The organism is Pseudomonas sp. ICMP 3272 (assembly GCF_001466905.1).
GTDB lineage: Bacteria > Pseudomonadota > Gammaproteobacteria > Pseudomonadales > Pseudomonadaceae > Aquipseudomonas > Aquipseudomonas amygdali.
The window spans coordinates 1-115343 of record NZ_LKEK01000024.1 but is presented as its reverse complement, the minus strand read 5'-3'; the positions used below and the strand labels follow the sequence as shown (position 1 = coordinate 115343).

The following is a 115343-nucleotide window of genomic DNA, read 5'->3' as shown; positions in this document are numbered from 1 at the left end:
ATCGCACCACTGGCGCTGACCATTTTCGTCTGGGTTTTCCTGATGAACGCGGTCGACCTGGTACCGGTGGACTGGATTCCGCAACTGGCGATGCTGATCTCGGGCGACGAGCACATTCCGTTCCGTGCCGTTCCGACGACTGATCCGAACGCCACACTGGGCATGGCCCTGTCTGTGTTCGCACTGATCATCTTCTACAGCATCAAGGTCAAGGGCATCGGCGGTTTCATCGGCGAACTGACCCTTCACCCGTTCGGCAGCAAGAACCTGTTCGTTCAGGCGCTGTTGATCCCGGTCAACTTCCTGCTGGAATTCGTGACGCTGATCGCCAAGCCTATTTCCCTGGCTCTGCGTCTGTTCGGCAACATGTATGCTGGCGAGCTGGTCTTCATTCTGATCGCCGTGATGTTCGGCAGCGGTCTGTTGTGGCTCAGCGGTCTGGGTGTAGTGCTGCAGTGGGCGTGGGCTGTTTTCCACATCCTGATCATCACCCTGCAAGCGTTCATCTTCATGATGCTGACCATCGTCTACCTGTCGATGGCTCACGAAGATAACCATTGAGATTCGTCTCAGGACGTGTCTGATGACCGTCTCGCCATCGGCGGGACGGTGCCCGCAAGGGCGATGTAGAAACGATTTTGTTTTACCGCTTCAATTAAAAAAACCTAACCAATACGACGTAAAAGTCGGGAGGAAAGATGGAAACTGTAGTTGGTCTAACCGCTATCGCTGTTGCACTGTTGATCGGCCTGGGCGCACTGGGTACTGCAATCGGTTTCGGCCTGTTGGGCGGCAAATTCCTGGAAGGCGCTGCGCGTCAGCCGGAAATGGTTCCAATGCTGCAAGTTAAAATGTTCATCGTTGCGGGCCTGCTCGACGCCGTGACCATGATCGGTGTTGGTATCGCTCTGTTCTTCACCTTTGCGAACCCCTTCGTTGGTCAACTCGCTGGCTGATCACTCGAATTTTCGAGTTGATTGGTGTGATGGACAACGAACGAGCGAGGTGTTGGCGTGAACATTAATGCAACCCTGATTGGCCAGTCCGTTGCGTTCTTCATTTTTGTGATTTTCTGCATGAAGTTCGTGTGGCCTCCGGTCATCGCGGCTTTGCACGAACGTCAGAAGAAGATCGCGGATGGACTGGACGCTGCTTCCCGAGCAGCTCGCGACCTGGAGCTGGCCCAAGAGAAAGCGGGTCAACAACTGCGCGAAGCTAAGGCTCAAGCAGCTGAAATCATTGAGCAAGCCAAGAAACGCGGTACTCAGATTGTCGACGAAGCCCGTGAAACGGCACGCGTTGAAGCTGACCGTGTGAAGGCCCAGGCTCAGGCCGAGATCGAGCAGGAACTGAACGGTGTCAAAGACGCCTTGCGCGCCCAGTTGGGCAGCCTGGCAGTCAATGGCGCAGAGAAGATTCTGGGTGCCACAATCGATCAAAACGCGCACGCGGAGCTGGTTAACAAACTGGCTGCTGAAATTTAAGCGAGGGCGATCATGGCAGAACTGACCACGTTGGCCCGACCTTACGCGAAGGCGGCCTTCGAGCACGCGCAGGCCCACCAGCAGCTGGCCAATTGGTCAGCCATGCTCGGCCTGGCTGCTGCGGTGTCGCAAGACGACACCATGCAGCGCATGCTCAAGGCCCCGCGACTGACGAGCGCACAAAAGGCCACCACTTTTATTGAAGTGTGTGGCGAAAAGTTCGATGCCAAGGCACAGAATTTCATTCACGTCGTTGCTGAAAACGACCGCCTCCCGCTTCTGCCGGAGATCGCCGAACTGTTCGACCTGTACAAGGCCGAGCAGGAAAAATCGGTCGATGTGGATGTCACCAGTGCTTTCGCATTGAACCAAGAACAGCAAGACAAACTCGCCAAGGTTCTCAGTGCACGGCTCGGCCGGGAAGTGCGCCTGCATGCTGCGGAGGATGCCTCTCTCATAGGGGGTGTCGTAATCCGCGCCGGCGACCTGGTTATCGATGGCTCAGTTCGTGGCAAGATCGCGAAACTAGCCGAAGCATTGAAATCTTGAGTTTGAAGGGGCAGCAGAGCAATGCAGCAACTCAATCCTTCCGAAATAAGTGAAATCATCAAGGGTCGCATCGACAAGCTCGATGTAACCTCCCAAGCCCGTAACGAAGGCACAGTCGTCAGCGTGTCTGACGGTATCGTGCGGATTCACGGTCTGGCCGACGTAATGTACGGCGAGATGATCGAGTTTCCGGGCGGCGTCTACGGTATGGCGCTGAACCTTGAGCAAGACTCCGTGGGTGCCGTTGTACTGGGCGCATACACGACTCTGGCTGAAGGCATGAGCGCCAAGTGCACCGGCCGCATCCTCGAAGTTCCGGTTGGTAAGGAACTGCTGGGTCGCGTTGTCGATGCACTGGGTAACCCAGTTGACGGCAAAGGTCCGCTGAACAACACCGAGACCGATGCGGTCGAGAAAGTTGCTCCAGGCGTGATCTGGCGTAAGTCGGTAGACCAGCCTGTACAGACTGGCTACAAGGCTGTCGATGCCATGATTCCTGTCGGCCGTGGCCAGCGTGAGCTGATCATCGGTGACCGTCAGATCGGTAAAACCGCTCTGGCCATCGACGCAATCATCAACCAGAAGAACAGCGGCATCTTCTGCGTCTACGTAGCAATCGGTCAGAAGCAATCGACCATCGCCAACGTTGTTCGCAAGCTCGAAGAAAACGGCGCACTGGCTAACACCATCGTCGTGGCTGCAAGTGCTTCCGAATCCGCTGCGCTGCAATTCCTTGCACCGTACTCGGGTTGCACCATGGGCGAGTTCTTCCGCGACCGCGGTGAAGACGCGCTGATCGTTTATGACGATCTGTCCAAGCAAGCAGTGGCTTACCGCCAGATTTCCCTGCTGCTGCGCCGTCCACCAGGCCGTGAAGCTTACCCAGGCGACGTGTTCTATCTCCACTCCCGTCTGCTGGAGCGCGCATCGCGTGTTTCCGAAGAGTACGTAGAGAAGTTCACCAACGGCGCAGTGACCGGCAAAACCGGCTCGCTGACTGCACTGCCGATCATCGAAACCCAGGCTGGCGACGTTTCCGCGTTCGTTCCGACCAACGTGATTTCCATCACCGACGGTCAGATCTTCCTGGAATCGGCCATGTTCAACTCCGGCATCCGTCCGGCTGTGAACGCCGGTGTTTCGGTATCCCGTGTGGGTGGTGCCGCTCAGACCAAGATCATCAAGAAGCTTTCCGGTGGTATCCGTACCGCTCTGGCTCAGTACCGTGAACTGGCGGCATTCGCCCAGTTTGCTTCTGACCTGGACGAGGCGACCCGCAAGCAACTTGAGCATGGTCAGCGCGTTACCGAGCTGATGAAGCAGAAGCAATACGCACCAATGTCGATCGCTGACATGGCGCTGTCGCTGTATGCCGCTGAGCGTGGGTTCCTGACTGACGTCGAAATCGCCAAGATTGGCAGCTTTGAACAAGCGCTGATTGCTTACTTCAACCGCGATCACGCCGATTTGATGGCGAAGATCAACGTGAAGGGTGACTTCAATGACGAAATCGATTCTGGCATGAAAGCCGGCATCGAGAAGTTCAAGGCCACCCAAACCTGGTAAGCCGCAGCGGGGGCCGCAAGGCTCCCGCTTGCTAACCTGATAGGTGTTACATGGCAGGCGCAAAAGAGATTCGCAGCAAGATTGCGAGCATCAAAAGCACGCAAAAGATCACCAGCGCCATGGAAAAAGTGGCGGTCAGCAAAATGCGCAAGGCTCAAATGCGCATGGCTGCTAGCCGTCCTTACGCGGAGCGCATTCGTCAGGTGATTGGTCATCTGGCAAACGCCAACCCGGAGTACCGCCACCCGTTCATGATCGAGCGCCCTGTGAAGCGCGTCGGTTATGTCGTAGTGAGCAGTGACCGTGGTCTGTGTGGTGGATTGAATACCAACCTGTTCAAGACTCTGGTCAAGGACATGGCGGTGAACCGTGAAAACGGTGTAGAGATCGATCTGTGCGTGGTCGGCAGCAAAGGTGCGGCATTTTTCCGCAACTTCGGCGGTAACGTCGTCGCTGCGATCAGCCACCTGGGCGAAGAGCCGTCGATCAACGACTTGATCGGCAGCGTCAAGGTGATGCTGGATGCCTACCTGGATGGCCGTATTGATCGCCTGTCCGTGGTATCCAACAAGTTCATCAACACCATGACCCAGCAACCAACAGTGGAGCAATTGATTCCGCTGGTGGCAACCCCGGATCAAGGGCTCAAGCACCACTGGGACTATCTCTACGAACCCGATGCCAAAGAGCTGCTAGACGGCCTTATGGTTCGCTACGTGGAATCGCAGGTGTACCAGGCGGTGGTCGAGAACAACGCAGCTGAACAAGCAGCGCGGATGATCGCGATGAAGAACGCCACAGACAACGCCGGTGATTTGATCAGCGATTTGCAGCTGATCTACAACAAGGCGCGTCAGGCAGCGATCACCCAAGAGATCTCGGAAATCGTCGGCGGCGCTGCCGCGGTTTAACGGTTCAAATATTAGAGGAACCAGCTAATGAGTAGCGGACGTATCGTTCAAATCATCGGCGCCGTGATCGACGTGGAATTCCCACGCGATAGCGTACCGAGTATCTACAACGCGCTGGAAGTTCAAAGCGCGGCAGGAACCACCCTGGAAGTTCAGCAGCAGCTGGGCGACGGCGTGGTTCGTACCATTGCGATGGGCTCCACCGAGGGCTTGAAGCGTGGTCTGGAAGTAACAGACTCTGGCGCAGCCATCTCCGTACCGGTCGGTAAAGCGACTCTGGGCCGGATCATGGACGTGCTGGGCAACCCGATCGACGAAGCTGGCCCGATTGCCACCGAAGAGCGCTGGGGCATTCACCGTCCTGCACCGTCCTTCGCTGAGCAGGCTGGCGGCAACGACCTTCTGGAAACCGGCATCAAGGTTATCGACCTGGTTTGCCCGTTCGCCAAAGGCGGTAAAGTCGGTCTGTTCGGTGGTGCCGGTGTCGGCAAGACCGTAAACATGATGGAACTGATCCGTAACATCGCCATCGAGCACAGCGGTTATTCCGTGTTCGCCGGTGTGGGTGAGCGTACTCGTGAGGGTAACGACTTCTACCACGAGATGAAGGATTCCAACGTTCTGGACAAAGTGGCACTGGTTTACGGTCAGATGAACGAGCCGCCGGGTAACCGTCTGCGCGTAGCACTGACCGGCCTGACCATGGCCGAGAAGTTCCGTGACGAAGGTAACGACGTACTGCTGTTCGTCGACAACATCTATCGTTACACCCTGGCCGGTACCGAAGTATCCGCACTGCTGGGCCGTATGCCTTCCGCAGTAGGTTACCAGCCGACTCTGGCTGAAGAGATGGGCACTCTGCAAGAGCGCATCACTTCCACCAAGAATGGTTCGATCACCTCGATCCAGGCCGTATACGTACCAGCGGACGACTTGACTGACCCGTCGCCTGCGACCACGTTTGCCCACTTGGACGCCACCGTCGTACTGTCCCGTGACATCGCTTCCCTGGGTATCTACCCTGCGGTAGACCCACTGGACTCGACTTCGCGTCAGCTGGACCCGAACGTCATTGGCCAGGAACACTACGACACCGCTCGCGGCGTTCAGTACGTGTTGCAGCGTTACAAAGAGCTGAAAGACATCATCGCGATTCTGGGTATGGACGAGCTGTCGGAGACCGACAAACAGTTGGTTAACCGTGCTCGTAAGATCCAGCGCTTCCTGTCCCAGCCTTTCTTCGTGGCAGAAGTCTTCACCGGTGCTTCGGGTAAATACGTTTCCCTGAAAGACACCATTGCTGGCTTCAAAGGCATCCTCAACGGTGACTACGACCACCTGCCAGAACAAGCGTTCTACATGGTCGGCGGCATCGAAGAAGCGATCGAGAAAGCCAAGAAACTGTAATCCCGGCGCCCGGAAACGGGCGCTAATTAGGTTGAGGCAAGCAAATGGCTATGACAGTCCATTGCGACATCGTCAGCGCGGAAGGGGAAATCTTCTCCGGTCTGGTCGAGATGGTGATTGCGCACGGCAACCTGGGTGATCTCGGTATCGCTCCAGGCCACGCGCCGCTGATCACTGATCTGAAGCCGGGCCCGATCCGCTTGATCAAGCAGGGTGGGGAAGCCGAGGTGTTTTACATCTCCGGTGGTTTCCTTGAGGTTCAGCCGAACATGGTCAAGGTGCTTGCCGATACTGTGCAACGTGCTGCCGACCTGGATGAAGCTTCTGCTCAGGCTGCCGTACTGGCTGCCGAGAAGGCTCTGAACGAGAAAGGCGCAGATTTCGACTACGGCTCTGCAACTGCTCGTCTGGCCGAGGCTGCAGCTCAGCTGCGCACCGTTCAGCAAATTCGCAAGAAGTTCGGCGGCTAACCCCGCTGCATTCGATGCGCGATTGAGAAAAAGGGTAGCCTCGGCTACCCTTTTTCTTTTTTCAGATTTCCTCTTTCAAGTCAGCCCGCCTTCGGCCTGGTTGCCGCTCAGTTGGTAGTCCTATCATGTCTCTCGATATCGTTATTCTCGCTGCTGGCCAAGGTACCCGGATGCGTTCCGCCTTGCCCAAGGTCCTGCATCCCGTGGCTGGCAACTCCATGCTCGGTCATGTTATCCACAGCGCGCGTCAGTTATCCCCACGTGGAATACACGTCGTGATCGGACACGGCGCGGATGCTGTTCGTGAACAGCTGGCAGCCGATGACCTGAATTTCGTGATGCAGGACAAGCAACTGGGCACAGGCCACGCCGTTGCTCAGGCGCTGCCTGCACTTACGGCTGAGACCGTGTTGATTCTTTATGGCGATGTGCCGTTGATTGAAGTGGAGACGCTTGCGCGCCTGCTCAAACTCGTCAATCCGCAGCAACTGGGCCTGTTGACCGTCACTCTGGACGACCCCACCGGTTACGGCCGCATTGTTCGCGACGAGCAGAATCGTGTCTGCGCGATTGTCGAGCACAAGGATGCGAACGATGCACAGAAGGCAATCACCGAAGGTAACACGGGCATTCTCGCGGTGCCTGCCAAGCGTCTCGCTGACTGGCTGGGGCGGCTGTCCAACAACAACGCCCAAGGCGAGTATTACCTCACTGACGTAATCGCCATGGCCGTCAATGACGGGCTGATTGTTGCCACAGAGCAGCCTTACGACGCAATGGAAGTGCAGGGCGCCAATGATCGCAAACAGCTCTCCGAACTGGAGCGCCATTATCAGATGCGCGAAGCCCGCCGGTTGATGGCAGGTGGTGTGACCCTGCGTGACCCTGCGCGATTCGATGTGCGCGGCGAAGTCAGCGTCGGCCGCGATGTGCTGATCGACATCAACGTTATCCTCGAAGGGAAGGTAGTCATCGAGGACAACGTGGTCATCGGCCCTAACTGCGTGATCAAGGACAGCACCCTGCGCAAAGGTGTCGTCGTCAAAGCCAACAGCCACATCGAAGGCGCAATTCTGGGCGAGGGCAGCGATGCCGGCCCGTTTGCACGCCTGCGCCCTGGCAGTGTGCTGGGCGCCAAAGCGCATGTGGGTAACTTTGTTGAACTCAAGAATGCGAATCTGGGCGAGGGTGCCAAGGTTGGCCACCTGACCTATCTGGGCGATGCCGAGGTCGGCGCACGTACCAATATCGGTGCCGGCACCATCACCTGCAATTACGATGGGGCCAACAAGCACAAGACCACATTGGGTGCAGACGTGTTCATTGGTTCTAACAACTCACTGGTCGCGCCTGTGGATATCTTTGATGGTGCTACGACCGCAGCCGGTTCGACCATCACGCAGAACGTGCCCGCTGAACAACTCGGCGTGGCTCGCGCCCGCCAACGCAACATCGAAGGCTGGAAGCGTCCGGTAAAAATCAGGAAAGACTGAGTTATCCACAGCTCCCGGTGACTCACGTGCCAATGCTCAACATTGGCACGCGTCCATAACTATCCACACCTGACACTCAAGATAGGACGCGGAGCGTCCAGAACTGCATACCCACGCGGAGCATGGGTACGATCAGGCACAGATACCGAAACCTTGACCAAACCCAAAAAATAGGTTTTGATTGCCTTTGTTATCTTTCGAAACGAAACTTAAGGCTGTCATGTCGAAGCGCAATACACCACAACGTCGCCACAACATTCTTGCCCTGCTCAATGAGCTGGGTGAAGTCAGTGTCGACGATTTGGCCAGACGCTTTGAAACTTCTGAAGTTACGATTCGAAAGGATCTGGCAGCCCTCGAAACCAACGGTTTGCTATTGCGCCGTTACGGGGGCGCAGTGCCGCTTCCTCACGAGCTGATCAGCGAAAGCAGCCAGCCGGTTTCCCGTTACAAACAGGCCATTGCCCGCGCTGCGGTTTCCCGAATTCGCGAGCACGCCAGAATTATTGTCGACAGTGGCAGTACTACGGCTGCGTTGATTCCTGAGCTGGGCCAGCAACCCGGCCTGGTGGTCATGACCAATTCCCTGCATGTGGCGCGAGCCCTTACCGAGCTGGAGCACGAACCGGTTCTGTTGATGACCGGCGGAACGTGGGATCCGCACTCGGAGTCTTTTCAGGGGCAGGTCGCCGAACAGGTACTGCGCTCCTATGACTTTGATCAGTTGTTCATCGGTGCTGACGGCATCGATCTGACTCGTGGCACCACCACGTTCAATGAGCTGCTGGGTTTGAGCCGGGTCATGTCGGAAGTCGCCCGGGAAGTCATTGTCATGGTCGAGGCCGACAAGGTCGGTCGCAAGATCCCCAATCTGGAGCTGCCCTGGAGCAGTATCCACACCCTTATTACTGATGATCGCTTGCCCAGCGAGGCTCGCGATCAGATACAGGCCCGCGGCATCAATCTGATTTGTGCTGCTGTCAGCTAGGAGATAACCATGTGTGGAATCGTCGGCGCCGTTGCTGAACGTAATATCACGGCCATTTTGCTCGAAGGCCTCAAGCGTCTTGAGTACCGCGGTTACGACAGCGCGGGCGTGGCTGTTTTCACCAACGAAGGCAGCCTTGAGCGCCGTCGTCGCTCGGGCAAGGTTAGTGAGCTGGAACAGGCGCTGGCAGGCGAGCCGCTGATCGGCCGTCTGGGCATCGCCCACACCCGTTGGGCGACCCACGGTGCACCATGTGAACGTAACGCTCATCCACACTTCTCGGCCGATAAACTGGCAGTTGTCCACAACGGCATCATCGAGAACCACGAAGCGCTACGTGAACAGCTGAAAAGCCTGGGTTACGTCTTCGCATCCGATACCGACACCGAAGTCATCGTTCACCTGCTGCACCACAAGCTCAAGGACACGCCAGATCTGGCGGTTGCCCTGAAGGCTGCCGTGAAAGAATTGCACGGTGCCTACGGTCTTGCCGTGATCAACGCTGCACAACCGGATCGCCTGCTGGCCGCCCGCAGTGGCAGCCCGCTGGTGATCGGCATGGGCCTGGGTGAAAACTTCCTGGCCTCTGACCAACTGGCGCTGCGTCAGGTGACCGACCGTTTCATGTACCTGGAAGAAGGCGATATTGCCGAGATCCGTCGCGACAGCGTGCAGATCTGGAACGTCGAGGGTGTGTCGGTCGAGCGTGAAGTGGTGCAATACCATGAAGGCGCCGAAGCCGCTGACAAGGGCGAATATCGTCACTTCATGCTCAAGGAAATCCACGAGCAACCCAAGGTCGTGCAGCGCACCCTCGAAGGTCGCCTGGGGCAACAGCAAGTGCTGGTCCACGCATTTGGTCCACAGGCTGCCGAACTGTTCGCCAAAGTACGCAACGTTCAGATCGTGGCGTGTGGCACCAGCTACCACGCAGGCATGGTCGCGCGTTACTGGCTTGAAGGTCTGGCCGGCATTCCTTGCCAGGTGGAAGTGGCCAGCGAGTTCCGCTACCGCAAGGTTGTGGTTCAGCCGGACACCCTGTTCGTCTCGATCTCGCAATCCGGTGAAACCGCCGACACGCTGGCAGCGCTGCGCAACGCCAAGGAACTGGGCTTTCTGGCCAGCCTGGCTATCTGCAACGTCGGCATCAGCTCGCTGGTACGTGAATCCGACCTGACCCTGCTAACCCAGGCTGGCCCGGAAATCGGCGTGGCATCGACCAAAGCCTTCACCACCCAACTGGTCGCCTTGCTATTGCTGACCCTGTCACTCGGCCAAGTCAAAGGTTCGTTGGAAGAGGGCGTTGAAGCACAACTGGTCGAAGAACTGCGCCGTCTGCCAACCCGACTCGGTGAAGCCCTGGCAATGGACGGCACCATCGAGAAAGTCGCCGAGCTGTTCGCCGAGAAGCACCACACCCTGTTCCTCGGCCGCGGCGCGCAATTCCCTGTAGCAATGGAAGGCGCACTCAAGCTCAAAGAGATCTCCTACATCCACGCCGAAGCCTATCCGGCTGGCGAGCTGAAACACGGCCCGCTGGCGCTGGTCGATGCCGACATGCCGGTCGTCACCGTCGCGCCGAACAACGAGCTGCTGGAAAAACTCAAATCCAACCTGCAGGAAGTACGCGCCCGCGGCGGTGAGTTGATCGTGTTCGCGGATGAGCTGGCTGGGCTCAAGAACGGCGAAGGCACTCACGTCATCGCCATGCCGCACATCATCGACGCCCTGGCACCGATTCTGTACACCATTCCGCTGCAGCTGCTTTCGTATTATGTGGCTGTGTTGAAAGGGACGGATGTTGACCAGCCGAGGAACCTGGCGAAGTCGGTGACGGTGGAGTGAGTTATCCACAGGGGGAAATGTTGGTGTTTGTGAATTAACACCGTCGCAAGTGGCCGCTTTTCCCCACGTGTTTCCCTGAGGCCACGAACATCGCTGGCTTAGGTCCCTGAAAAGCACCGGTCCGGAGTGTTTTGCATCCGCAGTGATGGGCCTTAAAGGGCCTATCACCGCGCCGCGTTACCTAAGTAGGGATGTCGCGGAAGACGTCATGGCCCCATGCACCTGAGCACTTTTCGCTCAAGCTGCCCAAGGGCCTGTCGCTTTATCCACGCTCCGCCATCAAGCCATTCAACTTCCCATACGTAAGACCCGTAAGCGCCTGCGTATCCAGCTGTCCGCGCTCGATGAAAGAGCGGGCCAGCCCTTCCATCGCGTCGTACAGGAACTCCGCAATACTGGAACCAGCGCTCAGGCGTCTAACGCCTAGGCGCTGCAGTTCTTCGGGCGCTGACAGCCCATCTCGGGCAAGCAGGTTCACCGGTAGTGTGGAGGCGTTGCACAGTGTGGAAATCTCGGCGGGTGTGACCATACCTGCGGCGAAAAGGCCGTTGGCTCCTGCTTGTGCATAAAGCGCTGCACGCCGGATGATTTCATCGAGACGCTGGGAGGCGGGCACCAGGCTTTTCAGGTAGACGTCACTGCGCGCATTGATGAATAGGTTAACGCCGTGCTTGTTGGCGACTTCTCGGGCAACTCCGATTTTGCGCACAAGTACCTCCGGTGGTGCGGCACCGTCTTCGATGTTGATACCCACGGCACCTGAAGCGACAACTGCTTCGACAACCTTGGCAACGTGTTGGAGGTCGTCGGAGTAACCGGCCTCAATGTCTACCGTCAGGGGGACGTGCAGTATTCGCGTCATGGATTCAACGCTGGCCGCCAGACGCGTAAGGGGGAGTTTGTTGCCATCGGCGTAACCATGCGCCCATGCCATGCCCGCACTGCTGGTGGCGATCGCGGTGGCACCCAATGACTCTACGACTCTTGCGCCGCCTGCATCGCTGACATTGGCCAGGATCAAAAGGCCATTCTTGTGTAACTCATGAAAAACATTGTCCAGTGGTTTCATAACACTTCCTGTCTGAAAGTTGCCATCTGTTGACCTTGGCAGGCAGGCGACTGGAGGTAGAAGCCGTCCGCTATACAAGCGTGGTTACTCCGCGTTGAGGCGCGATCCAGCCCACACAAGCCCTTCATTTCATAACGACTCCCTGACCACAAGCGGGCAATCTACCGGCTGGGCACCCGAGACTTCGAGGCCATCGATCAAGTACCGGGCGGCATTGCGGCCGATCTCGTAATACGGCAGTTGCACGGTGGTCAGCGCAGGGATGAACAGTTCGGAGATGCCGATCATATTGTCATAGCCCAGCACGGCGACATCACCGGGGATTTTCAGGCCACGGCCCAGCAGCAGTTGGTAGGCACAAAAGGCTATGCGGTCATTGCCGCAAATCAGAATATCGAACTGCGGACGGCCATCAATCATGTGCCGTTCGAGGATGGCTGCGGTTTCCCCATAGGCGTCGTGCTCGGAGAGGTCGTATTGCAAGAGTTCGCCGGTAGCCATGCCGAATGCCTGGCAGGCACGCTGCATACCCGCCTGGCGAATTTTCCAGGCCAGGCTCTTTTTTGGCAGATTGATAAACAACGGACGTCGGTAGCCCTGGCTGAACGCATGGTGCAAGGCGCGGTACTGCCCTGTTTCGTCGTCTGGCACATAACTGACGAGGCTGCTGTCATCGGCTACGCAGTTGGCGAGCACCAGCGGTTTGCTTTTCAAGCGCTGGGGAATAGTTACTTCGCGCAACCCCATGGCGCTGAAGATCAACCCGTCAGGTCGGTGGGACAGCATCAGGTCGACGTTCTGGTCGGTGGGCGGGTTGCTTAGCAGGTTGAGGATAAATACGTTCCAGCCTGCTTGCTGTGCGGTCTGCTCGATGGACAGCAGCAGTTCGACCGCAAACGGCGTTGTCGCGGTGTCCAGCGCAAACACTCCGATGGTTCGTGTCTGCAAGTTGTCGCCGCGAATCCTGCGCGCTGACAGGCTGGGTACGAATTGAAGCTCGTCAATCGCGCTACGGACTCGCTGATACGTCTCGGGGCTCAGTTTTTCCGGATTATTGAGTGCCCGAGATACCGTCATCAGGGACACACCGGCCAATCGTGCAACGTCTTTAACTGAGGTCATGCAAGGCGGGGCCTGTCAGGTTGACTGATAATTATCATGCTACAGAGGCCTGATTTTTTTCGCGACTTCAATGATTTACCTGTAAGTATCCCGAGGAGAGTTCCCAGGCGCTGGCAATACGCACCCGGCCTCCAGTTCCGTTGGCAATAAGCTTGACCCCCAGGCTGTCGGTCTGTGGATAAAGGCGGCTACTGAAGCTGAAGCGGCCGTTTTGATCGAATACCTCAATGGATGAGCGATCCAGGAAGACTCGCAACTCAAGCCGCTCCTGTTGTGGGTCTATTGCTACGCTGCGTTGACCGTTGACGTGGGTGCCCGACTGATCGCGGTCCAGTATCAAACGTTTTAGCGACGCATCGTAGTAAAGCAGAGTTTGCTCCTTGCCATCTGAACTGCAACGCAACGCCACTCCCAGGTGACCTTCGATGCAGTCGAGCAGGTCCAGGTGTACGTGGATTTCGAGCAGATCGCCGTGTACGTCATTCAGCCACTGAGTGCCCGGTCCGCTCCACCAGGGAGTGCCTGGCAATGACGCGTTGCGCAATGCTGTCAGTTCGCGAGCGGGGTGCACGCAAAGTCGATCGTCACGCAACTCGAGTTCGCGTGGCAGGCCGAGCATTCCGCGCCAGTGATGGTTTGCAGTGGGGGTCGGGCTTTCCCACATATCGAGCCACGCCCACACCAGACGTCTGCCATCGGCAGCCACAAGGGTCTGCGCAGCATAGAAGTCGTGGCCGTTATCCAGTTCGATAAAGGGCCCGCCGTTGAACTGCCATTGGCTGTCAATTTGGCCCACTCGGTAGCCGGTATGAAACTTGTTTAGTCGCTCGTAGCCCTGCGCTGGCATGCCTTGCGGGGAGTAAAGCAGTACATCGCGTCCATCAAGGCGAAACAGGTCTGGGCATTCCCACATATAACCATCGCCGTCGTTGCCACTGGACACATAGCTCACGAATTCCCAGGCGTGCAGGTCCGCAGACCGGTACAACGGCAGCAGCGGCTCGTCGCCCAGGCGCGCGCCGGCAATCAGGTACCAGTGGTCATCCTGCTGCCAGACCTTCGGGTCACGGAAATGAATGATCGTGTCTTGCGGCGGGCTGTCGATGACGGCGCCGTGTTTGACGAAGTTGATGCCGTCGAGACTGGTGGCCAGGCACTGCACCTGACGGATCATAAGCTCGTCGCCTACCTCACCCAGCCAGGTGTGTCCGGTGTAGATCAAAGCCAGTGTGTCGCCACACACCACTGCGCTGCCGGAAAAACAACCGTCCCGGTCGCAGTCATCGCCCGGTGCCAATGCAATGGGCAGGTGCTGCCAATGGACCAGATCAGCACTCTTGGCGTGGCCCCAGTACATCGGGCCCCATTTCGCATCGAAGGGGTGGTGCTGATAAAACACGTGGTATTCGCCGCGAAAGTACACCACCCCGTTAGGGTCGTTCATCCAGCCCGCAGGCGGGGCCAGGTGATAACCGGGTCGATAATCGTGGATTACCTGCGCCAGGCTATCCCTCAATGCATGGTGCGCGCGCTCAAGGGCGGTGGACATTGGACCTTTCATGGCATTCACAGAAAAACTCATAGGGAACCCGCTTGTACGAAGTGCGGCGTGGTGTCGTGGGTCAGGTGTTGGTCGGCGTCAGAGTGGCGTTTCAAGGCCAGGCCATCGGCGTCGAACACGTGCAGATTTTCGGTATCGAAATGCAGCGCGACCCGGTCGCCCACCTGCCATCCGGCTTTTGCTTCGCACCGGCAGATCAAGGGTTCGTTCTCGTCTGTAGCGAGGTGCACGTAGACCTCGCTGCCCAGGTATTCGACACCGCTCACGGTGACGCCAGTGCCACTGTTCGCTGCACTTAGAGATATGTGTTCCGGACGGACACCCAGGGTCAATTGCGCGTCTTCGGCAAGGTTCGAGCTGTCGAAGGGCAGTGATGTCATGCCCAGTGCCGGGATATCGATCAGGCTGTTGCGGCTTGGTGCGTGCAAGCGTACTGACAGAAAATTCATTCTCGGCGAGCCCAGAAAACCGGCGACGAAGTGGCTGGCGGGGCGCTCGTAGAGTTCGCGTGGTGAGCCAACCTGTTCGACCTGACCGCCGTTGAGGACGACAATTTTGTCAGCCAGGGTCATGGCCTCTACCTGATCGTGAGTGACGTAGATCATGGTCGAGCCCAGCCGTTTGTGGAGACGCGCGATTTCGTTGCGCATCTGCACCCGCAACGAGGCATCAAGGTTGGAGAGCGGTTCATCGAACAACAAAATGTCCGGTTCCCGCGCCATGGCTCTGCCCATTGCAACACGCTGGCGCTGCCCACCGGACAGCTCTCTGGGTTTGCGTTGCAGCAGTTTTTCCAGTTGCAGGATCTGTGCGGTTTTCAGCACGCGTTCGCGCAGGCTGCCTTTTTCAGTCTTGGCCAGCTTGAGACCGAAACTGATGTTGTCGTAGACGCTCATGTGCGGATACAAAGCGTAAGACTGAAAGACCATGCCGACGCCACGCTCGCGCGGTTCCAGGTCATTGACCCGGCGTCCGTCGATCAGCAGGTCGCCACCACAGATCGAGTCCAGTCCGGCGATCAAGCGCAGCAGAGTTGACTTTCCGCAGCCCGAAGGGCCAACGAACACAACGAACTCACCTGCAGCGATCTCCAGGCTGACGTCGCGCAGAATACGTGTGCCGCCCAATTGCTTGTTGATGTTGGCTAGCTTCAATTTCATCATGATGCTGTTCCTCGTCAGTTGTGTGCATCAACCTTTCAACGCGCCTGCAGTGAGGCCGGAAACGATGCGGCGCTGGAAGATCAGCACCAGAATCACCAGGGGGACGGTCACCAGTACCGACGCCGCCATCAACAGACCCCAGGGCAATTCGTGAGAGCTACCACCTGAAATCAGGGCGATGGCGACCGGGACCGTTCGTTGGGCATCTGTCAGGGTGAAGGTCAGGGCAAACAGGAATTCGTTCCACGCGGCAATAAAAGCCAGCAGGCCGGTGGTGACCAGCGCGGGCCACAGCAGTGGCAACAGCACACGGGTGAGCGTGACCCAAGGCGAGGCACCATCCATGATTGCCGCTTCCTCCAGTTCATGCGGCAGTTGCCCCATGAACGTGGTCAGCACCCAGACGGTGAAGGGCAGGGTGAAAATCGTGTAGCTGAGGATCAACGCCCATGAGGTGTTATAGAGACCCAGCGCGCGGATGACTTCAAACAGCCCCGACAGCACCGCGACCTGAGGAAACATGGAGACGCCGAGAACCATCATCAGGACCGTGCCGCGCCCACGGAACTTGACCCTGCCCAAGGCATAGGACGCGGTCAGACCGAGAAACAGCGCCAGCATCACGACACTCAGCGCAACCACCAGCGAGTTGGCGATGGCCTGCAGGAATGACGGCTGGCTGAGAACTGCCGCGTAATTGGAGAAGTCGGGTTTGGCAATCCAGTAGCTAGCCTCGAACAAGGCACTGGAAGGCTTCAGCGATGTCACGATGGCGTAGTAGAAAGGGAAGATCGCGTAGAGCAGCAAGATCCCGATCAGGCACCAGAAACCTGCACGTAAGAGTGCTTTCTTCAGTTGGCGCAGGTTCATGAACGCACCTCCAGTTGGCGACGGCCGAGGTACAGATAAAGCATGGCAATCACTGCCACGACCAGAAACAGCAGGGTCGAGGCTGCGCTGCCGTAGCCTACGTCCTGGAATTCCACCAAATGCTGGCGGGCATAGACCGACATGCTCATGGTGCTCGAGGAATTGGAGGTCAGCACATAGATGACGTCGAACACCCGTAGTGAGTCGAGGATGCGAAAGATTGCCGCGACCAACAAGGCCGGCATCAGCAACGGCAACGTGACACGCCAGAACACCCGCAGCGGATGAATGCCGTCGACTCTGGCAGCCTCGTAGCAATCGCTTGGCAGCATCTGCAGGGCCGCCAGCATCAGCAAGGTGACGAAGGGCACGGTCTTCCAGACGTCGACGATGATGACAGCCCACATCGACAGGTCCGCATCTGCCGTCCAGGCCAGCGGCGCGTCGATCAGGCCCAGGCTCAGCATCATGTGGTTGATGATGCCGAACTGGTCATTGAGCATCCATGACCAGATCTTCGCCGAGACAATAGTCGGAATCGCCCAGGGGATCAGGATCAACGCACGGACCAGCGCGCGGCCAGTGAATTTGACGTTCAACAGCAACGCCACCAACAGGCCCAGGACCATTTCCAGCCCTACCGACACCGCGGTGAAATGCAAGGTGTTGCGCACCGCGTTCCACCATTGCGGATCGACCAGGACGCCTGACCAGAGGTTGCCGTCGTAGAGCAGATAATTGCTCAGGCCAATGAATGAGCCGCCTTCAGTGTCCGACAGATCGGCGTCGGTAAGGCTGAACCAGAAAGTGCGAAGTAACGGCCAGGCCGCCACCAGCGTCAGGCACACCAGCATCGGCGTCAGAAACAGCCAGGCGGCACGTAACCTGCGACGTTGCACAGGCGTTTCCCGGGTAATCAGGACGTCGTCACCGGGAAAGTCGATAGAAGAGGAAGGCATGTTGATCTCCTTACATGTGGCTTACCAGTTCCGGCGCTTGATGCGCGTCAGGTCGCGTTCCAGGTCGACCAGTGCCTGATCGACCGGCAAATCGCCCGCCAGCACGCTATGCACTCGATCAAAGAACGCGTTGGAGACACGCGGGTAGCCGCTGGCGGTGATGGCGGCAGGGCGCATGACCCCATTGCTGAGGATGCCGTGCAACTGGGTGTAGTAAGGCATCGCCGCGAGCAACTCGGGGTCGGTATAAAGCGACTCGATAACCGGGTTGTAAGCGCCTGCCAGGGCACGCTGTTTTTGCTGTTGGGCACTGGTCAGGTACGCCACCAGTTCTGCGGCAAGCTTGGGGTTGCTGCTGTATCGCGATACCGCCAGGCCCCAGCCTCCGAGCGTGGAAGCATGAGTACCGTTCGCACCGCCACGCGGCAGGGGAGCGACGCCAACCTTGTCTTTTACCGCGCTGTCCTTGCTTTGCACCAAGGCCCAGACGTAAGGCCAGTTACGCATGAACAGCGCGTTACCCGACTGGAATACACCGCGCCCTTCTTCCTCGGTGTAATTGAGTACGCCGCGCGGGGAGATGTCGCCGACCCAGCTTTTTGCCAGGGTCAATGCGGCTCTTGAGGCCTGGCTGTTCACCACGATGTCTCCTCGTGGGTTGATCAGTCCGCCGTCCGGCTGGCTGCTGATCCATTCCAGGGCGTTGCACGTCAGGCCTTCATAGGCGCGCCCCTGGAAGACATAGCCCCACATATTGGCGTTGCCCGCATCGCGCTCGGCCTGTTGCACCTGCCTGGCGGTAGCGGTCATGTCCTCCCAGGTCTGGGGGATCGGCTTTTGGTATTTTTCGAGCAAATCCTTGCGGTAGTACAGCAGCCCCGAGTCGGTGAACCAGGGCATTGTCACCAGCCGGCCGTCGACGGTGGCGTTGTCCACCTGTGCCTGGAAATAGCCTTGTGTCGCATTCGCTGGAAGCAGCTCGCGCAGGTCCGTCAGGTGCGTGGCGAGCATACCCGGCCACACCATGTCGATCTGGATGATGTCGATGTCGGTGGACTTGGCGCTGAGGATCTGCTGGTAGAACGACAGGCGCTCGGTTGCAGAGTTAGGCGTGGAAACCACCTGAACGTTGTTGCCGGTCTGTTTTGACCAGCTATCGACTGCCTCCTTGCACAGTTGCAATTCAGCGCCGACGGCCCCGCACGAGATCGTCAGATCGGCTGCGTTCGACAGCGCAGAAAACCCGGCAGACAGGGTGAGCAGCGCGGCGGGAAGAAGAGATTTCAGCTGTTTCATAGAGCCCTCTTTATTTTTGTTTTTATAAAAGTTAACGTTAACATCGTCAATGTAACAGCGTATTTTCGATGTGGCACCCTTTTTTCTCCGATTTGCACAATTTTGTGCTGAAGGAAAAAGGCTCGGCCAACGTCACGAAAACAATAAAAACAAAACAGGAAGTCCACATGCAGAACGCATCAAGATGGCTACTCGCAGGGGTACTCGGCACCTCGACAACCGTCTCTCAGGCCGCGACTCTGGAAGAGCGGATGGCCGCATTCGAAGCCCGTGCCAGCGCTGCGGAAAAACGTGCAGCCGCAGCCGAACAGCAAACCCAGGCGCTCGCCAGGGAACTTCAGCAACTCAAACTCTCGACCCCCGTTGCGCAGCCTGCCGCACCCACTTCTGCGTCCACCGTTGCGGCCAGTTCACAGCCGGCTCTGGATGATCGCGTGGCAAAACTCGAAGCCCGCCAGCAAAGCATGGACAAGCCAGGCAGTGCCGGACACCTCACCGACGGGTTCAGCTTCAAGGGCTACGCTCGCTCCGGTCTATTGATCAACGACGGTTTGGGCGGCGGTCGCGGTGGGCCTTATACAACCCCCGCAGGTTCAGTCGGTGGTGCGGTCGGGCGGCTGGGTAACGAAGACGACACCTACATGCGCTTCGATCTGTCGAAAGAAATCTACGCGCAGAACGGCACGCGTTCCAAATTCACCGTCTCCATCGCCGACGGCGTTGAAAGCTATAACGACTGGACGGCCACCGAAAGCAGCCTGAACGTGCGTCAGGTATTTACCGAACTCGACCACATTGCCGCCTTCAAGGGTAATTCGGTGTTCGAGAACGCCACGCTGTGGGCCGGCAAGCGCTTCGACAGGGATAATTTCGATATCCACTGGCTGGACTCGGACGTGGTCTTTCTGGCCGGTACCGGTGGCGGTATCTACGATGTGCAGATGAACAAGGACTGGCGCTCGAACTATTCCCTGATTGGACGTAACTACGGAGATTTCAGTGAGGGCGGCGTCGATGCCGATGTGGAAAGCTACATCCTGACCTCCAACCAATTCTTCGCCAATGGTCAATGGCAGTGGATGTTCAACGCCATTGGCGCAAAGAAAAACGACGTCGGTACGCGCACCAATCAAGCGGGTTTTGCGCCTGCAGATTCAGGCCTGCACACCATGTTGGCCAATCACCAGAAAGACTTTTTCGGCAGGGAAGGCTTCTTCAAGACGGCGTTGCTCTATGGGCAGGGCCTGGGGGCTCAGGTCAAGGACATTGGCGCGGATGGCGAACTGATCGACGACGCCCGCGCGGTGCGTCTGGCCATGTACGGCGAGACACCTATCGCTCCGGGATGGCGCATCGGCCCGAGCCTGCTGGCCGAGCAGAGCAAAGACCGCTACGTCAAAGGCGACGATTACCGCTGGCTCACGCTGAACATGCGCCTGGCCAACGAGATCAACAGTAACTTCGAGATGGCCTACGAGTTGAGTTGGCAAACCATGGACCTTGACCCCAAAGGCTACCTGCAACGCAATGCAGTCGACGGCAACTTCTGGAAGTTCACGGTTGCGCCGACCTTCAAGCCGGACATGGGTGACCTGCTAACGCGTCCCGAATTGCGAGTGTTCGCAAGCCTCATGAACTGGTCTTCGGATCTGGACCGCTACAGCACGACCGGCAACTTCGGCAAAAGTGATTTCAACTCCGGTGGTGTCTGGCAGTTCGGCATCCAGATGGAAACCTGGTTCTAGTGCGGTAGTTCAGATGTGCCAGTGAAAATTCAGGCTCTCAACTCATCGCTGCGCTCAGGGCCTGATTTCTTCAACGGGTTGTTTCGGCACTTTTGAAAACTTGTAAAACAGATTTGGCTCACTCACGACGTACAGGTTGCCGTCGCGATCCATGGTCAGGCCTTCAGGTTGGAGAGCGCTGTTCTGGAGGTCGGAAAATGTACCCAGCAGTGATCGAATGCTGACGAAACGCCCTTTACCGTCCAGTTCTGTGATCGAACGTGACTGATCGCTGAGCAGCAGTAAATGACCGGTTCGCGGATCGTAGTAACCGTCTGAAAGGTCGCGTGCAGCGACGCTTTTCGTGATCCAGTCCAGCCGGTCGGCAATTTTGATCTGCAAACGGCCCTGATCGATGGAGCGCAGAACTCCGGAAACCTCGAACATCTGGCGCGGATCGCGTTCCTTGATCGCGAACAGGCGGTCGTTGGCAGGATCATAGGTCACGCCCTCGAATCCCTTGTTCTGGTTACTTGGGTTGATCAGTAGCGCAATGAACTGGGCTTCCTCGACGTGGATTGGGCGTGCTTGCGTCGGCAACGTGATGATGTCCAGTTGCTGAAGATCTTCATCGCACAGCACGATGCGACCGTTACCCAGATAAGCCAAGCCTTCTGTGTCGTCGAAACCGATCAATGGGTAACGAGCGATTATGTCGCCGTTCGCGTCCAGCGCCAGCAGTTGCATGGGGCCTTTGTTGGTCACTGCCAGCAGTCGATCATTGTCGTAGTCGTAGGTTATCCCGGAGATATTGGCGACGTCCGGGGCAAGTGGTTTGGCGTCGATAACCACATGGAAATCCGGCAACCAGATATTCTTTTCGGCTGCCGTATTGCCCTTCAACCAGGTGCGGCCGTAGTGGTACAGCTGTTGGTGGACCTGAAAGTGTGCCGACACGGCGTAAGCCAGCAGCAGAACCCCCAGAGCACCTGCACTCAGCACTATCTGTGCGAGTGATACCTGCCTTCGAGCGACATTCGACCACGTCAGCCGCTTTGCCTTGATCGTTTCCAACTGCATGGCTTCAGGCACTCCCGCGTGTCGGGCGGCTGGGCGGGTGATTAATCAACATTCTGCTGCCAGGCGAAGCGATAGGCTTTCATGAGCGGTTCCGGTTTACACAGGCCGTTGTCGGCATCGGCATCGACGATGAACCAGTCAGCTCTGGAGGTCTGACCCAGCGGCCGGGCTTTTTCCGGCAAGAAGCAATTGGCCAATTGTTCACCCGGGACCAGAGCAAAGGTGCCGGGATGTTCTCGTAGCCAACGGGCTGACTGTTCGATTGCCGACGGCTTGGCAAAACCGAAATGCACGATGGGTTGGCGTGCATACAGCCAGTGGCCCTCGCGCCAGTTGACCAGTACCAGGTCGGCTCCCTGGGTGACGCTGGCGGCTTGTTCCATCAGGCTCTTGTGTGGATTTTCTCCCTCTATGACGGGTTCGATGAACCCTCTGGCGAACCACAGGCTGAGCCAGACAACCACCACTGCGGGGACCAGTCGCCCAGCCCTGACGCGGTCGTGGAACCAGCGTTTCAACAACCAGGGCAGCAAGGGGGCAGCGACCAGTACCAGACCGGGCAGCGCCGGAAAGATGTAGATCTTGCGTTTGCCACTGGAGAGGCTGAAGAACAACAGCACCAGCAAGACCCAGCCGAGCAGTACCAGAACCCGGCCATCCCGCTTGCTCAGTTGTCGGCGCCATGCCGGGATCAGCCAGGGCAGCACCAGCACCAATGGCAGCCAATACTGGGGGATGACTTTGACGAAGAAATACCAGAATGGCTCGCGATGGTCCCAGGCGCTGGCGTAGCGATTAGCCGTCTGGTGCAAGAGTATTTCCTGCACATAGGCGAAGCCTTCCGGCCCGCCATCACGCACGACCGAGATAACCATCGGCACCAGCCACAGGCAGCATGCAAGTAATAACGCCAGTAGACCCAGCGCCCAGCGGCCTATCTGTCCAGGCATGGCCACGACACCGGACCAGCCTTTACGCGCGGCATAGGCGTAAGGGATCAACATCAATGCGGGAACAAAACCGACGCCCTTGGTGATAATGCCCAGGCCCATGGCCGCACAGCTGAAATAAAACCAGCCCCAGGCCGGTCCGAGCAACAAGTGGCGAACCAGCCCATAGAAGCCCAGCGCAATCCATAAGCACAGGAAGCTATCGATTTGTCCGGTGCGCAGGATGCTGTAGGTCTGATAGGTCGCCAGGAACAGCAAGGCGGCGTACCGTCCGATACGTCGGTTCCACAGACGGCTGCCCAGATCGTAGAGGACTGCGGTGGTCGCGCCTGCAGAGAGCAGCCCGGGCAGGTAAAGCGCGATGTTCGGGCTGCCCGTCAACCAGATGAAGAATGCGGTAGCCCACATGAACAGCGGCGGCTTGTCGGCATAAATCTCCCCGGCCCTGTGCGGGACGAACCACGAGCCGTTCTGCAGCATTTCCAGAGCAACGCCCAGAAAACGTTCTTCGTCCACGTTCTGCGGTAGACGCAGGCCCAGGCCGGCACCGACCAGTAAAACGGCCAGTGCGACCAGTAGCCATCCCTCGAGGCGAGGCGAAAGTTGAGTTCGCAACGTCATTGCTCCTCGGGTGTCTTGGCCTGTCGGCTGATCAGCTGCAGGTTGCGCATGTACACCAGCAGACCAAAGGACTGGCCGGCAATGAAGACCGGGTCCTGTCGATAAATGGCGTAAGCCAGCAAGATAGTGCTGCCCAGCATGCTCAGGTACCAGAAGCCCACCGGAATGATGCTGCGCTTCTTGAATTCGCTGTACAGCCATTGCAGGACAAAGCGTCCGGTAAAGACGGCCTGCCCGACAAAGCCGAGGATCAGCCAGAAGGTTTCGTTGTCCGGTTTCATGACCGCAGTTCCTGTGCTTCAACATCCAGGCGGGTCCGGCGGATCAGCCACCAGACGCCGACCAGATCCAGAATGCCCACCAGTGCGCGGTCCAGATTGCCGTACTTGGACACGCCGGCCTGGCGATGGCGGTGGTTGACGGGGTGCGTGACCATACGGCCGTTATGCCGCTGAATCAGCGCTGGAATGAACCGGTGCATATGGTCGAAGTACGGCAGGCGCAGAAAAGCTGCTCGCTCAATCAGTTTCAGACCGCAACCGGTGTCTGGGGTAGCGTCCTTGAGAAGGCGACTGCGCAGGCCGTTTGCGAATCGCGAGGCCCAGCGTTTACTGGCCGTATCGCGACGATTCACACGGTGCCCTGCCACCAGCTGGATCGCCCCGGGGCCTGCTTCGTGAGCGCGTACCAACGCCAGCATTCCTGGAATGTCCGCAGGGTCGTTCTGACCGTCACCGTCCAGGGTCGCCAGCCAGGTGCCGTTGGCCGCCAGTGCCGCGTGATAGACCGAGGTGCTCTGCCCGAGCGACTGCTCGTGGCGCAGGATCCGCAACACGGTCAGCCCGCTGTCCTTGAGGTGAGTCAGCACTTTCAAGGTGTCGTCTGTGCTGCCGTCATCAACGACCAGGATCTCGTAGCGCTCACCGTCCAGCGCTGTGCAAATCTCTTTTATCAGGCTGGGCAGGTTATCGGCTTCATTTTTGGCCGGTATCACGACGGAGAGAAAGGTGGGCGTGGTCATGGAAGTCCTTGTTATTGAAGTGGCACACAGAGCCGGGCCTGATAATGCTCCCGATACCAGTCGACGAAGGCCCTGACGCCGGTGTCAACCGAGACCTGTGGTTGAAAGTCGATCCATTGGCTCAGCGCACTGACGTCAGCCCAGGTTTTCAATACGTCGCCTGCTTGCAAAGGCAGGTAGCGTCGCTCGGCGCGCAGGCCTAGCGCGGCCTCCAGGCAATCTACGAACTCCAGCAGCTTGACGGGCTGACCGCGGCCGATGTTGAAGAGTTGATGAGGCGGCTCGCTGCCAACGGTGTCGGGCGGCAGCAAGCGCAGACGCAGGATGCTTTCGACAATATCGTCGATGTAAGTGAAGTCCCGGGCCATTTCGCCATGGTTGTAGATATCCACAGGCTGCCCGGCCAACATGGCTTTTGTGAACTTGAACAGCGCCATGTCAGGCCGGCCCCAAGGTCCGTAAACAGTGAAAAAACGCAGCCCTGTGGCGCGCAGGCCGTACAGGTGGGAATAGCTGTAGGCGGTGAGTTCATTGGCGCGCTTGGTGGCGGCATACAGGGACAGCGGCCGGTCGACGGCATCCTCAACCTGAAACGGCATGCGCGTATTGGCACCGTAGACCGAGCTGCTCGACGCGTAGATCAGGTGCGCGGGTCGATACTGCCGACAGGCCTCGAGCACGTTGATAAAGCCGACCAGGTTGGATTGGGCATAAACATTCGGTTGCTCAAGCGAATAACGCACACCGGCCTGGGCTGCCAGGTGGATGACCTGTTCGAATTCATTGCGCGAGAACAGGGCGGACAGACCTTCGGCATCGGTGATGTCCAGCCTGTTGAACGTGAAACCAGGCAAGCGCTGGAGTATGGCCAGTCGCGATTGTTTAAGTTCGACGCTGTAATAGTCGTTGAGGTTGTCGATGCCGACGACCGCTATACCGAGCTCGCACAGACGTTTGGCGACATGGAAGCCAATGAATCCGGCAGCACCTGTCACGAGCACCGTCATGGCTGGATCGCCTGGCCACGACCAATGCCATAGTAGGCAAATCCGGCATCACGCAATTGCGACGGGTCGAACAGGTTGCGGCCATCGAAAACCGCTCGATCCCGCAGTTTCTCGCCGAGCTGGTCCAGATCCAGAACCCGGTAGTCCTGCCATTCGGTCACCACCACCAGAGCGTCAGCACCTTCCAGAGCATCTTGCTTGCACTGCACCAGTTGCAGGTCATCACGCTCGCCATAATGATGCCTGATAGCTTCGATCGCCTGCGGGTCGTGGGCCTGAACCCTGGCACCGGCTGCCCAGAGTGCTTCAAGCAGGGCATGGCTGGATGCTTCGCGAATATCGTCGGTATTGGGTTTGAAGGCCAGCCCCCAGACAGCGAAGACCTTGCCCTTGAGTTCGCCGTGATAATGAGCGTGGATATTTTTAAACAGACGGTGCTTCTGGCGGCGATTGACCTGTTCGACAGCATTGAGCAGCGCTGTCTCCACCCCGTTCTCGCTGGCTGTGCCGATCAGCGCCTGCAAGTCCTTGGGAAAGCATGAGCCACCGAAGCCGCAGCCTGGGTAAATGAAGTCGTAGCCAATGCGAGGGTCGGAGCCAATGCCAAGCCGGACCTGTTCTATGTCGGCACCCACCTGTTCGGCCAGGTTGGCCATCTCGTTGATGAACGAAATCTTGGTCGCCAGCAGGCAGTTGGCAGCGTACTTGGCCAGTTCCGCGCTACGGGCATCCATGATCACAAACTTCTCGCGGTTGCGACTGAACGGCTGATACAACTCGCGCATCTGCTCCAGCGCTTGCGGGCTGGCCCCGCCGACGATAATGCGATCCGGACGCAGGCAATCACTGACCGCGCAGCCTTCCTTGAAAAACTCTGGGTTGCTGATCACTTCAAAGCCGTCATCGCGTCGTGGACTGGCAGCGATTTCAGCGAGCAGGCGGTCAACTGTCCCCACGGGCGAAGTGGACTTGTTGACAATGATCCGAGCACCGTCAGCGTGTCTGAGCACGGAGCGCAGCACGGCAAACACCTGGCTCAGGTCTGCCTTGCCGTCGGCTTGCGCTGGTGTGCCAACTGCGATGAAGACCAACTCTGCAAAGCGGCTGGCGTGCACTTCATCGGTTGTGAAACTTAGTCTTTTGCAGTCCAGGCCGTTGCGGAGAAGTTCGCCAAGACCGGGCTCGAATATAGGGCATATGCCTTCGCGCAGCGCATCAATGCGTTTGCTGTCGACATCCATGCAGCATACGGTGTGGCCCACTTCCGCCAGGCAGGCGGCAAGGGTAAGCCCCACATAACCGGTTCCGAACACTGTCACTTTCAAGTGCTGCTCCTTCTGCTCCATGAATTGAGGAGCCTGGTTTGTTTCAGGCGCCCGAACGCGTCTTGAACAACTAGCGCAAGATAAATGTCATAAATGTGTTAAGAAACGATGACATGAGTTTGTCATGTAGTGAAAAAGCCAAGGGCGGTCATACTTCAAGTGATCAGTTGGCAGCCTCTAGCTTCGCTTCATCATGAAAATAAAAAACAGCCCTCCCAACAATGCCGTCGCAATACCTATAGGCAGATCCTCTGGCGCGATAAGCGTGCGGGAGACGACATCCACCCAGATCATCAATAAAGCACCCAGAAGCGTGGCGACGGGCAACAGTCGTCGATGTTCCGAGCCCACCAGACGTCTGGCGATGTGCGGCACCATCAGGCCGACGAAACCTATGGAGCCGCACAGTGCAACCAGCACGCCGGTCATCAGTGAGGCGATCAGGAAAACCAGCAGGCGCACGTTGCGTACTTGCAGACCAAGGCTTGTGGCGGTCTGATCGCCGCCCATCAATGCGTTCAGGGAACGACCCAGCCCTTGCAAAAGAACCCAGCCAGACAGAACCGTGATCAGTGGCACAACGAGCAGCTCCCAGCGCGCCAGCCCCAGCCCGCCGAGCATCCAGAACAGCACTGAGGAGCTGGCGCGGTGATCGCCCAGAAACAACGACAGGTTAGCGATCGCCATCATTACAAAGGACACGGCCACGCCGCCGAGCAGCAGGCGTTGGCTGTCCAGGCGGCCTTTGTGGCTGGCCAGCCACAGCACCAGGCACAGGCTGACCAGCGAGCCGACGAATGCAGCCAGTGGCAATGTCAGCGTGCCAAGCACTTCCCCTACATGCATGACCACGATAACTGCGCCGAGTGTCGCGCCCGAGGTCGCTCCCAGCAGGTGAGGGTCGGCCAGCGGGTTGCGCGTCGCGGCTTGCAGGACGCTGCCGATCAGCGCCAGTCCCGCGCCTGCCAGCGCGCCCAGTAACACACGTGGCGTGCGTATCAGCCAGACGATGGTTTCCTGTCCCGCGGTCCAGAGGGGTGGGTTTTCGCTCGCGCCGAACAGCTTGAACATCAGGATATCCATCACCCGGTTCAACGGCACAGGGGCCGCGCCGAAGGTGATGCACACCAGGCATGAGAGCAGCAGCACGAGCGTCAGAGTGATCAGCAACCCCGTGTAACGGCGAGGGTGCTCGGTCAGCCACTGCGCCAGGGTCATCGCGTCACGTCATGAAATGCCGCTGCAAGCGTCTCGATGGCCGCGACGTTGTCGATGCCTGGCGTCACCGCCACGTAGGGCAGCACGACATAGCGTCGGTTGCGGATCGCGTCGACGGATTGCAGCGCCGGGTTGCTTTCAAGGAAGTGCTGTTTCTGCGCGGCGCTGACTTCGCCGTAGTCGACGATCACGATAACCTCGGGGTTGCTTTGCACAACCGACTCCCAGTTGACGTGAGTCCAGCTGGCCGCGACGTCGCCCATGACATTCTGCCCGCCCGCGGCGCTGATCAGTGCCTGGGGGATTGCCAGCCGCCCGGCGGTCATGGGCCGGTCTTCACCGCTGTCATACAGGAAAACCCTGGGCGGCGATTTGCCTGCCACGCTTGCCTGAACCTTGCTTACGCTGTGGCGCATTTGCGCAACCAGCGTCTCTGCGCGAGCCTGTACGTCGAATATCCGGCCCAGGTTCAGCAAGTCGTTGTAGACATCCGCAAGCGTCGCTTCAGCGCGCGGCATTATCTGCGCGCAGGACTCGGTCAGCTCATAGGCCTGAATACCCAATGGGGCCAGGCTCTGCGGCGTGACGTCGCCTCCCACCCGCATGCCATAGTTCCAGCCGGCAAAATAGAAGTCGGCGTTGGCATTGAGCAGTGTTTCCAGAGACGGGTATTTGCTGGCCAGCTCGGGCAGATTGCCAAGGTCGCGCAGCAGGCCCTGATCAGGTTTGTTCCAGCCGGTGATGCCGCTGTAGCCGACCATGTGTGATTGCAAGCCCAGGGCAACCATCATTTTGGTGAGGTTTACATCGTTGCTGACTGCACGCTGCGGCGCAGCCGTGAAGGTCACCGAGCGGTCGCAGCTTTGCACGGTGACGGGGTAGGCGCTGGGTTGCGCTTGCACCATCGGGCTGCACAACAAGGTGATCAAAGCCAGGCGGGTGAGCAGGGCGTTCATTTCAGGGTATCCAGGTAATGCGCGGGTAATCACGCAGAGGGTGGCTGTCGACCAGCGCCTTGGCGCCGAATACGTGGAGCAGCATTTCCGGGGTCAGCACTTCCTGGGGCGTGCCTTGCGCAATGAGCCTGCCGTGATGAATGACACACAGGCGATCACAGAATGCCGCCGCCAGATTCAGGTCATGGATACTGGCCAGCGTCGCCACGCCGAGCTGCTTGACCAGCCCCAGCAGTTCCAGTTGATGGCGCGGGTCGAGGTGATTGGTCGGCTCGTCCAGCACCATCAACCGAGGTTCTTGCACCAGTGCCCGCGCCAGCAGGCAACGCTGTTTCTCGCCGCCGGACAATGTGTCGAACCGATGCTGTTCATAGCCCGCCAGCCCTACGGCGTTCAAAGCACTCTGCACAATCGCGCGGTCGTGGGCGCTGTCCGCAGCGAAGAAGCCCTGATGAGGCGCGCGGCCCATGCTCGTTACATCCAGCAGTGTCAGGCCGAATGCATCGGGAAACTCCTGGGCAACCACTGCTACGTGCCTGGCGCACCAGCGTGGGCTGCGGGACCAGATATCGTGAGCGCTGATCGCGACCTTGCCGCTGTGCGGACGGCTGTAGCGGAATGCACAACGCAGCAGGCTGGTCTTGCCGCTGCCATTGGGACCGATCAGGCCGACAAACTCGCCGGCAGCGATTTGCAGGTCGATATCTTTCAGGGCGAAGTGTTCGTGCGCGCAGACCGACGCCTGTTCCGGTGCCCACGCGAGACGCTCTAGCGCGAGCATCAGAAACTCAGGTCCGCAGTCACGTACAGCGAGCGGGGTTCACCCAGAATCCATTGCTGGCCTTCGTTGTACTGACTCGCTGCGTATTGCCGATCAAACAGATTGCGCGCCTGCAAGCCGAGCGTGGTATTGCGCAGTGCTTTCCATGACAGGCTGGCGTCGGCCACGGTGTAGGCGGGCAGTTCGCGGGTGTTGGCGATATCGGCGTATCGGCTGTCGACGTAGCGCAGCCCGGCGCCAATCTGCACAGCACTGCCGAGCTGTTTGTCGAGCCACAGGTTGGCCGTGCGCTTTGGCACATCGACGGGCGTATTGCCGTCACGCGAGACGGCCACGCCCGCTACGCTCTGATCAAATTGGTCATAGCGTGCACGAACGAAGGCCGCGTTGGCGGTCAGGGCCCAGTCCTGTGGCAGTTGCAGCTTCATGCTGGCCTCAAGCCCGTCGGAAGACTGCTGGCCTACCTGTTGGGTGAGGTCAGGATTGCCGGCATCGGTGGTGAGCAGCTTTTTCTTGACGATATGGTAAGCCGCCAGCGTCCACTCCAGGCGCTGGTCCCACAGTGACTGTTTGAAACCTACCTCCGATTGCCTGGCGGTGGCCAGGTCGAATTGTTGCTGTGTGGGGTTGAGAGAGACAAGGCTGCCAACGCCATCGGTGCTGGTCGAGTATTGAGCGTAGGCAGAACTGTCCGGCGTCAGCGCGTAAACCAGTCCGATTTTCCAGTTGTTGCCGATCAGGTCCTTTTCTGTGCGGCTGTCGTCACGCAGGGCGTTGCGTTCGATATCCACGTAGTCACGCCGCACGCCTGTGATTATCGAGAGTTGCTCGCTCAGTTGCGTGCGGTTTTCCCCGAAGACCGACAGTTGTCGGGTCGTGCTTTTGAACAGCTCCGAATAGGGCGACGCACTCTGAAAATTGCCCGGTGCGGGATGTTCGATATCAATGGGGTCTCCCGCCGGATTCACATCGTTGTAGGGGGAATTGTTGGTCAACTTGAAGCGGATACGGTTGACGTCCATTCCCAGCACACTCTGGCTATCCAGCCCGCCCAGACTGTGTTTGAAGGTGAACGTCTGTCGATCTCCCACCTGCTCCTGATTGTGCTTGATGCCGAAATAGCCGCTGCGCGACAGCTGCTGAGTGGCAGCGTCCCAGTTGTAGTTTTCGGCGTTCTGCCAGCGTCGGTGCGAGGTCAGGTAGTAAAGCTGGTTGGATGAAGTGAGCCGGTCGGAGATCTGCCAGTCGGTGGTCAGCCGCGTCCATTGGTCATCGTAATGTTGCTTGTCGTTCTCGATGTTGTAGTTCTTGTCTCGCAAGCCTTCGTGGTAACGGCCGTTGATCATCGGCACGCCGAAGTAGTTCATCGGGCGCTGATTGCCGCCGTCATGGGCGAGGGTGAACGACAGGTCTTCGCTGGCCTGCCAGCGCAGGGCACCGCTGAAGAACGTGCTTTGCGAGTCGCCGTCATTGATCCAGCCGTTGCTGCGCAGCTGATTGAGGTTCAAGCGATAGCTCAATTGATCGGTTAACGAGCCGCCGCTGTCCAGCGCAGTTTGCTGGCTATCGTACGAACCGTAGCCAAGGCGCAGGTGGTTTTCGATATCGCCTTCAAAAGGCTTCTTGGGGATGACATTGATCACTGCCCCGGTAGCACCTTCGCCATAGAGCACGGAGGCCGGGCCGCGCAGCACTTCAATGCGGTCGATTGCCCAGGTATCGACCGGCATGGTGACGGTGCCCATGGCGCTGTACATGCGGCTGCCGTCATACAATTGCATCACCGAGCCCTGACCTGTGAAACCACGCGCGGACAACGCCGTGCCTCCGTCGCCGGGCGTACCGATCGCCGTGATGCCGGGGCTGCGGGCCACGGCCTGCTGCACATTGGCGTCACCGCGACTGCGAACCTCGTCGCCATCGAGCGAGCTGGTGCTGGCCGGGGTCTGCAAGGCCGTCAATGGCAGGCGAGAACCCGCATGCGTAACTGAATCGAGATGCTCTGCATCTTGCGACAGGGCCGTAGCGTTAATCGTGGACGGAGCAAGCTCGACCTGTTCGGAAGCGTTTGCGTAGCTCGCGCTGCTGGCCAGCAGGCAGAGCGTTGCGACTGCACGGCGGGAATGGAAACGAGGGCTGATCATGGATTGAAGGGTCGCTTTGGAGGACTGCGTTTGGTAACCTTTAATTGTTATAACATAACATTTGTAGGCCGGCATACCCGCTTACTAATCTTCAAGGGGTGGGGGCGGTTCGATCTATAGCGCTGGCGAATGCAGAATCTCTTTCAGAAGAGCGGGGCCGCCAGGGAGGTGTTCGGGCATCGCTTCCATGACTTGAGTTAAGTCATGCGAAAAATCGTAGAGTCAAAACCTTGTGTGGACGGTTACGTCAGAAATCAAATCTATCCAGTAACCAGTTAAGTTCCTGGACCGTCAACGCAATTGCCTCATGCATCTCATCGAGAGAGGCGTTGAAACGCCCCGACTCAAGGTGCTTGAACCGAAGGCACAGGCCGTTGTGCTCTCAGCAAAGGATTTTCACGTGTTTACCGTGTCGATTCAGAAAAAAGCAAGGGATCGGACACGGCGACTTTTATGTCCACATTTGACAGATTTCGAAATCAGCACACTAGCGACCATCTGCCTGAAGGCACATTTTTTTACCATCGACCACTTTACATGGCCAGTGATCATTAATATAAGTGTCGGGTTTGAAGCAGGCATTTTGATTATTTACCCAGAATGTTTGCCAGCCAGAGCCTGAAGGTCTCAGATCATTGCATAACGAGTAACCGGTCGATACGAGCCACAGTGTGGTTAATATAGGCAGAGGAAGAGATACATACAGAAGCGTTTTCAAGAAGAGCTTAAACATTACACTTTGAAATTTTGCAGCACGCGTACCGGGTTCTGGAGAAAAAACCTTTCGCGTGGTAAATGCCGCTATTGCAGCATATCCCATCAATATCGCAATAAACGGCGCGGCAAGAAGGGCATAGGCTATATATTGAACTTCTATGATCGGAGCGTTTCTCCAGAGGCGTCCATAGACGGGTGTCACGCCGTCGACAATTATATATACGGCGCTGGCCAGTAGCAGGATAGCCAGTAAAAGCCCCAACACGGTGATGAGGCGAAAGTATTTGGGAAGTGAGTCGATGGATGCACTTTTAACTTTTTTCATAGCTTAGGTAGCCTAAATTGTCCTAGGCGTGGGAGTTCAGGGACTGGTAAGTTGGGCATTATTTGATCGGTGACATTGCGTTTGAACCAGTCTTTGGCGGCTTTTTCCGCTTCGCTCATCAAGGCATCAATAAGATTGTCAGGAAGGCTTCTTATTGAGTTTCTTATGTTGTCAGGATTGATTTTTTTTAGGGTTTCACCGAGCTCTTCTAAGTGGTTGATTGTATAGTCAGTGTAGAGGCGTACCTGTTCTTTTAAGCCGCTCTTGATTCCATTGTTATTGTCTATCACGTTTAAAAAATAACTGGCTGCGAAAACAAATGCCACGCCGATAGCGACAGGTATTATTGCTGATCCTATGAAAACACCGGCGATACCTGCGGCTGCATAGCCGACAGCCGTTGCGATACCCGCTTTGACCAACTCAACGCCGACGCCGACGAAAAGGTCAGACATGACACTTTCGTCAGAGAGAAAGTGCTCAAATAATTCTATTCCTACCGCGACATAGGCGGAAAGTTTAAAACCCTTTATGGCCTCGCCATTGAGGCTGTATTTACCTATACCTACCTCAATAAGCTTCGCATTTTGAGCTAAATATCGTGTTCCCTTGAGCACCGATCTTAGTCCTGGCCTGCCCGTGATGATAACGTACTCCTTACCATTGACTATTGTATATTTAAGTCGGGTCTTATAGCCTCCGATGCGCTTCCACAGTTGCCCTAACTTAAATGTATCACGGGCTGCCATTCCGGTAGGCACTACCCAGTTGGTATTAACCCACTGATGCGCAGTGCTCTGGTAAAGCGACTTGGTACAGCCCCACCCCCCATCCAGTAGTTCTTTATCAGTCCGTGGGCACAGCCAATGCGTTTGTGTGGATCCTTCGTGCGGGGAACTGATGCCTGCCGCCAGGCGATTGGCGTCCTGAAGGGTCAGCACAATCATTTCAGTATGATTTGTGTCTAGGTCATGCTCGAGCTTTTGAGCCTGTTCGTTGGTCAGTCCCATCGTGTCCTCCCTGAATTTCGCAAATGTAAACTCGGACAGCATCCTGGTCAAACTGCGCCTTTGTTAAAAATGTTACAAAAATAATTTCCTGCCGTCATCTGGCTCAAGTCACATCCTCTCTCTGCGCAGCTTGACAGATAAGAGCTCAGGCGGTCTCATTATTCACTTCCAGACTTTATTGCAGGATGCACAGATGATTTTTAATGCACTGGAACAGTTGACTCAGCAGAACAGTCGACTAATCACCTTTGACTCGCCACTGCCTCCCGAGCAAGAGCTGCGTCTGGAAAATTTTTCAGGACGTGAAGCGATTTCTGAACTTTTTGCGTTTGAGGCCACGCTGATATCAAGTGACGCTCGAATTGAGTTGAAAAAGCTTGTGGGCAAGAAGGTTTCCCTCGGTCTCACCCTTGCTGATGGAAATGTGCGTCATCTTAGTGCTCACGTATCGGACTTCGTGCATTTGGGGGCCGATGGAGGCGTCGCCAGCTATCATGCGCGGCTGGTGCCGTGGGTCTGGCTGCTTAGCAGGCGCAGTGATTCGCGCGTTTTTCAGGACAAAACAGTAGAAGAGGTTGTAAGGGAAATTTTTTCCTATTATCAGAGCCTCGCAGTATTTGAGTTTCGTCTGACTCGTCCTCTAAAGAAAATGAGTTACTGTACTCAGTATATGGAGTCAGACTTAAATTTTATTCTTCGTCTCCTCGAAGCTGAAGGTTTATTTTTTACGTTTCAACATTCCCAAGATGAACACTGCATGATGATCATGGATGACAGTCGCGATCTTCCTGCGCTGCCTGCTCAACCCGTCATTCGGTATCATCGCGCATCTGTCACCGAAGAGGCTGACTCGATCACCACGTGGTCATCCTCTCGTAACCTACAGCCTACTCAGTTGGCCATGAAGTCTTTCGACTATAAACAGCCCAGAGATCCGCAACTGGTACAGATGAAATCAATCGCCAAACAGGGCGAGGTGGGAGAGTTTGAAACCTTCGATTATGAGGGGGTATACGGTTACACTGATCTTGAAGATGGCCAACAAAAAGCCCGAAACCGGCTAGAGGCGATGGAGGTATTAGGCAAGCAGTTTTCGGGTTCCAGTAACTGCCGTGTCATGGAGCCTGGATATTTCTTTGAGCTGACGCAGCACTACGATCATGACCAAGATAGCCAGGAGGACAGGCAGTTTTTATTGCTGAGCGTAAATCACTCAGGCCAGAACAACTATCTCAGTCACGGTGAGCCCGGTTACCAGAATTCATTTGAGTGCATCCGTCGTAAGATCCCTTACAGGCATAGACTTTCTACACCGCGGGCTGCAATCCGCGGCCCGCAAACCGCCATCATCGTCGGCCCCCCCGGCGAAGAAATCTACACTGATGAAATGGGCCGTGTAAAAGTGCAGTTCCACTGGGACCGCTATGGCCAGTTCGACGACAAAAGCTCCTGCTGGGTCCGCGTTGCCCAATCCGGTGCCAGCGGCGGTTTCGGCAGCATTCAGATCCCTCGTGTCGGCGACGAAGTCGTAGTGGTATTCCTCGACGGTAACCCTGACCGCCCGCTGATCATGGGCAGTCTCTACAACAGCCAGAACACGCCGCCATGGTCTCTCCCGGCCAACAAGACTCAAAGTGGCTTCCTGACCCGGTCGATGAAAGGCCATGGCGGCACAGCGAACTTCTTTCGCTTTGAAGACAAGGCCGGTGCTGAGCAAGTCATCATGCACGCCGAGCGCAACATGGACACCGAGATTGAATTCGACGAGACGCACAAAGTCGGTAACAACCGCTTGATGACAATTGATGGCATGCAAACCGAGATCATCAAGAAAGACGCTGTGATGAATGTTCAGGAAGGCTCACTGACGATTCAGGTTGATAACCAGTTCATCCAGGTCAATGCCAAGCAGCACATCATTCTTCAGGTAGGCGAAAGCAGTATCACCCTTACGCCGGACGGAATCGAGATCAAAGGCAACGCCATTACCACAGTGAGCAAGGGCACAACTCAAATCACCGGCGCGCCGGTCAGAGTCAATGACTGAGGTAGCGAGCCGATGACCAGCACCAGTATTTATGATCGTATTTAAGAAAGGCTTTTGGCTCAGGGGGCACTAGGCTCTATACGTAAAGTGGCTGCGCTCGGTGATGTTGCGAAAAACAGGCTCGAGCGCGAGTCCGATCGGAATGCTCATTTACAACACGTAGAGTCGAGCGCGACCCCGGCCGTTCCTCGCCTGTTTTTGCCTTGCCTGACCTTCGCTCGCCGACTTTTCGTACAGAACCTAGGCTGCATGGTTCTGGCTACTCATGCCCGCCTTGTTACCACCAACTCCACCGCTGCAATACGGTCCACGTCTTCGTAACCCTCTTCAAGCAGCTCTTCGCCAAACACATCCGGGTCCAGTTCGCGGTAGGTCCATGCCAGGGCCGCATGATCGATATCATCGCGCACGGCCTCGAAGAACGGGTCGTGCTCGCCCACCATGGCCACACCGGTATAGAGCACCAACGAGCCGCCCGGGGTAAGGCGATCCAGCGATTCGCGCAGGATGCGCACTGACAGGTCCGCGCCCAATGCGTCACCGCCGTGGCGGTAGGCGCGGCGCTTGGCGTCTTTCATGTACGGCGGGTTGGCAACGATGAGGTCGAAGTTGCCTGTCAGGCCCGAGAGGATATCGCTGTGGCAGCATTGCATGTTTTCCAGCCCGGCCACCTTGGCGTTGGTCTGAGCGAAATGCAGGGCCTTGGGGTTGATGTCGACGGCGCAGACCTGCGCCTGCGGGCGCGCAACTGCGATCAGCAGGGCACCAGCACCGGTGCCACAGCCGATGTCGACGGCGCGGTTGATCGGGTGCGAAGTGCCTTGCAGATGGCGATTGATGGAGTGCGCAAAGCGATAGGTATCCGGACCGAAAAACACCGAGTCTTCATCGCCGGTAGGAAATGCGGAATGCACCAGTAACAAGTCATCCAGGCTTGAAAATCTCACCCGGCTCTTCAAGCCGTCTTCACTGCGTTGAAGAATACCGGCTTCCAACAACCCTTGAGCCTCTGCAACCGGAAGCATGGATTCCGGTATCGTACGGCTCCAGCCGAAGACATCCCGCAGTGACGCAGCAATGCGGTTTTCCGGGCGTTGATTGACGTGTTGATGAGTCAACGGCGTGGGCGTGATGAAACGATAGCCATTGGTTTTGAGGCGCTGGGCGAGCGCAATCAGCGCGGCGCTGTCGGGCAATGAATGACTCATGGGCGGGCTCCTGTCACTCGCTCGGCCATGCTGCTGACAAACAGGCGAGTGGCATGTAGCCCGGCGGCCGACGCGTGCCTTGCCGGGGACATGCTTTCGATCAACGTAGACATCTTCTCGGACGCTGCTGCCGACTCGAGTTTCATGTGCAGCTCGCGCACATCCGGGTCAGCATCCGCCGACGCAGGCACGGCAAGAACCGGCGATGGCTGAGCGCCGCCTTGCAGATTGCGGAAACGGGATCGAAATGCTTCCGGCAGCCGCTTGCCGACAGGCTGCTGAGCGCTGCCATCCGACAGCCATTCGCCGGCGATCCAGTCGTGCACCAATTGCTTTTCGTAGCCATTGAACACGCCGAACATCGGTGCACCGACCCCTTCAAACAGTTTCCAGAAGCGGCTATTGAGAGGGTCTTCGTGACGCTTGATCCAGCCCCTGTTTTGCAGCACGGCGAGAAACTCCGGGATCTGGTCGGGTTCTGCGAGCCATTCGTTGACTGTCTTGCCGTCCAGACGGCAATAGTCGGAATGCATGTGCTGACCAAAGGTCCGCTTGCGCTCCAGCATGGCGATCACTTCCTGCTCCAGATCGAACGACTGGATGACCTGGGTAGAGCCCATGCCCAACTCGTTCAGTCGGTAGCCATTGGCGACACGGCGATAAAACTCGTCACGCTCCTGGCCCACAGGCAACAGCTCAAGAACGCTCTGCGCAGCCTTGCGTGCGTGGCCGGTGCTGGCGTTATCGATCGTCACATGCAACGTGAAGTAATAAGGGTCGATGCCCAGTTCATTCAGTTCGAACGATGTGATGAGCAAATGCAGCGGCAGCTGTTCATAGCCCAGGTTGTAACCAATCACCTCGGGAAGGTACTGCTCGCTCAGTTGCCCGAGCGACAGCTGAATGGCGCCTTGCAGGTAGGCGTCATCTGCCAGTGGGGCGCTGGTGTCGCAGTCCAGATCAGCCAGTAACTTGCGGTACAGGGAGACATGATTCTGCGCCTGTTCGCCGTCACCCAGTTCTTCCAGGTAAGTACGAATCAGGCCGTGAAAACGGTAGTCTGCCCAATGCGGCAGCAAGCCATACAGCCATGCGCCGTCAACCAGCTTGGTCGGCGCGACCTGCTGAATGAAATACATCGCTTGAGCCTTGGTCTTGAAAAATCGCCTGGGTTGTCCGGCGCGACGTTGTTCAAGATAGAGCGCATAGTGATCGGCTACGACCCCTACGTTCTGCTCCATCCAGTGTTCCAGCGTTTCAGGCTGAGCCGGAAGGTCGCAGTTTTCCCGCTCGGCCAGGGCCAGGCAGTGATTCAGAAACATGACCGCATCGTGTTGATATTCTGGAGCACGTTCACTCATCCATGATTGATAGACGGTTTTTGAACAGGCTTCTTCAACGACGGTTTTGACGACGGCATTGCCGTTCATCACTTGAAGAGACGTCATGAAAATCGTACCTCGGCAGTTGAAAATCACGATTGACGCGGTCACGCGGGACTTTCTGTTTTTCTATGCAGCGTAGATAAGTGAGTACCGTGATACGGGGAAATTCAGCGTATTTTGCCGAGGGCCGATAGGTGGCGAATGTGGTTATTCCATGAGCACGAATGCCTCACGGAAAAAATGTATTCTGGTTCTGTGTGCACATCAGGAACAGGCGATCATGGACAACTCACATGGCGTACAGAACCTTGTCTGGCAAACCAGCCAAGTGTCCTCGACAGACCGTGAGCAGCATTTGAAGCAAACCCCGAAAACAGTCTGGCTGACCGGATTCAGCGGCTCCGGAAAATCCACCATAGCGTTTGCGCTGGAGCGAGCGTTGATGGACCGTGGCAGGCTTGCGTACACCCTGGATGGCGACAACATACGTCAGGGTTTGTGCCGGGATCTGGGTTTTGCTGCGGCAGACCGTTCGGAGAACATCAGGCGCATCGCTGAAGTCGCCCGATTGATGAATGACGCAGGCCTGATCGTTGTCTCGTCGTTCATTTCGCCCTATGAGACCGACCGGGAAACCGCTCGCTCGATCATTGGCCACGAGCGCTTCATCGAAGTGTTTGTCAGCACACCGCTTGAAACCTGCATTCAGCGTGACCCCAAAGGGCTCTATCGCCGGGCGTTGGCAGGCGAGTTGAAAGACTTTACCGGCATCAGCGCCCCCTACGAACCGCCTGCTGGCGCCGCCCTGTGTCTTGATACCAGTCGATTAGCAATTGACGACTGTCTTAAGCAAGTTTTACGGCTGCTCAGCCTGAATACATAAGCTGGCTGCCTCACCTGCAGGGTTCAGTATCATCGATACATCGGCGTTTTGCTGCAAGCGGTCGGAAAGGCTGAACACAGGTTTTGGGCGTGGGTCAAAACGTTTATATCGTCGATAACGATGATGTATTCAGCCCACACAAGGATGATCGAAAATGAACAATTATTTTCGCATGAGCGCCATTGCCATCGTGCTTTCGCTAGGCTCTCAAGTGGTTACTGCTGCGCAGGACGCTGACGACTTTGTAAAAGATGCTTCTGCAGCAGGGATCGCAGAAGTTCTGGTCGGCAAGCTTGTACAGGATGAGCAGGGTGTGTCTGCCGACGTGAAGAAGTTTGCTCAGCAAATGGTCACAGACCACACGGCTGCTAACAATCAGCTGGCAACGATTGCCAAAAGCAAGAACCTTGAACTGTCCGAAGACCCCATACTCAGGGATAAAGCCGAGGCCGCCATTCTGGAAATGCACAAGACGTCGTTTGATCAAGCGTATGCCAATAATCAGGTCATTGCGCATGAGCAGGCGACCAAGCTGTACAAGGAAGAGGCCGATAACGGTGATGACCCCGAGCTCAAGGCGTTTGCCAAAGCCACGTTGCCAACACTTGAGCAGCATCTTGAACAGGCGAAAAAACTTGCAGCTGCGCATGGCGACGACGCTGCCAAAAAGTGATGTAACTGTAAAAACGTGATGGGATATTGCGCATGATGACATCTTCCTGGCGAGAGGTAACGTCATGCGGCTATTGATACGTTACTGAATGATATGACTTTCGGCGCTGTAAATATCTGAGCGTTCGTGAATGAATAGATCTTCTATAGTCATACGAGTCATGGTTATACCCTTTTCAGTAACCGAGTGACTTATCCACAGGCAAGGCTGGTGTCCAGCCTGCCCGGGGACTCGTCTTATAGACGGTGTGCCATTGATGTGATCAGCGTTCTGGCAGGCTGTTATCAAGCAAGGTTCCAACCCCGAAGACCTTTATAGCCATCACCACCTGAAGACCCCGACGTGCAAGCAGCGCCTGAGCCTCGAAAGCACGAAGCCCTTTTACAAACACCGCGTCGGTCAACGCAGTATCCAACTCGCCCTGAGACGGGAGAGGTTTACGGGAGCGAAGTTTTTTCATGATTCCGTTCTCCTGAACAAGACAGGCTTAAACCCGTTTCAAACATTTTTGCCCTGTACAAAACCAGAACCCAGATCCGCACCGGTAATAGGGTTGGCAGTCGGATCGGACTGGGTCCGCTCCTTCATCATTTCCAGCACGTCTGCATCCTTGGCATCCAGCTTGACGGAAGCCGTGCCATCGCCGCCATCGACAGCCGGTTGTGGCGATTCCACATACTCCCAGTTACCGCCCTGGTTCCACGGGCCGCGTACGTTGGGTTCACCGGACATGTTGAAGTACTTGTTGGTAAATTCCGGCATGCCCGGCAGTTTGCCCTGCGGAAAGTTGGGCTGGATGGCGTGCAGGGCTTTTTCGAAAGACAACTGATGCGCGATTTCACGTGTCATCAGAAAGCCCAGCGCCTCTTTCACCCCCGGGTCATCTGTCACGTTCATCAAACGCTCGTAAACAATCTTCGCTCTGGATTCCGCAGCGATGTTGGAGCGGAAGTCAGCTGTTGGCTCGCCAATGGTATCGATGTAAGCCGCCGTAAAAGGCACACCGGCAGAGTTGGTCAACGGCGCACCGGCCCCGTACAGCAGGCTGGTGATATGGGAGTCGTTGCCATTGCCGTTGATGGAGCGGTAAAGCTCGCCTTCTTCTTCGATGCCTTCAGCCAATTGACCTTTGGCGCCTTTGTTGAGCATGACAATAATCGAGCCGACTATTTCCAGGTGGCTCAACTCTTCGGTGGCGATGTCCATCAGCAGGTCTTTACGGCCTGGGTCTTCCTCGCTCAACCCTTGAGTGAAATAACGTCCGGCTGCTGCCAGCTCGCCTTGGGCACCGCCGAACTGTTCCAGCAGAAGATTGGCCAGTCCAGGGTTTGGTCTAGCTACCCGCACGGTATATTGAAGCCGCTTGTTATGAATAAACATGTCGTATCCTCAGGCGTGATCCTTTGGGAAGCGTCAACCCACCTGGATGGGTTTGATTCAACGCAGTCACTGGATATGAGAAGGCGGGCATGTATACGTTGCGTATAACTTTAGCGAACGGGATGAACGGCCTGAAAATCCGGGTTCAATAGAATTTTCTTATTCGCTGAATGTTTGAAAAACAACACACTATTAGTTCAGAGGCCCCGCAGGCAATGCTCAGAGCGTAAGCCGTCTGTGTTGGCGAAAAATTCAAAAAAGACGGGTTATAAACAAAGTCTATTAGTTGTCATAGCCTTGCGGCCATCCCTATCGGCATGAGTGAGGATGGCTATATGATATCGCTTACATGATGGCATTAATATTTTGAATTTTTCGAAAACCCTGCGATCTGTTTTGCGAGTCGACAAAGCAGGAGCAACACAATGGCTGATGAAAAACACTACCGTATCGATTACCTGCTGCATGGCAGTTACAAGACGTTCTATATAAGAGCGGTTGTCATGGACAATAAAGAAGCCTGGCACTGGGCGTCGGTGGATGCAGGATTCGGTGCGATCCCCAAGTACCGTTCCGACCCGGTACCAAAGCTGAGCAAGCCTCAAGCTGAAAAGCTCGGGTTGTCGAACGTGGAGTGGACGAGGGCTTGAAAGGCCCTCGTTCAAAACGCTATGACGCTCACCGTTGTGCGTCACGATGCCGCACAACGGTGTACGCGCTGAAAGATCTGTGGTCGACAGATCTGCCAGATGGACACCCATTTCCCTCCGTACTGAACTGAATCCACCTCATTTGGATCAGCGTTCACCGCAAGCTTCACTCCCCAGGCTCCGCCCCCGCGTCTTCCCGTAAACCCCCGCGACCTCAGGTTCTACGTAGCCCTGCCGATAGACCGGTATCAGATGATGGCCCTCATTGAACTTCCAGATGGGGCACAGCTCTGAGGTGATGTCACTATGCCTCTATCTGAATGGATGATTCCCTTCAAAGCGGCACCACTGACCTTGCACCTGCCGTGATGCAAAGAAATAAAGGAGCTTTTTCAGCCGGATCGGGCACCCTAATTAAAATAGAGACCACTATGAACATCCTTTCGCCTGGTATTTACCTTACCAATCGCCTGCGGTTCCCTGCCAAGTTTGCCGTTTTAGCCATCATTATCGTCATCCCGCTGATCGTTCTCGGTCTTCGGGTTTTCAACAGTCTGAATGCAAGCATAGACACCGTTGCCCAGGAACGTATCGGTCGTGAATACCTGCATGTCATGACACCCGTTCTGCGACTCTCCATGCTGCAGCGTGCAGCAACCAACCGTTTGCTCGCCGGTGATGCCTCCGCTGCCCAGGATCTGGCCAGCAACCGCAACCAGCTTGAAACAGCGCTTGGTAACCTCGCCGACATGGATGCCCGTCAAGGACGTCTGCTGGAGACCGAGAGTCGCGTGCAGCGTCTTCGCGAAGGTGCGCGCTCCCTGATGGAAAGTCTCAAGCCTGGTCTTTCGCAAGACGAGGCGTTTGCACAGTGGAATGAGCAACTGGCCCAGACACTCAACTTTATCTATTACGTCTCGGCTACCTCGGGCATGGTGCTCGACGAAGATTATGCGTCGCTGTTTCTGATCGACCTGAGCACCATTCGTATGCCCAGAGAAATCAACGTGGCTGGTCAGATCCGGGGTATCACAGCCGGTTTGAGTACCGGTCAGGGGCTAAGCGTACCGATGCGCGGCTCGCTTGAAAGCCTGTTGAAGATCGAACTGCAATTTCGCGCGGAGCTGGAGCAAAGCATTCGACTGCTCAAGCGTCGTGCTCCAGAGCTTGCTGCCCGCATTGGCGACCCTATCGCTTCGGCCACCTCGACGATGGACAGCTTTCGCAACGACCTGCACGCCTACGTTAAAGGTACAGAGTTCTCGGTGCAGCAGGGGCAGGCGCTGAGCGCGCGCGGTAACGCCGTGGTAGCCGGGCTTTATAAGGCCCAGGACGAAATCCAGAGTGCGCTTCAAGGTGAACTGGATACGCGTTACGACGCGCTCTTGCTGCAACGCGAAGTCGTGATTGCCATGTGCGTAATCATGGGCTTGCTGTTGCTCTATGCGTTCTTCAGCATCTACCGTGCCCTGCGCCTGACCATTGATGGTCTGCTGGGCGTCACCCGTCGCCTGGCCGACGGTGATCTGAGCGCCCGTGTACAGGTGAGCAGCAAGGACGAAGTGGCTGACATCGCCAACGGTCTGAACCTGATGGCCGAAGCATTCGCCAATTCCATTTCGCACATGGACCGCACGTCATACGAACTGTCTGACGTAGCTGCCCGACTGGGCACCTCCATCGGTCTGGCCAAGCAGTCGATGAACGCGCAACAGGCTGAAACCGAGCAAGTGGCGACGGCCATCAACGAGATGACCACAAGCGTGGCCGATGTAGCGCAGAACACCGAAGGTGCTGCGCTGGCTGCTGATGAAGCCAACACTGCCTCGCGTAACGGGCTGCGCATCATGCATCAGGCCCACTCGACCATTCAGGCTCTGGCTGAAGAAGTGGAAGTCAGCGCCCAGAAAGTCCAGGCGCTGGCCCTGCACAGTCAGTCGATTGGTGGGGTTATTCAGGTCATCAGTACGATTGCCGATCAGACCAACTTGCTGGCCCTGAATGCTGCCATCGAAGCGGCTCGGGCTGGCGAGCAGGGTCGCGGGTTTGCTGTGGTGGCTGATGAAGTCCGCACGCTGGCTTCGCGAACTCAGGCGTCGACCGAGGAAATCCGCAACATCATCCAGCAACTGCAAAGTGCCACCGATGCTGCCGTGCAGCAGATGCAGGCCGGCCAGCAAAAGGCTCAAGCGTGCATCAGTGCCGCCAGCGATGCCTCTGGCAGCCTGTCGAGCATTAGCCAGGGTGTCGAGCGTATCGTCGAGATGAACACTCAGATCGCCAGCGCGGCGGTGCAGCAGCATGCGGTTTCCGAAGACATCAACCGTAATGTCATGGAGATTCGCAACAGCTCCGGCACCTTGATGCTGGGTATCGACAACAATGCAGTCACTGCCGAAGAACTGGCGCGAGTTGCTAGCGACATGCGCAATGTCGTGGCGCGTTTCAAGCTGGTTGCCTGACCGGATCGGGGGCTTTCAGCCCCCCGATTCTCCTCTCGAATCGGCGTTCTAACGCTGATTGCCTTTTTTCGATCAAGTTTTGCTCTTCTGCGGCCGATAGCTCTGGCGCGCGGGTTTGCTGTCCATAAAAACAAATCTTCAGCTCTTTCGTCGCGCACAAAAAGCATTTTCAGGAGATTTTATGAACAGCAGCTTTGCGAATATCAGCGTCAACATGAAGTTGGCATTGGGCTTTGGGACGGTTCTTTTTTTCACTGCCATTCTCGCCTTGGTCGGCTGGACCAGCCTCGATAAACTCATCAATCGCACCGACAGAATCGGCGATATCACTGAGTTGAGTGACAACCTGACCAATCTGCGCGTCGCGCGCCTGCAATATATGCTGACTGACGGCGATGAAACCGCCGCACAAAACATGCAGAGCAAGCTGGATGTCTTCAAGGCGCAGCAGCAATCACTGCTCATCAGCTTCAACAACCCGCTCAACCTCAAGCCTCTACGTGAACTGGCCGACGTCACTCGCGACTACGAGGCATCGTTGAACAGCATGCGCGCTGCGTTTCAGGCCGGCGCCAAAGTGCGTAATGACATGACCGCCAACGCCATGGTTGCCATGCGCGCTGTCGACTCGTTGAACGATGCCGTCATGCAGATCGATCCTGCGGACCCGGCGCGTTTCGATCAGGTCCAACTGGCGACTACCGCCAGGCAAGACCTGATTCTGGTTCGCTATGAAGTACGTGGTTATACCGGCAACCCCAATGACAAGACCGAGAAAGCAGCTTTTCAGCAACTGGATACGGCGATCAGTCATCTGGACAGGCTCAAAACCGCTTTTGGCGCTGCCAACCGCGAACAGATTGCTCAGTTTGAAAGCGCTCTTCGCAGCTACCGCAGCTCGGTCGACGCTTTCAAGGCCACTACTCAGACTGCTGCGAGCGTGCGCAAGGACCTGACATCCCAAGGGGCTGCCATCGTCAAACTGGGCGAAGAGCTGTATGGCATTCAGATGCAGATGGGCAAGGATGACACTGCTCAGGCGCGTAATCTGCAGATCGGTTGCGTGCTGTTGGTCATGTTGCTGGGCATTCTTGCGGCCATCGTCATTACCCGGCAGATCACCCGGCCGCTGCGCGACACGCTGGCGATTGTCGAGCGCATCGCTGCTGGCGACCTGACTCATACCGAAGCCGTCACCCGACGTGACGAACTGGGCGTGTTGCAGCAGGGCATCCAGCGCATGGGCACCACCCTGCGCGAGCTGATTTCCGGTATTCGTGACGGCGTCACGCAGATTGCCAGCGCTGCCGAAGAGCTGTCGGCGGTTACCGAGCAGACCAGCGCCGGGGTCAACAGCCAGAAGGTCGAGACCGATCAGGTGGCGACAGCCATGCATGAAATGTCGGCCACCGTGCACGAAGTGGCACGCAATGCCGAGCAGGCGTCCGTTGCTGCCTCCGATGCCGACAAGCAGGCCCGTGAGGGTGACAAGGTCGTCGGCGAAGCCATCCAGCAGATCGAGCGACTGGCCGCCGAGGTGGTTCGCTCATCCGATGCAATGAATGTGCTGGAGCAGGAAAGCGACAAGATCGGCAAGGTTATGGACGTAATCAAGGCGGTTGCCGAGCAGACCAACCTGCTGGCACTCAACGCAGCTATCGAGGCCGCGCGTGCCGGGGAAGCCGGTCGCGGTTTTGCCGTTGTGGCCGACGAAGTTCGCGGCCTGGCGCAACGGACCCAGCAGTCCACCGAGGAGATCGAAGGGTTGGTGGCGGCGTTGCAGAATGGCACGCGTCAGGTGTCGGGCATCATGCTCGGCAGCCGCACGCTGACAGACAGCAGTGTCGAGTTGACGCGCAGGGCCGGTACGTCACTGGAAAGCATCACCCGGACCGTGTCGAACATCCAGGCGATGAACCAGCAGATCGCAGCCGCCGCCGAGCAACAAAGCTCGGTGGCCGACGAGATCAGCCGCAGCATCGTCAACGTTCGCGACGTGTCCGAGCAGACCGCTGAAGCCAGCGAAGAAACCGCAGCCTCCAGCGTCGAGCTGGCGCGTCTGGGAGGCCAGTTGCAAACGATGGTCAGCCACTTCCGCGTCTGAGCCAGCGGACTTTTATGCCCTTGCGGTGCGGGGCGCGGGAGGTGTTCTTTCGGACACCTGTCGTTTCCTGCGCTCCAGCGCAGAAGTGANGCAGAGCGTCGCACGATAGCTTAGATTATCGTTCCTCACGCTCCAGCGTAGGAATGCCGTGGGTGACGCTCCGCGTCACAGATCTGCGCTGCGCCGCTGAATCGAGATCGGACGCAGAGCGTCGCACGATAGTTGAGCTTATCGTTCCTCACGCTCCAGCGTGGGAATGCCGTGGGTGACGCTCTGCGTCACAAATCTACGCTGCGCCGATTGTTCAAGATCGGGCGCAGAACATTCAGAACTGCCTACCTGTTAGTCCTGTAAATATACGATGGTATATATCGCTCATACTCACAGATAAACATGACCTACTTTTGCAGGTTTTAACAGTTGTTCAAAACTCGATAAGCTTTACTCACTGTCCGGCAACTATTAATTCACGGCCTTTCTCTGTTATCGCCGACCGCCTGTTTGCTTATAACGCTGGCGGGTACGCGCCTGCACAGCCGATTCGAGGTGAACAATGCATTCAATATTTGAATTCGGTAAAAGCCTGCGCACGCCCCGTTTTGTAAAACCCGGTGCGCGCACTCCTTATTGGGCCGATGGTATTTGCCTGGTCATCATTGCCGTGTTTATTGCGCTGGTGCTGTATGGCGTGGGCCAGATGATGCAGCCACTTGCCGCGCTGAACTCAAGCCCGATGAGCCTCGACCCTGCGCGCCTGCCCGAATATGCATTGCGTACCACGCTGCGCATGTTCATTGCGCTGGCGGCTTCGCTGGTCTTCACGTTTGTCGTGGCCACGCTGGCGGCCAAAAGCCGTAAGGCCGAGCAAGTGATTATCCCGGCGCTGGATATTCTTCAGTCGGTTCCGGTACTGGGGTTTCTGACGTTCACAGTGACCTTCTTTATGGGCCTGTTCCCCGGTCGGCAAATGGGGGTCGAATGCGCAGCGATTTTTGCCATCTTCACCAGCCAGGCATGGAATCTCGCATTCAGTTTCTATCAGTCACTGCGTACCGTGCCGAGCGACCTGAATGAAGTCACCCGGCAGTTCGGACTGTCTCCACTGCTGCGTTTCACCCGCCTGGAGCTGCCGTTCGCCGTACCGGGGCTGGTGTGGAACATGATGATGTCGATGTCCGGTGGCTGGTTTTTTGTGGTCGCCTGCGAGGCCATTTCGGTTGGTGACACCACGGTCAATCTGCCCGGCATCGGTTCGTGGCTGGCGCTGGCCATCGAGCAGAAAAACCTCGCTGCGATTGCCTGGGCGGTGGGCGCAATGGCGCTGGTGATCCTGGCCTATGACCAATTGTTGTTCAGGCCGATCGTGGCATGGGCGGACAAGTTTCGCTTCGAACAAACCGCGTCGTCAAAGCGTCCGCGTTCCTGGATGTACAGCCTGCTGGGCCGCTCGCGGGTGGCACCGATGCTGGGCTCGATCCTCGCTGCGCCGTGCAAATGCCTGATGCTGATCGACTGGCGTGTGGTATCCCGGCTGTGGAGCGTAAAGCTCACGCCTGGCGTTGTCCGGTTGCTCGACTATCTGTGGCTGGCCCTGGTGATGGCCGCTTGCCTGACCGGCAGTGTTTACCTGTTCAGGTTCATCGAGACGTCGCTGGGCATGAGCGACCTGGTCACCGCGTTTGGACTGGGGCTGGCAACAATGGTGCGGGTGATCGTCCTGATCGTCATCGCCAGCCTGATCTGGGTGCCTGTTGGTGTATGGATCGGCTTGCGTCCGGTCTGGGCTGAACGCTTGCAGCCGATAGCGCAGTTCATGGCGGCTTTTCCAGCCAACGTACTGTTCCCTTTTGCAGTGATTGCGATTGTCGGTCTGCACCTGAACCCGGACATCTGGCTTTCGCCGCTGATGGTGCTCGGCACCCAGTGGTACATCCTGTTCAACGTGATCGCGGGGGCCAGCGCCTTGCCGACCGACCTGCGCGAAGCGGCCACGATATTCAACATGCGCGGCTGGCAGTGGTGGCGGCGTGTGGCCTTGCCGGGGGTGTTCCCCTACTACGTCACCGGGGCGCTGACCGCATCGGGTGGGTCGTGGAACGCCAGCATCGTCGCTGAGGCGGTGTCCTGGGGTGATCAGCATCTGGAGGCTGCAGGGCTGGGTTCTTACATCGCCAACGCGACCCAGGCGGGAGACTTTCCACGCGTTGCGTTGGGCATTGTTGTCATGTCGGTCTTCGTGATCGCGTTCAANAGGCGGGAGACTTTCCACGCGTTGCGTTGGGCATTGTTGTCCTGTCGGTCTTCGTGATCGCGTTCACNTCAACCGGTTGCTGTGGCGTCCGCTGTACGGGTTTGCCGAGCGACGTCTGAGTCTTGTGTGATCTTGATTGAGGAGGGCGCCATCATGATGGCTGTCGAAACGCGCTGCCTGGTAGATGTTCAGAAAGTCCGACATGTGTACGGCAAAGGCAGCAAAGAGCGCCTGGTGCTGGATGACGTGACACTGACGCTCAATGAGAACGAAATTGTGGGCCTGCTGGGCCGCTCCGGCTCGGGCAAGTCCACCCTGTTGCGCTCCATCGCAGGGTTGGTGGTGCCCACCGAAGGCGAAGTGAATTTTCCTCGTCGCGTGCAGGGGCGGGCGATGTCGGTAGGCATGGTTTTTCAGAGCTTTGCCCTGTTCCCGTGGCTGACCGTGCTGGAAAATGTCGAAGTCGGGCTTGAAGCGCAACGTGTGCCACCCGCCGTGCGTCGCAAGCGCGCGTTGGCAGCCATCGACCTGATCGGTCTGGACGGCTTTGAAAGCGCTTATCCCAAAGAGCTTTCCGGCGGCATGCGCCAGCGCGTGGGCATGGCACGTGCGCTGGTCATCGACCCTGATGTACTGCTGATGGACGAGCCGTTTTCCGCGCTCGATGTGCTGACGGCCGAAACCCTGCGCACCGACTTGCTGGATATGTGGAGCGAAGGGCGCATGCCCATCAAGTCGATCCTGATGGTGACGCACAACATTGCCGAAGCCGTGCTGATGTGCGATCGCATTCTGCTGTTCTCCTCCAATCCGGGTCGGGTGATCAGCGAGATCAAGGTCGATCTGCCTCAGCCGCGCAATCGCCAGGACCCGATCTTCCGGGCACTGGTGGAAGAAATCTACGTGCTGATGACCCAGGACAACGATGCAGGCGAAATACGTCAGGGCGTGTTTCCGGGCACCGGGCTGGGCATGGTTTTGCCGCAGGTGTCCACCAATGCGCTGGCAGGGCTGATCGAAGCCATTCATGCGCCGCCCTACAGCCTCAAAGCGGACCTGCCGGAACTGGCCAGCGCGCTGCACTACAACGCCGACGAGCTGTTCCCGATTGCCGAGGTCCTGCAACTGCTGCGTTTTGCAGAACTCAAGGGCGGTGATATTCGCTTGCTGCCTGCCGCAAATCGCTATGCGCTGGCGGATGTCGACGAGCGCAAGCAACTGTTTGCCCAGCACCTGCTGAGCTTCGTGCCGCTGGTCGCGCACATTCGGCGGGTGCTGGATGATCGCCCCACGCACACGGCACCGGCGCGGCGTTTTCGCGATCAACTGGAAGACTTCATGTCGGAAAGCGATGCCATGCAGACCCTGAATGTCGTTACGCAATGGGGGCGCTACGCCGAACTGTTCGCTTATGATGAGCTGGCCGATCAGTTCAGTCTGGATAACCCGTCCTGAGGTTTGTACGACATACTCGGCAGGCCTTTTGAAGAGCGAGATGGTGCAGATGCACGAGCCAGAATCCTGTAGCACGACCGCGATGGCCGTCAGGTGGGTCGCCTTGCTGGCGCTGGCGCTGGTCATCGCGATTGCCGATACCCTGACCGATCTGGAGATCGCCGTGGGGGTGTTCCAGATCGCGGTGGTGCTGCTGGCGGTCAGGCTTTTGCCGGTCAGGGGCGTGATCGTCGTGGCGGCGGTGTGCATGCTGCTGACGGTGGTCAGTTACGAAATGACCACCTCCAGAGGCAGCGAGGCGTCCGGGCTGATCAATTGCGTCATCAGCCTGGCCGCCATCGCTATGACCACCTGGCTGGCGCTGCGTATGGCGCGGGCCATCCGCACGGTTCATGAAGCGCGCTCGCAGCTGGCGCACATCGCACGGGTCAATCAGTTGGGTGAGCTTGCTGCGTCCATTGCCCATGAGGTGAATCAGCCGCTGTCGGCGATTGTCATCAGCGGTAACGCCTGTCAGCGCTGGCTGGCCACCGAGCCGGTCAATCTGGAAAAGGCCCGTCAGGCAGTCGAGCGCATGATCGGTGATGCCAATCGCGCCGGAGATATCATCGTGCGAGTGCGGGCCCTGGCGAAGCGCTCGTCGACGCACAAAGAGTGGATAAGTGTGGCGGACACGGTGGCCGAGATCGTTGCGCTGGCGCACAGCGAGATAGACGGGCAGGGCGTCACACTGTCGGTTGACGTGCCGGAGGGAATGCCACCGCTGCTGGCTGACCGTGTGCAGATCCAGCAAGTGCTGCTGAACCTGATGCTCAACGGCATGGACGCGATGAGGAAAGTCGAACCGGAGCAGGCGCAACTGGACGTGCGGGCCGAGTGGCGCGGAGGCGGGGAAATCGAGTTCACTGTCAGCGACAGCGGTGTAGGGATTCAGCCGGAAGCAGCCGATCGGCTTTTCGACGCTTTCTACACCACCAAAGAGGAAGGCATGGGAATTGGGCTGGCGATCAGTCGGTCTATCATCGAAGCGCATGGCGGACGAATCTGGGTGACGCCCAACCCGTCAATTGGGGCCACGTTTCATTTCACTCTGCCCACTGGAAAAATGGAAACCTGATGAACACAGCCGCTACTGCACCGCAGGCCGAAGAGCCGGTCATCTTTGTCATCGATGACGACCTCTCGGTGCGTTCTTCGCTGGAAGACCTGCTGGCTTCAGTTGGCTTGCGCAGCATGTTGTTCGGCTCGACCCGCGAGTTTCTGGACACCCCTCGTCCTGATGCGCCGGGCTGCCTGATTCTGGACATTCGCATGCCCGGCATGAGTGGCCTGGATTTTCAGGAGCACATGGCCAGGTCGGGGATTTTTCTGCCGGTCATTTTCATCACCGGGCATGGCGATATTCCCATGTCCGTGCGGGCGATGAAGGCCGGTGCGGTGGAGTTTCTGACCAAACCCTTCCGTGACCAGGACTTGCTGGATGCGCTCCAGCAAGGGCTTGAGCGAGACCGCAGCCGTCGCCGCAACTCAGCCGTGGAAGCCGAGTTGCAGCGCCGTCACGCCAGCCTGAATCATGGCGAACAGCAGGTGATGGAACTGGTCGTCAGTGGCTTGCTCAACAAACAGATTGCAGCCCGCCTGAACGTGAGTGAAATCACCGTCAAGGTCCGGCGTGGCTCGGTCATGCGCAAGATGGAAGCCGACTCGCTGGCTGACCTGGTCAAGTTTGCCGAGCGGCTCAAAGAGCTCCGTTGATTAACCCACGCCCGCACACTTATCGTTCCTTGCGCTCCAACGTGTGACCGCCTTGCGTGAGGCTCCGCGTCACAACTCTGCGCCGCGCTGCGTGCTCGACTCATTCACCAGTTGTGGCAATACGTAGTTGCGCACCACGTACAACGAACCCTCTGCGCTCAAGTGTCCCGAGTCGATCTGCAGCAATGAGCGGCTGTTTTCCAGGCGTACCCGACAGGCATCGGCGATGCACAGCTTGTCGATCAGCGACACAAACTGGATGCCTGCCGATACAGCCAGCGCGCGGGTTGCCTGATCCACCCGCATGACGCTTTGATCCAGCGCCGGATCGCGGATATACGACTCGCTCAGCCCCCAATGACGGTTGACGATGACACTGGGCAGCGATGGGCTCCACGACGGCATCGGACCGATCAGCACTATATGTTTCACGCCAAAGCCCTTGAGGCGGGTCGCAATCCGCTTCCAGTCGGTCTTGTCGTGGCCATCCTTCTGCGCGATGACCACGATGTCCGGACGCAGCCTCTCGATGCTCTGCAGGGCAGTCCTGTTGGAGTAGTCGCAGGCCTTGCTGGTCGCTGACGTGCGTCCCTCGTGGTCATTCAGGTCGGGAACGCAACTGGCCGAGGCCACCTGATAGAAGGGGGTCGTGCGTGTCAGCAAGGTACGCAGCCCGAGTGACAACGCCTGGGCGTGAGAATCGCCCCACAAGAACACTCCGCCCGGCCCCTGTTTGCGCGTGCAGGCCTCGTCGATGCCCGACTGGCCACGCTGGGTCAGGGCGGAAAAGGCGTCACATTTCAGCCAGTAGGGCTCGTACAGGTTGTGCTGTCGATCGACGTATTCCTGGATGAAATGCGCCTTGTCCGAAACACTGATCGGGCGAAGTGGCGATACCACGCCCCGCGTCGCACCCACCAGCGCCCCGGCCGCGAACACCAGAACGACCAGTGCGGCGGGCATGGCAAATTTCCGGCGCTGGTCAGGTTGATGTGGGCTGGCGGGCCGCTCGATCAACCGCCATGAGATCAGCCCGAGTGCCAGGGCCACGCCGATGCCCAATAGCACCGTGCGGGTGTCGCCCAGCAAACCGGTGTAGTTCATCCACACCACCACCGGCCAGTGCCATAGGTACAACGAGTACGACAGTTTGCCTGCCCATTGAAACAGCGGGTTGCAGGTCAGCAGCGAATCATTGCGGGCCGCCGCGATCACCGCGAAAGTCCCCAGCACTGGCATCAGCACCAGATACCCTGGCCACATATCCTGCACGGACAGCAGACAGAAACCGGCAACGATCAGCGCCAGTCCGACCTGTTCCAGAACTCGCTGCTGCAGGGGCCTGAGTTGCAGCGGGAACAGGCAGGCCACGCCACCCGCGAGCAACTCCCAGGCACGGGTCGGCAGCAGGTAAAACGCGGCTTCTGGCCATCGGGACGAGGCAAACACACACACCACAAAGCCCGCCAGACTTGCGCCCAGCACCCACCAGCGCAGATTGTGCAGCGCGACAAAGCGACTGAGGAGCAACAGTGCAATCGGGTACAGCAGGTAAAACTGCCACTCCACCGACAGCGACCAGGTGTGCAGCAGCCATTTCTCATGAGCACTGGCGGTGAAATAACCGGCCTCGCGCCAGTAGACAACGTTGGAAACGAATCCCAGGCTGCTGGCCACATGAGTGCCCAACGCGCTGTAGTCCAGCGGCAGCAACGAGAACCAGCCCAGCAGCAGCAAGGCAAGACACAGCACCGCGAGGGCCGGGACGATGCGTCTGGCCCGTGACGTGTAGAACGTTGCCAGCCTGAATTTGCCGCTCCTCAAGCCGCGCAGGATGATCCCGGTAATCAGATACCCCGAGATCACGAAAAACACGTCCACCCCTGCGAAACCGCCAGGCAGCCAGGCGGGTTGAAAGTGAAAGAGCAGCACCGCAGCCACCGCGATGGCGCGCAGCCCATTGATGTCTTTTCTGAAGTCCATTTGAGAAAGCCATCCGGTGGATGATCGTGAGGGAGAGTGGCGCTGTGCAGCGCAGCGGCCGGGAAGTTATCTGGCGGCCCGTCAGTGGGCAGTGGAGGGCAGCCTGAGCGCATGGCTTGCAGCGGATTGTCTGCTGGCAATCACATGACCAATGGCCACGCCTATAAACAGATTGGCGACGGCGACCTCGAACATGTCGGTGGTCCAGCTGATCAGGCACCAGCAGAAACTGATCGCCAGCAGCATGTGGCCGATGCGGGTCTGATCATCGATCAGTCGGAACAACAGCGGAATCTGTAGCGCGTACAGCAACAGCCCCAGCACGCCCAGCATCGCCCACAGATACAGCGCCGAGCTGTCCATACCGAGAAATACGCCGGCACCTTCGACCGGAAACAGCCCCATTGTGCTGCCGACCATGCCGAAGCCCGCGCCGCTGATCATCCAGCCTTCGCGGCTCATGGCATTTATCAGGTTGGGCCAGGTATTGATCATCCGGTCATACAGCGAGGCCAGAGAGCCGCCGCTACTCACCGCATAGGCATCAGGGCTCACAATCAGCCCCAGAGTCGGTAGCAGCAGGCCGATGCCTACCACCACGCTGCAAAGCGTCCGGCAGGTCCAGCTCATTCGCCGCAGCAACAGCAGAATAAGGGTCAGGGCAAATGCCGCGGCTGGCGCTTTACTGGTGGTCAGCACGATGGCGTAAAGCGCCACGGCACTGAGCAGGATCATCATCAGGCGTGAGCGCACGAAAATGATCAGGTACAGCGTGTAGAAGGCGATCATGATCGACAGCACGTTGGACACTCTGGCGAAACCGGCAATGCGGTCTACCTCGTCCGCGCTCCATGTGGTGTTGGCGCTCAGTTCGGTTTCACCGACGCTGTAGCTGTAGCCCTTCCAGGGCACCGAGGTGTACTTGTCCAGAGCAATACCCAGCAGTGAGGCCAGCAGGCAAAAGCCGATGGCGCGGTACAACAGCGTGCGGCGGTAGAGCAGGTGCTTGCTGCACACCAGGCCGAACGCCAGCGGGCTCAGGGCGAACAGACTGAACGCCAGGTTGTGGACGCTGGCGCGATGCAGCATGGCCAGCAGCCCTGAAATCAGCCACACCATCATGAATGCCCAGAACAACCGTCCCGCCTTGAAGGTGCACAGCTCAAGCACAAACAACAGGATGCAGGCAGCTTTGGGCAGATAGAGCAGCGGGCTGATGCCTGCCTGATCGAAGTAGAAGCGCAAGGCTCCAGAGAAGGTCTCGACCAGAATCAGGCTGATGGCGACCCACACTACCACCGTGGATTTATCAAAGGACATCACCGACGACCTGGCGTCGGCGCTGTTCGCAGTAGTCAACGCCATGCTGGCTGCCTTCTGGATATGCGTCAGGGGAATTGCGCGGACAAAGCTACCGCCCGACGATCACGGGCATGTGTCGACACAGGAAGGCTCTGGGAGATGAAAGGTCTGGAGCGAACGCTCGCAACGGCGTGACAACACGTATATCAGTCGCAGTTCGGGCAACTGTCAATTAATTAGTCAGGATTAAGGGTTAACCCAGCAGAATCTGCGCGGCCCGCCCGCTCAAGACCGGACGCGGAGCGTCGCACGATAGTTGAGCTCATCGTTCCTCACGCTCCAGCGTGGGAAAGCAGTGCGTGACGCTCCGCGTCACAATTCTGCGCCGCACTGCACATTCAGGATCGGACGCAGAGCGTCCAGAAAGGCATGCGACGCAGAGCGTCGCACGATAGTTGAGGTCATTGTTGCGCGCTAAAGCGTCGGAACGCAGTGCGCATCAAGGGTACTTGCGTCTGTCCGGTGCTGGCGGGAAGTACTGGTACATCCACGTTTCGCTCAGCGTCCGGTCGGCGGTGCGGATGAACATGCGCATTTCAACCGGCTCGACCGAGTCGCTGTCCGGTACCCAGTCGAAGGTGACGCGGTAGCCCTTGATGTCCGGCAGCACGAGGATGTTGAAGTCCTGCACCTTGCCATGCGTGACCGTGACGATGGGCTCGATCCCGGTGCCTTCCGGCAAGCGATCCAGGCCGCCGCCGTTGAAATCCACAGCAAAGCGGCGCGCCCAGGTTTTCGGGTAATGCTCGCCCGGTGCCCAGCCTTCGAGGAAGCCGCCCATGCCTGAACGAGTGGCGTGGACCTGCGCCAGTGGCGTGCTCACAGGTGGCAGCGGGCTCCAGAACAACTTGTAGCCATAATTCATCGAATCGCCGGCCTTGACCGGCGTTTTCGGTGTCCAGAACACCACGATGTTGTCCATCGTCTCGCCCGTGGTCGGCAGCTCCAGCAGGCTGACCTCGCCTTCGCCCCACGCGGTGACCGGCTCGACCCACAGGCTCGGACGGCGGCTGTACCAGACTACGGTGTCCTGATAGCTGGAAAACTCGTGATCGCTCTGCACCAGCCCGAAACCTTTCGGGTCGGTGTCGGCGAATGCGCTGAACTGCGGTTTGGCCGGGTTGTTCAGCGGACGGCAGATCCACTCACCGTTTCCGCGCCACATCGACAGGCGATCCGAATCGTGAATTTGCGGGTGGATGGTGTCGCACATGCGGCGCTCGTGAGTGCCGCAACTGAACATGCTGGTCATCGGCGAAATGCCCAGTTGCTGGATATCGGTACGGGCATTGATGTGCGCGTCGATTTCCATGACCACCTGGCCAGCCTGACAGTCGATGTCGAAGCGGTAGGCGCCGGTTGCACTGGGCGAGTCGAGCAGTGCGTAAACCACAAAGCGTGTGGCGTTCTTGTCTGGCGTTTCAAACCAGAACTTGGTGAAGTCGGGGAATTCTTCCTGACGCTTGGCGTAACTGTCGATGGCCAGGCCGCGGGCCGACAAACCGTATTGCTTGTTGCTGTCCACGGCCCGGAAATAGCTGGCACCGAGGAACGAAACAACGTCGTTGATGGCGATTTCCGGCGCCTTGAACAACTTGAAGCCGGCAAAGCCCAGATCGCCCTTGACCAGATTCTTGTCGATGCCGCTGCTTTCGTAGTTGAACAGGTCATGGCGGAAATGCACTTCACGCGCCTGCTTGCTCTGCGGGTCGACGCTGTACATGCGCACCGGCGTCTTGAAACCCATGCCGACGTGGAAGAAATGCACGTCGAGCTGACCGTGGACGTCTTTCCACAGTGAGTGGTTCGGGTCGTAGCGAATGGCATTGAATTGCAGCGGCGTCATATTTGCCAGGACGGGTGGCAGCACTTGCTTGTTGCTCACATAGCCTTTGCCTGCGAGCTTCTTGGCATGGGCTTGCAGCTCTGCAAAATCGAAGTGTTCGATCTCGCCATCGGCTGCGGCGGCCAGTGCTCGCGCAGCATAAAGCCCTGAGGCCGACACGCTGCCGTAAGCGGCCAACGCCATGGACGCTTTCAGGAGATTTCTGCGATTCATAAGGGTGAAGCCTCTGAGTAATTCTGTGCGTCCTGCACAAAAAATGGCGCGCCAACGACTCCTTGCCGAACGCAAACTACCCACAACAGATAACAAAGACGAGATCCCGTTCGGAAATCAGTCAAAAAAAATCACCGATCGTGCTCAATGGAAGCGGCATCCAGATGGCAGGAATGGGCGTTTTTCAGGCCTGTTGTGGTGGGTTGAATGTGCTCGGCACCGCTTGGCGCAAGGCTTGCGAGCAAGGTGAGTACGCAGCGCCGGTCAGGGCGATAGGGCGCGTTGGCGCAGAGAGCTTGAATCTGCGCGCAATATTCAGCAACCATTTTGCCGGGTCGCGGACTGAGCAAATGTCAGTCTGCCGCAGGCAGAGCGTCCAGTACCGCATGCCGACGCGGAGCATAGGCACGATATCCAGCCCGATTATTTACCGCTATATCGCATTCGTTCAGGCAATAGTCCTGACGAAAGTTTCACTCTGCGTGTTATATCGTAACGCTATGATGCAGCTGCATTAATGGATGCCGATACACGGCTCTCCACAGGGCAATAATCAGCGGGTGCCGGGGTAGTGATGCGGGTTGATTTGGGTGAGCACGATGGCCTCGAAGGCCTGCCGCGTTTTCAAATGGCGGTGCAGCAGGTTCGGCGTCTCGGGCGACTGATGTATGTGAGTGGTGGGGTGGGCGCGTTCGGGCTGCTGCTGGCGCTGTCCATCGATCTGTTTTCCCCTGGTTCATTGTGGATGGCCGTGCTGGGCAACGCATCGGCGGCGCTGATACTGCTCGCCGCAGGCTTGCAGTCGGCCAGGCATGTCGCGATGTGGCGTGCCCGCGCGTTGGCTGCACCTGTTGCCGCAGACTCTCCCGCAACAGCGCAAGCGCTCGATGAAACCGGTTGGTATGAGCGCCTGCTTACCCGGCTGAGCGATTCGGGCGAGTCGCTGGTTCGGCACATCGGCAGCTCGACCCTGTGGCTTGCCGGGTGGGCAGTGCTGGCGTTGATCGTCATCCGCGCCTTCTGGAACCTGACGTTGTCCGGTTCCGACCTTTCCACTTCAGGCAGTCTGGCGGGCAGCATCCTGTTGCTGTTGGCGTTCGGGCTCTTGGTCATCGAACGGCAATTGAGCAGCGAGCCCGAAGGCCAGTCGCCAGAGGCCGGGGCGCTGGCGCAGCTGGTGCGCATGACGCTTATCGTTCTGTTGGTCGGCGCGTTGTGCCTGTTCTTCTCCAGCGCTGATCGCGTCTGGCCTGCACGGCTGGCTGTGTTGATCGGCCTGCTGCCATTGGGTGTGGCGCTTGAATTTCTGTTGCGGGCTGTGTTGTCGGTGTTCAGCCCGCGCACTCCGCGTCTCGAACCGCGCCTGCTGGCCGCCAGTTTCATCGCTGACCTGTTGCGTTGGCCGCCGCGCCCTTTGCTCGCCTTGCAGCATGAGCTGCACAACCGCTTTGGCATTGACCTGCGCCAGATCTGGGCCTTTACCTACATGCGCCGCGCCTTTTTGCCGGTGCTGGCGGTGGTTGCAGCGCTGGGCTGGGCGCTGAGCGGCGTGCATGAAATTCCGATGCAGGGGCGAGGCATTTATGAGCGGTTCGGCAAGCCGGTCGAAGTCTTCGGACCGGGTCTGCATGTGGGTTTGCCTTGGCCGTTCGGCCGGGTCCTGGCGGTTGAAAACGGCGTGGTACATGAGCTGGCGACCAGTGTTTCTGCGGCCGACGCGTCCGAGCAGACGCTGGACCCGGCCGAAGGGCCGCCGCCGGGCAGTGCCAACCGACTGTGGGATGCCAGCCATATCAACGAAAAATCCCAGGTCATTGCCAGCAGTGCCGGCGACAAGCAGAGCTTTCAGATCGTCAATATGGATGTGCGGTTCGTCTACCGCATCGGCCTGACAGATGCCGCGGCGATGGCCTCGACCTATAACAGCGCCGATATTCCTTCTCTGATCCGCAGCACGGCCAGCCGCGTGCTGGTGCATGACTTTGCCTCGCGCACGCTGGACGAACTGCTCGGCGAACAGCGCAGCGGGCTGGCCGATGACATCGGCAAAGCCGTGCAGGCTGACTTGCAGCGACTGGACAGCGGCGTTGAACTGCTCGCCACGGTGGTCGAAGCCATCCACCCGCCAGCGGGTGCTGCCAATGCCTATCATGCTGTGCAGGCTGCGCAGATCGGCGCACAGGCGCTGATCTCCCGCGAACGCGGCGCGGCCAGTGACAAGGCCAACCAGGCGCAGCTCAATGCCAGCGTTGCCCGAGATCAGGCCAGCGCTGCAGCCCGTGAAGTTCTGGCCACAGCGCAAGGCGCGGACCTGCGCTTCAGTGCCGAGCGCCAGGCCTACGCCAAGGCAGGGCAGGCGTTTTTGCTGGAACAGTACCTGGCGCAACTGACCGAAGGCCTGGGCAATGCCAAGCTGCTGATACTCGACCACCGTCTGGGCGGCGACAACGCGCCGACCATCGACCTGCGTACCTTCACCCCACCGGCAGACCCAACGGCGCCGCGTAAAGCCGTTCAGTAAGGAGTCGTCCCTTGAGTCTGTTTCATCATCATCACGATCACGCCGACCACGATAGCCATGACAGTCACGGTCATGGCGGCCACGGCCATCATCACCATCATCATGGCGCGACCGGTCCGGCAGCGTTCCCCTGGCGACGGGCAAGCCTGGCGGCGGTGCTGATCGCCTTCGCGATTGCGGCGGCGAGCCTGGTGCAGGTGCGCTCGGGTGAAGCGACCGTCGTCACCCGCTTCGGCAATCCTTCCCGCGTTCTGCTCGACCCGGGCCTTAACTGGCGCTGGCCCGCACCGTTCGAAGCGACCATTCCGGTGGATCTGCGCCTGCGTACCACGTCCAGCGGTTTGCAGGATGTCGGCACCCGCGACGGCTTGCGCATCATCGTTCAGGCCTATGTGGCGTGGCAGGTACAGGGCGATGCCGACAACGTGCAGCGCTTCATGCGCGCGGTACAAAACCAGCCCGACGAAGCTGCGCGGCAGATCCGCACCTTTGTCGGCTCGGCGCTGGAAACCACCGCGAGCAGTTTCGACCTGTCCAGCCTGGTGAACACCGACGCCAACAAGGTGAATATCACCGCGTTCGAAAATCAGCTGCGCCAGCAGATCGATCAGCAACTGCTGGCGACCTATGGCGTTCGTGTTCTGCAGGTAGGCGTCGAACGACTGACCCTGCCGTCGGTGACGCTCAACGCCACCGTGGATCGCATGCGCGCCGAACGCGAGACCATCGCCACCGAGCGGACCGCCGTGGGCAAGCGTGAAGCGGCGCAGATTCGCTCGGCAGCCGAACGCGACGCGCGCATTGTCGAGGCCGATGCCACGGTCAAGGCGGCCGATATCGAAGCGCAGTCCCGGGTTGAAGCCGCGCAAATCTATGGCCGCGCCTATGCGGGGTCGCCGCAGCTCTACAACCTGCTGCGCTCGCTGGACACGCTGGGTACCATCGTGACGCCGGGTACTCGCCTGATACTGCGCACCGACGCCGCGCCATTCCGCGTGCTGGTCGATGGCCCGCCAACGCTGGACGGCAAGAGCGGAACGCAGCCATGAGCCAACCGGTCGACGAGCCCGTAACGCAACGACCGCCTGCCAACAGCCCCTGGTTGCAGGCGAGCCGACTGGCGTTCATCGGACTGTATGGCGTGACCCTGCTGGCGGCGCTCGCCTGGGCGACGTCCAACGTGCGCCAGATCGATCCGCAGAACCGTGCCGTGGTCATGCGCTTCGGCGCGCTGGAGCGGGTGCAGAGCGCAGGATTGCTGACCGCCTGGCCGCAGCCGTTCGAGCAGGTAGTGCTGCTGCCCTCGGCTGATCGGGTGATCGAGCGACGGGTGGAAACCTTGCTGCGTTCGCCTGCGGCACTCAAAGCCGATGAAATCGCGACCCTGTCGGCGCCGATGAGCGATGCTCTGGCAGGTTCTGGTTTTCTGCTGACCGGTGATGCCGGTGTGGTGCAGCTGGACGTCACCGTGTTCTACAAAGTGACTGACCCCAACGCCTTCGTATTGCAGGGCGATCATGTATTGCCCGCACTGGACCGGCTGGTCAATCGCAGCGCCGTGGCGCTGACTGCAGCGCGAGACCTGGACACCATTCTGGTTGCCCGCCCCGAGCTGATCGGCGCTGACAGTCAGGCGGCAGAGCGTCGTGAGCGGCTGCGCGGCGATCTGGTGCGCGGCATCAATCAACGCCTGGCTGAGCTCAACGCGACCGGGATGGGCATCGGCGTCGAAGTCGCTCGGGTGGATGTGCAGTCGAGCCTGCCGACGTCAGCGGTCAATGCTTTCAATGCCGTGCTGACGGCCAGTCAGCAGGCCGACCAGGCCGTGGCCAACGCACGCACGGATGCAGAAAAACTGACCCAGACCGCCAATCAACACGCTGATCGGACCCTGCAAGTGGCGCACGCACAAGCTTCCGAGCGCCTGGCCAAGGCACAAGCAGCCACCGCGACAGTCGTCAGCCTGGCGCAATCTGCCGAGAACCACAGCGATCCCGGCCTCATGCAGCGCCTTTACCGTGAACGTGTGCCGGGCATTCTGCATCAGGCAGGTTCGGTCACCACCGTCGATCCCAAAGACGATTCCCGCCTGATCATTCAGGGAGCACCGCAATGAGTGGCGAAGCCGTTCACACCCATCACGCCATCAAACCGCAAGCGGATGGCAGCCTGCTGAGCAACGCAGAGCAGCGTAGCGCAGCCCGGCAGTTGACCCTCGCGATGCTGGCGCTGGGTCTGCTGGCATTGGGTCTGGTCTGGCGTTTTGTCGCTCCGGAACAGGCAGGCGTCAGCCAGTTGCTGTTGGGCGCTGCCTCGCTGCTGGTGGCGATACCTGTGATCAGCGCCGGTTGGCACAGCTTGCGGCATCCAAGCCTGCACGGCATCACCGACCAGTTGATCGCGCTGGCGATGCTCGGCGCCTGGGCCACTGGCGATCTGATGACCGCCGCCTTGCTGCCGATCATCATGATCTTCGGCCATGTGCTGGAAGAGCGCAGCGTGATCGGCTCGCAGGAGGCCATCGAAGCGCTGGGTCGTCTGACCCGCAGCCAGGCACGTTTGCTGGGGCCTGATGGCAATATTCGCGAGGTCGACAACGCAACGCTCAAGGCTGGCGATCAGGTTGAAGTGCGTGCGGGTGACCGCGTCCCGGCCGATGGTCGGGTTCTTTCCGGGCAGGCCAGTCTGGACACTTCATCGATTACCGGCGAGTCGGTGCCGCTGGAAGCCAGTATCGGCGTCGAAGTGTTTGGTGGGGCGATCAACCTGGACGGGCTGCTGCGTATCGAAGTGACCCGCATTGGCGATGAGTCCACGCTGGGTAAGGTCATCGCGCTGATGCAGAGCGCGGAGCGCTCCAAGCCGCCGATCACACGACTGCTGGAGCGCTACGCAGGCAGTTACATGGTGCTGGTCTTGCTGATCGCGGCGCTGACCTGGTTTATCACTCAGGATGCCCAGGCGATGCTGGCGGTGCTGGTAGCTGCCTGCCCCTGCGCACTGGTGCTTTCGGCGCCGGCCACGGCCATCGCCGGTATCGCAGTCGCCGCGCGGCACGGTATTTTGATCCGCAGTTCGGCGTTTCTCGAAGAACTGGCGGACCTGAACTCACTGGTTGTGGATAAAACCGGCACCCTGACCTATGGCCGACTGCGCTTGCAGTCGGTGCAGGCTGAAGGGCCGCAGCACCCGCAATTGCTCGAACTGGCGGCCAGCCTGGGGTCGGCCAGCAGTCACCCGGTCAGCCGTGCATTGGCCGGGCTTGTGGATAACACTCGGCTGCTGCCGTTGCTGGACACCCGTGAGCGTCAGGGACTGGGTGTGGTGGCGTCGACCGGGCAGGGCGAGGCAGCGCTGGGTCGTCCGGAATTGTTCGAGCAGTTGGGCATCGTCACCCCCGGCGTACCTGCACATGACGGCCCGCTGGCCGGGTTGTCGCTGGATGGTGTTTTCCTGGCCTGGCTGCTACTGGCCGACAGCGTCAAGCCTGAAGCCCAGGCTGCGCTGTTTGAATTACGTGAACTGGGCATGGGACGGCAGTTGCTGTTGACCGGCGACCGACAAAGCGTGGCCGACAACCTGGCACACGATATCGGCATAGCAGACGTTCAGGCGCAGGCATTGCCGGAGGACAAACTGAACCGTGTCATGGGCGAGATCGCCAGTGGCTTCCGGCCGATGGTGGTCGGTGACGGAGTCAACGATTCGCTGGCTCTCAAGGCAGGCGTTGTCGGCGTCGCGATGGGGGCGGGCGGGGCAGACATTGCGCTGGCTTCCGCCGATATCGTGCTGATCGGCAGCGATCTGCGCCGTCTGGGCACCTGTGTGCGGCTAAGCCGTCAGTGCCGTCAGACCTTACAGGTCAATGTGATCATCGGTCTGGGCTGGACGCTGGCCATCGTTGCGCTGGCCGCGTTTGGTCTGCTCGGCGCTGCCGGCGCGATGGTCGCGGCTATCCTGCACAATCTGAGCACCTTATTGGTGTTGGGCAATGCTGGACGTCTGTTGCGCTTTCAGGAGCCATTGCTGAAGCTCTAGGCATTTGGTGAACGACAAGGCTCAGGCCAGCGGCGCTGATCAGCGCTATAAAACGGCTTGAGCTTTGACGAATTCTGTTACAAATTAAGCGCTGTCTTTCAGTGCGTGATCCAAATTCAGGCTGTCTTTCGGCTCGAATCAGTGGGCACAGGGCTGTTCCCCGAAGTTGATTCATTGCAGTTTTGCCGTCGCCAATAGCCTTTGCGGGCCCTTTTGCGGGGCCCTTGCTGGATTACTCTTTTTGAGTTTCTGGATAAGGGGGTGATTTTGAATGCTTACACAACTTCCAACGACCTTGCAGAACCTTCATCTGCCGTTAAGGCTGAAGCTCTGGGACGGCCATCAGATGGACCTGGGGCCTGCGCCCAGCGTCACGATAGTGGTCAAGGACCCGCAACTGGTCTCCGATTTCAACCACCCCAGCCTTGGCTTGCTCGGCAGTGCCTTCGTAGAGGGGCGGCTGGAGCTGGAAGGTTCGATCAGCGAAGTTGTCCGGGTTTGCGATGAACTGACTCATGCCCTTGTGGATGATGACGACAGCACCGACAACCCGATCCGCGTCCAGCATGACAAGGACACTGACGCCGCGTCGATTGCCTACCATTACGACGTATCCAACGACTTCTACCAGCTCTGGCTCGACAAAGAGATGGTCTACTCCTGCGCGTACTTCAAGACCGGTGACGAATCGCTCGAGCAGGCGCAGCAGGATAAATTCCACCACCTGTGCCGCAAGTTACGGCTCAAGCCAGGTGAGTATCTGCTGGACGTGGGGTGCGGCTGGGGCGGACTGGCACGGTTTGCCGCTCGCGAATATGGCGCGAAGGTTTTCGGCATCACGCTCAGCGAGCAACAACTGACGCTGGCCCGTCAACGAGTGCAGGCCGAGGGCTTGCAGGACAAGGTCGACCTGCAACTGCTCGACTACCGCGACCTGCCGCAGGATGCGCGCTTCGACAAGGTGGTCAGCGTCGGTATGTTCGAGCACGTAGGGCACGCTAACTTGCCGTTGTATGCGCAATGCCTGTTCGGTGCGGTGAAGGAGGGCGGCCTGGTCATGAATCACGGGATCACCGCGCGGCATACGGATGGGCGTCCTGTCGGGCGCGGTGCCGGGGAGTTCATCGACCGCTATGTATTCCCCAACGGCGAGCTGCCGCACGTGGCCATGATCAGCGCCCATATCAGTGAAGCCGGGCTGGAAATAGTCGACGTGGAAAGCCTGCGCCCGCACTACGCCAGAACGCTGGAACACTGGAGCGCGCGGCTTGAATCAAGGCTCGGCGAAGCCGCCCGTATCGTGCCCGAACATACCCTGCGCATCTGGCGTCTGTACCTGGCGGGCTGCGCCTATGGATTCGCCAAGGGCTGGATCAACCTGCACCAGATACTCGCCGTGAAGCCCTTTGCCGATGGCAAGACCGGGTTGCCGCTGACGCGGGAGGATATTTATGGATGAGCTTTAGTTACGAACGCCGAGGCCGGGATACTCTGAGAGTCTTAAGGGTCTTGAGCACCCAAGGCGGCTTTCGTGCTCGGCAGGCCGATTAGCAGAGGGTTACGATGCGCTCGAATATGTCTTTCATGGGGCCATAATTCACGTTGACGCCATCAATATTGGCCCTTACCCATTCCTCCTGACTGACGGTAGCCCAATCGAGCTCATAGCCTGCAGACAATGCAAGGTGCTCAAAGAGAATGCGCTGGACCCTGCCGTTGCCTTCGCGGAAGGGGTGAATCATATTGAGTTCACAGTAATACTCTGCCAATCCTCCACAAAAAGCGTTTTTTTCCAATGCGCTTAGCCAGTTGTTCTTCTGAAGCCCGGCAAAGATTTTCGCCGCCTCCGCCTCAATTCGTGCACAGGTACAAAAGCGAGTTCCACCTTTTGAAATATCGACACTTCTGAGGTTTCCGGCCCAGTCGTAGAGGTCGGAAAATAGTAGGTGATGAAACTGTTTTAAATTTTCGAGACTGTAAGGAGGTGCGACGTACTGGACGCGATTAACGGTAACGGCAGTGATGTCTCGCTCTGCTGCTTCAAGGTCATCCATGTCTTGAATGTTCAACTTGTTTTTCAGTACCGATGAGCCGGGATAGCAATAGTGGTCATGAGAAGCATCGTATCTGTCCATTGATCATCTTCTGTGCTTGGCCAGTATCATCTCCAAAGACGTTTTCTCGTCGGTGAAGGGTATGTGGATTCCTTCCAGTTTCGAACTGTTTATGAAATTTCTGTGTTTCTTCTCTTCAAAGCGCTTATGCGGGTCAACAACCGTACGACTGAGAACACACAGTGAGCATGTTTGTATCAGCCGGTCGAGCTCAGCTTGATTGCGTGCCGTTATTTGAAACCCCAGGATTTCTGACAGTGTGCGTTTGGCTTCTCTGAACGTACTCTCATGGACGGCCATATGGACAGAGGTCTTACTCGCCCAGAGCGCGGTTTTTAGAGCATTTAGTTTCGAGAATAACGCTACCCAGCCATTGACCCCGAGCTTCAACATCAACTGAGTTTCGATGCATCTCTTCAATTCAATAAATGTTCCGAGCTTTTGCAGGTCGTCTATTCGATCAGCCTGTAACACCTGCTGCAGTGACGCCTTCATCTTGAGCCTCGTAAAATCCATCAATGCGCGTGGTTATCAAAATTCTAGTGAAAACTCATGGGTTATCCAATGCTTGAGGTGCAACAATGTAGTACACCTTAATCTTCACAGAATCGGCGAAATCAGTCGCGCCACGCGCATACCCAGTTGATGCAGGCGCCGCGTTTCGTGGCTTTCCTGCAAGGATATTTCGCGGGCGAGGTTGAAGTCGGCAGTGAGCATGGATTCCACCTGGCTGGAGAAGTCGCTGTCGACCGTCAGTAGCATCAGTTCGAAGTTGAGGCGGAACGAGCGGTTGTCGAGGTTTGCGCTGCCTATGGCGGTGATGTCGTTGTCGACCAGCACGACCTTCTGGTGCAGGAAGCCCGGTTCGTAACGGAATACCCGCACGCCGGCACGCACGGCATCGAAGGCGTACAGGCTGGAGGCGGCATAGACTACATAATGATCAGGCCGTGAGGGCAGCAGCAGGCGCACATCCACCCCGCGCAGTACCGCCAGGGTCAGCGCAGCGGTCACGGCTTCGTCAGGTATGAAGTAAGGGCTGGTGATCCATACGCGCTCTTCGGCAGCGTGGATGGCTTCGACGAAGAACAGCGAGCAGGTTTCCTGCGCATCGGCCGGGCCACTGGTCAGCAACTGGCAGAGCACACCATCCTCGGGAAATTCATCAGGCAGGCTCAGTGGTGGCAGCTCGCGGGTGGCCCAGAACCAGTCTTCGGCGAACGACTCTTGCAGGCAGGCGACCACCGGGCCGATGACTTCTACATGGGTATCGCGCCAGGGGGCCAGGGGCGGCTTAAGCCCCATGTATTCATCACCGACGTTATGCCCGCCCATATAGCCTTTCAGGCCATCGACGACGACGATCTTGCGGTGGTTGCGGAAGTTGATCTGAAAGCGATTCAGCCAGCCGCCACGTGTGGCAAAGGCTTTTATCTGTACGCCACCGTCGCGCAATTTGTCGATGTAAGCCCCCGGCAATGCGTGGCTGCCGATCCGGTCATAAAGGACAAAGATGCCTACGCCCTCGGCGGCTTTTTCCAGCAGCAGTGTTTGCAACTGGCGACCGAGGTTGTCGTCATGAATGATGAAGAACTGAATCAGGATTGTCTTTTTCGCCTCACGGATGGCTTTGAAGATCGCTCCGAAGGTTTCCTCACCATTAATCAAGAGCCTGACCTTGTTGTTGGCCAGCGCGGGCATGTTTCCCAACTTGGGCATGGCGCGCAGCGCTGCATAGGCATCCGAGCGACGTGCTGCTACGGCTTCCTCGATCCACGGCCGCCAGTTGAGGCTGCCAATCGCAATGCGCATTTCCTGGTTGGCCTGGCGACGGGCCTTGATGTACGCGTCGAACGAGCTTCTGCCGAACACCAGATAAGGCAGCAGGGTGAAATAAGGAATGAATACCAGCGGCATCGCCCAGGCAATAGCACCTTGAGAGGTGCGCACCGTCAGCAGCGCGTGAATGGCGGCGCCTGTGCCCAGCAAATGAATGAAGCCGAGGACATAACCGAAAAAGTACGGGTCGTGATAATCCATGTGGAACAATGCTCCTCGTCTTTGCTGCCTAACAGACCACAGCTGAACGGGAATGTCGCTATTTTATTACCCATGCAACTGGGCGACGTCTGTGCCGTCTAAGGCTTATCTTCCGGCTGGATGATTCCGGCCCCGTTTACATCTGCAATCGTCCATCAGGAATCTTGAAATGAACAAACGCATATTGGCCTGGATGTTTTGCCTGGCGACCCCTCTGGCTCAAGCGCAGATGCTGCAACCAGGTTTGTGGGAACTGACTTCTAGCAATATGAAGGTGGACGGACAGCAATTGCCGGACATGCAATTGATGCTCGGCCAATTGCAGAATCTGCCGCCTGAGCAGCGTGCCATGATGGAACAGATGATGAAGAAGCAGGGCGTGTCGCTCGGCGGCAAGGGCGTTAGGGCCTGCCTGACACAGGCTCAGGTACAGTCGGACAACATCCCGCTGACTGATCCGGCTTCCGGGTGCACGCAAAAAATTACCGCGCGAAACGGCAAGACCTGGAATTTTCAGTTTAGCTGCCCGAAAGCTCAGGGCACCGGGCAGGCTCAGTTTCTAAGTGATCGTGAGTTCACCACGAACGTGGTGGGTACTTTCAACGCCACCGGTCAGCAACAGAATGGCAGCATGGACACCCGCGCTGTTTGGCTGGGGCCGCAATGCGGCAATGTCGCGCCGCGTACCTGATCAAATTCAGATAGTTATGTTCCACGTGGAACACTCTGTTTGAAGGCGGTGATTTTTTGTCGCGTTGGCGGCGCGCCAGATGACGGAATCTTCATGAAGGGCTTCATCTTTCGTTCGTAACTGCATGTTATATTGTTACTAATGATCTGGATGAACCCTTCGTGAGCCGGGATGCTCAATTTGCTCTTTGAGACGTTCCATGCACCGACGCCAAGTGTTGCTCAACATGCTGCTGGCCAGCGCGGCCCTGACGTTGCCGTTGGGTGCGTATGCCACACAGATTCGTAACGCCCGCCTGTGGCGTACCAACGACAAGCTGCGCCTGGTGCTCGACCTTAGCGGCCCGGTGCAGTACAAAACCTTCACGCTTACCGCCCCCGACCGCCTGATCATCGATGTCAGCGGGTCGCGGCTGACCGGCGACTTCAGCCAGCTGGCGCTGGACCGTACCGTTATCAAATCCATTCGCTCCGGGCACTACGGCCAGGGTGACGACACGCGCATTGTGCTGGACCTGACCGCGCCAGTGCAGCTCAACAGTTTCCTGCTCGGCCCGGAAGGCGGGCAGGGGCACCGGCTGGTGCTGGACATGAGTTCCACGGCCCATGCGCCCGTGCAGATGGCTGAGCTGCCGCCACCGGTGCCCGTCCCGATCCAGACCAACAAGGCGCACACCGGGCGCGACATCATGGTGGTGGTCGATGCTGGTCATGGCGGCAAGGACCCGGGCGCTGTAGGTTCTCGGGGCGAACGCGAAAAAGATGTGGTGCTTTCCATCGCGCAGTTGCTGGCCAAACGGCTGAAGCGCGAGAAGGGTTTCGACGTGCGTCTGGTGCGCAACGATGACTTCTTCGTACCGCTGCGCAAGCGCGTCGAGTTCGCGCACAAGTCCAACGCCGACATGTTCATCTCCGTACATGCTGACGCAGCGCCTCGTCTGACAGCCTCTGGTGCTTCGGTGTTTGCCCTTTCCGAAGGCGGTGCAACGTCTGCGACGGCGCGTTTCATGGCGCAGCGGGAAAACGGTGCCGATTTGTTGGGTGCCTCGTCGCTGCTCAACCTCAAGGACAAGGACCCGATGCTCGCCGGGGTGATTCTCGACATGTCGATGAACGCTACCATTGCAGCCAGTCTGCAACTGGGCCACACCGTTCTGGGCAGTCTGGAAGGCATTACCACGCTGCATCAGAAGCGCGTGGAGCAGGCCGGGTTCGCCGTTCTCAAATCACCGGACGTACCGTCGATTCTGGTCGAAACCGGGTTTATCTCCAATAGCCGTGACAGTCAGCGTCTGGTCACTGCGCGCCATCAGCAGGCCGTTGCAGACGGTTTGTTCGATGGCCTGCAGCGCTATTTCCAGCGCAACCCGCCAGTGGATTCGCACATGGCCTGGCTGCAAGCGCAGAAGCAGGAACAGCAGGTCTGATCAGGTCAACGGCAGCCGTTCAGCCGGCTGCAGGTGATCTTGCTGCGCGTGCCGCTTGAGCTGGACACCCGCGTGATTGTTGTCCAGCCCACGCGCTGGACAGTGCCTACCCAGGCTTCGCCATTGGAAGCCAGCCCGGTAAAAAACGTCAGCTGGCCATAGCGACTGTTGGTCTGCGTCCAGCGGCGCTTATCGAGTACCTCGTAACCCTTCAACCAGGTCGTCGATCCGGCTGTGGTCACGCTGTAGCTATTGCCTTGGGCATCGCTGCACGCCAGCACCGTCGCGCTACGCGTACAAGTGGCGAGGTCGGCAGAAGGCCTGGGTGGTGCTGCCATCAAGTGTGCGCTGATCAACATCGCCACCAAACCTGTTGAAACCCGTCTCATGAAGATCCCTTCACCAACGCCGTAGCTATTATGTGTTGTTATACTATAACATATCAGTGTGATTAGAGCCGGCTGCCTGAGGGATTCGTTGCAGCCGACATGAACAAGGTTCAAGCCTTGCAGCTGCCTGGAGAATCCTGATGGCAAATCTTCTACCCGTTACCGTTCTGTCCGGTTTTCTAGGGGCCGGTAAAAGCACTTTACTCAATTATGTGCTGCGCAATCGTGAAAACCTGCGGGTTGCCGTAATAGTCAACGATATGAGTGAGATCAATATCGATGGCAGCGAAGTTCAGCGCGATGTCAGCCTGAACCGTGCTGAAGAAAAGCTGATCGAGATGAGCAATGGTTGCATCTGCTGCACCTTGCGCGAGGACTTGCTTGAAGAGGTCAGTCGCCTCGCTCAGGACGGTCGTTTTGACTATTTATTGATCGAATCCACTGGAATCTCCGAACCACTGCCAGTGGCCGAGACCTTCACTTTTCGTGACGAAGCTGGCAAAAGCCTGATGGATCTGGCGCGTCTGGACACCATGGTCACCGTCGTCGATGGCGTGAATTTTCTGCTCGATTACGAAGCGGCTGACGGCTTGTCCACACGCGGTGAAAGCCTGGGTGAAGACGATGACCGCTCGATTACCGACCTGCTGATCGAGCAGATCGAATTTGCCGACGTCATCCTGCTCAGCAAGATCGACCTGATCAGCTCCAGTGAGCGTGAAGAGCTGATGGCGATCCTGAAGCGCCTCAACCCCGAAGCCGAGATTGTGCCGATGGTGATGGGCCAGGTGCCGTTGGCGACGATTCTCAACACCGGGCGTTTTGACTTCCAGCGTGCTTCTCAGGCACCGGGCTGGCTAAAGGAAATGCGCGGCGAACACATGCCGGAAACCGAAGAGTACGGCATAGCATCAACTGCCTATCGTGCCCGGCGCCCGTTCCATCCGGAGCGTTTTTTCAATTTCATCAATCGCCCGTGGACCAATGGCAAGCTGCTGCGCTCCAAAGGCTTCTTCTGGCTGGCCAGCAAATACAAGGATGCAGGCAGCTGGTCGCAGGCGGGCGGCTTGATGCGCCATGGTTTTGCCGGACGCTGGTGGCGTTTCGTGACCCGCGACAGCTGGCCCGAGGACAAGGAGAGCGTCAAATCCATTCTGGAGAACTGGTCGACTGAAACCGGTGACTGCCGTCAGGAACTGGTGTTCATCGGTCAGAACATTGATTTTGCCCTGCTGACAGCCGAACTGGACAAATGCCTGCTCACTGATACCGAGATGGCGGCGGGTGTCGAGCGCTGGCGCACGCTGGCCGATCCTTTTGGCGACTGGTACGAAGAAGAGGTGGCTGCCTGATGCTGGCCTATCGTTTGAATGACAAGACAGCCGTTCGTCAGGCACACGGCGGCACGCCTGAGGTATTGAGCGAGATCCTCCAGGATGACGTCAACCTTGCGGTCTGGCAGCGTCAACTGCCTGCGCACATCGAGGATTTCGGTGCCTTGCTGCTGTCGATGGGCGAGCCCCTTGCCGAGTCCATGCCCCTGCAAGTAAGGGGCGGTGAAGTCGAGCCTGACCTGACCACGCTGGCTCGGGGATATTCCGATCTGCAGGGGTATCAGGGCTTCATTGCCGACGTTTCATGGCTGGTCGGCGCCTATGCCTGCCTGCTGGGTGCCGAGTGCGTTGGCCTGCGTCTGCGCGTGCTCGACAAGGCCATGTGCCCGCGCTTCCATGTTGATCATGTGCCGGTACGTCTTATCACCACTTATGGCGGAGTTGGCAGTCAATGGCTGCATGAAGGGGTGATGGACCGTAAACAATTGGGGCATTTGGACGCCGAGCCGACGGATGCTGCCCGTATCCAGCAGATCAACAGCGGGGAAGTGGCGTTGCTCAAGGGGGAACGCTGGCACGGTAACGAAGGCTTCGGTTTGATCCATCGCTCGCCGCAACTGCTGCGTAACGAGCGCAGGTTGATTCTGACGCTGGACTGGCTGGACTGAAACTTACTCGGGGGTTACCCATTGCCCCTTGCTCTGGCCCTCACAAAAGGGCTTGAGGTACAGCGCGTCACGGGCGACCCCGTAATAGTGGATGTGCTCGCGATATGGCAGATTGGCGACTTGCGCGTTGCGGCAGACACCGAAGGCACCTGCCGGGCACTGTTGCGAGTAGGTCGTTTCGGTCTTCTGCCCGGCCAGTTGTGGCTTGCAGAAGCTGTCGTGGAACAGGTCTGCCGGGATATTGATATTTTCCTGGCAGACTTTCACATCAAGCCTTTCGGCCTGGCTGTGGACCAGACACGCCTCGGCCCACGCCGTACCCGAACTCGCCATCAGCAGCATCAGTGCCAGGCGGGCGGGCAGCCACATCACTTGCATCATTACCCTTCCTTGCTCTTCAATGACCCACGCATTCGTCAAAAGTGATCCCATGCTGCAAAACATACCGACGCATGTCATCGGTGGCCCGCTGGGCGCCGGCAAGACCAGCCTGATCAGACGCCTGCTGGCGCAGAAACCCGCCCATGAACGCTGGGCCGTGTTGATAAACGAGTTCGGACAGATCGGTCTGGATGCCGCGTTGCTGACCACGGATGCCGATGGTATCGCACTTGGCGAGGTGGCTGGCGGCTGTCTGTGCTGCGTCAATGGCGTGCCGTTCCAGATCGGTCTGGGGCGTTTGTTGCGCAAGGCCCGGCCTGATCGTCTGCTGATCGAGCCTTCGGGACTGGGTCATCCTGCGCAACTCATGGCGCAATTGCGCGAGGTGCCCTGGCGCGGCGTCCTGAATGTTCAGCCCGGCGTGGTGGTGCTGGACGCGCAAGCAATGCTCGCCGGACAACCGTTGCCGAGCACTCAGCAGGAAGCACTGGCGGATGCAGGGCTTGTGGTTATGAACAAGTCCGAGCAACTGGATGAAGTCTCTCGCCGGGCGTTGGCCGAACAGTTGCTGCCGCACGCCTTGATCTGGACCCGATACGGAGAGCTGCACCCGAGCCAGGTACCGGGGTTCACCAGTGCTGTCGGTGTGGATAAACAGGCTGTGGATAAGTTGATGCTGCCCAACAGCGTTGGGCAGTTGCCTGCGCTATGGGTCGACCCGAAGGTACCGATCTGCCTGAGTCAGGCCAGTGCTGAAGGCTGGAGCATCGGCTGGCGCTGGCATCCCTCGCAATGCTTCGACCTGCAGCGCATTCTGTACTGGCTGGAAAGCCTTGATTGGCGGCGGGCGAAGATGGTTATCCACAGCGAGGGTGGCTGGTATTCCGGGAATGTGGTCGATGGCGCACCGATAGCCTGGCAAGTCAGCGAGTGGCGTCAGGATTCACGTCTGGAATTGATCTTTTCCACCGATCAGGATGTGGATAAGTTGCAGGCGCAGATGGCGGAGTGTCTGGCGTGACGCGCCGCTTGCTCGCGACGGCGACCCTTCAAACGCCCTGTTTTCGGGGGCTTTGACGCCCTCTTCGCGAGCAAGCTCGCTCCCACAACGATTTGCATTTACCCAGCCGCTACTGCTTCCATTTCTGATGCGATTGACGCCACTCGCTCATTTGAATAATTTCAGCGCTGGGTGGTGGCGTCTTGATTTCAAACGGGTAGGGTGCCAGTTCGATTTGCGCAGTGTGCGCGCCGAACATGGTGATCGTGCCAGGGTGACGCTGCTCGCCCGTCACCGTGAACTCGAAGCCATACACGCGGGCCAGGCGCTTGCGACCCTGAGCGTCGTGGGCAAAGGTCAGGCGGCGCAGCGCAACGGCGTCGTCCAGCAGTTGCAGTTCAAGGCGTGCACAATGCTGCTTGACGCGCGCCAGCGCTTTTTCTCGCAGACCATGGGCGTGCCACCACCAGGCCGCAGCACTTGCGAACAGCATCAGCACGAAGATATTTCCCAGGGTCAGCATGACGGAGTGCTCCAGCGTAGGTGTTACCAGCTTAACTGCCCTGAGTGATTTACAGCCATACTGCGCAACTTATATTTCTCATTATTGCATTTGCATCGTGTTCAGGATTCCGCCCCCAATGAAACGTACGCCTCACTTGCTCGCTATCCAGTCCCATGTGGTATTCGGCCACGCCGGCAACAGCGCGGCGGTGTTCCCGATGCAGCGTATCGGGGTCAATGTCTGGCCGCTCAATACGGTTCAGTTCTCCAACCACACGCAATACAAGCAGTGGACAGGCGAAGTGCTGGCCCCGCAGCAGATTCCCGCACTGATCGACGGGATAGCCGCCATCGGCGAGCTGGGTAACTGTGATGCCGTGCTGTCCGGGTATCTGGGCAGTGCGGCGCAGGGCAGGGCGATTCTGACCGGCGTGGCGCGCATCAAGGCTGCCAATCCCAAGGCGCTTTACCTGTGCGACCCGGTAATGGGCCACCCAGAAAAAGGCTGCATCGTTGCGCCTGAAGTCAGCGACTTCCTGCTGCAAGAGGCTGCGGCCATGGCTGACTTCATGTGCCCCAACCAGCTGGAGCTGGACAGCTTCTCTGGCCGCAAGCCCGAATCGCTGGCCGACTGCCTGGCGATGGCGCGGGCCTTGCTGGCGCGGGGTCCCAAAGCGGTTGTCGTCAAACACCTTGATTACCCCGGCAAGGCTGCCGACGGCTTTGAAATGCTGTTGGTGACCGCCGAGGAAAGCTGGCACCTGCGTCGCCCGCTATTGGCGTTTCCACGCCAGCCGGTCGGTGTGGGGGATCTGACCTCCGGGTTGTTCCTGTCACGCATTTTATTGGGCGACGATCTGGTAGCAGCGTTCGAATTCAGCGCAGCAGCAGTCCACGAAGTGCTGCTCGAAACGCAGGCTTGCGGCAGTTACGAGCTGGAACTGGTGCGCGCCCAGGATCGCATTGCGCATCCACGGGTGAAGTTCGACGCTGTGCGTCTGTAACCTTCATATGCAACCGAGGGCTCAGGCATCCATGTCTGAGCCTGTCCCTTACAAGGCTTCTTCCTTGATGTCCTGATAACGCTTTTCCAGTTCCTGACGAATCTGGCGGCGTTGTTGCGCCTGAATGAAACGACGCTTGCCTTCCGGTGTTTCCGGTTCCAGAGGCGGTACGCTGGCGGGTTTGCGATTGTCGTCCACGGCAACCATGGTGAAGAAGCAGCTGTTGGAATGGCGTACCGAGCGCTCGCGGATGTTTTCGGTGACCACCTTGATGCCCACCTCCATGGACGTGTTGCCGGTGTAATTGACCGACGCAAGGAAGGTCACCAGTTCGCCGACATGCACCGGCTCGCGAAAAATCACCTGGTCCACCGACAGCGTTACCACATAGCGTCCGGCGTAGCGGCTGGCACACGCGTAGGCCACTTCGTCCAGGTACTTGAGCAGCGTGCCGCCGTGTACGTTGCCAGAGAAGTTGGCCATGTCCGGGGTCATCAATACAGTCATCGACAGCTGGGCGTTTCCGGGTTCCATAGCGTACTCACACGGTCAAGGTGTTCAAGGGGCGCCTATCCTGGCGCTCAAGGGGCTTGTGACAGTTATCGGGACGCTGGCCAGCAGGCGGCCGTCACGCGTCATAACTATCTGTTTCCATATATTGCACCGGCTTTATGTCGAAGGGGGCGGTGTTAACCTGCAAAAACCCGTGGATCGGGAATTTTCCTACGCTTTCATCCGATTTTGATGGCGCAACTACCAGCCGACGCCGTTGCAAGAACAGCGCCAGCGGTTTTAGGAGTCATCACCCACAAGGAGCCGTATCCCCATGCATGCCATCAATTTCATTCAGGACCTGGCAGTGATCATGCTGGTGGCCGGCGTGGTGACCATCCTTTTTCATCGCCTCAGGCAGCCAGTGGTGCTCGGTTATATCGTTGCCGGGTTCATCATCGGTCCGCACACTCCGCCGTTCAGTCTGATCCATGACGAAGAAACCATCAAAATTCTGGCCGAGCTGGGAGTGATCTTCCTGATGTTCTGCCTGGGGCTGGAATTCAGCCTGCGCAAATTGTTCAAGGTCGGCGCGACGGCGTTCATCGCGGCTTTTCTGGAAATTGCCCTGATGATCTGGATCGGTTACGAGATCGGGCAGTTCTTTGGCTGGAAAACCATGGACTCGCTGTTTCTCGGCGCGATTCTGGCGATCTCTTCCACCACGATCATCGTCAAGGCGCTCAACGACCTGAAGATGAAGAACCAGCATTTTGCCCAGTTGATCTTCGGTGTGCTGATCGTCGAAGACATTCTCGGCATCGGCATTATTGCGTTGTTGTCCGGCATCGCAGTAAGCGGCTCCGTCAGTTCGGGGGAAGTGTTTTCCACGGTCGGCAAACTGTCGCTGTTCATGATCGTAGCGTTGGTGATCGGGATTCTGCTGGTGCCCCGTTTGCTGGCCTATGTCGCCAGGTTCGAAAGCAATGAAATGCTGTTGATTACCGTGCTGGGCCTGTGTTTCGGCTTCTGCCTGCTGGTGGTCAAGCTGGAATACAGCATGGTGCTGGGTGCGTTCCTGATCGGCGCGATCATGGCTGAGTCGCGTGAGCTGCTGAAAATCGAGCGATTGATCGAGCCGGTTCGTGACATGTTCAGCGCAATCTTTTTCGTCGCCATCGGTTTGATGATCGACCCGAAAATCCTGCTGGAATATGCCTGGCCGATTGCAGTCATCACTGTCGCTGTGGTGCTGGGCAAGATGCTGTCTTGTGGCCTTGGGGCGTTTATCGCCGGCAATGACGGTCGCACCTCATTGCGCGTGGGGATGGGGCTGTCACAGATTGGCGAGTTTTCCTTCATCATCGCGGCGCTCGGCATGACCCTGCAGGTCACCAGCGATTTTCTCTACCCGGTGGCAGTGGCGGTATCAGCCATTACTACTTTGCTGACGCCCTACCTGATTCGCGGTGCCGATCCGCTGTCACTCAAGCTGGCGTCGATCATGCCCCGGCGCGTTGCACGGGTGTTCGGCATGTACGGTGAGTGGCTGCGCAGCATTCAGCCGCAAGGGCAGGGTGCAGTGCTTGCCGGGATGATCCGGCGGATTCTGCTACAGGTCGGGGTCAATCTGGCGCTGGTAATGGCGATTTTCTTCAGCGGCGGCTATTTTGCCGAGCATCTTGGCGGATACATGGACGAATGGGTGGCGGATGTCAGTCACCAGAAAGCCTGGATCTGCGGCGCGGCGTTGCTGCTGTCGCTGCCGTTTCTGATTGCCGCGTATCGCAAGCTCAAGGCGCTGTCGATGCTGCTGGCGGAGATGGGCGTCAAACCCGAGATGGCGGGCCGACATACCGTGCGTGTGCGCAAGGTCGTGGCGGAAGTGATTCCGCTGTTGTCGCTGGTGGTGATTTTCGTGATGCTGGCAGCATTGTCGGCAAGCATTCTGCCTGCCAACGAATTGCTGCTGGTCATCGCCCTGATTGCCGCTCTGGTTGCGGCACTGCTCTGGCGCTGGCTGATCCGCGTGCATACGCGGATGCAGATCGCGCTGCTGGAGACGCTGGGCAATAATCAGGAATCATCCGGGCATTGAGCCCGGAGATTACCTTACAGTCTTTGCCGCGCAGGGGTGTCTCAGCTTTCCAGCCAGACATCCCGAGCCCAGTGCCAGACCGACTCCCAGCTTTCCTCGGTGACCAGTTCCTCTTCGGCAGACCACAGCACTACCGTGCCGTCTTCTTCGACGCAGTAGTAGTCGTCGCCGTCCTGGCAGATCGGAATCAGCTCGCGCGGCACGCCCAGATCCCAGGCCGTGGCGGCCACGTCCGGCAAATAGGTGTGCGACTGCGGATCGGTCACGGTGACGGGCTCAAGGCTGCCGTACACCACATCGCTGACCGTCAGGAGAAACTCTTTGAAGACGAACGGAATATTGATGAACAGCTGTTCTTCAATTTCGACCAGTTGGTCTTCGTCTGGCAGCTCAAGCGGAACCGGGACCGGCTCGTTTGCTTCACGCAGTTGTTCGATGACTTCTTCCACGACACAGATCCTCTCACTTGATGGCGCGGGTTATACAGTAGCGTAAAGCCTTTCTCAAAATAACTATCCGAACGGATAAGCAAAAACCCCGGACATGTCCGGGGTTCTGAACGCGAGAAAGGATTCTGGTTCAACCGTTCTGGCGAATTCCTGCCACCAGCCACGGTTGGTTATCACCCTGTGGGCGCTCCATGTTCCAGCTTTCGCTGAACACTTCGCCCTGGTCGAAACGCGAGGTCTTGGACACGCCCGAGAAGGTCAGGGTAGCGATGGTCTTGTCGGCGCGATCATCCACACCGTCCAGTTGAACCTGAAGGTTGTCGATGTAGGTCGACTGGAAGCCATCACCCAGGTCCGCACGTTCCTTTTTCAGGAACTGCAGCATTTGCGGGGTAACGAACTCGGCGATCTTGTCCATTTCGTTGGCGTCCCAGTGCTGCTGCAGCGACTGGAAGTGGCCACGAGCGGCTTCCAGAAAGCGCTCTTCGTTGAACCAGGCCGGGGCGTTGATCACTGGCGCAGCGGAGGCCGGTGAGGAACTGCCGAAGATCGGGTTCTGCGCAGGCTGGCTGCTTTCACGCTGGTACGGTGCACCGGCAGCAGCCATTTTCGGCTGTTGCTGCTGACGACGACGTGCAATGAAGCGGAAGATCAGGAAGGCGATGAGGCCCATGATCAGGATGTCGAACAGTTGCAGGCCGTTGAAGCCGTCACCCATGAACATCGACGCGAGCAGGCCACCGGCAGCGATACCGGCCAATGGGCCCAGCCAGCGCGAAGCACCGCTTGCCGCAGGGGCAGGACGGCCCGCAGCGTTAGGCGCTGCCGCAGGCGTGGAGGGTGCGGCCTGACGTGTCTGGTGCGTAGGCGCCGAGCCCATGCTCTTGCCGCCACCGAAACGCGCGGCGTTCACATCCAGGCTCATGGTGAGCCCGATGCACAGCGCCATCGCGATGCTTAGAAAACGTTGCATAAGGGTATTCCCGTTTTGTGATTGCACGCGCGCCATGTTGCACAGCAGATGACTACATGACCAGCGCGTTAGTGTTTCGGACTTTTACATAAATAGCGTAGGACTTTTCAGCGCGCTTCGTAAGATGCGCCCTTGGCTATCGTTCCTCACGCTCGAGCGTGGGCGCAATAGCCAAGGCGTATGGACGATGGTTGACCGGCCTACAAAGGCACCAGTTTCGCATAGCCCATCATCAGCCACTTGCTGCCTTCGGCGAAGTTGACCTGCACCCGTGCCTGCGCACCAGCGCCCTCGAAGTTGAGGATCACGCCTTCGCCGAACACCGCATGCTGGACGCGCTGGCCCATGGTGAACTCGGTTTCCGGAATGCCGGTGCCGTTGAACAGGCTGCTGCTGTTGAACTTCGGAGTGCCGCCGAACGGGCGACTCACGCTGTTGGACAGGCGTACTTCCTGGATCAGCGCCGGCGGGATCTCGCGTACGAATCGCGAGACCTTGTTGTAGGTTTCGCTGCCGTACAGACGACGCGTTTCGGCGTAGGTCATCACCAGCTGTTTCATGGCGCGGGTGATGCCGACATAAGCCAGACGTCGCTCTTCTTCCAGACGCCCCGGCTCTTCCAGACTCATCTTGTGCGGGAACAGCCCTTCCTCCATGCCCACCAGGAACACATGCGGAAACTCCAGGCCCTTGGCGCTGTGCAGGGTCATCAGCTGAATGCTGTCTTCATGCTCCTGCGCCTGGGTGTCGCCTGCTTCCAGCGAGGCATGCCCCAAAAACGCTGCCAGTGGCGTCAGGTCTTCTTCGCTTTCGTGATTCTCGAAAGCACGAGCCGCGCTGACCAGCTCCTCAAGGTTTTCTACCCGCGCCTGGCCTTTCTCGCCTTTTTCCTGCTCGTGATAGGTGATCAGCCCGGACTGCTCGATAACCGTCTGGGTCATCAGGTGCAGCGGCATCTCCATGACCTTGGCCGACAGGTTCTCGATCAGCTCGATGAACCCGCCCAGGGCCGTGGCGGCGCGGCCGGTCAGGCCCTTGTTGGCGACCAGCAGGCGCATGGCTTCCCACATGGAGACGTCGGCATGACGGGCATGCTCGCGAATCGCTTCGACGGTTTTTTCGCCGATGCCACGAGCCGGAACGTTGATCACCCGCTCCAGCGCTGCATCGTTGCCACGGCCTTCCAGCAAGCGCATATAGGCCATCGCGTTCTTGATTTCAGCTCGTTCGAAGAAGCGCTGTCCGCCATAGATGCGGTATGGAATACGCTCACGCAGCAGGGCTTCTTCAAGCACTCGTGACTGGGCGTTGGAGCGGTACAGAATGGCGATGTCGTTGCGCGAGATTCCGGTTTTCAGCGCGCTTTCGATGGTCTCGACCACATAGCGCGCCTCATCGTGTTCGTTGAAAGCGGCATACAGGTTGATCAGCTCGCCATCGCCGACGTCAGTCCACAACTCCTTGCCGAGGCGGCCGCTGTTATTGACGATCAAGCCGTTGGCGGCCTTGAGGATGCTCGCTGTGGAGCGGTAATTCTGCTCCAGACGGATGACTTCGGTGTCCGGGAAGTCAGACGAATACTGGTGGATGTTCTCGATCTTCGCGCCACGCCAGCCGTAAATGGACTGATCGTCATCGCCGACCACCATCAGGCTGTCGCCACCCTGAGCCAGCAGACGTAGCCACGCGTATTGCACGGCGTTGGTGTCCTGGAATTCATCCACCAATACATGGCGGAAACGACGCTGATAATGCGCGAGCAAACCCGGATTATCGCGCCACAGGTCGAGTGCGCGCAGCAGCAGTTCGGAGAAGTCGATGACGCCAGCCCGCTGACAGGCCACTTCGTAGGCTTCGTAGACGCTTTTCATGGTGGTCAGGAACAGATCGCCGCTGGCCTGAATATGTTTCGGGCGCAGGCCTTCATCTTTCTGGCCGTTGATGAACCACTGGGCCTGACGCGCAGGCCAGCGTTGCTCATCCAGGCCCAGCTCGCGCATCACGCGTTTTACCAAGCGCTGCTGGTCATCGCTGTCGAGAATCTGGAAGGTTTGCACCAGCCCGGCTTCCTGCCAGTGCGCTCGCAGCAGGCGGTGGGCCAGACCGTGGAAGGTGCCCACCCACATACCGGCAGGGCTGATACCCATCAGCTGCTCGATGCGGTGGCGCATTTCGGCGGCGGCCTTGTTGGTGAACGTCACCGACAGGACCGAATGCGGGGAGGCTTGCTCGACCTGCATCAGCCATGCGATGCGATGCACCAGCACACGGGTTTTGCCGGAGCCAGCACCGGCCAGGACCAACTGACGACCCAATGAGGCGGCTACGGCCTGACGTTGGGCATCGTTGAGGGAATTCAGAAGAAGAGAGAGATCATCGCGCATCCGCGCATTCTAGGGTGCTGCGTCATGACGGGCAAACCATGCTTTGCGTCAGGCAATAAAAATGACCGGGTGCTGACGACCGGTCGTCGTGCGGTGCAGGGTCGAACGCGGTCAGTCGACTTTGAAGACTGGCCATTCGCAGGCCTGGCGCAGGATTCAGCTTAATGTAGGATTATTCCCACAATTTTTTTCGATTCACCCATTCAGGGCTCGTGTAACAGGTTTAAGCGTCGTTTAACTGGGCGGTTTGCAGGTCATGTAGTATAACTACAAGAAAGCTACAACCCAGCCCATCTTCCCTTTACCGAGTCTGCCCCTTGAATCTGCTGCAACACATCGCCCAGTCACGTAATTTGCTGCGCAAATCGGAGCTCAAGGTTGCCGATCATGTGCTGCTTGACCCTGCGGCTGTGATGCACAGTTCCATGGCGGATCTGGCGCACAGCGTCGGCATCAGTGAGCCAACCATCGTGCGCTTCTGCCGCGCCATTGGGTGCACCGGGTTTCAGGACCTCAAGCTCAAGCTGGCGCAGAGTCTGGCAGCGGGTGCGAGTTTCGGCCAGTTCGCGATTCACGAAGACGATTCGGTCGCCGACTACAGCCTGAAGATTTTCGACACTACCCTGCACACGCTCATGGAAGTGCGCGAAAACCTCGACCCCCATGCCTTACAGATGGCAGTCACGGCCATGGCCGGGGCCAATCGGGTCGAATTTTATGGGTTTGGCGCTTCCGGTGCAGTGGCTGCCGACGCGCAGCACAAGTTCTTTCGTTTGCTGCTGACCGCGGCAGCGTATTCCGACCCGCACATGCAGGCGATGTCGGCGGTCACGCTCAAGCCGACAGACGTCGCGGTATGCATTTCCCAGTCGGGGCGCTCCAAGGACTTGCTGATCACCGCCAATCTGGTCCGCGAGAGCGGCGCAACGCTGATTACCCTGTGCCCGAGCCAGACGCCGCTGGCCGAGCTGTCTTCGGTCAATCTGGCTATCGATGTACATGAAGACACCGAAATCTACACGCCGCTGACGTCCCGTATCGCGCACCTGGTGGTGATCGATGTGTTGGCGATGGGCGTGGCAATGGCCCGCGGCCCGAGCCTGGTCAATCACCTCAAGAGCGTCAAGCGCAGCCTGCGTGGCTTGCGTCTGTCGCCGAAGTCGATAAAGACTCACGAAGACTGATCGCTCAACCGAGCGGAATTCATCGATCTGTCATCTGCATGCCGCCTGATTGTCACCGCAGCGCTCCATTCTGGTGCTCCCACAAAACGTATTGGGAGACAGGATATGGCTCGGCATTACGATGATTTACCTACCAGCACCGTGAAAACCCGCCGTCAGCAGGAAGACCAGCGTCGCATGGAGTTTCGTCGGGCTATCGAGAGCTATAGTGAAGCGCGTCAGCTTAATCAGGAGCTGTGTGACTACATGGACGGCATGGACAACGCTGTATGGCAGACTATCAAGTTGCCCGCGGTCGACCGTCGAAACGCTCGACAAGCTGGCTGATCTGCGCACGTTCGGTGCGGATGAACGCAAGAAAGGCATGTGCCACGGGTGAAAGGCGTTTGTCTCTGGCCTGAGCCACGCACCAGCTTCGATACAGCGGCAGCTCCGCCACGGGTAGCTCCACGAGAGCACCGGTGGCGAGTTCCTGGCAGACCGCATGCCGCGTCAGAATCGCCAGTCCCAGCCCGGCGACCACACATTCGCGTTGCGCCTCGCTGGAAGACACCTCCAGCGTCTGCGTGAAATGCACGCGTTTCTCTTTGAAGTACTCCTCGCAAGCCCGGCGTGTGCCCGACCCCGTTTCCCGGGTCAGTAGCGGCCAGGGCTCCAGGTCTTTCAAATTCAGCGTCGCAAGGCTGCTCAGCGGATTGTCAGGCGGAGCTACGGCGACAATCGGGTTGTTGAGAAAGGGTAGAAACTCCAGGCCCATATCCAGCGGCACCGCTGACATCACTACAAGGTCATCGCGGTTGTCCGATAATCGCCTGATGATCTGTGCACGATTGACCACCATCAAACTCAGGCTGACTTCCGGGTGCTGACGCTTGAACGCAGCGAACAGGTGCGGAATGAAATACTTGCAGCTGGATTCAATCGCCAGCTTCAACTGGCCTTGCAGTGAGCCCTGCATGTCCGAAAGCTGCATGTCCAGACTTTCCAGGCGTCCGAAAATATCCCGACTGGCCAGTTGCAGTGCCTGCGCCGCCTCAGTGAGGTAGAGCTTTTTGCTGACGTATTCGAACAGCGGCTGGCCGATCAGCTCTTCAAGCTGGCGAATCTGCAGGCTGACGGCAGGCTGCGTCAGAGACATCTCTTCGGCTGCACGGCTGTATGAGCGCAGATCGCATACTTCATTGAAAATACGCAGCTGACGCAATGTCATACGCATCAATGACTTACGCATTTATAAAAGCTTCCTGAGACGACAAGAAGTTTCAACTATAAGCTTTTACTTATGCATCACCCAACTTTTACTCATTTTTGTTAATCCTTGATTCGGCATAGGGTGTCCCTGCGGCATTCAGTCACATGCCCTGTTACAAAAACGGGTCGAGGAAAACGCCAGTGATAACAAAAATTCTGATCGCCAACCGCGGGGAGATTGCCGTCCGGATCGTGCGCGCCTGCGCCGAGATGGGCATTCGCTCGGTCGCGATCTTTTCCGACGCTGACCGGCATGCCCTGCATGTCAAACGTGCTGACGAAGCCTATAGCATTGGTGCCGAACCGTTGGCCGGTTACCTGAACCCGCGCAAGCTGGTGAATCTGGCGGTAGAGACTGGCTGCGATGCGCTGCATCCCGGTTATGGCTTTCTGTCGGAGAACGCCGAACTGGCCGACATCTGTGCTGAACGTGGCATTAAGTTTATCGGTCCGTCCGCAGAAGTGATTCGTCGCATGGGTGACAAGACCGAAGCGCGGCGCAGCATGATCAAGGCCGGTGTGCCGGTTACGCCCGGCACCGAAGGCAACGTAGCGGACATCGACGAGGCGCTGGTAGAAGGCGAGCGTATTGGTTACCCGGTGATGCTCAAGGCCACCTCCGGGGGCGGCGGGCGCGGCATACGCCGTTGCAACAGCCGCGAAGAACTTGAGCAGGCATTCCCTAGGGTGATTTCCGAAGCGACCAAGGCCTTTGGCTCGGCGGAAGTGTTTCTCGAGAAGTGCATCGTCAATCCCAAGCATATCGAAGCGCAGATTCTGGGCGACAGCTTCGGCAATGTGGTGCACCTGTTTGAGCGCGACTGTTCGATTCAGCGCCGTAACCAGAAGCTCATCGAAATCGCCCCCAGCCCGCAACTGACTCCCGAGCAGCGTGCTTATATCGGTGATCTGTCGGTGCGTGCGGCCAAGGCTGTCGGTTACGAGAACGCAGGGACCGTGGAGTTTTTGCTCGCCGAGGGCGAGGTGTACTTCATGGAAATGAATACCCGGGTTCAGGTCGAGCACACCATCACCGAAGAAATCACCGGCATCGATATTGTTCGCGAGCAGATCCGTATTGCGTCCGGCCTGCCGCTGTCGATCAAGCAGGAAGACATCATTCACCGCGGTTTTGCCCTGCAATTCAGGATCAATGCCGAAGACCCGAAGAACAACTTCCTGCCCAGTTTCGGCAAGATCACCCGCTATTACGCGCCCGGAGGACCAGGCGTGCGCACCGATACGGCGATTTACACCGGCTACACCATTCCGCCGTTTTACGACTCGATGTGCCTGAAGCTGATCGTCTGGGCGCTGACCTGGGAGGAGGCGATGGACCGTGGCCTGCGTGCGCTGGATGACATGCGCCTGCAAGGAGTGAAGACCACGGCTGCCTATTACCAGGAAATTCTGCGTAACCCGGAATTTCGCAGCGGTGAATTCAACACCAGCTTTGTCGAGAGCCACCCCGAGCTGACCAATTATTCGATCAAGCGCAAACCCGAAGAGCTGGCTCTGGCCATCGCCGCCGCCATTGCCGCACACGCCGGTCTGTAAGGAATAGTGAAATGTCCAAAAAGATTTTCGTAACCGACACCATCCTGCGTGACGCTCACCAATCATTGCTGGCGACCCGCATGCGTACCGAGGATATGCTGCCGATCTGCGACAAGCTCGACAAGGTCGGGTACTGGTCGCTGGAAGTCTGGGGCGGCGCGACCTTCGATGCCTGCGTGCGTTTTCTCAAGGAAGATCCGTGGGAGCGCCTGCGTCAACTGCGCGCTGCCTTGCCCAATACCCGGTTGCAAATGCTCCTGCGCGGCCAGAACCTGCTGGGCTATCGGCATTACAGCGATGACGTGGTCAAGGCGTTCGTCGCCAAAGCAGCGGTGAATGGTATCGATGTGTTCCGTATTTTCGATGCCATGAACGATGTGCGTAACCTGCGGGTTGCCATTGAAGCGGTGAAAGCTGCGGGCAAGCATGCGCAGGGCACCATCGCTTACACCACCAGCCCGGTGCACACCATCGAAGCGTTCGTCGCGCAGGCCCGGCAGATGGAGGCGATGGGCTGCGATTCGGTGGCGATCAAGGACATGGCCGGTCTGTTGACTCCCTATGCCACGGGTGAACTGGTCAAGGCGCTGAAAGCCGAACAGTCGCTGCCGGTGTTCATTCACTCCCACGATACCGCAGGCCTGGCTGCCATGTGCCAGCTCAAGGCCATTGAAAGCGGCGCGGACCATATCGATACGGCGATCTCCAGCTTTGCCTGGGGCACCAGTCATCCGGGCACAGAGTCGATGGTTGCGGCGCTCAAGGGCAGCGAGTTCGACACCGGGCTGGACCTGGAGCTGTTGCAGGAAATTGGTCTGTATTTCTACGCGGTGCGTAAGAAGTATCACCAGTTCGAAAGCGAATTCACGGCGGTCGATACCCGTGTGCAGGTCAATCAGGTGCCTGGCGGGATGATTTCCAACCTGGCCAATCAGCTCAAGGAGCAGGGCGCGCTCAATCGCATGGGCGAAGTGCTGGCTGAAATTCCGCGCGTACGCAAAGACCTCGGTTATCCACCGCTGGTAACGCCGACCTCACAGATCGTCGGTACTCAGGCGTTCTTCAATGTGCTGGCTGGCGAGCGCTACAAGACCATCACCAATGAAGTGAAGCTTTATCTACAGGGCGGTTATGGCAAGGCGCCGGGGCCGGTGGATGAAAAGCTGCGTCGTCAGGCCATTGGCAATGAAGAACTGATCGATGTTCGCCCTGCCGATCTGCTCAGGCCGGAGATGACCAAGCTGCGTGCCGATATCGGCGCATTGGCCAAATCCGAAGAGGACGTGCTGACGTTTGCCATGTTCCCGGACATCGGCCGCAAGTTTCTTGAAGAGCGTGCAGCTGGAACGCTGACGCCGGAAGCGCTGCTGCCGATTCCCGAAGCCGGAAGCGTGGCCAGAGCGGGCGGCGAGGGCGTGCCGACCGAGTTCGTTATTGATGTGCACGGCGAAACCTATCGGGTCGACATCACCGGCGTGGGCGTCAAGGCCGAGGGCAAGCGCCACTTCTACCTGTCCATCGATGGCATGCCGGAAGAAGTGGTGTTCGAACCGCTCAACGAATTTGTCGGCGGCGGTGCCAGCAAACGCAAGCTGGCTCATGCACCGGGCCACGTCAGCACCACCATGCCGGGCAATATCGTCGATGTGCTGGTCAAGGAAGGCGATATGGTCAAAGCAGGGCAGGCGGTATTGATCACCGAAGCCATGAAGATGGAAACCGAGGTCCAAGCGTCGGTCGCGGGCAAGGTTGTGGCGATTCACGTTGCCAAGGGCGACCGCGTCAATCCGGGTGAGGTTCTGGTCGAGATCGAAGGCTGACCGGGCACATACAGATAATTCAACGATTTACCTCAGGGAAGCACTCGTGGCTTCCCTTTTTTTATTCTGTGCAGGCGGGCCCGGTTGTCACGGCTATCGTTGCGCACGCTCCAGCATGGGAATGCCGTTCTCGACGCTCTGCGTCCTCAGGATCAGCGAAACGCCTCAAGCCCTTTGATCTGCTGCCCGTCCGCGAAGTTATCCACAGCCAGCCAGCTTTCGAACGCTTTTTGCAGTTCAGGCCATTCGCTGTCGAGTATCGAGTACCACGCTGTATCCCTGCTCTGGCCCTTGACTACCATGTGCTGGCGGAAGGCGCCTTCGTAACTGAAGCCGAAACGTTGGGCTGCGCGTTTGGAGCGGGCGTTGTTGGCGTTGCACTTCCATTCCAGGCGGCGATAGCCCAATGCGAAGGCTTCTCTGGCCAGCAGGTAGATGGCTTCGGTGCCTTTTGGGGTGCGTTGCATGGCCGCGCTGAAGGTGACATGACCTATTTCGATACGCCCGTGGGCGGCGACGATCGACATCAGGCTGATGACACCTTCGGCTTTACCGGTCTGCTGATCGACGACCGTATAAAACCACGGGTCGGACGCGACCTGATGCCCGGCCAGCCATGCATCGAACGCACTGCGTTCGATAAAAGGCCCGTAAGGCAGGTAATCCCACAGTTTCGGGTCGGCATTCGGCCCCTGAAGTGCAGCCCACAAATCATCGGCGTGACGTGTGGCGTCGAGTTTCTCCAAGCGAATGAAACGGCCTGTCAGAGTCTTGGTTGTGGGCAATGCAGCGGCTTGCCAGTCCAGCAGAGTGTCGGACATCAATCACTTCCTGTTTCAGAGCGCTTTGCGAAATTGTATGAGGCCAGGCCGTTCGGCAATCCTTTCATACAACTGAATGGCTGTGGCGTTGGTTTCGTGGGTCAGCCAGTGCACCTTGTCGCAACCGTCTCCCTTGGCCGTTGCGTAGACAAACTCGATCAGTTGCCTGCCAATGCCTGTTCCGCGTTGTTCGGGGGCGACGATCAGATCTTGCAGGTAACAGGCGTTGTTGATGCTCCAGTTAGAGCGATGGTAGATGAAGTTCACCATGCCCACCGCGTCGCCATCCAGCCAGGCCAGCGCCGAGTGGGTCGGTTCGTTCGGGTCCACAAGGCGTTGCCAGGTGACATCGCTGACACTTTCGGCCAGCTCGGTATTGTAGAAGCGCAGATAGGCCTGCCATAGAGGCAGCCAGGCCTTATGGTCGTCGACAGTAACGGCGCGAATCCGGACATCGGTCATGACGTTCTCCCTGCGCTCATCAAACGAGCGATTTGCTGATCGTTTGCATCCTCGCTTGCAGCGAGGCCGTCGCGTACACCGGCCATGTCCGAAGCGCTGCGGTTCTGGCTGAGTTTGCGTTTGCCTTGCAGCCGTTGTACGGGAATTGCAAACCCTGCAATCGCCCCCAGCATTTTTGCAATGTAGTCCGCAGGTGCATCCTCGATTGACCAGGGTTGCGGGCGGCTGGACTCATGGCGATGGGTCAGGTCAGCCAGCAATTGGTGCAGTTGCGCTGCATCGGTAAAAACCGTGGCCTGCCCGTAGGCATGTACGGCTAGATAGTTCCAGGTAGGTACAACCTTGCCGTGTTCTGCCTTGCTCGGGTAGAAAGACGGGCTCACATAGGCATCGCCGCCGGGAAAAATCACCAGCGCTTCGACACCTGAGTCCAACTGCTGCCACTGTGGGTTGGCTCTGGCCAGATGCCCGTAAAGCGTGCCGTGCGGACCTTCATCGCGGCGCAACAGCAGCGGCAAGTGGGTCGCGTGCAATCCTTCTTCACCCTGTGTGACAAGAATAGCCAGGCGAGTCTGATCCATCTGCTCGTGCAGGCTGAGCGTATCGTTTTCCTTGAAGGCGGCAGGTATGTACATGGTCATGTTCCTTGGCTGATGGAGCGATCCTAGGCAAGGCATTGGTCTGATGTAAGATCCATTTTTTATAAATTTCATGGGACCAATTAATGCCCATCGCCCCTGTCGCGTTTCCACCCACGCTTACCGGCATTGAGCTGGACCCGAATCACGGCTTGAGCAAGCAGCTCTACGAGATTTTGCGCCAGCAAGTGCTGGATGGGCGCTTGAGTGGCGGCATGCGTCTGCCAGCCAGCCGCGATTTGGCACATTTACTGGGCATCTCCCGTAACAGCGTCATGCGGGCCTATGACCAGCTGTATGCCGAGGGTTTCATCGAAGGGCGTGTTGGCGACGGTACGTATGTTGCGCAGCTGTCTGAACGAAGCGCCGCGCCTCGACGGCCTGGCCGTAAAAAACTATCCACCAACTTACCCACAGGTGTATCCACAGGGTTACACACAGGTTTGTCCACAATTGCGGCGGAAATGCCGTCGAATTGTTCCGATGAAGTTATCCACAACCCGACACGCGTGCTGCTCGAAAAGCATCATTTGCACGAGCCGCCGACGGGTAGGCCGCGGGCTTTTCGAGTAGGCGTTCCAGCCTTCGATCTTTTTCCATTTGCCTTGTGGGGCAAGCTGTATGCGGCCTTTTGGCGCAAGCCGGACCTTGCTCAGCTGGGTTACGGCACCGCTGCGGGAGATTCGCGGCTGCGTGAGTTGATTGCCGTTTATCTTCGTTCATCGCGTGGGCTGCACTGCACGGCTGAGCAAATTGTGATCACCAGCGGCGCACAACATGCAATCAGCCTTTGTGCACAGTTGCTTTTGACGCCGGGCGATAGCGTTGCTGTGGAAAATCCAGGCTATCGGGCAGCGGGTCACGCGTTTGCGCTGGCAGGTGCGCGATTGCACGGCGTGCCTGTGGATAACGAGGGCATGCATTGCGCCGATCTTGAGCAGGCCAATTGCAGATTGGCGTACGTGACCCCTTCGCATCAGTACCCGACCGGCGTAGTCATGAGCCTGGCACGGCGCCTGGAATTACTGGCCTGGGCCGAGAGGCACCAGAGCTGGATTGTCGAGGACGATTACGATGGTGAGTATCGGTACAGCGGTTCGCCATTGGCCCCGTTGGCTGCGCTCGACCAGAGCGGTCGAGTGCTCTACGTCGGTACGTTCGGCAAAATCGCCTTTCCGGCGCTGCGCCTCGGGTATCTGGTTCTGCCTGAGCAACTTGTCCTCCCGTTCAGCCAGCGCAAGGCGGTAGACATGCGCCATACCGAGATTGGCGTGCAGGCGGTCATGGCGCAATTCATTGCGTCGGGGCACTTTCAACGACACATCCGTCGTATGCGTCGCGCGGCGCTGAGCCGTCGTAATGCGCTGCTGGATAACTGGCCCGCCGATATAGCAGGGTGCGCTGCAATGCCCAAGGTGGTTGCAGGGCTGCATGTGATGGTCAAGGTAGACAGTATCGCGCGTGAGCAGGCACTGATTGCCAAGGCTGGCAGCGTCGGCGTCGAGATGAATGCCTTGAGTGATTACTGGCTGCCCGAGTCCAGCGAGCCTGTGGATAACCGCGCCGGGCTGGTGCTGGGTTTTGCCGCAGTGCCCGAGGTCGAGATTGCCGAAGCATTGAACAGGCTGCGCAAGGCCTGGTCCGAGTAGTCCCGCTGGCAGGCGTATAATCTGCACTTTCTGTTACTTGTCCTGAGATACCCATGAACAACTCTCTTACTGCAACACCCGGACGCAAGTTCGGCGCGCCGCTGGCCGCGCTGTTCCTGCTGCTGATGGGCGCCCAGTTTCTGCTGCTCAGTGTCGGCACCCGTCAGGTAATGCTGTGGATCGTCGGCGCAGCGCTGGGCGTGACGCTGTATCACGCGGCATTCGGCTTCACCTCGGCGTGGCGGGTGTTTATTCGTGAGCGCCGCGGTGCGGGTTTGCGGGCGCAAATGGTCATGCTGGCGGTGGCCGTGGTGCTGTTTTTCCCTGCGCTGGGTGCTGGCACGCTGTTCGGTCAGCCTGTTACCGGACTGGTCGCGCCGGTCGGAATTTCGGTCGTCGTCGGTGCGTTCATCTTCGGTATCGGCATGCAACTGGGCGGTGGCTGTGCGTCCGGTACGTTGTTCACTGCAGGTGGCGGCAATGCACGCATGCTGGTGACGCTGCTGTTTTTCATCCTCGGTTCGTTGATTGCGACCCATCACGTTGACTGGTGGTTTGCGCTGCCTGCGTTCCCGGCAGTTTCAGTGGTCAAGACCTTCGGCGTGATGCCTGCGCTGATCGTGAATCTTGCTCTGTTCGCCTTGATCGCCTTCATAACCGTGAAGCTCGAAAAGCGGCGTCATGGACAGCTTGAAGCACCGGTCAGCACTGATCACCGTGGGCTGAGCCGGGTGCTTCGCGGACCGTGGGTTCTGGTCTGGGGCGCTGTCGCGCTGGCGCTGCTCAATTACGCAACACTGGCGCTGGCAGGGCGTCCTTGGGGCATCACCTCGGCGTTCGCGCTGTGGGGCGCGAAGGTGGCCAGTGGTCTGGGTGTGGACGTCGGCAGCTGGGTGTTCTGGCAGAGCGCGGCGAATGCCAAGGCGTTGGCGGCTCCGGTGTGGGAAGACGTCACCAGTGTGATGGACATCGGCATCATGCTCGGTGCCTTGCTGGCGGCAGGGCTGGCCGGCCGTTTTGCGCCGAGCCTGGACATTCCCACGCGCTCGCTGGTTGCTGCGGTCATCGGCGGGTTGCTGCTGGGTTATGGCTCGCGTCTGGCCTACGGCTGCAACATCGGCGCGTACTTCAGCGGTATTGCTTCGGGCAGCCTGCACGGCTGGCTGTGGCTCGTTGCAGCCTACGCCGGTAACGTGATCGGCGTCCGCCTGAGGCCGATTTTCTTCGCTGGCGAACGCCCGCAAGTGGCGCTGACTGGCTGCTGAGGAAGTCTGTAACCCCGAGATAAAGCGGGTCGTTTGCGAACCATCTGCCGGTTTGGCATTCAAAGCCATGCAGCAGATGTCAGCCTGCGATTCGCTTCTTTTTCGGTGGGGTAGTTCTTTTGCAGCAAACGATCATTTCGAAAATCCGTTTTCTCGGCAAGACCATCGGTTACGTGGGTTGGTCGCTTTTCTGGTTGTTGATCTGGGATGTGATCGTCACGGTCGACTTCATGCTGTATCTGGAGCGCAAGATTACATTGCCCTCCATGCCGTTGACCCTGCTGGGCTCGGCACTTGTGGTCCTCACCAGCTTTCGTAATTCCAGCGCCTACAACCGCTGGTGGGAAGCGCGAACGTTGTGGGGTGCGCTGGTCAATAGTTCGCGCAGCTTCGCTCGGCAGGTGTTGACTCTGGTCGAGGATGACGACGGGATCAACCCGGTCAAGGCCACGCTGTTGCGTCGCCATGTTGCCTACGTGAAGTGCCTGTCCGCGCACCTGAAAGGCGCCAAGTGTGGCGACGAGATTCAGATGCTGATTCCTCGCGAGGAATTCGAGCGCCGTCACGACACCAACAATTTCCCCAACGATCTGCTCAACACCTCCGCAGCGCTGTTGGCCAAGGAGTATCAGGCGGGGCGGCTGGACAGCATTCGTCTGGCGCGTCTGGAGTCGACCATGGTGGACATCTCCAATTGCCAAGGCGGTATGGAGCGTATTGCCAACACACCATTGCCTTATCCGTATGTCGCCTTTCCACGCCTGTTCATCACGCTGTTCTGCCTGATCGTACCGATTGGCCTGGTGGAGACTCTGGGCTGGTTCACGCCGCTGGCATCAACCGTGGTGGGTTTCATGCTGTTGGCCATCGAAAAGATCGGTACTGACCTGCAGAGCCCGTTCCGTGCCAGTGAACATGAGATTCAGATGACGGCGTTGTGCGAAAACATCGAGCGCAATCTGGATTCGATGCTCAGGGGCGCGCAGGAAGAAAGCAAGGCTTCGTAAAGAGGGTGAGGCGTTGCGCGTGTGCAGAACGCCTCGGATAACGCGGAGATTGCAGCTGCTTAACGCAGCTCGCCACACAGGTCCAGTTCGACCAGCCGCCTGACTTCCTCGGTCGTCAGGTTTGCCCCCAGCAGTGCATGCAGTTTGCCAAGCGCTGCCTCACGGGTCATGCCGCCACCGGAAAGCACGCCTGCACCGCGCAGGCGGCTGCCCGCTTCGTAGACATCCAGCTCGACACCGCCTTCGTGGCACTGGGTAATCGCGACAACGCAGATACCCAGTGCTCGTGCATTTTCCAGGCTGGCCAGAAACTGCGGATCATCACTTGGCCCGGTGCCGCTGCCGAAGCACTCAAGCACCAGACCCCGAATACCGCTGTTGATCAGACCGTCCAGCTGAGCTGCGCCGACGCCGGGAAACAGCGGCAACACGGCGACCTCTGCCAGCGTCTTCGCCTGCCGGTAGTGCAGTGCATCGGGCAGCGAAACCACCGCATGACCGCCACGCGAACGTTGCAGCGGTGCGAACGGTTGACGACCGAAGCTGCGAATTTTCGCGCAGCGCACAGGCGTCATCAGTTGCCCGTGGAAATACAGCTGAACGCCTGACACCAGACCCGAACCCAGTGCCAGCAGTGCACCGTTGACGTTTTCCCAGGCATCGCTGTCCTGCACGCCAGCGGGCAGCATCGAGCCGGTGAACACGACGGGGGCATGGAAACCCAGCAGCTGGAAGCACATGGCCGCCGCGCTGTATGCCAGGGTGTCGGTGCCATGCAGCACCAGAACGGCGTCGCAGCCATCGACCTCCACCGCCTCGATCACCGCCTCACGCAGGCGCAGCCAGTAGGAAGGGGTCATGTTGGCGCTGTCGATCAGCGGCGACATCTCGCGAAAGCGCCACTGCGGCACCCGCAGTTCCGGGTGCTCGGCCAGTTGCCCGGCCATCCGCGCCTCGAAACCCGAGGCGGGTGCCAGGCCGTTGGCGCTGGCCTGCATGCCAATGGTGCCGCCGGTGTAAAGAACCATGACGCTCTGAGCGGGTTTATGTGCATGATCAGTCATGGTTGTTCTCCGGCGTAAGGTCGCGTTGGTTATCGTGCTTCGGGTACAGGCTTGGCGGCCGCTTCGGCGTCCTGTGTCGACTGACGGGTCGGATTGGCTGGCCATGCGTTGCGGTCCAGGTCCAGATCAGGGAACTGGCTGGAATCGAACACCGGCGTCTTGATGCCAGCCCGACGCTGCGAATCGTAGTCGTTCAGAATGCGCTTGACGACTTTGAACAGCATGGCGAGCGCGATCAGGTTGACGAACGCCAGCATGGTCATGGTGATGTCGGCGAATGCCAATACATCTTTCAGGTCGACGACGGCACCCCACATGATCAACACCAGCACCGCGATACGGTAGATGATGATGGTCTGGATCTTCTCGCCAAACAGGAACCGCAGGCTGTTTTCACCCAGGTAGTAGTTGTAGAGAATCGAGGTGAAGACGAACAGTGCCAGCGCCACGCTGATGAAGATTCGGCCCCAGTCACCGACTACTGCGGCCAGCGAGTTCTGCGCCAGAACGATGCCGTTGCCGTCGTAACCGATGTCGTAGATACCGGACAGCAGGATCAGCAAGGCGGTGCAGGTGCAGATCACGAAGGTGTCGAGGAACACGCTGAACGCCTGAACCACGCCTTGTGCAACCGGGTGCTCTACATGCGCCACAGCGGCCACGTTGGGCGCGCTGCCCAGACCGGCTTCGTTGGCGAACACGCCACGCTTGACGCCCATCACGATAGCGCTGCCGATCAGGCCGCCGAATACCGGGTCAAGACCAAAGGCGCTTCTGACGATGGTCATCAGCATGCCGGGAACGTGGTCGATCTGCAGAACGATGACGTAGATGGTGACCGCGATGTAGATCAGGGTCTTGACCGGAACCAGCAGGTCGGAAATTGCCGCGATACGCTTGATGCCGCCGACGAAGGCCAGACCCAGCAGCACGACCAGACAGATGCCGGTGGTACGGGTGTCGATGTTGAACGCGCTTTTCAGCGAGTCGGTCACGGCGTGGGATTGCAGGCCGTTGAAGGCAAAACCGAAGGTCACCAGCAACAGTACGGCCATGACCATGCCTAGCCAGCGCTTGCCCAGACCGTGCTGGATGTAAAACGCCGGACCGCCGCGGAACTGCCCTTCGGAATCCTTGCGTTTATAGAGCTGAGCGAGTGAACACTCGATGAAGCTGCTGGACATGCCGACCAGTGCGGTGACCCACATCCAGAATACGGCGCCCGGACCGCCCAGCGTTACGGCAATGCCGACGCCTGCGATGTTGCCTGCTCCGACGCGGCCCGCAAGGCTGAGCATCAGGGCCTGGAACGAACTCAACTGACCTGCGCTGCTGCGCAGACTGTCGCGAAAAACCGAGAACATGTGGAAAAAGTGTCGAAACTGAACGAAACGCGAGCGGATCGTGAAGTAACTACCCAGGCCAACGATAAGTACGATCAGTACCTTACCGGAGAGAAAGTCGTTAATCATTTCCAGCATTTTTGTTATTCCTCGCTACTTTTGAGGGGGCGCACTATACCGGTGCAAAGTTTTTACGTCTGTAGTCGCTTTCTTGGACGTCTGATTCTTCATTCGCGACGATGAATGAATACTTCCACGGATTACTCCGCCAAAGTGGGGTGCCGAAGGCTCTGGGTCCAGTGTCGGAGCCCTTTGCTGCGGGCAAAAAAAAGGGTCTGGAGAATCACTCCCAGACCCTCAAAAAATTGAGGGGTGTCTAGGCCCTCAATCTGGTGAGCTTGGTGCGCAGGTCATTTCCTGTCAGGCCTTCAAGGGGGCCAGACGCGGAGCGATCATGTTTTCCGGGCGCAGGATGTCGTCGAGCATGGCATCGTCGAGCAGACCTTCCTCACGCACCAGTTCCAGCACGCCGCGGCCGGTTTCCAGCGCGATGCGGGCGATACGGGTGGAGTTTTCGTAACCGATGTAGGGGTTCAGTGCGGTCACCAGACCGATCGAATGCTCGACCAGCTCGCGGCAGCGCTGTTCGTTGGCCGTGATGCCCACAATGCAGTGCTCGCGCAGCATGTCCATGGCGCGCTGCAACAGGCGGATCGAGTCGAAGATCTTGTAAGCGATCAGCGGCTCCATCACGTTGAGCTGCAATTGTCCGCCTTCAGCGGCCATGGTCAGCGACAGGTCGTTGCCGATGATTTCGAAAGCAACCTGATTGACCGCTTCCGGGATTACCGGGTTGACCTTGCCGGGCATGATCGAGCTGCCTGGCTGGCGTGCCGGCAGGTTGATTTCGTTGATCCCGGTGCGTGGGCCGCTGGACAGCAGGCGCAGGTCGTTGCAGATCTTCGACAGCTTGACTGCAGTACGCTTGAGCATGCCCGAGAACAGTACGAAGGCGCCCATGTCGGAGGTCGCTTCGATCAGGTCGGCTGCCGGCACCAGCGGCTGGCCGCTGATCAGCGCCAGGCGGTCGACGGCAAGCTTTTGATAGCCAGGGTCGGCGTTGATGCCGGTGCCGATGGCGGTGCCGCCCAGGTTCACTTCGGTCAACAGCTCGGGTGCCAGGCTGCGCAGGCGGTTGAGGTCTTCTGTCAGGGTGGTGGCAAAGGCGCGGAATTCCTGACCCAGGGTCATTGGCACAGCGTCCTGCAACTGGGTACGACCCATCTTCAGCACATGATTGAATTCTTCGCCCTTGGCGGCGAAGGCCTGAATCAGGCTGGACAGGCTGGCGAGCAGGGCGTCGTGACCCAGCAGCAGACCCAGGCGGATCGCGGTCGGGTAGGCGTCGTTGGTCGACTGCGCCATGTTTACATCGTTGTTGGGGTGCAGGTGCTTGTATTCGCCTTTCTCGAAGCCCATGGTTTCCAGGGCGATGTTGGCGATGACTTCGTTGGCGTTCATGTTGGTGGACGTGCCGGCGCCGCCCTGAATCATGTCGACCACGAACTGATCGTGGAAGTCGCCACGGATCAGGCGGGCGCAGGCCTCGCTGATGGCCGCATGCTTGGTATCGTTGAGGTGTCCGAGCTGGTGGTTTGCATCAGCTGCCGCCTGTTTGACCATGGCCAGGGCCACAACCAGTTTAGGGTAGTGCGAAAGCGGCACGCCGGAGAGGTGAAAGTTGTTCACCGCTCGCAGGGTCTGGATGCCGTAATACGCGTTGGCAGGTACTTCGAGAACACCAAGCAGGTCTTTTTCGATGCGCGATGATGCAGGCGAGGACATGATAAAAGAAGTCTCAAAAAGGCACGGACAATGCCGGAACGCCGCGAATATTGGGCTTGCCGCCCCGTCTTGACCAATGCTGTTAAACGCTGGCCTATGCAATAACGGCATAATCAGGCTGTGACCTGGATTCCGTTCGGTGCGTAAAGGGGGCAAAATGTCGCACCCGGCCGCCTTGCCAGAGCCGTCTGGTCATGTATCCGCAGCGCGTTGCCGGGCGTCCCACCGGGGTCGCTTCAAACCGGTTGCGTGCAGGGCATGCGCAGTTGCCTGTCGAAGCAGTCATCCATTGTCCGGGAGGACCTGATGAATCTGGAAAGCAAATGGCTGGAGGATTTCAGCGCCCTGGCGGCCACCCGCAGCTTTTCCCAGGCGGCCGAGCGTCGTTTCGTGACTCAGCCAGCGTTCAGTCGGCGTATCCGCAGTCTTGAGTCGGCCTTGGGGCTGACGCTGGTCAATCGTTCGCGCACGCCCATCGAACTGACCGCTGCCGGGCAACTGTTTCTGGTCACCGCGCGTACGGTGGTCGAACAACTGGGTGAGGTCGTGCGCCATCTGCATCACCTGGAAGGCGGGCAGGGCGAGGTCATGCAGGTGGCTGCGGCACACTCCCTGGCGTTGGGGTTCTTTCCGCGCTGGATCGCCCAGTTACGTAATGAAGGGCTGAACATTGCCACCCGGCTGGTGGCCACCAACGTTGGCGATGCCGTACATGCGCTGCGTGAAGGGGGCTGTGATCTGATGCTGGCGTTCTACGATCCTGACGCCGCGCTGCAAATGGACGCTGAAATCTTCCCTTCGCTGCATCTGGGGCATACCGAGATGTTGCCGGTCTGCGCCGCCGATGCCGACGGGCAGCCGTTATTCGACATGGAAGGCGAGGGCAGTGTGCCGTTGCTTGCCTACAGCGCCGGGGCCTTTCTCGGGCGCTCGGTGAATCTGCTGCTGCGTCAGCGCAACCTGCGGTTCACGACGGTTTACGAGACGGCGATGGCCGATAGCCTGAAAAGCATGGCACTGGAAGGGTTGGGCATCGCCTGGGTTCCGCAACTGAGTGTGCGCGCCGAACTGGCGCGCGGTGAACTGGTGGTGTGTGGCGGGCCGCAGTGGCATGTGCCGCTGGAGATTCGCCTGTACCGTTGCGCTCTGGTACGCAAGGCGAATGTGCGCCTGCTGTGGCGCAAGCTTGAGAGTGCAGCGTCGCCGGGCGAAGCATAAAAACGGCCTGTTGTGATGCATGACAACAGGCCGTTTGCTCAGCGAATAGATATGTTATCGACGTATTTGCGAATCAATTCCTTGTTGGCATCGCTGAAGTAATAGCAGGGGATGATTGAGGTGGTGGAATATCCCCACATAGTCGTCTGGCATGGAAAACCGCTAGCCGCCTCATGCGTAGCGCCAAACAGGTGGCCGATCTCATGCGGCAGCGTGTTGTAATCTTTCAGGGACGCCATCGCGACGTGATGGCTTGTTGCTGCAACGCCGTGTAACGTCCCGTGGATTTTATTGGAAGTCACCAGCACGTATTTATGGCGCTCGGACGGGCGTGGCAGGTTTTTAGCGTCTGCGTAAGCGGTGCTCGTCTGAAATAGCCTGTATAACGACTGTTCATCCTCCTCCCCACGATAGGCGAAGTCTGTAAGGCCCGGTTCGTCGTTGATGAATGTGACCGTTGTCCTGCGCCCCGTGATTTCCTGCAACTGAGCGAGAAAGGGATTCAAGTAGTTGTCACCCAGTTCAGCGCGTTCATATTTTGTCAGTTGATCGTGCATGATCACGAACAGTCCCAGATTGGGGCCGTCGGCGCTGGCAAATGGCACGTAAAAAAAGACGGCAAGTGACAGCCAGACTGTCAGTTTGTTTTTCATTGGTACGTTCTCATCCTTGAGAGTCAGGTTAGATTGCGACTTCAATGTCGCGCTTCCAGTTAAACAAATACTGTCCGGGCCTGACAGTCCTGCTATATGGCTTAGCGTCGTAGGGCAAGGCCTTTCATGTTGTAAGGCGCGCTGGTTAACGTGTTGGAATTTCAGTGTGTCCGGCTCCAGGGCACGGCTTGCGTCGATCTCTGGCGGTGGTGCTGACAGAAGGTGATCGCAGGTGCTTTAAACTCACCACTTTGCGGTATACTGCGCGGCCTTTGGCCGGCTAAATCGGTCACTATTCGTACAACAAGCCACGCCGGTTCCCCCGCGTGGCTTGTTGTTTTCAGATGCGCCTGCGGGCGCCCGATGAGAGGCACGACGATGAGCGCACTGGTTGGCGTGATCATGGGCTCCAAGTCCGATTGGTCCACCCTTAGCCACACTGCCGACATGCTGGAAAAGCTCGGCATCCCTTATGAAGTCAAGGTGGTGTCAGCTCACCGCACGCCGGACCTGCTGTTCCAGTACGCCGACGAAGCAGAGGGCCGTGGCATTGAAGTGATCATCGCCGGTGCTGGCGGTGCAGCTCACTTGCCTGGCATGTGTGCCGCCAAGACCCACCTGCCTGTGTTGGGCGTTCCGGTACAGTCGTCGATGCTGTCGGGTGTCGACTCCTTGCTGTCGATCGTGCAGATGCCTGCCGGTATTCCGGTAGCGACCCTGGCCATCGGCAAAGCGGGGGCGATCAACGCTGCGCTGCTTTCGGCCAGTATCCTGGGCGCCAAACACCCTCAATTCCACGCAGCGCTGAAGAAATTCCGCACTGAGCAGACAGACAGCGTCCTGGACAATCCAGACCCACGCCACGCCTGAGGTTTTTCCATGAAGATCGGTGTAATCGGTGGCGGCCAGCTCGGCCGCATGTTGGCATTGGCAGGTACGCCGCTGGGCATGAACTTCGCCTTTCTCGATCCCGCGCCGGATGCCTGTGCTGCTGCACTTGGCGAGCATCTGCGTGCCGATTACGGCGATCTGGACCATCTGCGTCAGTTGGCGGATGAAGTCGATCTGGTGACCTTCGAGTTCGAAAGCGTGCCGGCCGAGACCGTGGCGTTTCTGTCACAGTTCGTACCGGTCTATCCGAGCGCCGAGGCGTTGCGCATTGCGCGTGACCGCTGGTTTGAAAAAAGCATGTTCAAGGATCTGGGCATTCCGACGCCGGCATTCGCCGATATTCAGTCGCAGGCCGATCTGGATGCTGCGGTGGCCAGCATTGGCCTGCCTGCGGTGCTCAAGACCCGCACGCTGGGTTATGACGGCAAGGGCCAGAAAGTCCTGCGCTCGGCAGCAGACGTGACCGATACATTCGCCGAGCTGGGAAGCGTGCCTTGCCTGTTGGAAGGCTTCGTGCCGTTCACTGGCGAAGTGTCGCTGATCGCCGTTCGCGCGCGTGATGGCGAGACCCGGTTCTACCCGCTGGTTCACAACACGCACGACAGCGGCATCCTGCGCCTGTCCATCGCCAGCACCGACCACCCTTTGCAGGCACTGGCCGAAGACTACGCCGGTCGCGTACTGAAGCAGCTGGATTACGTCGGCGTGCTGGCATTCGAGTTCTTTGAGGTCGACGGTGGCCTGAAAGCCAACGAGATTGCACCGCGGGTACACAACTCCGGTCACTGGACCACCGAAGGCGCCGAGTGCAGCCAGTTCGAAAACCACCTGCGGGCGGTTGCCGGTCTGCCGTTGGGCTCCACAGCCAAGGTCGGCGAGAGCGCCATGCTCAACTTCATCGGTGAAGTGCCAGCAGTGGACAAGGTCATCGCCGTCGAAGATTGCCACCTGCACCACTACGGCAAGGCGTTCAAGGCTGGCCGCAAAGTAGGGCACGCTACGGTCCGCAGCGCTGACCGCGCCACGCTGGATCGTCAGGTGAAGTTGGTTGAAGCGCTGATCAAGGGCTGATCAGGCCTGCGGCTGTCTTGCCAATACTTTGCGCTCGGCTTAATACACAAATCCAACTGACTATCGTGCCAATGCTCCGCGTTGGCATGCATTGTGTGACGCTCCGCGTCACAAATCTGCAGCTTGGCGCGGTATCAAGGGCAAAGGAGTCTCAGGCTTCGGTGCTGCCTGTATGTCGGGCTGGATTGAGTGATGCGCTATGGCTGCAATGTGACGCAGAGCGTCACGAAATGCATTACCACGCGGAGCGTGGGAACGAGAATTATCGGAGTGCCAGCCCTGTTTAGCCGTTCTGCGCTATCACCAGGCTCCGTCATTCATGAAGAATTCTCCACCTCGAAGCAAACTGTCCATTGCGCCGGAACCATTCCCTGCCGCTGTTCTCAGATAGCAGTAGGCCGGGGCTGCTCATTAGCCCAGGCATATTCACTTAATACAGAGGGAAATGGCATGGGTATCATTGGAACCATCTTTATCGGCCTGATCGTTGGTCTGTTGGCTCGCTTTCTGAAGCCGGGCGACGACAGCATGGGCTGGATCATGACCATCGTGCTGGGTATCGCCGGCTCGCTTGCAGCCACTTATGGTGGTCAGGCGCTGGGTATCTATCAAGCGGGCGAGGGTGCAGGTTTCCTCGGCGCGCTGGTAGGTGCAATCATCCTGCTGGTTATCTACGGCATGATCAAAAAGAAATAACGTTTAATGTTCAGCCCTCTGTTCTGCGCAGCACAGAGGGCTAGAATGCGCGGCAACTCTTCCTCCTTTGCCGAGCTTTATCATGCGCCGCTTCTTGTTGATGACTCTTCTGCTGCTATCCGGGTTTGCACACGCCCAGTTGCCGGAAACCGACTGGCTTGAGCTGATGCCCAAGTCCGATCAAAAAGCCCTCGAAGCCATGCCCGAGATTGACCACAATTCTCCGGAAGCCATGGGCACGTTCGACAGCAAGGGTGGCTTGAAGCAGAGCAAGGGTTTGCCAGCGGTCATGTATTCGACCAAGACCGTCCCGGCAATGAACGGCAAGACCATTCGTCTTGGCGGTTACCCTGTACCCCTCGAAACCGATGCCAAGGGCCACAGCACGCTGTTCTTCATCGTGCCTTATCCAGGTGCCTGCATCCATGTTCCGCCACCGCCGCCCAACCAGTTGGTGCTGGTGCGTTACCCCAAAGGCTTGAAACTGGATGATATCTACACACCACTGTGGGTAGAAGGCACCCTGAAAATCGAGAAGGTCAGTAACGACCTGGCTGATGCAGCGTATGCGATGGATGCGTCAAAGGTCCGTGTGGTGGTTGAATCGGACCTTTGAAGGCATATCTCTGATCAAATTTCGATCAGAGCGCCTCGCTCCAGATACTCACACCCAGAACATGCATCTGGTCGGGGGCCAGCGTCACCACGTCGTCCAGTACGTTGGCCGTTTCGACACAGACCATGCGCTGCCAGCCATCTGCTGCCATGTCGGTGAATTTGCCGGTTTTCTCGATCCACGGGTTCCACAGGATGGCTGATCTCGAGCCGGTGCTGCGAATGTGGATGCGGCGCTGCCATTGGGGGTCAACGATGCTGAGTACACCCGGCGTGTCCTTGTAGATACGGTCGGTTTCGCCAGTGAACGTCAGGTCGCCGGTCTGCTCGCGTTCTTCCCAGTTTGCCAGGGTTTCGACGTAGCGCAGGCCGTCGAGCCCTTCGACGCTGACCTGACGTACATCGCTGAGGGCGAAATAGGTATGCAGCGCCTGGCTGATCACCACAGGCTCAGTGCCACAGTTGTAGCTGACCAGACTGACATTCAGTGCGTGGTCCAGACGAATGCTTAGTTTCAGGGCGACGTTGTGCGGCCAGCCCGGCAAGTGGCCTTCGGCCTCGGGAAGGACGAACTCTACCAGCAGTGCATCGCCATCTGCTCCGATCCCCAGCAGCTGCCAATCCAGCGCTCGCACTTCACCATGCGCCTTGGCGGGTTCGCTGCTGTCGCGCATTGCCTGCACGCTTTGCGGGTTGCGTTCCAGATTACCGAACCACGGCCAGCAGATGGGCATGCCCGCGCGAATGGGTTTGCCTTGCTTGAAAACGGCTTCTTCATTCAGCCACACCAGCGGCTGCTGTCCGGCCACTTGATAGCTGAGGATATGTGCGCCCTGCTGGGCAACCAGCAGCTCTGCTTCGCCGTGGCGAATGCGCCAGCAGTTCAGTTCGTCGTACTGGACAGATTCAACGTTGGGTTCAACCGGGGATGTTGGCATGCAAAGTTCTCACTCAATGACCGTGACGAAAATAGACCGCTTCATGCAGGGCGAGTTTAACCGGACAGCCAGCCATGGGTTGAGCAACCATTTACCGTCGTGCGGGAACCGAGCGTGTCCGCCCGCTGGAATCTATGGCCACGAACACGAATGCGGCCTCAGTGACCTTGCGCCATTCGCTGGTGACCGGGTCATCGCTCCACACTTCGACCATCATCTTGATCGAGGTGCGTCCGACTTCCAGGGTGCGGGTATAAAAGGAAAGCTGTTCGCCAACCGCGACCGGAACCAGAAACGCCATGCGATCAATCGCAACGGTCGCTACACGGCCGCCAGCCACTTTACTGGCCATGGCTGTACCCGCCAGGTCCATCTGGGAGACCAGCCAGCCGCCGAAGATGTCGCCAAAGCCATTGGTTTCGCGGGGAAGGGCGGTAATTTGCAGTGCAAGGTCGCCTTGCGGAGTTGGATCTTCTTGTTCGAGCTCGATCATGCCTAGGGTGCCTCTGACCCATGACTCTCATTATTGTATGCCGCGGTTAACAGGCGCCATTCAAAACCATGCGCATGAACATTGTGTGTCCAGTGCCGGTGTGGCCCATAGAGAAACTCTGCGAAACCCGCTGATTCAGACGTTTTCGCACAACTTCCCACTGCTGCTGACGGCTTGCGAGTATATCGGGCGTTGCGTCATAGAACGACCGTCGGGTTTCCATTTTGTAATGATGCAGTTCTTGACATGTGTTTTTGAGAGCAATTTGCTATCTTGCTGGACCTCTACAGGTGACAAGACTGCCTGTACACGCAATTTTGGTGCCTATCTGCGCCTTTGCCCTCGACAATCGCTTCTGCACGGCACCCCGCAGCAGCCAGCGTTGCTGTCGCTTGCCCCTTTTCAAAGAACACGTAAAGAGAAGCCTTGTCATGTCATCTGTTCCTTCAAGTTCCACGCAGCCTGCGCGGCCTTTGACCCGCAGCGATTACAAAACCCTTTCGCTGTCTGCTCTGGGTGGCGCGCTGGAGTTCTACGACTTCATCATTTTCGTGTTTTTCGCGGCGGTGGTCGGCAAGCTGTTTTTCCCGGTGGACATGCCTGACTGGCTGCGCATGATGCAGACGTTCGGCATTTTCGCCGCCGGTTATCTGGCGAGGCCACTGGGCGGCATTATCATGGCGCACTTCGGCGATCTGCTGGGGCGCAAGAAAATGTTCACGCTGAGCATTTTCATGATGGCGGTGCCGACCCTGATCATGGGCTTGCTGCCGACCTACGCGCAGATCGGCATGTGGGCGCCGATTCTGCTGCTGTTGATGCGCGTCATTCAAGGCGCCGCCATCGGCGGTGAAGTGCCTGGCGCCTGGGTATTCGTCTCCGAGCATGTACCCGCCCGTCGTGTCGGGTATGCCTGCGGCACCCTGACCGCGGGCCTGACAGCGGGCATCCTGCTGGGCTCGCTGGTCGCCACGGCGATCAACAGTATTTATACCCCGGTCGAAGTGTCGGATTACGCCTGGCGGATCCCTTTCCTGCTGGGTGGCGTGTTTGGCCTGATGTCGGTTTATCTGCGTCGTCTGTTGCACGAAACGCCGGTGTTCGCCGAACTGCAGCTGCGCAAGGCGCTGGCTGAAGAAGTGCCGCTCAAGGCGGTGCTGCGTGATCATCGTGGTGCCGTTGCACTATCGATGCTGATGACCTGGTTGCTGTCGGCCGGCATCATCGTCGTGATCCTGATGACGCCGACCATTCTGCAAACCATCTATGGCTTTCCGGCGGCTACGGCGCTGAAGGCCAACAGCCTGGCTATCGTGTTTCTCAGCCTGGGTTGCATCGCAGCGGGTGCCCTGGCGGATCGCTTTGGCGCCGGCTGGGTGTTTCTGTTGGGCAGCGCAGGGTTACTGGCCAGTTCCTGGACGTTCTATCACGTCCTCGGCAGCCATCCGGAAGTGCTGTTCCCGCTGTATGCCGTGACCGGTCTGTTCGTCGGTACGATCGGCGCGGTTCCTTACGTCATGGTCAAGGCTTTCCCGCCTGTGGTGCGCTTCTCGGGGTTGTCGTTTTCCTACAACCTGGCGTACGCCATTTTCGGGGGGCTGACGCCGATGGTTGTGACGTTCATGCTCAAGAGCAGCCCGATGGGCCCGGCCTGGTATGTCGCGATTCTCTGCGGCCTGGGTATGGCAATTGGCGTGTTTTTGCTGACCAGAAAGCGTTGATCAGCACCCGCTGGTAAATGCTCAAGGCATCCGCTACAGCGAAAGGCTATCTCCCTGCGAAGGGCGATAGCCTTTTCATCTTATTGTCATAATCAATTCATAGAGTAGTCACAAGACTGGCCCAAAAAGGCTTGTGGACACCTACATACCCTGCCAGGAGCGCAAGGATGACACTCAAGCGTTTGATGGCTGCACTGACATGGGTTGCCGCCAGCGTGATGGCAGCCAATACGCTGGCTGCCGTCGACCCTGCCATCAAGGCCTATACCAGGACCTCCGGTGTGTCGGGCAATCTCTCCAGTGTCGGCTCCGATACCCTGGCAAATCTCATGACCCTGTGGGCCGAGGCCTACAAGAAAGAATACCCGAGCGTTAACATCCAGATTCAAGCGGCTGGCTCTTCCACAGCGCCACCTGCGCTGACCGAAGGCACGGCCAATCTGGGGCCCATGAGCCGCAAGATGAAAGACGGCGAACTATCGGCTTTTGAGCAGAAGCACGGCTATAAACCGACCGCTATTCCGGTGGCCGTGGATGCATTGGCCGTATTCGTGCACAAGGACAATCCGATCAAAGGCCTGACCCTGCAGCAGGTGGATGCAATCTTTTCTGCGACCCGCCTGTGTGGTGCCAGGGCGGATGCGAAAACCTGGGGTGATGTCGGTGTGAGCGGCAACCTGGCAGGCAAGCCGATTCAGTTGTTCGGTCGTAACTCGGTGTCGGGCACTTACGGTTACTTCAAGGAAGAAGCCCTGTGCAAAGGCGATTTCAAAGCCAACGTCAACGAACAGCCCGGTTCCGCCTCGGTGGTCAGCGCCATCAGCAATTCGCTTAACGGCATTGGCTACTCGGGCATCGGCTACAAGACATCCAATGTCAGGACCGTTCCGCTGGCGAAGAAGGAGGGGGGCGAGTTTGTCGAAGACAGCGAAGCCAACACTTTGAATGGCAGTTACCCCTTGTCGCGCTTTCTCTATGTCTATGTGAACAAGACGCCCAATCAGCCTCTGGCACCGCTGGAGGCCGAGTTCATTAAACTGGTGCTGTCCAGACAGGGCCAGGAAGTGGTGATGAAAGACGGTTATATTCCGCTGCCTGCTCGTGTGGTGGAAAAGACACTTGCCGATCTCGGCCTGCAAGATACGAGCGGCCTGGCAGTAAAAAAGTAGTCACGTACAGCTTGCAAGCGAGGCTCAATGGACTGGCCTGCACACAAATTGATCAGTCCGCCGCCGGACTCATGGGCAGCGGGCTTTTCTGCGTCACCTTGCTGTAATGTTTTTGTCATACAAGGCGTCTACGGTGTGTGCGCATGAATGAGCTGTTCAAATCTTCGATGGACCAGAGTTCGCCGCCAGCGCGTATTGATTTCAATACGCCCGCTATGGTGAGGAAGCGCCGTGTCCGTGCGTTCAAGGATCGTCTGACTCACTGGTACGTTGCCATTGGTGGCCTTGCCGTTCTGGCAGCCATCACACTGATCTTCTTCTATCTGGCCTACGTCGTCGCGCCGCTCTTCAAAGGCGCAAGCCTTACTTCCGAACCCGTGCTGAATACTGCCTGGATGCAGGATGCGGGCACGCCGTTGATGATCGCAATCGAAGAGCAGAACCAGATCGGGATGCGCATTTCCGACAAGGGCGAAGTCATCTTTTTCAACGTCAAGGATGGCGCAGAACTGCATAGGGTTGCCTTGCCGCTGCCCGCTGGCGTGTCTGTCGCTTCCATCGGCAAGGATCAGCCCGGCGCACCATTAATAGCTTTGGGCTTGTCCAATGGCCAGGTGCTGGTGTTCAGGCACTCGTACCTGACGACCTACCCGAACAATCAGAAAACCATCACCCCGAGCGTGGCCTGGCCCTACGGCGAAGCGCCTTTGGTGCTGGACGATGCCGGTCGCGCAGTCGAGCATGTGACCGTCAGTGCTGATGGCGACAGCCTCAAGCTGGCAGGGTCTACCGGCACTCAGTTGCACGTTATCTCGCTCGAGCAGAAAGAAAACATGATGACCGGCGAGATGACGCGTGAGCAGACGCGCATCGAGCTACCGCAGATGTCGGCCGCCGTTAAAGCGATTTACATCGACCCGCGCCAGCAATGGTTGTATGTCATCAATGGTCGCGCGCAGGCGGATGTGTTCAGCCTGCGCGACCGAACCCTCAATGGCCGCTATAAATTGCTGGAAGACGGTAACGCCGAGATCACGGCGAGTGCCCAGCTGGTCGGCGGCATTTCGCTGATCATCGGCAACTCGAAGGGCAGTATGTCCCAGTGGTTCATGGCCCGGGACACTGACGGCGAGCAGCGCCTGATGCGCATCCGCGACTTCAAAATGGGCAGCGCACCTATCGAGCAGATCAAGGCCGAGCAGCGTCGCAAGGGTTTCATCGCTCTGGATGCGTCCGGCAAGCTGGGCGTGTTCCACAGCACCGCGCACCGAACCTTGCTGATCGACAAGGTAACTGACGGTCCCGGCATTCTGGCGTTATCACCGCGCGCCAACCGGGTTTTGATCGAAAGCGCTGGCAAGCTGTTGCCGCTGGCGCTGGATAACCCGCACCCGGAAGTCTCGTGGAGTTCGCTGTGGGGCAAGGTCTGGTATGAGAATTACGACGAGCCCAAGTACGTTTGGCAATCCACGGCGTCCAACTCCGACTTCGAGCCCAAGCTGAGCCTGGCACCCTTGACCTACGGCACCCTGAAAGCGGCGTTCTACGCCATGTTGCTGGCCGCGCCGCTGGCCGTGGCGGCCGCGATCTACACCGCCTACTTCATGGCGCCGGGCATGCGCCGCAAGGTCAAGCCGGTGATTGAATTGATGGAAGCGATGCCGACGGTGATTCTCGGTTTCTTTGCCGGATTGTTTCTGGCGCCTTATCTGGAAGGTCATTTGCCGGGCATCTTCAGTTTGCTGCTGCTCACGCCGATCGGCATTTTGCTGGCGGGCTTTTTCTGGACCCGTCTGCCTGATTCGCTTCGCCTGCGCGTGCCCGATGGCTGGGAAGGCGCGATCCTGATTCCCGTTGTGCTATTGGTGGGCTGGTTTTCACTGAGCATGAGCCCGCACCTGGAGAGCTGGTTCTTCGGCGGTGACATGAGTACATGGATCCGCGACCAACTGGGCATCACCTACGATCAGCGCAACGCGTTGGTGGTCGGCATTGCAATGGGTTTCGCGGTGATCCCCAACATCTACTCGATTGCCGAAGACGCCGTGTTCAGCGTGCCGCGCAGCCTGACACTGGGCTCTCTGGCACTGGGCGCGACGCCGTGGCAGACCCTGACGCGGGTAGTCATTCTGACCGCCAGCCCGGGTATTTTTTCGGCCTTGATGATCGGCATGGGTCGGGCGGTGGGGGAAACCATGATTGTGCTGATGGCGACCGGCAACACGCCGATCATGGACATGAATCTATTTGAAGGCATGCGCACGCTGGCGGCCAATGTCGCGGTGGAGATGCCAGAGTCGGAAGTAGGCGGTAGCCATTATCGGGTGTTGTTTCTGGCGGCGTTGGTGCTGTTGATGTTCACCTTTGTGATGAACACCCTCGCGGAGTTGATTCGTCAGCGTCTGCGCAAGCAATACTCGGCGTTGTAAGGAAGGTAGGCGTTGGTGAAGCGGAACTCCCTCAAGAGCTGGTTCAAAAGCGGCGCCCCCGGCGTCTGGATGAGTGCGGGTGCCGTATCCATCGCTGTCATCATGACCATCGGCCTGCTGGCGGTGATCGCCGTGCGGGGGCTTGGGCACTTTTGGCCCGCTGATCTGGTGGTCGCACGTTATGCGGTGCCCAATCAGGAATCGAGTGTGCTGGTCGGTGAGCGGGTCGAGCAGGAACAGGTCCCTCGCGCGCGTCTGAAAAGTGCAGGCCTGCCGGTGCCTGATCAAGGGCCGGAGTTCATGACCCGTGAGCTGTTCAAGGTCGGCAACCGTGACCTCAACCCCAGCGATTTCACCTGGGTTGTGGGCGACTGGCTGACCGACCAGAGCCGTCCTGCCGAACTGATGACGCTGGAGCGCCGGGAGTGGGGCAATTTCTACGGCTATCTGGTCAACGTCAAAGAGAATGGCCGGATAGTGGCGCAAGGCGAAGCTGCCTGGCCGATTCTGCAAGAGCGCATCAAGCGCGTCGAGAAGCTGGCTGACGAACTCTACATTCTGGAAAAGAAAGACATCGGGGCCATCAATCACGGTATTGAGCGCCTGCGTCTGCAGGCCCGCAAGCTGGAACTCAATGGCCGGCTCGATGCCGCTGCGCAAGCTGACATGGCTGCAGAACGTGCCGAGCTGGACGCGCGTTACAAGGTCATCGAGGGGCGTCTGGACGGTCTGCATGAGGCTTTTGATCGCGACAGCCTGACGGCACGCGATGGCAATGGCAAAGAAATCGAACTCAGCCTGGGCAAAGTGGTGCGTGCTTACCAGCCCAACGCGATGGGCACCGTTGCCAAGCTGGGTTTCTATTTCCAGAAACTGTGGGAATTTCTCAGTGACGACCCTCGCGAAGCCAACACCGAAGGGGGTATTTTCCCGGCTATCTTCGGCACGGTGATGATGACCCTGATCATGGCAGTGATCGTGACGCCGTTCGGTGTGCTGGCAGCGGTTTACCTGCGCGAGTACGCGCGTCAGGGGCCGGTTACCCGGCTGATCCGCATTGCCGTGAACAACCTGGCCGGTGTGCCGGCGATTGTGTACGGCGTGTTCGGCCTCGGTTTTTTCGTTTATGTGCTCGGCGGCTCGGTAGACCGGCTGTTCTTTCCTGAAGCGCTGCCAGCCCCGACGTTTGGTACGCCAGGCCTGTTATGGGCCTCGCTGACCCTGGCGCTGCTGGCCGTGCCGGTGGTGATCGTGGCCACAGAAGAAGGGTTGGCGCGTATCCCGCTGACCCTGCGTGAAGGCTCGCTGGCGTTGGGCGCGACCAAGGCCGAGACGCTGTGGAAGATTGTATTGCCAATGGCCAGCCCGGCGATGATGACCGGCCTGATTCTGGCGGTGGCGCGTGCTGCCGGGGAAGTTGCGCCCTTAATGCTGGTGGGCGTCGTCAAGCTGGCGCCGTCGCTGCCGCTGGACGGCAACTATCCTTATCTGCATCTCGATCAGAAGATCATGCACCTGGGTTTCCACATTTACGACGTTGGCTTCCAGAGCCCCAACGTCGAAGCGGCACGCCCGCTGGTCTACGCCACCGCTCTGTTGTTGGTGCTGGTCATCGCCTTGCTCAATCTCTCGGCGGTGAGTATCCGTAACCATTTGCGGGAAAAATATAAGGCGCTCGACAATTGATCCCGAATTCGCCCTTTGGCAAACGCAGCCGTTCGATGAAGCGAATCGTTCGCACAGGAGCAATCCATGCAGCATGAAAGCCCGACCCATGGCATGAACATGTCGGCCTTGAGGCGTCACAAGCAACGCCTGGATCTGGCCGATGAGACCGTGGCCATCGAAGTGCCGGGTCTTAATCTGTTCTATGGCGACAAGCAGGCGCTGTTTGATATTGCCCTGAATATCCCCAAGCAGAAGGTGACCTCGTTCATCGGTCCGTCCGGTTGTGGCAAGTCGACCCTGTTGCGCAGTTTCAATCGCATGAACGATCTGGTCGATGGCTGCCGCGTTGAAGGCGCAATCAACCTGTACGGTCACAACATCTACACCAAGGGCGAGGAAGTTGCTGAGTTGCGTCGGCGCGTCGGCATGGTGTTCCAGAAGCCGAACCCGTTCCCCAAGACGATTTATGAAAACGTGGTCTACGGCCTGCGCATTCAGGGTATCAACAAGAAGCGCGTACTCGATGAAGCTGTCGAGTGGGCGCTGAAAGCCTCTGCGCTCTGGGATGAGGTCAAGGATCGACTGCATGAGTCGGCGTTGGGATTGTCCGGAGGGCAGCAACAGCGTCTGGTTATTGCCCGAACGATCGCCGTGGAGCCGGAAGTCCTGCTGCTCGACGAACCCTGTTCGGCACTTGACCCGATTTCGACCCTTAAAGTCGAAGAACTGATCTACGAACTGAAATCGAAATACACCATTGTGATCGTTACGCACAACATGCAGCAGGCGGCTCGGGTGTCGGATTACACCGCGTTTATGTACATGGGCAAACTCGTCGAGTTCGGTGATACAGACACCTTGTTCACCAACCCGGCAAAAAAACAGACAGAAGACTACATCACCGGTCGTTACGGCTAGGACGTGCTTCGTCAGACCTGAACCACCGCTGCGTTTTCGCTATTAACCGGACGTTCCAAGGACACCCAGCATGATCCACAAAGACAGCCATACGCATCACATTTCCCAACAGTTCAACGCTGAACTCGAAGACGTTCGCAGCCATTTGCTCGAAATGGGTGGCCTGGTCGAGAAGCAGGTGAACGATTCTGTCACGGCACTGATCGAGGCCGACTCCGGTCTTGCCCAGCGCGTTCGCGAGGTCGACGACCGGATCAATCAGATGGAGCGCAGCATCGACGAAGAATGCCTGCGCATTCTGGCTCGTCGCCAGCCTGCGGCGTCCGATCTGCGCCTGATCATCAGCATTTCCAAGTCGGTGATCGACCTGGAGCGCATCGGTGATGAAGCCACCAAGATCGCCCGCCGTGCCATCAAACTCTGCGAAGAGGGCGAGGCACCGCGTGGTTACGTCGAGGTTCGTCATATCGGTGATCAGGTGCGCAACATGGTGCGCGATGCCCTGGACTCATTCGCGCGCTTCGACGCCGAGCTGGCCCTGTCGGTCGCGCAGTACGACAAGACCATCGACCGTGAGTACAAAACCGCCCTGCGCGAGCTGGCGACCTACATGATGGAAGATCCACGCTCGATCTCCCGCGTGCTGGACGTCATCTGGGTGCTGCGCTCTCTGGAGCGTATCGGCGACCATGCACGCAACATTTCCGAGCTGGTGATTTATCTGGTGCGTGGCACCGACGTGCGGCACATGGGTCTCAAGCGCATGAAGGAAGAAGTGCAGGGTATATCGAGCGAAACCGCTAATGTTCCGGGCGACGCTGACGATAAGTAAGATTGCCTGCGAGAAAAACGCCCAGCATGCGCTGGGCGTTTTTCGTTGTGCAGATGAGTATTCCCGTCGCCTGCGGATTAAATGTCGCGGCGCAGTCAATCAATATGGCAGTTGGCCACCGGTCAACGCTATGCTTGCCGAAACAAAGGGCGTGTTGGCATACCGCAGTTCGCCTCCAGGTGAACACGCCCGCAGGAGCGTCGATGAGTAAGGTCAGTGTATTGGTGGTGGATGACGCGACTTTCATTCGCGACTTGGTCAAGAAAGGGCTGCGCAATTATTTTCCCGGGATTCATACCGAGGACGCAGTCAACGGTCGCAAGGCTCAGGCTTTGCTGGGCAAAGAGCCGTTCGATCTGATTCTGTGCGACTGGGAAATGCCCGAGATGTCCGGCCTGGAGCTGTTGGCATGGTGCCGCGAGCAGGACAATTACCTGAGAACCGTGCCGTTCATCATGGTGACCAGCCGTGGTGACAAGGAAAACGTTGTGCAGGCTATTCAGGCTGGCGTGACCGATTTTGTCGGCAAACCGTTCACCAACGAGCAGTTGCTGACCAAGGTCAAGAAGGCGCTGGCGAAGGTCGGCAAGCTTGATGCCGTTATGTCCACAGCCCCGGCACGCATGAACTCGCCGCTCAATGACTCGCTCAGTGCATTGACCGGCGGCAAGGCCGAAGTGGTTCGCGCAGCACCAGCACAAGCAGCAGCGCCTGCCGGTATCGCCAAAGCACCGCCGGTTGCAGCCAAATCGGCGGAGCCTGCCGGTCGTGGACAGGGCCAGTTGCGCCTGCCCAACGGCATTCAGCCGTGCGTGATCAAGGCTTTGACGCTGAAAGACGCCACACTGGTCATACGCGTCAGCGAAAACCTGCCGCAGGTGCTCGACAGCGCGGTACTGGACCTTGAGCAAGGCGAGAGCAACGAGGTCGCACGCCTGAATGGCTACCTGCACTCCGTCGCCGCGTTTGAGCAGAAGCCTGACAGTGAATGGCTGCAAGTGACTTTCCGCTTTGTCGATCAGGATGCGCAGAAGCTCGACTACCTGTCGCGCCTGATCGCACGCGGCACGGCTCAGAAGCACTTTGTCCCCGGCGCCTGATACACGCCTTCCTGCTGACTGGCATGCCGACGTTCGCGTTGGCATGCGCCTGACAGCTACCCAATAACTTCACCCCGCTGCAATCCCCCCGCTGATCATGCTGTGTCTGTGGTTTTTCTGGCGCGTTATTCATGTCCGATTGATACCGACGAGTCCTCTTCTGTCTGCAAGGCTGCTAGGCTTGGCACCCAGTGCCCTTGAACCCGAACGTCTCTGATGCTTGCACGCCTGCTTATCCTGTTTACCCTGACGTTGACTGTGCAGTCGGCCGGGGCAGTCACGATCTATAAATTCACCGATGCCGATGGCGTGGTGTCGTTCTCGGACCGGCCAACGCCTGGCGCATCGGTCATGGTGTTTCGGGACCGGATGGTCGAGCGTATCGACGGCCAGGTGCATTTGAGCGTCAGGCGTGAAAAGGGCGTGCACAGCCTGTACGTGCGCAACGATCTATACGCCCCGGTCGAGGTCGAACTCAAGCTTTCCAGTGTGACCAACGTGCTGGGCGTCTCTGGCTCGTCAGCAACGCTACGCCGCACGATCCCTGCGCGCAGTAACGAACGTGTGGTGGTGCTGAGCCCCAAAGTGGGGAGCAAGCCGATGAACTACGCCTCGGTGCTGACTTCAACCCTGGGCGATCCCAAAGGTTCGGTGCAGGCCTATAAATACCCATTGCCGTGGATTGGCGGTCCGTTTCGCCTGACTCAGGGGCCGAATGGCAAATACAGTCATTACGGCGCCAAGGGCCGCTATGCGATGGACATTGCCATGCCCGAAGGCACACCGATCATCGCCGCACGCGGCGGGACGGTGATAAAGATTGAAAACAGCCAGTCAGGCAGGGGGTCGAATGCGTCAGGCAACTTCGTACGTATTCTGCACGAAGACGGCACGATGGGCGTCTACCTGCACCTGATGCGCGGTTCGGTGAGTGTCAGGGAAGGTCAGCGGGTCAGCGTCGGAACCGCGCTGGCGCGGTCGGGTAATACCGGCAACAGCACCGGCCCGCATCTGCACTTTGTCGTGCAACGCAACTCGGGCCATGAACTGGTATCGATCCCCTACGAGTTCGCCAGGCCGGTGCAGAGCCTGCCCAACTTCGCCGTCGGCGGAAATTGACTGCTGGAGCGGACCTTGTATTTCCTGACTATTTATCGCTCCCACGCTCCGCGTGGTAGCGCCGTTCAGGACGCTCTGCGTCCGCTTTTGAGTATGCGGCGCGGCGCAGAT

Annotated in this window: 100 protein-coding genes and 3 pseudogenes (1 of these 103 running past the window's edge); 56 read left to right on the top strand and 47 right to left on the bottom strand. The window is 58.4% G+C overall.

Going from position 1 to position 115343, the window contains the following annotated elements; genetic code table 11:
- The 11 genes from atpB to glmS all read left to right on the top strand — a co-directional run.
- A protein-coding gene (gene atpB, locus AO068_RS03635) for a F0F1 ATP synthase subunit A (protein WP_002555988.1) crosses the window boundary here: on the top strand, positions 1 to 561 show its 3' portion. It extends 309 nt beyond the left edge of the window; the window shows 561 of its 870 coding nt (coding positions 310-870); its start codon lies off the left edge, out of view; it ends in the stop codon at positions 559 to 561.
- 137 nt (positions 562 to 698) lie between these two features.
- A complete protein-coding gene (atpE, locus tag AO068_RS03630) occupies positions 699 to 956 on the top strand; it encodes a F0F1 ATP synthase subunit C (protein WP_002555987.1) in 258 nt (85 codons plus the stop codon).
- Between the two features lie 57 nt (positions 957 to 1013).
- Entirely contained in the window at positions 1014 to 1484 is a 471-nt protein-coding gene (locus AO068_RS03625) for a F0F1 ATP synthase subunit B (RefSeq protein WP_002555986.1), read from the top strand.
- Between the two features lie 12 nt (positions 1485 to 1496).
- Positions 1497 to 2033 carry a F0F1 ATP synthase subunit delta gene (locus AO068_RS03620; RefSeq protein WP_003315956.1) on the top strand — a complete coding sequence of 179 codons (537 nt, stop codon included), beginning with the start codon at positions 1497 to 1499 and terminating at the stop codon, positions 2031 to 2033.
- 21 nt (positions 2034 to 2054) lie between these two features.
- Entirely contained in the window at positions 2055 to 3599 is a 1545-nt protein-coding gene (atpA, locus tag AO068_RS03615; RefSeq protein ID WP_002555984.1) for a F0F1 ATP synthase subunit alpha, read from the top strand.
- 50 nt (positions 3600 to 3649) lie between these two features.
- Positions 3650 to 4510, top strand: coding sequence for a F0F1 ATP synthase subunit gamma (atpG, locus tag AO068_RS03610; protein ID WP_003367855.1), 861 nt, complete (start codon positions 3650 to 3652; stop codon positions 4508 to 4510).
- A gap of 27 nt (positions 4511 to 4537) precedes the next feature.
- On the top strand, positions 4538 to 5917 hold the full coding sequence (atpD, locus tag AO068_RS03605) for a F0F1 ATP synthase subunit beta (RefSeq protein WP_002555982.1): 1380 nt from the start codon (positions 4538 to 4540) through the stop codon (positions 5915 to 5917).
- A gap of 44 nt (positions 5918 to 5961) precedes the next feature.
- Entirely contained in the window at positions 5962 to 6387 is a 426-nt protein-coding gene (locus tag AO068_RS03600) for a F0F1 ATP synthase subunit epsilon (RefSeq protein ID WP_002555981.1), read from the top strand.
- A 125-nt stretch (positions 6388 to 6512) separates the two neighbouring features.
- Positions 6513 to 7880, top strand: a complete 1368-nt coding sequence (gene glmU / locus AO068_RS03595) for a bifunctional UDP-N-acetylglucosamine diphosphorylase/glucosamine-1-phosphate N-acetyltransferase GlmU (RefSeq protein ID WP_058407676.1) — start codon at positions 6513 to 6515, stop codon at positions 7878 to 7880.
- A 220-nt stretch (positions 7881 to 8100) separates the two neighbouring features.
- Positions 8101 to 8868: a DeoR/GlpR family DNA-binding transcription regulator gene (locus AO068_RS03590; RefSeq protein ID WP_058407675.1), complete on the top strand. Its 768-nt coding sequence runs from the start codon at positions 8101 to 8103 to the stop codon at positions 8866 to 8868.
- 9 nt (positions 8869 to 8877) lie between these two features.
- On the top strand, positions 8878 to 10713 hold the full coding sequence (glmS, locus tag AO068_RS03585; RefSeq protein ID WP_058407674.1) for a glutamine--fructose-6-phosphate transaminase (isomerizing): 1836 nt from the start codon (positions 8878 to 8880) through the stop codon (positions 10711 to 10713).
- Between the two features lie 262 nt (positions 10714 to 10975).
- On the opposite strand, the gene AO068_RS03580 is transcribed toward glmS, so the two are convergent.
- The 7 genes from AO068_RS03580 to AO068_RS03550 form a co-directional block, all read right to left on the bottom strand.
- Positions 10976 to 11782, bottom strand: coding sequence for an isocitrate lyase/PEP mutase family protein (locus tag AO068_RS03580; RefSeq protein ID WP_058407673.1), 807 nt, complete (start codon positions 11780 to 11782; stop codon positions 10976 to 10978).
- Positions 11783 to 11911: 129 nt separating this feature from the next.
- Positions 11912 to 12904, bottom strand: a complete 993-nt coding sequence (locus tag AO068_RS03575; RefSeq protein ID WP_057401615.1) for a LacI family DNA-binding transcriptional regulator — start codon at positions 12902 to 12904, stop codon at positions 11912 to 11914.
- A 67-nt stretch (positions 12905 to 12971) separates the two neighbouring features.
- Positions 12972 to 14486 (bottom strand): glycoside hydrolase family 32 protein, encoded by a 1515-nt coding sequence (locus AO068_RS03570; RefSeq protein WP_058407672.1) that lies wholly within the window; start codon positions 14484 to 14486, stop codon positions 12972 to 12974.
- Complete coding sequence (locus AO068_RS03565) at positions 14483 to 15628, bottom strand: ABC transporter ATP-binding protein (protein ID WP_058407671.1); 1146 nt, start codon at positions 15626 to 15628, stop codon at positions 14483 to 14485. Before AO068_RS03565 ends, AO068_RS03570 begins: the two co-directional genes overlap by 4 nt.
- 27 nt (positions 15629 to 15655) lie before the next feature.
- Positions 15656 to 16498, bottom strand: coding sequence for a carbohydrate ABC transporter permease (locus AO068_RS03560; RefSeq protein WP_058407670.1), 843 nt, complete (start codon positions 16496 to 16498; stop codon positions 15656 to 15658).
- The gene (locus AO068_RS03555) at positions 16495 to 17457 is read right to left on the bottom strand and encodes a carbohydrate ABC transporter permease (protein ID WP_058407669.1); all 963 of its coding nucleotides are present in this window, start codon (positions 17455 to 17457) and stop codon (positions 16495 to 16497) included. The genes AO068_RS03560 and AO068_RS03555 overlap by 4 nt, the downstream gene beginning before the upstream one ends.
- Positions 17458 to 17478: 21 nt before the next feature.
- Positions 17479 to 18753 carry an ABC transporter substrate-binding protein gene (locus AO068_RS03550; protein WP_058407668.1) on the bottom strand — a complete coding sequence of 425 codons (1275 nt, stop codon included), beginning with the start codon at positions 18751 to 18753 and terminating at the stop codon, positions 17479 to 17481.
- A gap of 167 nt (positions 18754 to 18920) precedes the next feature.
- On the opposite strand from AO068_RS03550, the gene AO068_RS03545 reads away from it, so the two are divergent.
- Positions 18921 to 20498 carry a carbohydrate porin gene (locus AO068_RS03545; protein WP_058407667.1) on the top strand — a complete coding sequence of 526 codons (1578 nt, stop codon included), beginning with the start codon at positions 18921 to 18923 and terminating at the stop codon, positions 20496 to 20498.
- 54 nt (positions 20499 to 20552) lie between these two features.
- On the opposite strand, the gene AO068_RS03540 is transcribed toward AO068_RS03545, so the two are convergent.
- The 13 genes from AO068_RS03540 to AO068_RS03485 all read right to left on the bottom strand — a co-directional run bounded on the left by AO068_RS03540 (position 20553) and on the right by AO068_RS03485 (position 33632).
- Entirely contained in the window at positions 20553 to 21557 is a 1005-nt protein-coding gene (locus AO068_RS03540; RefSeq protein ID WP_058407666.1) for an SdiA-regulated domain-containing protein, read from the bottom strand.
- Positions 21558 to 21598: 41 nt separating this feature from the next.
- Entirely contained in the window at positions 21599 to 23128 is a 1530-nt protein-coding gene (locus AO068_RS03535; protein ID WP_010213817.1) for an ArnT family glycosyltransferase, read from the bottom strand.
- Complete coding sequence (locus AO068_RS03530; RefSeq protein WP_010213815.1) at positions 23125 to 23409, bottom strand: lipid-A-disaccharide synthase N-terminal domain-containing protein; 285 nt, start codon at positions 23407 to 23409, stop codon at positions 23125 to 23127. The genes AO068_RS03535 and AO068_RS03530 overlap by 4 nt, the downstream gene beginning before the upstream one ends.
- Positions 23406 to 24149, bottom strand: a complete 744-nt coding sequence (locus AO068_RS03525; RefSeq protein WP_010213812.1) for a glycosyltransferase family 2 protein — start codon at positions 24147 to 24149, stop codon at positions 23406 to 23408. Before AO068_RS03525 ends, AO068_RS03530 begins: the two co-directional genes overlap by 4 nt.
- A gap of 11 nt (positions 24150 to 24160) precedes the next feature.
- Complete coding sequence (locus AO068_RS03520; protein ID WP_058407665.1) at positions 24161 to 25156, bottom strand: NAD-dependent epimerase; 996 nt, start codon at positions 25154 to 25156, stop codon at positions 24161 to 24163.
- Complete coding sequence (locus AO068_RS03515; protein WP_058407700.1) at positions 25153 to 26481, bottom strand: UDP-glucose dehydrogenase family protein; 1329 nt, start codon at positions 26479 to 26481, stop codon at positions 25153 to 25155. Before AO068_RS03515 ends, AO068_RS03520 begins: the two co-directional genes overlap by 4 nt.
- 177 nt (positions 26482 to 26658) lie before the next feature.
- Positions 26659 to 27699 (bottom strand): FecCD family ABC transporter permease, encoded by a 1041-nt coding sequence (locus AO068_RS03510; RefSeq protein WP_058407664.1) that lies wholly within the window; start codon positions 27697 to 27699, stop codon positions 26659 to 26661.
- The gene (locus tag AO068_RS03505) at positions 27696 to 28655 is read right to left on the bottom strand and encodes an ABC transporter substrate-binding protein (protein ID WP_058407663.1); all 960 of its coding nucleotides are present in this window, start codon (positions 28653 to 28655) and stop codon (positions 27696 to 27698) included. The genes AO068_RS03510 and AO068_RS03505 overlap by 4 nt, the downstream gene beginning before the upstream one ends.
- 1 nt (position 28656) lies before the next feature.
- On the bottom strand, positions 28657 to 29436 hold the full coding sequence (locus AO068_RS03500; protein ID WP_044324359.1) for an ABC transporter ATP-binding protein: 780 nt from the start codon (positions 29434 to 29436) through the stop codon (positions 28657 to 28659).
- Positions 29436 to 31580, bottom strand: a complete 2145-nt coding sequence (locus AO068_RS03495) for a TonB-dependent receptor (protein WP_235592586.1) — start codon at positions 31578 to 31580, stop codon at positions 29436 to 29438. Before AO068_RS03495 ends, AO068_RS03500 begins: the two co-directional genes overlap by 1 nt.
- Positions 31581 to 31827: 247 nt before the next feature.
- A complete protein-coding gene (locus AO068_RS29620) occupies positions 31828 to 31950 on the bottom strand; it encodes a transposase (RefSeq protein WP_147467855.1) in 123 nt (40 codons plus the stop codon).
- Between the two features lie 117 nt (positions 31951 to 32067).
- Complete coding sequence (locus AO068_RS03490; RefSeq protein ID WP_044423902.1) at positions 32068 to 32622, bottom strand: hypothetical protein; 555 nt, start codon at positions 32620 to 32622, stop codon at positions 32068 to 32070.
- Complete coding sequence (locus AO068_RS03485; protein ID WP_063611893.1) at positions 32619 to 33632, bottom strand: hypothetical protein; 1014 nt, start codon at positions 33630 to 33632, stop codon at positions 32619 to 32621. Before AO068_RS03485 ends, AO068_RS03490 begins: the two co-directional genes overlap by 4 nt.
- Before the next feature lie 193 nt (positions 33633 to 33825).
- Here AO068_RS03485 and AO068_RS03480 point away from each other — a divergent pair, with 193 nt between their 5' ends.
- Positions 33826 to 35679 (top strand): type VI secretion system Vgr family protein, encoded by a 1854-nt coding sequence (locus tag AO068_RS03480; RefSeq protein ID WP_058407661.1) that lies wholly within the window; start codon positions 33826 to 33828, stop codon positions 35677 to 35679.
- A gap of 263 nt (positions 35680 to 35942) precedes the next feature.
- Here the strand turns inward: AO068_RS03480 and AO068_RS03475 are convergent, their stop codons facing one another.
- Positions 35943 to 36887: a N5-glutamine methyltransferase family protein gene (locus AO068_RS03475; RefSeq protein ID WP_058407660.1), complete on the bottom strand. Its 945-nt coding sequence runs from the start codon at positions 36885 to 36887 to the stop codon at positions 35943 to 35945.
- Positions 36884 to 38335, bottom strand: coding sequence for an iron-containing redox enzyme family protein (locus AO068_RS03470; RefSeq protein WP_058407698.1), 1452 nt, complete (start codon positions 38333 to 38335; stop codon positions 36884 to 36886). The genes AO068_RS03475 and AO068_RS03470 overlap by 4 nt, the downstream gene beginning before the upstream one ends.
- 217 nt (positions 38336 to 38552) lie before the next feature.
- Here AO068_RS03470 and cysC point away from each other — a divergent pair, with 217 nt between their 5' ends.
- Together cysC and AO068_RS03460 are read left to right on the top strand one after the other, a co-directional pair.
- Positions 38553 to 39155, top strand: coding sequence for an adenylyl-sulfate kinase (gene cysC / locus AO068_RS03465; RefSeq protein ID WP_058407659.1), 603 nt, complete (start codon positions 38553 to 38555; stop codon positions 39153 to 39155).
- A 154-nt stretch (positions 39156 to 39309) separates the two neighbouring features.
- Positions 39310 to 39828: a DUF4142 domain-containing protein gene (locus AO068_RS03460; protein WP_058407658.1), complete on the top strand. Its 519-nt coding sequence runs from the start codon at positions 39310 to 39312 to the stop codon at positions 39826 to 39828.
- Between the two features lie 262 nt (positions 39829 to 40090).
- On the opposite strand, the gene AO068_RS03455 is transcribed toward AO068_RS03460, so the two are convergent.
- The gene (locus AO068_RS03455; RefSeq protein WP_058407657.1) at positions 40091 to 40288 is read right to left on the bottom strand and encodes a hypothetical protein; all 198 of its coding nucleotides are present in this window, start codon (positions 40286 to 40288) and stop codon (positions 40091 to 40093) included.
- A 38-nt stretch (positions 40289 to 40326) separates the two neighbouring features.
- Positions 40327 to 41208 (bottom strand): manganese catalase family protein, encoded by an 882-nt coding sequence (locus AO068_RS03450; RefSeq protein WP_058407656.1) that lies wholly within the window; start codon positions 41206 to 41208, stop codon positions 40327 to 40329.
- Between the two features lie 425 nt (positions 41209 to 41633).
- On the opposite strand from AO068_RS03450, the gene AO068_RS03445 reads away from it, so the two are divergent.
- The 9 genes and pseudogenes from AO068_RS03445 (at position 41634) to AO068_RS03415 (ending at position 51885) form a co-directional block, all read left to right on the top strand.
- A complete protein-coding gene (locus AO068_RS03445) occupies positions 41634 to 41858 on the top strand; it encodes a DUF6555 family protein (RefSeq protein ID WP_002555969.1) in 225 nt (74 codons plus the stop codon).
- A gap of 320 nt (positions 41859 to 42178) precedes the next feature.
- Positions 42179 to 43450 (top strand): annotated as a pseudogene (locus tag AO068_RS29615) (HAMP domain-containing protein); the annotation flags it as partial.
- A complete protein-coding gene (locus AO068_RS29610; protein ID WP_404944502.1) occupies positions 43451 to 44320 on the top strand; it encodes a methyl-accepting chemotaxis protein in 870 nt (289 codons plus the stop codon).
- Positions 44321 to 44501: 181 nt separating this feature from the next.
- Positions 44502 to 45521 (top strand): annotated as a pseudogene (locus AO068_RS29605) (methyl-accepting chemotaxis protein); the annotation flags it as partial.
- Positions 45522 to 45560: 39 nt separating this feature from the next.
- The gene (locus AO068_RS29600) at positions 45561 to 46424 is read left to right on the top strand and encodes a methyl-accepting chemotaxis protein (RefSeq protein ID WP_369812074.1); all 864 of its coding nucleotides are present in this window, start codon (positions 45561 to 45563) and stop codon (positions 46422 to 46424) included.
- 553 nt (positions 46425 to 46977) lie between these two features.
- Positions 46978 to 48805, top strand: a pseudogene (locus tag AO068_RS03430) (ABC transporter permease).
- 20 nt (positions 48806 to 48825) lie between these two features.
- Positions 48826 to 50130: an ABC transporter ATP-binding protein gene (locus AO068_RS03425; protein ID WP_029241027.1), complete on the top strand. Its 1305-nt coding sequence runs from the start codon at positions 48826 to 48828 to the stop codon at positions 50128 to 50130.
- A gap of 49 nt (positions 50131 to 50179) precedes the next feature.
- A complete protein-coding gene (locus tag AO068_RS03420) occupies positions 50180 to 51247 on the top strand; it encodes a sensor histidine kinase (RefSeq protein ID WP_058407697.1) in 1068 nt (355 codons plus the stop codon).
- Positions 51247 to 51885, top strand: a complete 639-nt coding sequence (locus tag AO068_RS03415; RefSeq protein ID WP_005744911.1) for a response regulator transcription factor — start codon at positions 51247 to 51249, stop codon at positions 51883 to 51885. Before AO068_RS03420 ends, AO068_RS03415 begins: the two co-directional genes overlap by 1 nt.
- A gap of 69 nt (positions 51886 to 51954) precedes the next feature.
- On the opposite strand, the gene AO068_RS03410 is transcribed toward AO068_RS03415, so the two are convergent.
- The 3 genes from AO068_RS03410 to AO068_RS03400 all read right to left on the bottom strand — a co-directional run bounded on the left by AO068_RS03410 (position 51955) and on the right by AO068_RS03400 (position 57289).
- Positions 51955 to 53868 (bottom strand): acyltransferase family protein, encoded by a 1914-nt coding sequence (locus AO068_RS03410; protein ID WP_058407652.1) that lies wholly within the window; start codon positions 53866 to 53868, stop codon positions 51955 to 51957.
- Between the two features lie 81 nt (positions 53869 to 53949).
- A complete protein-coding gene (locus AO068_RS03405) occupies positions 53950 to 55233 on the bottom strand; it encodes a hypothetical protein (RefSeq protein WP_058407651.1) in 1284 nt (427 codons plus the stop codon).
- Positions 55234 to 55669: 436 nt separating this feature from the next.
- On the bottom strand, positions 55670 to 57289 hold the full coding sequence (locus AO068_RS03400) for a glucan biosynthesis protein D (protein ID WP_058407650.1): 1620 nt from the start codon (positions 57287 to 57289) through the stop codon (positions 55670 to 55672).
- 574 nt (positions 57290 to 57863) lie between these two features.
- On the opposite strand from AO068_RS03400, the gene hflK (AO068_RS03390) reads away from it, so the two are divergent.
- From hflK (AO068_RS03390) to cfaB, 5 genes are all read left to right on the top strand, one after another.
- Positions 57864 to 59810, top strand: coding sequence for a protease modulator HflK (gene hflK / locus AO068_RS03390; RefSeq protein ID WP_058407648.1), 1947 nt, complete (start codon positions 57864 to 57866; stop codon positions 59808 to 59810).
- Between the two features lie 11 nt (positions 59811 to 59821).
- Positions 59822 to 60859 carry a protease modulator HflC gene (gene hflC, locus AO068_RS03385; protein ID WP_002555935.1) on the top strand — a complete coding sequence of 346 codons (1038 nt, stop codon included), beginning with the start codon at positions 59822 to 59824 and terminating at the stop codon, positions 60857 to 60859.
- Positions 60856 to 61926, top strand: a complete 1071-nt coding sequence (gene hflK, locus AO068_RS03380) for a protease modulator HflK (protein WP_058407647.1) — start codon at positions 60856 to 60858, stop codon at positions 61924 to 61926. Before hflC ends, hflK (AO068_RS03380) begins: the two co-directional genes overlap by 4 nt.
- On the top strand, positions 61923 to 63848 hold the full coding sequence (locus AO068_RS03375; protein WP_058402517.1) for a cation-translocating P-type ATPase: 1926 nt from the start codon (positions 61923 to 61925) through the stop codon (positions 63846 to 63848). Before hflK (AO068_RS03380) ends, AO068_RS03375 begins: the two co-directional genes overlap by 4 nt.
- 271 nt (positions 63849 to 64119) lie before the next feature.
- The gene (gene cfaB / locus AO068_RS03370) at positions 64120 to 65307 is read left to right on the top strand and encodes a C17 cyclopropane fatty acid synthase CfaB (RefSeq protein WP_004659139.1); all 1188 of its coding nucleotides are present in this window, start codon (positions 64120 to 64122) and stop codon (positions 65305 to 65307) included.
- A gap of 88 nt (positions 65308 to 65395) precedes the next feature.
- On the opposite strand, the gene AO068_RS03365 is transcribed toward cfaB, so the two are convergent.
- The 3 genes from AO068_RS03365 to cls form a co-directional block, all read right to left on the bottom strand.
- Positions 65396 to 65983 (bottom strand): putative adenosine monophosphate-protein transferase Fic, encoded by a 588-nt coding sequence (locus tag AO068_RS03365; protein WP_058407646.1) that lies wholly within the window; start codon positions 65981 to 65983, stop codon positions 65396 to 65398.
- Between the two features lie 3 nt (positions 65984 to 65986).
- Entirely contained in the window at positions 65987 to 66457 is a 471-nt protein-coding gene (locus AO068_RS03360) for a YhfG family protein (RefSeq protein WP_235592585.1), read from the bottom strand.
- A 105-nt stretch (positions 66458 to 66562) separates the two neighbouring features.
- Positions 66563 to 68002: a cardiolipin synthase gene (gene cls / locus AO068_RS03355; protein ID WP_058407644.1), complete on the bottom strand. Its 1440-nt coding sequence runs from the start codon at positions 68000 to 68002 to the stop codon at positions 66563 to 66565.
- A 169-nt stretch (positions 68003 to 68171) separates the two neighbouring features.
- On the opposite strand from cls, the gene AO068_RS03350 reads away from it, so the two are divergent.
- Positions 68172 to 68693, top strand: a complete 522-nt coding sequence (locus tag AO068_RS03350) for a DUF3617 domain-containing protein (protein WP_002555930.1) — start codon at positions 68172 to 68174, stop codon at positions 68691 to 68693.
- Between the two features lie 199 nt (positions 68694 to 68892).
- The gene (locus tag AO068_RS03345) at positions 68893 to 70119 is read left to right on the top strand and encodes an N-acetylmuramoyl-L-alanine amidase (protein WP_004666611.1); all 1227 of its coding nucleotides are present in this window, start codon (positions 68893 to 68895) and stop codon (positions 70117 to 70119) included.
- Between the two features lie 5 nt (positions 70120 to 70124).
- Here the strand turns inward: AO068_RS03345 and AO068_RS03340 are convergent, their stop codons facing one another.
- Positions 70125 to 70508, bottom strand: coding sequence for a hypothetical protein (locus tag AO068_RS03340; protein WP_016982157.1), 384 nt, complete (start codon positions 70506 to 70508; stop codon positions 70125 to 70127).
- A 140-nt stretch (positions 70509 to 70648) separates the two neighbouring features.
- On the opposite strand from AO068_RS03340, the gene zigA reads away from it, so the two are divergent.
- Together zigA and AO068_RS03330 are read left to right on the top strand one after the other, a co-directional pair.
- Complete coding sequence (zigA, locus tag AO068_RS03335; RefSeq protein WP_058407643.1) at positions 70649 to 71860, top strand: zinc metallochaperone GTPase ZigA; 1212 nt, start codon at positions 70649 to 70651, stop codon at positions 71858 to 71860.
- Positions 71860 to 72510: a DUF1826 domain-containing protein gene (locus AO068_RS03330; RefSeq protein WP_058407642.1), complete on the top strand. Its 651-nt coding sequence runs from the start codon at positions 71860 to 71862 to the stop codon at positions 72508 to 72510. The genes zigA and AO068_RS03330 overlap by 1 nt, the downstream gene beginning before the upstream one ends.
- Before the next feature lie 3 nt (positions 72511 to 72513).
- Here the strand turns inward: AO068_RS03330 and AO068_RS03325 are convergent, their stop codons facing one another.
- Positions 72514 to 72888 carry a hypothetical protein gene (locus AO068_RS03325; RefSeq protein WP_054097043.1) on the bottom strand — a complete coding sequence of 125 codons (375 nt, stop codon included), beginning with the start codon at positions 72886 to 72888 and terminating at the stop codon, positions 72514 to 72516.
- 52 nt (positions 72889 to 72940) lie between these two features.
- On the opposite strand from AO068_RS03325, the gene AO068_RS03320 reads away from it, so the two are divergent.
- Complete coding sequence (locus tag AO068_RS03320; RefSeq protein WP_058407696.1) at positions 72941 to 73912, top strand: CobW family GTP-binding protein; 972 nt, start codon at positions 72941 to 72943, stop codon at positions 73910 to 73912.
- Positions 73913 to 74021: 109 nt separating this feature from the next.
- Here the strand turns inward: AO068_RS03320 and AO068_RS03315 are convergent, their stop codons facing one another.
- Positions 74022 to 74414, bottom strand: coding sequence for a DUF3301 domain-containing protein (locus tag AO068_RS03315; RefSeq protein WP_057402017.1), 393 nt, complete (start codon positions 74412 to 74414; stop codon positions 74022 to 74024).
- 118 nt (positions 74415 to 74532) lie between these two features.
- Here AO068_RS03315 and pdxY point away from each other — a divergent pair, with 118 nt between their 5' ends.
- Complete coding sequence (gene pdxY / locus AO068_RS03310) at positions 74533 to 75399, top strand: pyridoxal kinase PdxY (RefSeq protein ID WP_058407641.1); 867 nt, start codon at positions 74533 to 74535, stop codon at positions 75397 to 75399.
- A gap of 48 nt (positions 75400 to 75447) precedes the next feature.
- On the opposite strand, the gene AO068_RS03305 is transcribed toward pdxY, so the two are convergent.
- On the bottom strand, positions 75448 to 75933 hold the full coding sequence (locus tag AO068_RS03305; RefSeq protein ID WP_002555921.1) for an acyl-CoA thioesterase: 486 nt from the start codon (positions 75931 to 75933) through the stop codon (positions 75448 to 75450).
- 292 nt (positions 75934 to 76225) lie between these two features.
- Here AO068_RS03305 and AO068_RS03300 point away from each other — a divergent pair, with 292 nt between their 5' ends.
- The gene (locus tag AO068_RS03300) at positions 76226 to 77989 is read left to right on the top strand and encodes a cation:proton antiporter (RefSeq protein ID WP_058407640.1); all 1764 of its coding nucleotides are present in this window, start codon (positions 76226 to 76228) and stop codon (positions 77987 to 77989) included.
- A 41-nt stretch (positions 77990 to 78030) separates the two neighbouring features.
- On the opposite strand, the gene AO068_RS03295 is transcribed toward AO068_RS03300, so the two are convergent.
- From AO068_RS03295 to uvrD, 3 genes are all read right to left on the bottom strand, one after another.
- Positions 78031 to 78438 carry an SMI1/KNR4 family protein gene (locus tag AO068_RS03295; protein ID WP_004659120.1) on the bottom strand — a complete coding sequence of 136 codons (408 nt, stop codon included), beginning with the start codon at positions 78436 to 78438 and terminating at the stop codon, positions 78031 to 78033.
- A gap of 130 nt (positions 78439 to 78568) precedes the next feature.
- Positions 78569 to 79411: a Tim44 domain-containing protein gene (locus AO068_RS03290; RefSeq protein WP_044319152.1), complete on the bottom strand. Its 843-nt coding sequence runs from the start codon at positions 79409 to 79411 to the stop codon at positions 78569 to 78571.
- 200 nt (positions 79412 to 79611) lie between these two features.
- Complete coding sequence (gene uvrD / locus AO068_RS03285) at positions 79612 to 81795, bottom strand: DNA helicase II (RefSeq protein WP_005734962.1); 2184 nt, start codon at positions 81793 to 81795, stop codon at positions 79612 to 79614.
- A gap of 317 nt (positions 81796 to 82112) precedes the next feature.
- On the opposite strand from uvrD, the gene hexR reads away from it, so the two are divergent.
- On the top strand, positions 82113 to 82979 hold the full coding sequence (gene hexR, locus AO068_RS03280) for a transcriptional regulator HexR (protein ID WP_002555915.1): 867 nt from the start codon (positions 82113 to 82115) through the stop codon (positions 82977 to 82979).
- Between the two features lie 141 nt (positions 82980 to 83120).
- Positions 83121 to 83306: a PA3496 family putative envelope integrity protein gene (locus AO068_RS26460; RefSeq protein WP_003316061.1), complete on the top strand. Its 186-nt coding sequence runs from the start codon at positions 83121 to 83123 to the stop codon at positions 83304 to 83306.
- Here AO068_RS26460 and AO068_RS03275 read toward each other — a convergent pair.
- Positions 83260 to 84210 carry a LysR family transcriptional regulator gene (locus AO068_RS03275; protein ID WP_058407639.1) on the bottom strand — a complete coding sequence of 317 codons (951 nt, stop codon included), beginning with the start codon at positions 84208 to 84210 and terminating at the stop codon, positions 83260 to 83262. The genes AO068_RS26460 and AO068_RS03275 overlap by 47 nt on opposite strands.
- Before the next feature lie 161 nt (positions 84211 to 84371).
- On the opposite strand from AO068_RS03275, the gene AO068_RS03270 reads away from it, so the two are divergent.
- Both AO068_RS03270 and oadA read left to right on the top strand, forming a co-directional pair.
- Positions 84372 to 85787 carry an acetyl-CoA carboxylase biotin carboxylase subunit gene (locus tag AO068_RS03270; protein WP_002555912.1) on the top strand — a complete coding sequence of 472 codons (1416 nt, stop codon included), beginning with the start codon at positions 84372 to 84374 and terminating at the stop codon, positions 85785 to 85787.
- Positions 85788 to 85798: 11 nt separating this feature from the next.
- Complete coding sequence (gene oadA / locus AO068_RS03265; RefSeq protein ID WP_058407638.1) at positions 85799 to 87607, top strand: sodium-extruding oxaloacetate decarboxylase subunit alpha; 1809 nt, start codon at positions 85799 to 85801, stop codon at positions 87605 to 87607.
- Between the two features lie 152 nt (positions 87608 to 87759).
- On the opposite strand, the gene AO068_RS03260 is transcribed toward oadA, so the two are convergent.
- From AO068_RS03260 to AO068_RS03250, 3 genes are read right to left on the bottom strand one after another with little or no spacing between them, the layout of a single operon-like run.
- Positions 87760 to 88428 carry a GNAT family N-acetyltransferase gene (locus AO068_RS03260; RefSeq protein WP_058407637.1) on the bottom strand — a complete coding sequence of 223 codons (669 nt, stop codon included), beginning with the start codon at positions 88426 to 88428 and terminating at the stop codon, positions 87760 to 87762.
- A gap of 15 nt (positions 88429 to 88443) precedes the next feature.
- The gene (locus tag AO068_RS03255; protein ID WP_058407636.1) at positions 88444 to 88890 is read right to left on the bottom strand and encodes a GNAT family N-acetyltransferase; all 447 of its coding nucleotides are present in this window, start codon (positions 88888 to 88890) and stop codon (positions 88444 to 88446) included.
- On the bottom strand, positions 88887 to 89525 hold the full coding sequence (locus AO068_RS03250; RefSeq protein WP_044320979.1) for an FMN-binding negative transcriptional regulator: 639 nt from the start codon (positions 89523 to 89525) through the stop codon (positions 88887 to 88889). Before AO068_RS03250 ends, AO068_RS03255 begins: the two co-directional genes overlap by 4 nt.
- Before the next feature lie 89 nt (positions 89526 to 89614).
- On the opposite strand from AO068_RS03250, the gene pdxR reads away from it, so the two are divergent.
- The 3 genes from pdxR (at position 89615) to AO068_RS03235 (ending at position 93449) form a co-directional block, all read left to right on the top strand.
- Positions 89615 to 91177: a MocR-like pyridoxine biosynthesis transcription factor PdxR gene (gene pdxR / locus AO068_RS03245; protein ID WP_058407635.1), complete on the top strand. Its 1563-nt coding sequence runs from the start codon at positions 89615 to 89617 to the stop codon at positions 91175 to 91177.
- Positions 91178 to 91230: 53 nt separating this feature from the next.
- On the top strand, positions 91231 to 92442 hold the full coding sequence (locus tag AO068_RS03240) for a YeeE/YedE family protein (protein WP_058402531.1): 1212 nt from the start codon (positions 91231 to 91233) through the stop codon (positions 92440 to 92442).
- A 119-nt stretch (positions 92443 to 92561) separates the two neighbouring features.
- Positions 92562 to 93449 (top strand): bestrophin family protein, encoded by an 888-nt coding sequence (locus tag AO068_RS03235; protein WP_002555905.1) that lies wholly within the window; start codon positions 92562 to 92564, stop codon positions 93447 to 93449.
- 59 nt (positions 93450 to 93508) lie between these two features.
- Here AO068_RS03235 and AO068_RS03230 read toward each other — a convergent pair whose 3' ends face one another.
- From AO068_RS03230 to aspA, 3 genes are all read right to left on the bottom strand, one after another.
- Positions 93509 to 94513, bottom strand: coding sequence for an asparaginase (locus AO068_RS03230; protein WP_058407634.1), 1005 nt, complete (start codon positions 94511 to 94513; stop codon positions 93509 to 93511).
- A 29-nt stretch (positions 94514 to 94542) separates the two neighbouring features.
- Positions 94543 to 95994: an alanine/glycine:cation symporter family protein gene (locus tag AO068_RS03225; RefSeq protein ID WP_005744886.1), complete on the bottom strand. Its 1452-nt coding sequence runs from the start codon at positions 95992 to 95994 to the stop codon at positions 94543 to 94545.
- Positions 95995 to 96276: 282 nt separating this feature from the next.
- The gene (aspA, locus tag AO068_RS03220; protein ID WP_058407633.1) at positions 96277 to 97701 is read right to left on the bottom strand and encodes an aspartate ammonia-lyase; all 1425 of its coding nucleotides are present in this window, start codon (positions 97699 to 97701) and stop codon (positions 96277 to 96279) included.
- 306 nt (positions 97702 to 98007) lie between these two features.
- Here aspA and AO068_RS03215 point away from each other — a divergent pair, with 306 nt between their 5' ends.
- Entirely contained in the window at positions 98008 to 98919 is a 912-nt protein-coding gene (locus AO068_RS03215) for a LysR substrate-binding domain-containing protein (protein ID WP_002555901.1), read from the top strand.
- Between the two features lie 38 nt (positions 98920 to 98957).
- Here AO068_RS03215 and AO068_RS03210 read toward each other — a convergent pair whose 3' ends face one another.
- Complete coding sequence (locus tag AO068_RS03210) at positions 98958 to 99572, bottom strand: reprolysin-like metallopeptidase (RefSeq protein WP_058407695.1); 615 nt, start codon at positions 99570 to 99572, stop codon at positions 98958 to 98960.
- 378 nt (positions 99573 to 99950) lie between these two features.
- Here AO068_RS03210 and purE point away from each other — a divergent pair, with 378 nt between their 5' ends.
- The 4 genes from purE to AO068_RS03190 all read left to right on the top strand — a co-directional run bounded on the left by purE (position 99951) and on the right by AO068_RS03190 (position 102846).
- Positions 99951 to 100442: a 5-(carboxyamino)imidazole ribonucleotide mutase gene (gene purE / locus AO068_RS03205; RefSeq protein WP_007252261.1), complete on the top strand. Its 492-nt coding sequence runs from the start codon at positions 99951 to 99953 to the stop codon at positions 100440 to 100442.
- Between the two features lie 9 nt (positions 100443 to 100451).
- Positions 100452 to 101534 carry a 5-(carboxyamino)imidazole ribonucleotide synthase gene (locus AO068_RS03200; RefSeq protein ID WP_002555897.1) on the top strand — a complete coding sequence of 361 codons (1083 nt, stop codon included), beginning with the start codon at positions 100452 to 100454 and terminating at the stop codon, positions 101532 to 101534.
- 450 nt (positions 101535 to 101984) lie between these two features.
- On the top strand, positions 101985 to 102230 hold the full coding sequence (locus tag AO068_RS03195) for a GlsB/YeaQ/YmgE family stress response membrane protein (RefSeq protein WP_002555896.1): 246 nt from the start codon (positions 101985 to 101987) through the stop codon (positions 102228 to 102230).
- A gap of 82 nt (positions 102231 to 102312) precedes the next feature.
- Entirely contained in the window at positions 102313 to 102846 is a 534-nt protein-coding gene (locus tag AO068_RS03190) for a DUF3299 domain-containing protein (protein ID WP_058407632.1), read from the top strand.
- 25 nt (positions 102847 to 102871) lie between these two features.
- On the opposite strand, the gene AO068_RS03185 is transcribed toward AO068_RS03190, so the two are convergent.
- Positions 102872 to 103783, bottom strand: a complete 912-nt coding sequence (locus tag AO068_RS03185; RefSeq protein ID WP_058407631.1) for a D-hexose-6-phosphate mutarotase — start codon at positions 103781 to 103783, stop codon at positions 102872 to 102874.
- Positions 103784 to 103874: 91 nt separating this feature from the next.
- Positions 103875 to 104276 (bottom strand): acyl-CoA thioesterase, encoded by a 402-nt coding sequence (locus tag AO068_RS03180; protein ID WP_003378389.1) that lies wholly within the window; start codon positions 104274 to 104276, stop codon positions 103875 to 103877.
- A 431-nt stretch (positions 104277 to 104707) separates the two neighbouring features.
- Here AO068_RS03180 and AO068_RS03175 point away from each other — a divergent pair, with 431 nt between their 5' ends.
- The 8 genes from AO068_RS03175 (at position 104708) to AO068_RS03140 (ending at position 115232) form a co-directional block, all read left to right on the top strand.
- Positions 104708 to 105997 carry an MFS transporter gene (locus tag AO068_RS03175; RefSeq protein ID WP_058402536.1) on the top strand — a complete coding sequence of 430 codons (1290 nt, stop codon included), beginning with the start codon at positions 104708 to 104710 and terminating at the stop codon, positions 105995 to 105997.
- A gap of 167 nt (positions 105998 to 106164) precedes the next feature.
- Complete coding sequence (locus tag AO068_RS03170) at positions 106165 to 107166, top strand: phosphate ABC transporter substrate-binding protein PstS (protein WP_058407630.1); 1002 nt, start codon at positions 106165 to 106167, stop codon at positions 107164 to 107166.
- A 143-nt stretch (positions 107167 to 107309) separates the two neighbouring features.
- Positions 107310 to 109595 (top strand): ABC transporter permease subunit, encoded by a 2286-nt coding sequence (locus AO068_RS03165; RefSeq protein WP_058407629.1) that lies wholly within the window; start codon positions 107310 to 107312, stop codon positions 109593 to 109595.
- 69 nt (positions 109596 to 109664) lie between these two features.
- Positions 109665 to 111281, top strand: coding sequence for a phosphate ABC transporter permease PstA (gene pstA / locus AO068_RS03160; protein ID WP_177342341.1), 1617 nt, complete (start codon positions 109665 to 109667; stop codon positions 111279 to 111281).
- 66 nt (positions 111282 to 111347) lie between these two features.
- On the top strand, positions 111348 to 112181 hold the full coding sequence (gene pstB / locus AO068_RS03155) for a phosphate ABC transporter ATP-binding protein PstB (protein WP_005734982.1): 834 nt from the start codon (positions 111348 to 111350) through the stop codon (positions 112179 to 112181).
- 70 nt (positions 112182 to 112251) lie between these two features.
- Positions 112252 to 113013, top strand: coding sequence for a phosphate signaling complex protein PhoU (gene phoU, locus AO068_RS03150; RefSeq protein WP_002555887.1), 762 nt, complete (start codon positions 112252 to 112254; stop codon positions 113011 to 113013).
- Positions 113014 to 113216: 203 nt separating this feature from the next.
- Complete coding sequence (locus AO068_RS03145) at positions 113217 to 114113, top strand: response regulator (protein WP_058402540.1); 897 nt, start codon at positions 113217 to 113219, stop codon at positions 114111 to 114113.
- A 216-nt stretch (positions 114114 to 114329) separates the two neighbouring features.
- Positions 114330 to 115232 (top strand): peptidoglycan DD-metalloendopeptidase family protein, encoded by a 903-nt coding sequence (locus tag AO068_RS03140; RefSeq protein WP_058407628.1) that lies wholly within the window; start codon positions 114330 to 114332, stop codon positions 115230 to 115232.
- Positions 115233 to 115343: the final 111 nt, after the last annotated feature.

Bases quoted from the DNA above. Each gene is read 5' to 3' on its own strand.
- atpE (WP_002555987.1), top strand. From the start codon at position 699: ATGGAAACTGTAGTTGGTCTAACCGCTATCGCTGTTGCACTGTTGATC.
- AO068_RS03620 (WP_003315956.1), top strand. From the start codon at position 1,497: ATGGCAGAACTGACCACGTTGGCCCGACCTTACGCGAAGGCGGCCTTC.
- atpA (WP_002555984.1), top strand. From the start codon at position 2,055: ATGCAGCAACTCAATCCTTCCGAAATAAGTGAAATCATCAAGGGTCGC.
- atpG (WP_003367855.1), top strand. From the start codon at position 3,650: ATGGCAGGCGCAAAAGAGATTCGCAGCAAGATTGCGAGCATCAAAAGC.
- atpD (WP_002555982.1), top strand. From the start codon at position 4,538: ATGAGTAGCGGACGTATCGTTCAAATCATCGGCGCCGTGATCGACGTG.
- AO068_RS03600 (WP_002555981.1), top strand. From the start codon at position 5,962: ATGGCTATGACAGTCCATTGCGACATCGTCAGCGCGGAAGGGGAAATC.
- glmU (WP_058407676.1), top strand. From the start codon at position 6,513: ATGTCTCTCGATATCGTTATTCTCGCTGCTGGCCAAGGTACCCGGATG.
- AO068_RS03590 (WP_058407675.1), top strand. From the start codon at position 8,101: ATGTCGAAGCGCAATACACCACAACGTCGCCACAACATTCTTGCCCTG.
- glmS (WP_058407674.1), top strand. From the start codon at position 8,878: ATGTGTGGAATCGTCGGCGCCGTTGCTGAACGTAATATCACGGCCATT.
- AO068_RS03580 (WP_058407673.1), bottom strand. From the start codon at position 11,782: ATGAAACCACTGGACAATGTTTTTCATGAGTTACACAAGAATGGCCTT.
- AO068_RS03575 (WP_057401615.1), bottom strand. From the start codon at position 12,904: ATGACCTCAGTTAAAGACGTTGCACGATTGGCCGGTGTGTCCCTGATG.
- AO068_RS03570 (WP_058407672.1), bottom strand. From the start codon at position 14,486: ATGAGTTTTTCTGTGAATGCCATGAAAGGTCCAATGTCCACCGCCCTT.
- AO068_RS03565 (WP_058407671.1), bottom strand. From the start codon at position 15,628: ATGATGAAATTGAAGCTAGCCAACATCAACAAGCAATTGGGCGGCACA.
- AO068_RS03560 (WP_058407670.1), bottom strand. From the start codon at position 16,498: ATGAACCTGCGCCAACTGAAGAAAGCACTCTTACGTGCAGGTTTCTGG.
- AO068_RS03555 (WP_058407669.1), bottom strand. From the start codon at position 17,457: ATGCCTTCCTCTTCTATCGACTTTCCCGGTGACGACGTCCTGATTACC.
- AO068_RS03550 (WP_058407668.1), bottom strand. From the start codon at position 18,753: ATGAAACAGCTGAAATCTCTTCTTCCCGCCGCGCTGCTCACCCTGTCT.
- AO068_RS03545 (WP_058407667.1), top strand. From the start codon at position 18,921: ATGCAGAACGCATCAAGATGGCTACTCGCAGGGGTACTCGGCACCTCG.
- AO068_RS03540 (WP_058407666.1), bottom strand. From the start codon at position 21,557: ATGCAGTTGGAAACGATCAAGGCAAAGCGGCTGACGTGGTCGAATGTC.
- AO068_RS03535 (WP_010213817.1), bottom strand. From the start codon at position 23,128: ATGACGTTGCGAACTCAACTTTCGCCTCGCCTCGAGGGATGGCTACTG.
- AO068_RS03530 (WP_010213815.1), bottom strand. From the start codon at position 23,409: ATGAAACCGGACAACGAAACCTTCTGGCTGATCCTCGGCTTTGTCGGG.
- AO068_RS03525 (WP_010213812.1), bottom strand. From the start codon at position 24,149: ATGACCACGCCCACCTTTCTCTCCGTCGTGATACCGGCCAAAAATGAA.
- AO068_RS03520 (WP_058407665.1), bottom strand. From the start codon at position 25,156: ATGACGGTGCTCGTGACAGGTGCTGCCGGATTCATTGGCTTCCATGTC.
- AO068_RS03510 (WP_058407664.1), bottom strand. From the start codon at position 27,699: ATGACCCTGGCGCAGTGGCTGACCGAGCACCCTCGCCGTTACACGGGG.
- AO068_RS03505 (WP_058407663.1), bottom strand. From the start codon at position 28,655: ATGAACGCCCTGCTCACCCGCCTGGCTTTGATCACCTTGTTGTGCAGC.
- AO068_RS03500 (WP_044324359.1), bottom strand. From the start codon at position 29,436: ATGCTCGCGCTAGAGCGTCTCGCGTGGGCACCGGAACAGGCGTCGGTC.
- AO068_RS03495 (WP_235592586.1), bottom strand. From the start codon at position 31,580: ATGATCAGCCCTCGTTTCCATTCCCGCCGTGCAGTCGCAACGCTCTGC.
- AO068_RS03490 (WP_044423902.1), bottom strand. From the start codon at position 32,622: ATGAAAAAAGTTAAAAGTGCATCCATCGACTCACTTCCCAAATACTTT.
- AO068_RS03485 (WP_063611893.1), bottom strand. From the start codon at position 33,632: ATGGGACTGACCAACGAACAGGCTCAAAAGCTCGAGCATGACCTAGAC.
- AO068_RS03480 (WP_058407661.1), top strand. From the start codon at position 33,826: ATGATTTTTAATGCACTGGAACAGTTGACTCAGCAGAACAGTCGACTA.
- AO068_RS03475 (WP_058407660.1), bottom strand. From the start codon at position 36,887: ATGAGTCATTCATTGCCCGACAGCGCCGCGCTGATTGCGCTCGCCCAG.
- AO068_RS03470 (WP_058407698.1), bottom strand. From the start codon at position 38,335: ATGACGTCTCTTCAAGTGATGAACGGCAATGCCGTCGTCAAAACCGTC.
- cysC (WP_058407659.1), top strand. From the start codon at position 38,553: ATGGACAACTCACATGGCGTACAGAACCTTGTCTGGCAAACCAGCCAA.
- AO068_RS03460 (WP_058407658.1), top strand. From the start codon at position 39,310: ATGAACAATTATTTTCGCATGAGCGCCATTGCCATCGTGCTTTCGCTA.
- AO068_RS03455 (WP_058407657.1), bottom strand. From the start codon at position 40,288: ATGAAAAAACTTCGCTCCCGTAAACCTCTCCCGTCTCAGGGCGAGTTG.
- AO068_RS03450 (WP_058407656.1), bottom strand. From the start codon at position 41,208: ATGTTTATTCATAACAAGCGGCTTCAATATACCGTGCGGGTAGCTAGA.
- AO068_RS03445 (WP_002555969.1), top strand. From the start codon at position 41,634: ATGGCTGATGAAAAACACTACCGTATCGATTACCTGCTGCATGGCAGT.
- AO068_RS29610 (WP_404944502.1), top strand. From the start codon at position 43,451: ATGGCCGAAGCATTCGCCAATTCCATTTCGCACATGGACCGCACGTCA.
- AO068_RS29600 (WP_369812074.1), top strand. From the start codon at position 45,561: ATGGGCACCACCCTGCGCGAGCTGATTTCCGGTATTCGTGACGGCGTC.
- AO068_RS03420 (WP_058407697.1), top strand. From the start codon at position 50,180: ATGCACGAGCCAGAATCCTGTAGCACGACCGCGATGGCCGTCAGGTGG.
- AO068_RS03415 (WP_005744911.1), top strand. From the start codon at position 51,247: ATGAACACAGCCGCTACTGCACCGCAGGCCGAAGAGCCGGTCATCTTT.
- AO068_RS03410 (WP_058407652.1), bottom strand. From the start codon at position 53,868: ATGGACTTCAGAAAAGACATCAATGGGCTGCGCGCCATCGCGGTGGCT.
- AO068_RS03405 (WP_058407651.1), bottom strand. From the start codon at position 55,233: ATGGCGTTGACTACTGCGAACAGCGCCGACGCCAGGTCGTCGGTGATG.
- AO068_RS03400 (WP_058407650.1), bottom strand. From the start codon at position 57,289: ATGAATCGCAGAAATCTCCTGAAAGCGTCCATGGCGTTGGCCGCTTAC.
- hflK (WP_058407648.1), top strand. From the start codon at position 57,864: ATGCGGGTTGATTTGGGTGAGCACGATGGCCTCGAAGGCCTGCCGCGT.
- hflK (WP_058407647.1), top strand. From the start codon at position 60,856: ATGAGCCAACCGGTCGACGAGCCCGTAACGCAACGACCGCCTGCCAAC.
- AO068_RS03375 (WP_058402517.1), top strand. From the start codon at position 61,923: ATGAGTGGCGAAGCCGTTCACACCCATCACGCCATCAAACCGCAAGCG.
- cfaB (WP_004659139.1), top strand. From the start codon at position 64,120: ATGCTTACACAACTTCCAACGACCTTGCAGAACCTTCATCTGCCGTTA.
- AO068_RS03365 (WP_058407646.1), bottom strand. From the start codon at position 65,983: ATGGACAGATACGATGCTTCTCATGACCACTATTGCTATCCCGGCTCA.
- AO068_RS03360 (WP_235592585.1), bottom strand. From the start codon at position 66,457: ATGAAGGCGTCACTGCAGCAGGTGTTACAGGCTGATCGAATAGACGAC.
- cls (WP_058407644.1), bottom strand. From the start codon at position 68,002: ATGGATTATCACGACCCGTACTTTTTCGGTTATGTCCTCGGCTTCATT.
- AO068_RS03350 (WP_002555930.1), top strand. From the start codon at position 68,172: ATGAACAAACGCATATTGGCCTGGATGTTTTGCCTGGCGACCCCTCTG.
- AO068_RS03345 (WP_004666611.1), top strand. From the start codon at position 68,893: ATGCACCGACGCCAAGTGTTGCTCAACATGCTGCTGGCCAGCGCGGCC.
- AO068_RS03340 (WP_016982157.1), bottom strand. From the start codon at position 70,508: ATGAGACGGGTTTCAACAGGTTTGGTGGCGATGTTGATCAGCGCACAC.
- zigA (WP_058407643.1), top strand. From the start codon at position 70,649: ATGGCAAATCTTCTACCCGTTACCGTTCTGTCCGGTTTTCTAGGGGCC.
- AO068_RS03330 (WP_058407642.1), top strand. From the start codon at position 71,860: ATGCTGGCCTATCGTTTGAATGACAAGACAGCCGTTCGTCAGGCACAC.
- AO068_RS03325 (WP_054097043.1), bottom strand. From the start codon at position 72,888: ATGCAAGTGATGTGGCTGCCCGCCCGCCTGGCACTGATGCTGCTGATG.
- AO068_RS03320 (WP_058407696.1), top strand. From the start codon at position 72,941: ATGCTGCAAAACATACCGACGCATGTCATCGGTGGCCCGCTGGGCGCC.
- AO068_RS03315 (WP_057402017.1), bottom strand. From the start codon at position 74,414: ATGCTGACCCTGGGAAATATCTTCGTGCTGATGCTGTTCGCAAGTGCT.
- pdxY (WP_058407641.1), top strand. From the start codon at position 74,533: ATGAAACGTACGCCTCACTTGCTCGCTATCCAGTCCCATGTGGTATTC.
- AO068_RS03305 (WP_002555921.1), bottom strand. From the start codon at position 75,933: ATGGAACCCGGAAACGCCCAGCTGTCGATGACTGTATTGATGACCCCG.
- AO068_RS03300 (WP_058407640.1), top strand. From the start codon at position 76,226: ATGCATGCCATCAATTTCATTCAGGACCTGGCAGTGATCATGCTGGTG.
- AO068_RS03290 (WP_044319152.1), bottom strand. From the start codon at position 79,411: ATGCAACGTTTTCTAAGCATCGCGATGGCGCTGTGCATCGGGCTCACC.
- uvrD (WP_005734962.1), bottom strand. From the start codon at position 81,795: ATGCGCGATGATCTCTCTCTTCTTCTGAATTCCCTCAACGATGCCCAA.
- AO068_RS03275 (WP_058407639.1), bottom strand. From the start codon at position 84,210: ATGCGTAAGTCATTGATGCGTATGACATTGCGTCAGCTGCGTATTTTC.
- oadA (WP_058407638.1), top strand. From the start codon at position 85,799: ATGTCCAAAAAGATTTTCGTAACCGACACCATCCTGCGTGACGCTCAC.
- AO068_RS03260 (WP_058407637.1), bottom strand. From the start codon at position 88,428: ATGTCCGACACTCTGCTGGACTGGCAAGCCGCTGCATTGCCCACAACC.
- AO068_RS03255 (WP_058407636.1), bottom strand. From the start codon at position 88,890: ATGACCGATGTCCGGATTCGCGCCGTTACTGTCGACGACCATAAGGCC.
- AO068_RS03250 (WP_044320979.1), bottom strand. From the start codon at position 89,525: ATGTACATACCTGCCGCCTTCAAGGAAAACGATACGCTCAGCCTGCAC.
- pdxR (WP_058407635.1), top strand. From the start codon at position 89,615: ATGCCCATCGCCCCTGTCGCGTTTCCACCCACGCTTACCGGCATTGAG.
- AO068_RS03240 (WP_058402531.1), top strand. From the start codon at position 91,231: ATGAACAACTCTCTTACTGCAACACCCGGACGCAAGTTCGGCGCGCCG.
- AO068_RS03230 (WP_058407634.1), bottom strand. From the start codon at position 94,513: ATGACTGATCATGCACATAAACCCGCTCAGAGCGTCATGGTTCTTTAC.
- AO068_RS03225 (WP_005744886.1), bottom strand. From the start codon at position 95,994: ATGCTGGAAATGATTAACGACTTTCTCTCCGGTAAGGTACTGATCGTA.
- aspA (WP_058407633.1), bottom strand. From the start codon at position 97,701: ATGTCCTCGCCTGCATCATCGCGCATCGAAAAAGACCTGCTTGGTGTT.
- AO068_RS03215 (WP_002555901.1), top strand. From the start codon at position 98,008: ATGAATCTGGAAAGCAAATGGCTGGAGGATTTCAGCGCCCTGGCGGCC.
- AO068_RS03210 (WP_058407695.1), bottom strand. From the start codon at position 99,572: ATGAAAAACAAACTGACAGTCTGGCTGTCACTTGCCGTCTTTTTTTAC.
- purE (WP_007252261.1), top strand. From the start codon at position 99,951: ATGAGCGCACTGGTTGGCGTGATCATGGGCTCCAAGTCCGATTGGTCC.
- AO068_RS03200 (WP_002555897.1), top strand. From the start codon at position 100,452: ATGAAGATCGGTGTAATCGGTGGCGGCCAGCTCGGCCGCATGTTGGCA.
- AO068_RS03195 (WP_002555896.1), top strand. From the start codon at position 101,985: ATGGGTATCATTGGAACCATCTTTATCGGCCTGATCGTTGGTCTGTTG.
- AO068_RS03190 (WP_058407632.1), top strand. From the start codon at position 102,313: ATGCGCCGCTTCTTGTTGATGACTCTTCTGCTGCTATCCGGGTTTGCA.
- AO068_RS03185 (WP_058407631.1), bottom strand. From the start codon at position 103,783: ATGCCAACATCCCCGGTTGAACCCAACGTTGAATCTGTCCAGTACGAC.
- AO068_RS03180 (WP_003378389.1), bottom strand. From the start codon at position 104,276: ATGATCGAGCTCGAACAAGAAGATCCAACTCCGCAAGGCGACCTTGCA.
- AO068_RS03175 (WP_058402536.1), top strand. From the start codon at position 104,708: ATGTCATCTGTTCCTTCAAGTTCCACGCAGCCTGCGCGGCCTTTGACC.
- AO068_RS03170 (WP_058407630.1), top strand. From the start codon at position 106,165: ATGACACTCAAGCGTTTGATGGCTGCACTGACATGGGTTGCCGCCAGC.
- AO068_RS03165 (WP_058407629.1), top strand. From the start codon at position 107,310: ATGAATGAGCTGTTCAAATCTTCGATGGACCAGAGTTCGCCGCCAGCG.
- pstA (WP_177342341.1), top strand. From the start codon at position 109,665: ATGAGTGCGGGTGCCGTATCCATCGCTGTCATCATGACCATCGGCCTG.
- pstB (WP_005734982.1), top strand. From the start codon at position 111,348: ATGCAGCATGAAAGCCCGACCCATGGCATGAACATGTCGGCCTTGAGG.
- phoU (WP_002555887.1), top strand. From the start codon at position 112,252: ATGATCCACAAAGACAGCCATACGCATCACATTTCCCAACAGTTCAAC.
- AO068_RS03145 (WP_058402540.1), top strand. From the start codon at position 113,217: ATGAGTAAGGTCAGTGTATTGGTGGTGGATGACGCGACTTTCATTCGC.
- AO068_RS03140 (WP_058407628.1), top strand. From the start codon at position 114,330: ATGCTTGCACGCCTGCTTATCCTGTTTACCCTGACGTTGACTGTGCAG.